Below are 115,343 nucleotides of genomic sequence, written 5' to 3' on the forward strand. Positions count from 1 at the left end.
CGCTGATCGGGCCTTTGGGGCCCGTGAACGTCCACTCGTCGCGGGAACTCCAGTAGCTGTACGACACGATGTCGTGCGACACGAGATCCTCGGGCCGCTCGGGCGTGCCGTGGCGCGCGAGATAGGCGGGGCTCGCGCACGCGACGATCTGCGTTGTCGCGAGCTTGCGTTCGATCAAGGTCGGATGCGGCGCGCCCGAGATCCGGATCGCCGCATCGAAGCCTTCTTCGACGAGATCGACGGTCCGGTCCGACAGCGAGACGTCGAGCGTGACTTTCGGGTGGGCGTCGAGAAACGCGCCCCAGAGCGTCGCGAGATGGAGGATGCCGAATGTGACGGGCGCGCTCACGCGCAGCATGCCGCTCGCTTCCGCGCTCTGCGAACTCAGCTGCGCTTCGGCCTGTTCGATCGCGGCGAGGATGTCCTTGCATTGCGGCAGGAAGTTCAGGCCGTCGTCGGTCAGCGAGAGCTTGCGTGTGGTCCGGTTGAGCAGCCGCACGCCGAGCCGTTGTTCGAGATCGTTGACGTGACGCGAGACCGCGGCTTTCGACGTGTGCAGCGTGTCGGCCGCGCCGACGAAACTGCCGGCATCGACGACGGCCGCGAACGCGAGCATTTCCCTGAATTTATCCATGCGATCGGTCGGAACGTGAAGGGGCGAGAGGGAACGAGCGGACATGACGTCCAGGACATCGGTCATTGTCTCGTTATTCGAGACAACATGTCATTTTAGGTGAGGTTTATCGCGGTCTGCAGACCCGATAGAGTGCAGTCTGATCCGATCGCGTCATTGCGTCCGCCGACGTATGTCGACGTATGCCGAAGCCCGCCGATGCCCGCTGATGTGCGGGACGGCAGCGCGATCCGAGCCACCCGACACGACAAGGCCACGCTGATGGACACCGCCCCTTTGCTTTTCCTCTCGCACGGTTCGCCGATGCTTGCTTTGATCGAGAGCCCCGCGCACCGCTTTCTCCAGCAGCTCGGCGCGTCGTTGCCGCGTCCGCGCGCGATCGTCGTCGTGTCCGCGCATTGGCAGTCGATCAGCGGTCCGAGCGTGAGCCTCGCGTCGGCGCCGCCGACGATTTACGACTTCGGCGGTTTTCCGCCGGCGCTCAGCGAGATCGTCTATCCGGCGCCCGGCGCGCCCGGACTCGCATCGGACGTCGCCGCGCAGATCGAGCAGGCGGGTTTCGCGGTGCGTCGTCACGAGACGCGCGGGCTCGATCACGGCGCCTGGGTGCCGCTCGCGATCATGTATCCGGATGCCGATATCCCCGTGTTCCAGGTCTCGCTGATTCATGGTGCGGGCCCGCGCGAGCATGAGCGGCTGGGTCGGGCGCTGGCGAGTCTGAGGACGCAGGGCGTCATGATCGTCGGGTCGGGATCGCTGACGCACAACCTCTACGAGTTTTTCGGGCAGCCGATCGAGTCGCCGGCGCCCGAGTGGGTCACGCAGTTCGCCGACTGGATGCACGAGCGGATCGCGCGCAATGACCGCGAGGCCGTACTCGCGTATCGTGAGCAGGCGCCGTTCGCCGCGCGCAACCATCCGACCGAGGAGCATTTGCTGCCCCTGTTCGTCGCGATGGGGGCGGCCGGAGACGGCAGTCGCGCGCAGCGCATCCATCAGAGCTACGAATACGGTGTGCTGGCAATGGACGCCTACGCGTTTTCGTAACGTGTTCTCATGACGCGGCCGGGTAGCGTGTCCGTGTATCGCGTTCACATACCGTTCGCGAATCCGCGCTTCACGGCGCCGCGCGCCCGAAATCAAGGCGCCGTCCGCATGTACGGGCGGCCCGACAGGAGACGACGATGCCGCATCCGTATGAGGAGGGTCTCGCGCGGCGCGAGGCCAACTACGTTCCGCTGACGCCGGTCGATTTCATCGCGCGGGCGGCCGAGGTCTATGGCGACCGTCTGGCCGTCGTTCATGGCGACGTGCGCCGCACGTGGCGCGAGACCTATGCGCGCACGCGGCGTCTCGCGAGCGCGCTCGGGCGTGCGGGCATCGGCCGCGGGGATACGGTGGCGGCGTTGTTGCCGAACATCCCCGAGATGATCGAGGCGCACTTCGGCGTGCCGATGCTCGGCGCCGTGCTGAACGCGATCAATACGCGGCTCGACGCGGCGACGGTGCTCTTCATGCTGCGTCACGGCGCGGCGAAGGTGCTCATCGTCGATACCGAGTACGCCGAGATCGCGCAGCGCGCGGCGCTGGCGTTTCCCGAACTCAAGATCGTGAGCGTGGCCGACATCGCGCCCGCGGATCCCGAACGCTTTGCGCGCGCGCTCGACTATGAAGCGTTCCTCGAACAGGGCGATCCCGAGTTCGCCTGGCAGCCGCCTGCCGACGAGTGGGATGCGATCGCGCTCAACTACACGTCGGGCACGACGGGCGATCCGAAGGGTGTCGTCTATCACCATCGCGGCGCGTATCTGAACGCGGTCAGCAACATCCTCGAGTGGGACCTGCCCAAGCATGCCGTCTACCTTTGGACGCTGCCGCTGTTTCATTGCAACGGCTGGTGTTTCCCCTGGACGATCGCCGCGCGCGCGGGCGTCAACGTCTGCTTGCGCAAGTTCGACGCGAAGCAGGTCTTCGAGCTGATCCGCACGGAGCGCGTGACGCACTATTGCGGCGCGCCGATCGTGCAGGGCGCGCTCGCCGATGCGCCCGCCGAGTATCGCGCGGGCATCGCGCATACGGTCTACACGATGGTCGCGGGCGCGCCGCCCGCGCCGGCCGTCATCGCGAAGATGAAGACGATCGGCATCGAGCTCACGCATGTCTACGGGCTTACGGAGGTCTATGGACCGGCATCGGTGTGCGCGGAGCAGGAGAGCTGGAAGACGCTGCCCGACGACGAGCAAGCGCGTCTCGCCGCGCGCCAGGGGGTGCGTTATCACTTGCAGGCGGGCATCAGCGTGCGCGATCCCGACACGATGGAGCCGGTGCCGAACGATGGCGAAACGCTCGGCGAGATCATGTTTCGCGGCAACATCTGCATGAAGGGGTATCTGAAGAACGTGCGCGCGACCGATGACGCGTTCCGCGGCGGCTGGTTCCATACGGGCGATCTCGGCGTCATGACGTCAGACGGCTATGTACGGATCACCGATCGCAGCAAGGACATCATTATTTCGGGCGGCGAGAACATATCGAGCATCGAGGTCGAGGATGCGCTGTATCGGCATCCGGCCGTCGCGATTGCAGCCGTCGTCGCGATGCCCGACGAGAAATGGGGCGAGGTGCCGTGCGCGTTCGTCGAACTGCGGGACGGGGCGAGCGCGACGGCGGAAGAGATCATCGAGCACTGCCGCCGCTTGCTTGCGCGCTACAAGGTGCCGCGCGTCGTGACCTTCGGCGAGATTCCGCGAACCGCGACGGGCAAGATCCAGAAATATGCGCTGCGCGCGCAGGTCGGATCGAAGCGTGCGATCGACATGGGCAGCGATCGGGGGCAGACGGGTCAATAGGAGCGGGGTGACGCGGAGGCGGGATCGCGCGCGCGGCGCGGCGGCGATGTCGAACCTGGGACGGGGCGGCGGCGGGGCGAATTCGACGGCTGTCCGAGGTCGGCGCCGTCATGTCGGCGCCGGGTGCGAACGCGGCCTGGACGGCGCCGCGTCGCGCGTCGCGCTCGAAGCCTTGCGAACCTCCCCCGAAGCTCGCAAGGCCGGATCGCGACCCCGGCCGACACTTTCTGCTTGCCGGCCCGACCCTGCGCGCGCTTCCCCAAGCGCACGCACAGTCTTACGGCCGGATGCTGCACCTGCCTACATCCCCCAAACATCGTTACATCGGACTTCACGACACCTTCAACAGCGGACTGCGCCTGCGTTTCTCTGAAACGAACTTCAACTGCACACCGCACTTGCTACTACGCACATTTCCAACGGACGAACGGGACTGCTTCCACTTCGAACCACGACTGCGTGCAACGGACTGCGACTACAGGTATCGACGTTTGACCCAAACAACGGGTGCTGCGTGCTGCGACAACGACGCTGCGATACGGCCACTTCGAACTGCGACTGCGTGCAACGGACTGCGACTACAGGTATCGACGTTTGACCCCAAACAACGGGTGCTGCGTGCTGCGACAACGATGCTGCGATACGGCCACTTCGAACTGCGACTGCGTGCAACGGACTGCGACTACAGGTATCGACGTTTGACCCCAAACAACGGGTACTGCGTGCTGCGACAACGATGCTGCGATACGGCTACTTCCAACTGCCACTTCCCACTGCGACTGCGTGCTGCCACTTCGACCACATACACCGGCGCGGGATGTCAAACATCGGATATCGCGCGCTGCGACGACGGTGTTGCGGTACTTGGATTTCCTCCCCAACCCCAAGACTTCGGTACGGCGACTGCATCCTTCGACAACGCGACTTCGACTGTGAAGACCTACAACGGACCGACGCCTGCTTTGACGGCCTTTGAGACGGCGTCCACACGAACCCCATGTGGACGCTTGCTGCTTGCTGCTCACCCTTTGAAACGGACCTTCAGATACGACACCACGGTACTGCGACAACAGACTGCTCCGGTACCACTACGACGCCCATCTCCAACGGACTCTTTGACGCTTGCATCCCCTGTCCATGCCCATGCGCAGGGATGCGGATCTCGACGGCATCGGCTCACGTCCTGTCGACAAGCAAGGTCTCAAGCACGCGGCCGATGCGTTCAGGCCGACACCGCCGCGTGCGTATCGAAGCGCGCGCCCGTGCGCAACACGCGGCGCAACGTATCGGCGAGTTCTTCGGCAACGAACTTGGCCACATAGGCGTCCGCGCCGACGCGCGACACATGCTGCTCGTTCGTCGTACCCGAGAGCGACGAGTGAATGACGACCGGGATCGAACGGAAGCGCGGATCGCCCTTGATATTGCGCGTCAGCGTGAAGCCGTCCATCTCGGGCATCTCAAGGTCGGTCAGCACGAGCGCGACGCGGTCGTGCGCTGTCTGGCCCTTGCTCTGCGCATCCTTCGCGATCGTTTCCAGACGCTCCCAGGCTTCCTTGCCCGTCTTTGTCATGAGCACCGGCGCGCCGAGCGCCTGGAGGCCTTGCTCGATCAGCGTGCGCGCGACGGCCGAGTCGTCGGCCGCGAGAATCACCGTGCCTTCGGGCAACTTCAAATTCGGTCCGATCGTCTCGGGGTTCACTTCGGCCGCATGCTGCGGCAGCACGTCACGCAGGATCTGCTCGACGTCGAGCACCTGAACGAGACGTCCGCCCGCATCGCCGTCGAGCCGCGCGATGCTCGTGATATCGCCGCCGACCGCGCTGGCTTCGGCCGACAACACCTGCTTCCAGTCGAGTCGCGCGATATCGTCGACTTCCTCGACCGCGAAGCCTTGCGTCGAACGCTGGAACTCGGTGACCATCAGGATCCTCGGGCCGTTGCGCGGCGTGCATCCGACACGTCCCGCGAGATCGATGACCGGGATCACCTGGCCACGGATATCCGCGACGCCGAGCACATTCGGGTCCGCGCCGACGACGGGGACCACATGCGGCATCTCGAGAATCTCGCGAACCTTGAACACGTTGATGCCGTACAGCTCACGCTGATCCGTGCCGGGCGCTTCGCCGAGCCTGAACAGCAACAACTCGAACTGGTTGTTGCGGATCAGGTTGGAGCGTTCGTCAATCTCTTGTTGCGAATTTCGCATGGCGATCAATAGGTTGTGGACTCAAAGAACCGCCGGCATGTGCCCGTGAGACCGCGTCGGGCGGCAATCCGGCGCCACTTGCCGCACGTTTGATCTGTTTATCGACCGGCCGCGCCGGTACTTGATGGTGAATTAGGGTATCCGAGCGGAATTTTTTATCGATTCGTGATGCAAATCATCCACTTGGGTACTTTTGACCATCCTTGTGGATGAAAAACGGTCTTCAGCAGCCGCTTAAGCCTTTAGGGGCGGGGGTTTTCGGGATGGCGGGGGCGCGCGGGCCGGGGGGCTTTCATTGCGTAAGGCGCGTGCGAGAAGGGGGCTAGAAGGGGGGCGAGAAGGGGGCTAGAAACGTGCGAGGCCACGTGCGTGGAGGACATGCGCCGCGCACATGACGGGCGGGATTCTGAACGCCGGATCGCGCGTCGGATCGGGTGTCGTTTCGCACGCGGCGGAGTCGTGGGGGCGCGCGAATATAATGCGCAAAGTGTGGCGGTCCGCACGGCCGCCCGTCTGGCTTCGCTACCTTGTCCGCGACCCGAATTCATGAAACCCGACCGCAACGATCCGCAGCTTTTTGTTTCGCGCGTCTTGGGCTCCGATCCGGTGCTTGACCGCTCAAAGCCGTTGCCCGCGCAGATCTATCATCTGCTGCGCCAGGCGATCGTCACGATGCAGCTCAATCCGATGGACGTGATCTTCGAACGCGTGCTCGCCGATACGCTCGGCATCTCGCGCACGCCGGTCCGCGAAGCGCTGCTGCAGCTCGCGCGCGAAGACCTCGTGCTGATCGCCGCGCAATCGGGGACCTATGTCGCGCCCGTGCGCCGCGAGCAATTCGTCGAAAGCGCGTTGATCCGGCGCGTGCTTGAAACGGCGAGCATCCGTCAGGCGGCGGACATCATCACCGATCGCGAAGTCGAACAGCTTCGCACGATTCACGACGCGCACAAGCGCGCGATCGCGCGCGGCGATGCCGTCGCCGCGATCGCCTACGACAATGCCTTTCATGAAACCGTCAGCCGCGCGGCGAAGTTGCCGAAGGTGCTTCAGCTTGTCGCACTCGCGCGTGCGCCGATCGATCGCGTCCGGCATATCACGGTGCGCGATCCCGACGTCGGGCAGGACACGCTGACTCAACACGAACGCGTGCTCGACGCGCTCGCGCGCCGCGATCCGGATGCGGCCGAGGCGGCCTTGCGCAGGCATCTCGATGAAGCGTTCGAACGCCAGCAAAAGGAGTTCGATGCACGCGTCGCGTTGTTCAGCGGCTCGGATACGACCGACCGTGGGCCGGCCGACCGCGGCCCGGCCGATCGTGGCACGACTGATCGCCCCGACTGATCACGGCGCGACCGATCGCAACCCGACTGATCGCGGCCCGACCGATCGCGGCCCGACCTAACCCCGTCCGAACATGTGCCGCCGATCGATCACGATCGGGTCCACCGCAGTCCCGCTAGACCCTGAGTCCGCGGCTGCGCAGCCGGTAAACGAGTTGCGGGCGCGTGATGCCGAGCAGGCGCGCCGCCGCCGATAGATTCCCCTGCGCGCGTTCGACGGCGCTCTTGAGCAGCGCCGTTTCGATATCGTCGAGCGAGGTCGGTTGCGCCTCGGTGCCGACCCCGAGCAGCAACTGATTGACCTTGCGCGTCACGCGTTCGACCTCGGACGCGTGTGCCGAACCCGCGCGCGCGGCGAGGTCGTGAGACGGCGCGAGCGTGCCGTCCGAGTCGAGTCCGAACAGCGACGCCTGGATTTTTTCACCGCTCGTGAACAGATGGCTCAGATCGATCGCGCCGCCATCGGACGCGAGGATCACGCCGCGCTCGACGATGTTCTCCATTTCGCGGATATTGCCGGGCCAGTCGTACGAGAGCAGCGCGTCGATCGCGCGGCCCGTGAAGCCCGTGATCGCGCGTCCGTGGCGCAGCCCGTATTTGCGCAGCAGATGATTGAGCAGCACGGGGATGTCCTCTTTGCGTTCGCGCAGCGAGGGCACCGTGATCGGAAAGACGTTGAGCCGGAAATACAGATCCTCGCGAAAGCGTCCGGCCTTGATCTCGTCGCGCAGATCGAGATTCGTCGCGGCGATCACGCGCACGTCGACGCGGCGCGTGCGGCTATCGCCGACGCGTTCGATCTCGCCTTCCTGCAGCGCGCGCAGCAGTTTGCCTTGCGCCGTCATGCTCAGGATGCCGACCTCGTCGAGAAACAACGTGCCGCCGTTCGCGCGTTCGAAACGGCCCTCGCGGCTTTTCGTCGCGTCCGTATAAGCGCCTTTTTCGACGCCGAACAATTCGGCCTCGATCAATTGTTCGGGGATCGCCGCGCAGTTGATCGCCACGAACGGTCCGTCGCTGACGGTGCTGATCCGATGCAGCGTGCGCGCGCAGACCTCCTTGCCGACACCGCTTTCGCCGAGGAACAGCACGGTCGCGCGCGTCGTGGCGACGCGCCGGATCATATGACAGACCGCATTGAAGCCCGGCGACGCGCCGACCATATTGGCGTCGCCGAAAGCCGTCGGCGTGTCGGCGGCGGCGCGCGCCCCGGTGTCGCCGTCGCGCTGCGGCGCCATGACCGACAAGCCTTGCGAAAACGACTGCGCCTGCATGAAGCGCAAGTCGTCGGCGGCCGCCTCGCCCCAGTCCTCGACGGGCATGCCGACGATCCTGCAATGCGCCTGGCCGAGCGCGCGGCATTCGACTTCGCGATAGAGGATCGGCCGCCCCATGAAAACGCTCGTATAGCCCGATGCATAGCCGATTTGCGTCCAGCAGACGGGCTCGGCGCCGATGCCGTAGATGCGGATGTGTTCCTCGTCTTCGGCGCATTGCTTCCAGAGGAATTCGCCGTAGTACTTGCCGCGCTCGACGTCGATTTCGAGCCGCACGGGTTCGACGGCCGTGATGCCTTCGAGCATATGGAGCTGCGGCCCGACCGAGAACATCTCCATGACGCTGTTGTCGGGCCGCACGCGCCGCGCGAGTTCGGCGTCGCGCGCGCCCGAGTTGTATCCCATGCGCGTGAGCAGTCCGCGCGCGGCTTCGAGCCCGAGACTTTCGATGAGTTCGCGGCGCATCGCGCCGATCGCGCCCGTATGCGTGAGCACCATGCGCTGATCGTCGAGCCAGATGCGGCCTTCCTCCGGCACGAAATGCAGCCGTGACATGAGGTCCGCGATATCGGGGTAGCGAATGCGATCGACGGACGCGCTCGTCGGTGCGGCAGTCGCATCGGGGGCGGGCGTGCGCGTTCGCGATTTCTCGGCGTGCATGGCGTGGGCTCCGGGGGCGTAGAGCCCGACCATAGGGCATTGCGATAGCGTCCGCAATCCTCGCCGACCATGCCTGTTCATTTGATGAAGTGCGCGACGGGTCGCGCGGTCTCGATTCGATCATTTGATCAAATGATCTTCGCCCGCGGCGCGTCGCGCGCACGTCGACACGCGAGCGGCGCACCGCGCGCGAACGCCGGCCCGGCGCGGCCGCACGACGTTGACGCGTCGCACAAGGGGCGCCGCGCATGGCCGCTTGGCATGGTGCCTGCATAGAGCGAGTCGCCCCACGAGGCGATCACGAACACAGACATCGCGCGACGTCGGCGCGATCAGGAGACAGACACCATGCCCCATGCTCATGGGCTCGACGCGCGCGCGGCCAGCGCCGCGGCTGAAGCACGCTTCGATCTCACCCGCCGCTACGTGCGGTTTCGCGAGCGCAATGCGCGCGGCTATGTCGAGTTCGATTTTTCGATCGGCGACCCCAGACTCAGCGTCGAGCTCGTCATGTCGGAAGCCGATTACGCGACGTTTTGCATAACGAATCGCGTGACGTTCCTCAGCGAAGACGAAGCTCACGCGATCGATTCGGATCATCAGAAATGGCGTTACGGACAGCCGGGTCTGTCCGAGTAGGTCGGGCTCGCCACGCCGATCCCTTGTTGAGGGCCTATCCAGAAAGGCCCATCCAGGAGACATCACGATGCAGATCGATATCAAGACCTCGAACGTCGAGCAGATTCGTCAGACGTTCTCGCACGTGGCGCGCCGGCTCGGCGCGGACAAGCCCGCGTCGCGCTATCAGGAGGCGACGCTCGAACTTCAGCCCGAGACGAATTTTCACTATCGGCCCCTATGGGAGCCGGACCGCGAACTGTACGACAAGCGCCGGACCGCGATCCGGATGAACGACTGGTACGCGTTCAAGGACCCGCGCCAGTACTACTACGGCGCCTATACGATCACGCGCGCGCGCCAGCAGGACGCGATGGAAAAGAGTCTCGACTTCGTCGGCAAGCGCGGCCTGCTGTCGAACCTCGACGATAACGCGCGGGTGCGGATCGCCTCGCTGATCGTGCCGCTGCGTCATGTCGAATGGGCCGCGAACACGAATAATTGTTACGTGACCGGTTACGGATGGGGCACGGCCATCACACAGGCGACGATGTTTCATTCGATGGATCGACTGGGTCTCGCGCAATACCAATCGCGTATCGGCTTGCTGCTCGACGGCAACACGGGCGCGTCGCTGACCGAAGGCAAACAGCGCTGGCTCGAAGACCCCACCTGGCAACCGTTGCGGCGCGCGGTCGAGAACCTCATGGTCGTGCGCGACTGGTTCGAAACCTTCGTCGCGCAGAACCTCGTGCTCGACGGGCTGCTTTATCCGCTTGTCTATACGCATATCGATGCCGCGCTCGCGAAGCAGTATGGCCCGGGCTTGAGCCTGCTCCACGAGTTTTCGGTGACGTGGTTCGACGAAACGAGCCGCTGGGTCGATGCGACGGTCAAGACGGCCGCCACGGAATCACCCGCGAATGCGGCCTGCATCGGCGGATGGATTCGCGACTGGCGCGCGCAGGTGCTCGCCGGACTCCAGCCGATCGCGGACGAGGCGCTCGGCGATCAGGCCGCGGCCGCGATCGCATCGGTCGTCGCGACCTTCGACGCGCGCCTTGCCAAGCTCGGCATCGCTTGGCCCGACGCGACCTCGGCCGACGCGTCGAGCGCTTCAAACACGGCACCCGCGGAGGCGAGCCATGGCTGATTCCGTTTTTATCGCGTTTCAGACGAACGACGATTCGCGGCCGATCATCGAAGCGATCGCCGAAGACAACCCGCACGCGGTCGTCAATGCATTTCCGGCCATGGTCAAGATCGATGCGGCCGGACGGCTCGTCATCAAACGCGCGTCGATCGAATCGCGGATCGGACGCGACTACGACCTGCGCGAGTTGCAGATCAATTTGATCTCGCTCGCGGGCAATATCGAAGAGACAGACGACGAATTCATTCTTGAGTGGAAAGCCTGAGCGCGCCCGAGGAGACAAGACAATGAGCACGACATCCGCATCGCCGAAGAAACTCAGCATCAAGGAAAACTACGCGATGCTCACGCGCGGCCTCGCGTGGGACACGACGTATCAGCCGATGGACGAAGTGTTTCCCTACGATCAGTTCGAAGGCATCAAGGTCCATGAATGGGACAAATGGGAGGACCCGTTCCGGCTCACGATGGACGCGTACTGGAAATACCAGGGCGAGAAGGAGCGCAAGCTCTACGCGATCATCGACGCGTTCCAGCAGAACAACGGACAGTTCAACGTGACGGACCCGCGGTATATCAACGCGCTCAAGCTGTTCCTGACCGGCGTGAGTCCGCTCGAATATGCGGCGCATCGCGGCTTCGCGCTCGCGGGCCGCAATTTCCGCGGCGCCGGGGCGCGTATCGCGTGCCAGATGCAGGCGATCGACGAATTGCGCCATGCGCAGACGCAGGTCCACACGATCAGTCACTACAACAAGTACTTCAACGGCTTCCATGACTTCAAGCATATGCACGACCGGGTCTGGTATCTGTCGGTGCCGAAGTCGTACTTCGAGGATGCGATGACCGCGGGCCCGTTCGAGTTCGTGACGGCGATCTCGTTCTCGTTCGAATACGTGCTGACGAATCTGCTGTTCATGCCGTTTATGTCGGGCGCTGCGTTCAACGGCGATATGGCGACCGTGACGTTCGGCTTCTCGGCGCAGTCCGACGAATCGCGCCATATGACGCTCGGGCTCGAAGTCGTCAAGTTCCTGCTCGAACAGGATCCGGGCAATGTGCCGATCATCCAGAAGTGGATCGACAAGTGGTTCTGGCGCGGATACAGATTGTTGACGCTCGTCGCGATGATGATGGACTACATGCTGCCCAAACGGATCATGTCGTGGGGCGAGGCCTGGGAGACCTATTTCGAGCAGAACGGCGGCGCGCTGTTCCACGATCTCGAGCGCTACGGCATCCGGATGCCCAAGCACTATGAAGTCGCCTCGAAGGAGAAGGACCGCATCTCGCATGAAGCGTGGGGCATCTTCTACAACTACACGCATGCGGCCGCGATGCACACGTGGATTCCGTCGGAAGACGAGATGAAGTGGCTCGGCGAAAAATATCCGGCCACGTTCGATCGTCTCTATCGGCCGCGCTTCGAGTACTGGCGCGAGCAGCAGAAGCAGGGCAAGCGCTTCTACAACAACTCGCTGCCGATGCTGTGCCAGATCTGCCAGATTCCGATGGCCTTCACCGAGCCCGACGATCCGACGAAGATCTGTTATCGCGAGAGCGACTATTTAGGCCACAAATTCCACTTCTGCTCGGACGGCTGCAAGGATGTATTCGACGGCGAGCCCGAAAAATACGTGCAGGCGTGGTTGCCTGTGCATCAGATCTATCAGGGCAACTGCTTCGAACCCGACGTCGATCCCACCGCGCCCGACTTCAATCCGATGCTCGAAGTGCTGCGCTACTACCACATACACGTCGGCGAGGACGGTCACGACTTCGAGGATTCGCCCGATCGCAAGAACTGGCTCAAATGGACGGGGCGGCCGAGTCACGGCGGCCAGGCGTCCGACGAAAGCCGCGCCGATCCGGCGTCCGTTCCGCACCCGGCCGAATCCGCCGCCGCTTGATCTCGACAAGGAGACAACCATGCCCGTTATCGCACTCAAAGAGGGTTACACAGGCGAGATGCGCGACCGTGAGGAGAACTTCCACGGTCAACGCCTGCTGTTTGTGGGTTGGGAAGATCACCTGATGTTCTGTTCGCCGCATTGCATTCCGGTCGATCCCGGCATGACGTTCGAAACGCTCGCGACGGCGGTCTTGCCCGGCATGTACGGCATGCATCCGGATTGGGCGCGCGTCGACGTGCACGCGATCGAGTGGTTCCACTCGGGCAAGCGCTTCGAGCCCGACTTCGATCGTTCGCTCGCGGACAACGGTCTCGGCCACAAATCCGTGATCCGGATCCGTACGCCGGGCCTCACGGGCATCCACGGTTCGTTCAGCTGAGGCGGCCATGCGAGACGTCGAACCCTTCGATCGCGTGCGGATCGCGCGTGCCTGCGGCCGTGCCGTGCGAGCCGCTTCGCGCGTACGGCCGGACGCCGTGCGGGACGCCGCGCCGCAATGGCGTCTCGCGAGTCATTCACGGTCATGCAGGAGACACAGATGAGCTACCAACTCACGATAGAACCGATCGGGCAGACGATCGATATCGCGCCCGACCAGACGATCCTCGATGCGTGCATGCGCGCGGGGGTCTGGCTGCCGCATGCGTGTTGTCACGGGCTGTGCGCGACATGCAAGGTCCAGGTCGTCGACGGCGAGATCGAACACGGCCATGCATCGCCGTTCGCGTTGATGGACTTCGAGCGCGACGAACGCAAGTGCCTCGCGTGCTGCGCGACCGCGCAGTCGGATATTACGATCGAGGCCGATATCGATGAAGACGAAGATGCGATGCACTATCCCGTGCTCGATTATGTCGGCCGCGTCGTCGCGATCGAGGATCTGACGCCGACGATCAAGGGCATCGCGATCGAACTCGACGGCGACGGGATCGCGTTTCAAGCGGGGCAATACGTGAACGTGACGATTCCCGGCGAGTCGACGCCGCGCGCGTTTTCGCTCGCGGGCGCGCCGGGCATGCGCAACCGGATCGAGCTCAATGTGCGCCGCGTGCCGGGCGGCAAGGGTACGGCGTATCTGCACGAGCAGCTCGCGCCCGGTGATGCCGTGCGTCTCGCGGGGCCTTACGGCCGCTTCTTCGTGCGCAAGTCGGACCCGAAGCCCGTGATTCTGATCGCGGGCGGATCGGGACTCTCGAGCCCGCGTTCGATGTTGTTCGATTTGCTCGAAGACGGCGATGCGCGGCCGATTACGCTCGTCTACGGCGCGCGCAATCGCGAGGAGCTCTACTACCACGAGGCTTTCCTCGCGCTCGAAGCGCGGCATCCGAACTTCCGCTATGTGCCCGCGTTATCGGACGAACCGGGCGATTCGACGTGGGACGGGTTTCGCGGCTTCGTGCACCAGGCCGCGAGCGCGCACTTCGGCAACGATTTTCGCGGTCACAAGGCCTATCTCTGCGGTCCGCCCGTCATGATCGAAGCGTCGATCCGCGCGCTCATGCAGGGACAGTTGTTCGAGCGGGACATCTATACCGAGAAATTCCTGAGCAACGCCGACGGCGCGCAGGCGCTCGCGAAGAGTCCGCTGTTCAAGTCTTTGTAGCGAGACCGTTGTAGGGCGGTCGTTGCCGCCCGGTTCATGCGGAGCCGGGCGGCTTTCTGTGTCGATGGCGGCCGGGGTTTGCGATCGCCTGCGCCTTCGGTCGCGCGAATGCCGTGTCGGATTTGCTCGTGCTTTCGCGCGCCCTAGGATCTAGAGACCCAGGATCATCTTCGAGATGATGTTCTTCTGGATCTCGTTCGATCCGCCGAAGATCGACAGCTTGCGGTTGTTGAAATAGCTGTTCGACACCGTGGCGGCCCCCGGCGTGTCGAGCATCGATTCCAGCGCCGCGTCGTGGCTGTCGGCATCGAATAGCGGCAGCGCGTACTGACCCATCGCGCGGCGCGTGAGCGCCGTGATTTCCTGCCGGATCTCGGTGCCGCGAATCTTGAGCATCGAGCTTTCGGCGCCGGGCGCGCCACCGCCCGCGACGGCCGCTAGCACGCGCAGATTCGTCGTCTTCATATTTTCGAGGTCGATCTCGACGCGCGCGAAGCGTGCGGCGAAGCCCGGGTCTTCGGCAAGCGGCTTGCCGTTGCGCGTCTGCTTGCGCGCGATCGCGCGCAAGCGTTCGAGCGCGGCGACCGAGAAGCCGACGCCGGCGATATTCGTGCGCTCGTACGTCAGCAGGTATTTCGCATAGGTCCAGCCGCGGTTCTCTTCGCCGACGAGATTGTCGACGGGCACGCGCACATCGGTGAAAAACACTTCGTTGACTTCGTGCGCGCCATCGAGCGTGATGATCGGCCGGACCTCGATGCCCGGCGTGTTCATGTCGATCAACAGAAAGCTGATGCCTTCCTGCGGACGCACGTCGGTCGCGGTCCGCACGAGACAGAAAATCATGTTCGCGTAGTGGCCGAGCGTCGTCCAGGTCTTCTGTCCGTTGACGAGATAGAAGTCGCCGTTCGCGTCGTGCTTGCGCACGGCGGATGTGCGGACCGATGCGAGGTCCGAACCCGATCCGGGTTCGGAATAGCCCTGACACCACCAGTCCGAGCCGTCGAGAATGCGCGGCAGCCAATGACGTTTCTGCGCTTCGTTGCCGTATTTGATGAGCACCGGGCCCAGCATGTTGACGCCGAACGGCACGATGCGCGGCGCGCCCGCGAGCGCGCATTCGTTCTCGAATATAAAGCGTTCGATGGCGTTCCAGCCCGGACCGCCGTACTCGCGCGGCCAGTGATTCGCGAGCCAGCCTTCGGCATTGAGGATCGCGTGCCACTCGACCATGTCGTCGCGGCTCAGATGTTCGCCGTCGTGGACCTTGTCCGAGAGTCGCGGCGGGAGCTTGCGCGCGAGGAAGTCGACGACGCGTTCGCGAAACGCTTGTTCGTCCGGCGTGAACTGGAGATCCATGGCTGAACGCTCGCTATCAATAGATTTCGAAGAGGCCCGCCGCGCCCATGCCGCCGGCGATGCACATCGTGACGACCGCGTATTTGATGCCGCGTCGCCGGCCTTCGAGCAGCACGTGGCCCGTGAGTCGCGCGCCCGTCATGCCGAACGGATGGCCGATCGCGATCGAACCGCCGTTGACGTTGAGCAGCTCGTGCGGAATCCCGAGCTGCTGCTGGCAATAGATCGCTTGCGACGCGAAGGCCTCGTTGAGCTCCCACAGGCCGATGTCGTCGACCTTGAGACCGTGGCGCGCGAGCAGCTTCGGCACCGCGAAGACGGGGCCGATACCCATTTCGTCGGGTTCGCATCCCGCGACGGCGAAGCCGCGGAATGCGCCGAGCGGCGTCAGGTTCGCGCGTTCGGCTTCCTTCGCTCCCATCATCACGCAGGCCGATGCGCCGTCGGACAACTGCGAGGCGTTGCCGGCCGTGATGAAATTTCCCGGGCCCTTGACGGGTTCGAGCTTGGCGAGCGCTTCATAGGTCGTCGAGGCGCGATTGCACGTGTCCATCGCCACCGTGACTTCGCGTTTCGTGATCTCGCCGGTCGTCTTGTCGGCGACGGCCATCGTTGTCGTGATCGGAATGATTTCGTCGGCGTAGCGGCCGGCGGCCTGCGCTTCGGCCGTGCGTCGCTGGCTTTCGAGCGAGAAGCGGTCCTGGGCTTCGCGGCTGATCTGGTAGCGCTTGGCGACGATGTCGGCCGTGTCGATCATCGCCATATAGAGATCGGGCTTGTGCTCGACGAGCCAGGGATCGAGATCGGCATCGCCGTCTTCGCGCGTGCGGATCGCCGAGATGCTTTCGACGCCGCCCGCGATGACGGCCGGCGCGCCGTCGACGACGATGCGGCCCGCGCCGATCGCGATCGCCTGCAGGCCCGAGGCGCAGAATCGATTGACCGTCGTCCCCGCGATCGAGAGCGGCAGCTCGGAGCGGATCACGGCCTGGCGCGCGATATTGCGGCCCGTCGTGCCTTCGGGATAGCCGCAACCGAGAATCGCGTCCTCGATGCGCGCGGGATCGATCTTCGCGCGTTCGACGGCGGCCTTGACCGCGAACGAGGCCAGCGTCGCGCCCGAGGTGATGTTGAGTTCGCCGCGATGCGATTTGGTCAGCGGCGTACGCGCGGTCGAGACGATAACGGCTTCACGCATGGTCGAATCCTTTATTTCGATTGGAATGATTGATTGAGGCTGGCGAAGGTCGCGTCGCGTTCGACGAGGTCGACGAGCAACGGCGACGGGCGCCAGAACAGCGGGTCGTCGGCCGCGAATTCGCGGATATCGGCGAGGACCTTGGCGAGTCCGACGGTGTCCGCGTAATGCATCGGGCCGCCGCGGTAGCGCGGGAAGCCGTAGCCGTACAGAAACGTGACGTCGATATCGAGCGGACGCAGCGCGATGCGTTCGTGAAGCACGTTCGCGCCTTCGTTGATCATCGCGGCGAGATAGCGGCGCACGATCTCGGCGTCCGTGAACGTGCGCGGCGCGATGCCCGCGCGCGCGCGTTCGGCATCGACGATCGTCTCGACTTCGGGGTCGGGCGTGCCCGTGCGTGCGCCGTCCGGATACAGATAGAAGCCGCGGCCCGTTTTCTGGCCGAACCAGCCGCGCTCGCAGAGGCGGTCGGCGATCTGGACATAGCGTGCGCGCGGGTCGCGCGTCGCGGCGCGGCGTTTGCGCGTGGCCCAGCCGATGTCGCCGCCCGCGAGGTCGGAGACTTGATAGGGGCCCATCGGATAGCCGAAGTCGCGCAGGGCCTTGTCGATCTGATAGGGCGATGCGCCGTCCGCCATCAGATGATCGGCGGCCGTCTTGTAGACGCCGAGGATGCGGTTGCCGATAAAGCCGTCGCAGACGCCCGCGCGTACCGCGGTCTTGCGCAAGGTTTTCGCGAGGGCAAATGCCGTGGCGACGACGTCCGCGCTCACCTGTGCGGGCACGACGACTTCGAGCAGCTTCATGACGTTCGCGGGCGAGAAGAAATGCAGCCCGATGACGTCGGCGGGACGCGACGTGCGCGCGGCGATTTCGTCGATATCGAGGTATGACGTGTTGGTCGCGAGCACCGCGCCCGGTTTGCAGACGCGATCGAGTTCCGCGAACACGCCGTGTTTGACAGCCATCTCTTCGAAGACGGCTTCGATGACGAGATCGACCGACGCGAGCGCCTCGTATTGCGTGCTGCCGTTCCAGCGCGCGAGCGTCGCGGCCTTGGCGTCGGGTGTCATGCGGCCGCGTGCGACGAGACTGTCGTAGACCTTCTCGATGTTCTGGCGGCCGCGTTCGAGCGAGGGGGTGTCGCGCTCGATCATCGTGACGGGCAGGCCCGCATCGAGTACCGCGATGGCGATGCCCGCGCCCATCGTGCCGCCGCCGACGACGCCGACGTGTGCGATCTTGCGCGGCTTCGCGGCGGCGAGCTCGGGTGTCTTCGAGACTTCGCGTTCGGCGAAGAAGGCGTGAATCAGGCCGGCGCGCTGAGGGCTGTCGATGCATTCGAGGAACAGCGCGCGTTCGGTCTTCATGCCCTGATCGAAGCCGTGATCGAGACCGGCTTCGACGGCGTCGATGATCTTCATCGGCGAGAACAGGCCGCGCGATTTCTTCGCGGTGTCGGCGCGCGCGGCCGCGAGGGCGGCCTTGACTGCGGCGACGTCGGCGAGTCCTTGCGCATCGCGTGAACGGCGCGGCGCGGCGTGCGAGGCGAGCAGCGCTTGTGCGTAGGCGAGACCTTCGGCGAGGGTGTCGCCGCTTTCGCCGAGGCGATCGACGAGGCCGAGCGCGAGCGCTTCGGCCGCGCCGACGTGGCGTCCCGTCAGCGCGATGTCGAGCGCGGGGACGACGCCGATCAAGCGGGGTGTGCGTTGCGTGCCGCCCGCGCCGGGCATGAGTCCGAGCTGGACTTCGGGCAGGCCGAGTTTGGCGCCGTCGACGGCGAGTCGGTAGTGCGCGGCGAGCGCGACTTCGAGGCCGCCGCCGAGCGCCGCGCCGTGAATCGCCGCGATGACGGGTTTGCGGCACGCTTCGATGCGATCGCAGACTTCGGGCAAGGCCGGCGGCGTGCGGGTTTTGCCGAACTCGCGGATATCGGCGCCGCCGATGAAGTGGCTGCCGGCGCCGACGATCAGCACCGCGTGCACGGCGGGATCTTGATCGGCGGCTTCGATCGCGGCGAGCAGGCCGCGCCGGACCTCGGCGCCGAGCGCGTTGACGGGGGGATGGTCGACGGTGATCAGCATCACCGCGCCGCGCAGTTCGCGCGTGACTTTGTCGGTCGTCTGTGCGACGTCCATGCCGTGTCTCCGTATGTTCTTGTGCCCGGACGAGCCGGTTCGATGGTCGATTCTGGCGGGCGCGACCCGGATTGACAATGCCATGACGGATGAACAGACTGTCAAATCATATTTGACAGTGGGCGCGGATAGGCGGACGGAACGCGTTGGCGTGCGTGGATCCGCGTGTGTATCGCGCGGCGATTTTCACGGATTTGGCACGGGGATCTTCGTGGGTTTAGCGCGGCGATCTCGATCGACTTAGTGCGGCGATTTTCATGGATTTGAATTCATTGACCTTGCTCGTCGAAATTCTCGACGCGAGCAATTTGAGCGAAGCGGCGCGCCGGCTCAAGATGAGCCGCGCGAACGTGAGCTATCACTTGAATCAGCTTGAGAAGTCGGTCGGCGTGCAGCTCGTGCGTCGAACGACGCGGCGTCTCGAACCGACGGAAATCGGTTTGCGGCTTTATCAGCATGGGCTCACGATTCGCAATGCCTTGCGCGATGCGCACGAATCGGTGACGACGCTCGGGCAGGAATTGCAGGGGCGTGTGCGGCTCAGCGTGCCGAGCGGATATGGGCAGCTCGTGATGGCGCCGTGGCTGATCGATTTCAAGCGTGCGCATCCGGGGATCGTGCTCGATGTGCTGTTCGAGAATCGTGTCGAGGATCTGGTGCGGGACGAGATCGATATCGCCGTGCGTGTGATGTCGGAAGCGCCGCCGAATCTTGTCGCGCGCGATATGGGACGCGTGCGCTATGTCGCATGCGCGTCGCCGGGGTTTATGGCGTCGCGCGAAGCGCCGACCGATCTCGATGCGTTGCGAGCCGAGCCTTTGATCACGTCGACGGTGATCGGACGGCAATTGAGGCTTGCGGGGTATCTCGACGGCGAACGGCACGAGGTGCTGCTGGAGCCGACGCTGATTTCCGAGAATTTTCTATTTCTGCGCGACGCGGTGCTCGGCGGACTCGGTATTGCGCTGATGCCGGACTACGTCGTGCAGGACGACATTGCGCAAGGGCGCGTCGTGACGATGCTCGATCGATGGCGGCTGAGCATCTATGGCACGCGGATGTATATGGTCTATATGCCGAATCGGCATCACACGCGCGCGGCGTCGACGTTTATCGACTTTATTCTCGAACGGGCGAGGGCGGCGGCGTGAGGGGGACGGGCGCGCCGTTTAGCGACGACGCCCGTTTGATGGCGCTTGCGAAGCGTGATCGTTGCGCCAGATGTCAGATCGAGGTGGTGCTGCTTAAGCCCTTTGCAGCGCAAACTCGCTGAGCGTCGCGCACAGCAATTCGACGGCTTCGGGCGTGACCGCGTTATAGAGCGACGCGCGCAGACCGCCGACCGAGCGATGTCCGTCGAGGCCGATGATGCCGTGCTCGGCGGCGGCTTCCGTAAAGGCGCGATCGAGTCGCGCATCGCCGAACGTGAAGGCGACGTTCATTTGCGAACGCCATGCACGCGCCGCATGGATCTTGACGACGTCCTGCATCTCGTCGAGTTGGCGATACAGGCGCGACGATTTCGTCTCGTTGACCTTTTGCATCGCCGCGAGTCCGCCGATGTCGTTGAGCAGCCAGCGCGTGATCAGCGTCAGCACGTAGATCGCGAAGACGGGAGGCGTGTTGTAGTTCGAGTGATGCTCGATCTGCGTGCGGAAATCGAGGATGCGCGGCAGATTGCCGGGAATGCGACCGAGCAATTCGCGATCGATGACCGAGACCGTGACGCCGGCCGGTCCGAGGTTCTTTTGCGCATGCGCGTAGATCATCGCAAAGCGCTCGGTCGCGAGCGGCCGCGACAGAAAATCCGACGACATATCCGCGATCAGCGGCACCGCGGGGTCCTGTGTGGGCAAACGGAACTGCAAGCCTTCGATGGTTTCGTTCGAGACGTAGTGCAGATAGGCCGCGCGACGATCGACGTCGAGATGTTCGAGCGTCGGCAGTTCGCGGAATCCGACGGACTGTCCGTCCCAGACGACCGTGCTCGGGCCGACGCGGCTCGCTTCGGCGGACGCACGCGAACTCCAGTAGCCCGAATTCACATACGCGGGCGGCGCGAAGGCCGGCGTGGCGAAATTCATCGGGATGGTAGCGAACAGCAAGCTGCTGCCGCCTTGCAGGAAGCTGACCGAATAGCGATCGGACAAACCCAGCAATGCGCGAATATTGCGCTCGGCTTCCTCGACGATCGAGACGAACCACTCGGACCGGTGGCTCATGCCGAGCACGGACACGCCGGTCTCGGGCACGGCGATGATCGCTTCGCGGGTTTGCGCCAGCACGGTGCTCGGCAAGGCGCCGGGACCGGCGGAGAAATTGAGGGCGTTGGAATGCATCATGATCGGTCGGCGCCTGTCAGGTCCGGACGCTTAATGGGGCGTTCGAACATTAACGAAGTGATGACAGCGTATCCGACCGATATCCGAGACAAGGCGCCGAGCTAAGGGGGAAATAGCCGCCAATTTTGCCGACTGTCTCGATATTCATGGGCGTGTTTTCAATATTTCAATTTGCTTTCGATCGGGTCGAATGCGCGATAGGCCCGTGTTTAAAGGGTTGCCGAGGATATCGTTCAAGTGTGGCCAAGCCCGAGGGATCCGCTCTTTGAAATGATCGTTTCGATTTGCTTTCAATCCCATATTGGATTTCGTCTTACGACGCATTACGTGTGCGGGGAAGTCTTCGAAAGCATTTTGTTAGCATAAAGCGGGAATGCGAAGATGAAATGCAAATGTAATTTTCAATTTATGTTTTTGTTGGATTGAGATGAATTCGCGCTAAGCGCATGACGCACATCAATCCTGGATCGCCCCCTGAAAATCCGGTCTGCGCTCCTTTCCCATCTGCTCGTGCCGGCAGGGACGGTTCGAAACCGACCTGGAACGGCGAGCGAACGCGCGGATCGGCTGAACGTCTTGTCGTGTTGTCATGACCAAATTCGTTACCTATCTTCGCGTGTCGACGCAACGTCAAGGGCAATCCGGCCTTGGTCTGGACGCTCAACGTGAAGCCATCCGGCAATACCTCAATGGCGGACTGCATGAGGTGGTTGGCACGTTCACGGAGGTGGAAACGGGAAAGGGCAGTACAACGAATCCTGTCACGACTGGCGGCGTAGCCAAGATTCCGCCGGTGCAGTCAGCCTCGTGACGTGCCCGTGCAATTCCGCATCCGATGCCCAATCTTCGGGATTTCGACGAATAGTACTCAATTTGCAATATATCCATCGGTCGCCGATTAACCGATAATTTCGCCCAAAAATCACGCGTCGACTCTTTGAGAGCACGCAGACCAAAGGGGCGCGTCATGAATCGGTTGGGAAAATTTGTGGCGCGTGGCGCTGCGATCGTCGTCTGTGCTGCATTGACCGCATGTGGCGGGTCGAACTCACCGAGCACGACGACCACAACGTCGACGGGCGGCACAACGCCTTCAGCGTCACCCACCACGCTGTCCGCGAGCGTTTCGTCGCTTGCCCTTGCGGTCTACTCTCCGGTCACGAATACTGCGCTGACCGGCAATCCCCGGACCATCACGTTTACGAACACAGGAAGTGCAGCGGTTGTCGATTTGGCATTTTCAATATCGCCCGCGCTGCCTACCGGTGCATCGACATCGACGACATGTGGCTCGACGCTCGCCGTCGCATCGAGCTGTACCGTGACCATCGCGCCGGGGAATACACCCAGCGCGGCGGTTGGCGACACGAGCGCCACGCCGATCGTATTGGCGGCATCCGGATCGAATGCGACTGCCGTGAACGTGGCGGTCAGCATCTTGGGCTACGGCAGTGTGTATGAGGCGGGCTATGTGTTTGCGATCGATGACACGACGGCAACGACGGGAAGCGTCGGCGGCACGGTGCTTCAGGAAGAGGACTCGCCTACGACCGTCCAGTGGGCGGAGACTTTCACGACCCTCGACGCGTCTAGCTTGACGGACGGGGCAGGCAACACATCGACCATCGTCCATGCGCTAGGGACGCTATCAGGCTATGCTGCGCCGCTTTGCACGCAGGTCACGGACGGCAACTATACGGATTGGTACCTGCCAGCCATCGACGAATTGGACGGCGGTACTCAAGCCGCTTTTACGATACTCGGACCGCTCGGCCTTCCAGTGGCTACGAATGGAATGCTCTATTGGTCGTCGACGGAAACCTCTGTGAATCCCGGAGGCGATGCCGAGGCTGTTCTAGTCGATGGTATTTCGACTGCAAACATCACTTCCTTGAGCTACATTAAATCGGTGTACGCGTCCGTCCGCTGCGTTCGTGCACTAACGCCTTGACCCCAGATAGCACACGCTCGAAATGCGCGGGCGGCCTTACCGATGTGTTGTCCGCGTCGAGCACAGGCCGCCTGATGTCCTCGTCTCGTGAACGCAATCAATTGCAACTACGTCAGTAACCCTTTGACGAACGCCGATGCTTGGGCTTAACACGCCCAGCGAGCGTCAGAACCCTGTAAGCACAGGCCCAGACGACAAGAAACAGAATCGGATGCCCCATCGAAGCAGGCGACGTGGTGGACGTGACATTCATTCTTGGGCTCCGGACTGGAAGTATCGTAGGCCGTTTTTGCCAACGGTTTGCCGACAATCCGCGTGAGAGCCCGGGAGATTCCTGGAAATAGAAAATCAATAAGTCATTGATTTCTCGCGACACTTGAGAGCGTCGGAGATTTTTGGAGATCCTGGGGGTTCTGCAGATCGGAATATACTTCCGCGTCGCGGAACCGTATGATCGGTTCCCACACGATTTCGCCCGCACGCCGCTCGGATTCGAGCGCGCGGCGTCGGATCGTTCAGCCGCCGGCCCGATTCTCCGAATCGCGGCGCACGTCATCACTCGCGTGGAGCCGTTTCATTTTGGACGCACCGGATCACGACGCCTTTCCCGAAGACTCCGCGCCGGAATCGACGCGCGTCGGCAACGCCAAGGAAGATCGACACTTCGTCACCGCACTCGCGCGCGGCCTCGAAGTGCTCGCCTGTTTTCGTTCAGGCGATAAATCGCTGAGCAATCAAGACATCGCGCAGCGCTGCAAATTGCCGAAGTCGACCGTCTCGCGTCTCACGATGACCTTGACGCGCCTCGGCTATCTGATCCATCTGAAAGACAGCGGTAAATATCGGCTCGGCACCGCCTCGCTCGCGATCGGCAGCGCGATGCTCGCGCGTCTCGACGTCCGCAAGCTCGCGCGCCCGATCATGCAGGAACTCGCCGATTTTTCGCATGCGACGGTTTCCCTCGGCACTCGCGATCGTTTGTCGATGATCTATGTCGAGAACCTTCACGGTTCAGTCGCGCTGACCCTCACGCTCGACGTCGGCTCGCGCATTCCCGTCGCGACGTCGGCGATCGGCCGCGCATGGCTCGCGGCCGTCCCCGAAGCGGATCGCCTCGCCTTCATGGAAGAGGTTCGCGAACTCGATCACGTCGCGTGGCCCGGCGTGCGGCGCGGCATCGAACAAGGCGTCGACGACTATCGGACGCTCGGCGTCGCGTGCTCGTTCGGCGACTGGCAAAAGGACGTCAACGGCATCGCGCGCGCATTCGAGCCCGGCGGCGGACTGCCGATCATGGCGATCAATGTCGGCGGCCCGTCGTTCAATCTGTCAAAGGAATTCCTGCTCGAAGAGGTACGGCCTCGACTCATCGAGGCCGTCACACGACTTGAAAGCACGCTGACGCACTAAGGGCACACTAAAGACGCCCTAAAGACGCCCTCAGAGACGTGACTCAGAGACGTGACTCAGAGACGTGCTCAGAGACGTGCTCAGAGACGCACTCGAGGACGCACTCGAAGACGTTCAGTGACGTCACGGAGCGCCGCATCAAAGCGCACGCGCCGCTGTCCAAGCCGTGCATGCGAAGTGACGCCGCGCGCGTCTCGGTATGAGCGCCGCGGACGCGGCGTCGCTCATGCCCCCTCAAAACCACGCGGCTTCCATCGCGAGCGTCGTGTCGTCGAGGCCGCGTAGACGCGCATGCTGAAGATGAATGCGCGGCAATTCCCATCGGAAGAACCACTGACACGCCTGGATCTTGCCGCGATAGAAATCGCGATCGGCTTCGCTTATCGCATGCGCCGCATTCTGCAGCGCACGTGCTGCGACGATCGCTTGACGCAGCCAGATCCACGCGACGACGGTATGACCGAATGCCTCAAGAAACGCATTGGCATTCGCGAGCGCGAGATCCGTGTCGCGCGCGAGCACAGGACGCAGATGCGCGACCGTATCGATGGTTTCGCTCGATGCGCGTTCGAGTGCATCGGCGCATGCCGACAACCCCTCGATCTCGCGCGCCTCGCGAATGGCGGATTCCATTTCCTTCGCGAATCGCGCAAGCGCGGCGCCGTCCTTCATCATGACTTTGCGTCCAAGCAGATCGAGCGCCTGAATGCCGTGCGTGCCTTCATGAATCAGATTGAGCCGGTTGTCGCGATAGAACTGCTCGACCGGATATTCGCGCGTATAGCCGTATCCGCCGTGAATCTGGATCGCCAGGCTATTCGCTTCGAGACACCATTGCGAGGGCCACGACTTGACGATCGGCGTCAGCAGATCGAGCAATAGCGCCGCATCCGCGCGCGCTTCGGCGCTATCGCCCGTGTTCTGTTCATCGACGAGACGCGCCGCATAGAGACACAGCGCATAACCGCCTTCGACATAAGCCTTCTGCGCAAGCAGCATGCGTCGCACGTCCGCATGTTCGATCAATCGAAGCTGAGGCGTCGACGGATTCTTGTCCGTCGGATGACGGCCTTGCGGCCGTTCGCGCGCGTAGTCGAGCGAGGCCAGATACCCGCGATAGCCGAGCATGACCGCGCCGAGCCCGACGCCGATCCGCGCCTCGTTCATCATATGGAACATATACGCGAGGCCATGATGCGGCTCGCCGACGAGCTCGCCGATGCACGCGTCATTTTCGCCGAACGACAACATTGTCGATGTCGTGCCGCGCCATCCCATCTTGTGAATAAGCCCCGCTAAAGCGACGTCGTTGCGCGCCCCGAGACTGCCGTCGTCGTTGACATGATGCTTGGGCACCGTAAAGAGCGAAATGCCCTTGACGCCCGCCGGTCCGCCCGGGATTTTGGCGAGCACGAGATGCACGATGTTGTCGCTCAGCTCGTGGTCACCGCCCGAAATGAAAATCTTGTTGCCGCGCAATGCATATGTGCCGTCGGCATTCGGTGTGGCGGTCGTCGTGATATCCGACAGACTCGATCCCGCTTGAGGCTCGGTCAACGCCATCGTGCCGAAGAATCGGCCGTCGAGCAGCGGCTGCAGATACTTGCGCTTTTGCGATTCGGTGCCGAAGCGCTCGATCACGTTCGCATTGGCCATTGTGAGCATCACGTACGACGACGTCGCGATGTTCGCGCTCTTGAACAACGACAAGCACGCATTCGCGACGACCGACGGCAATTGCATGCCGCCTCGCTCGAAATCCTTGCTTGCCGCAAGCAGGCCCGTCCCCGAATACGCATCGAGCGCGTGCTTGACCTCGGGAATGATCGTCACGCGCCGACCGTCGAATTGCGGCTCGTGTTCGTCGGACAGACGGTTGTGCGGCGCGAATTTCTCGGTCGCGACCGCATGCGCGGTGTCGAGCGCCGCCATAAAGGTCTCGCGTGTGTGCTCGGCATGACGCTCGCGTTGCGTCAGCGATTCGACGTCGAGCACTTCGAATAGCTGGAATTCGAGGTCGCGCGGATTGATGATCGGGGCGTCGGACGTTTGGGGCATAAAGGTGTCTCGTCGATGTCTCGTGTTGCTGTTGTCTGTGTTTCGTGTGCGATCGCCCGGCCGCTCGATATCGGGCACGCGACGCGTCGATCGATGGGACTGCTATGCAGAACAGGTGAGTCCCGATGCGCACGCAGCGACGGTGCCGATGCGGCGTGCGATGCGTTTTTTGCGGGCCATATCCGGACCGCGTGCTGCGCGCCACCCGCATTTGACACCAGCTTGGCCGGCTAACGCGATACTAGGGATAACCTTGGTCAAGCTTCATTTACAGCACGCTCGTTCGCATTTATGATGGACCGATACTTTGGAATGTCAATCTGCATCGCAGAACATTTCATCAAGGTCTTGAGTCATTCATCAGGCGTGACCGAACGCCAAGCGCGCCAAGAACGCGCGGCACGCCGACGTCATATCGAGGAGCAGGAGACGATGCAAGTCAAAGCCTTGTTTCAGCTTGAGGGCAAAGTCGCGTTGATTACGGGCGGCTCGCGCGGCCTGGGTTTGCAAATGGCCGAGGCGCTCGGCGAAATGGGATGCCGCATCGCGATCAGCGCGCGCAAGGCCGATGAGCTCGACGAAGCCAAGGCGCATTTGAAATCCAAAGGCATCGACGCGCTGACGGTCGTCAACGATCTTCAGAAAGCCGCAGGCGTTCCCGAACTCGTCGATCGCGTGCTCGATGCCTATGGGCAGATCGACGTTCTTGTGAATAACGCGGGCGCGACGTGGGGCGCACCCGCCGAAGCGTATCCCGACGAGGCATGGCACAAGGTCATGAACCTCAACATCACGGCGCCGTTCATGTTGTCACGCGAAGTCGGCAAGCGCAGCATGATCCCGCGCAAGACAGGCAAGATCATCAACGTCGCATCGGTCGCGGGCCTCAAGGGATCGCCGCCGGGCATGAATACGATCGCGTACAACACGTCCAAAGCGGCCGCGATCAATTTCACGCGTGCGCTCGCCGGCGAATGGGGCAAGTACAACATCAACGTCAACGCGATTTGCCCGGGATTTTTCCCGACGAAGATGGCGGCCGGCCTGCTCGACGTCATGGGCAAGCAGGTCATCGAGCGCACGCCGCTCGGCCGTCTCGGCGGCGATGAGGACCTGATGGGCACCGTCGTCTATTTCGCGAGCGAAGCGTCGCGCCACGTGACGGGGCAATACATCGCCGTCGACGGCGGCGCGAGCGCGATTTCCTGACGCCGGAGCGCAGCATGTCTGATTCCGCGGAGTTCACCGGCACGCGGCCCGTCGCGGCCGCGCATGCATTCGATATCGGCCGGCTCGAAGACTATATGCGCATGCATGTCGAGGGCTTTTCGGGCGCGCTCGAGGTCGCGCAATTCAAGGGCGGTCAATCGAACCCGACATTTCTGCTTAAAGCAGGCGGCGAGACGTATGTGATGCGCCGCAAGCCGCCGGGCGTATTGCTGCCGTCGGCGCATGCGGTCGATCGCGAATATCGCGTGATCCGCGCGCTCGCCGGCACCGACGTGCCCGTGCCGCATGCCTATGCGCTTTGCGAAGATGCCGACGTCATCGGCACGGCGTTCTACATCATGGAGTACGTCGACGGCCGCGTGCTCTGGGATCCCGCATTGCCCGACATGACGCGCAGCGAACGCGGCGCGATCTACGATGAATTGAATCGCGTGATGGCCGCGCTGCATAGCGTCGATCCGGCCGCGGTCGGCCTGGCCGACTATGGCAAACCCGGCAATTACGTCGAACGCCAGGTCGCGCGCTGGACCAAGCAATATCGCGCCGCGGAAACCGAACGCATCGAAGCGGCCGACAATCTGATCGAATGGCTGCCCAAGCATCTGCCGTCCGATGACGAGAGCCGCATCGTGCACGGCGATTACCGGCTCGACAACGTGATCCTCGATCGCACGGCCACGCGCATCGTCTCCGTGCTCGATTGGGAACTGTCGACGCTCGGCCATCCGCTCGTCGATTTCTCGTATCACTGCCTCGCATGGCGCATGGCCCCGGGCGAATCGCGCGGCATCGCGGGGCTCGATCTCGCGGCGCTTGGCATTCCCGACGAGGCGCACTACGTCAAGACCTACCTCGAACGCACGGGCCACACGTCCGCATTCGCGGTATCGGAGGTGGATTGGGGTTATTACCTGGTTTTCAACATGTTCCGCCTTGTGGGTATCCTCCAGGGCATCACCGCACGCGCACTTCAAGGCAATGCGTCCAGCGCATCGGCGCTCGAAGCCGGCAAACGCGCTGCGCCGCTCGCTCAACGCGCGTGGGCGCTCGCGTGCGAGGTCGACGCGATGCGGTAGCGCGGCGCCGCATGTAATGCGATGCAATGCGACACGTTTGCGGCGCGTCTTTCATTCCTCCCCCAACAAGGATTCGCTTCATGGATTTCGAGTACTCGGACAAAGTCAGGGGTTTGCAGAAGCGCGTCGGCGCGTTCATGGACGAATTTATTTTCCCGGCCGAAAAGCAATTCGAGGCCGAGATGGACGCCGCGCGCAAAGCAGGCAATCCATGGCAGCCCGCGCCCGTCATCGAGGCGCTCAAGGACAAGGCGCGCGCCGCGGGACTCTGGAATTTATTCCTGCCCGAATCGCAATACGGTGCCGGGCTCACGAACCTCGAATACGCGCCGCTGTGCGAATTGATGGGGCGTTCGCCGATCGGCGCGGAGCCGTTCAATTGCTCGGCGCCCGACACGGGAAATATGGAAACGCTGGTCCGCTACGGCACGCCCGCGCAGCATGAACAATGGCTCAAGCCCTTGCTCGACGGCACGATCCGTTCGGCGTTCGCGATGACCGAACCGGCCGTGGCCTCGTCGGATGCCACGAATATCCAGGCGCGCATCGAGCGCGACGGCGACCACTATGTGATCAACGGCCGCAAATGGTGGACATCGGGCGCGAACGATCCGCGCTGCAAGATCCTGATCTTCATGGGGAAGACCGATCCCGATCATCCGAATCGCCATCAGCAGCAATCGATGATTCTCGTGCCGATGGACACGCCGGGCGTCAAGGTGCTCCGGCATCTGCCCGTGTTCGGCTACGACGATGCGCCGCACGGTCACGCCGAGGTGCTGTTCGAAAACGTGCGCGTGCCCGCGAGCAATATGCTGCTCGGCGAAGGACGCGGCTTTGAAATCGCACAGGGCCGTCTCGGGCCGGGACGCATTCACCATTGCATGCGTTTGATCGGCGTGGCCGAGCGCGCGCTCGAAGCGATGTGCCGGCGCGCGTTGTCGCGCGTCGCATTCGGCCGCAAGGTCGCGGACCAGGGCGTCACGCGCGAGCGTATCGCCGAGGCGCGGATCATGATCGATCAAGCGCGTTTTCTCGTGCTCAACGCCGCGTACAAGATGGATACGGTCGGCAACAAGGACGCACGCCAGGAGATCGCGATGATCAAGGTCATCGCGCCGAACATGGCGTGTCAGGTCCTCGACTGGGCCATGCAGGCGCACGGCGGCGGCGCGGTCAGCGACGACTTCGGCCTGGCGCGCGCGTATGCGCATGCGCGCACGCTGCGCTTTGCCGACGGTCCGGACGAAGTCCACCGTAATGCGATCGCCAAGGTCGAACTCGGGCGTTACCTCGAACACGCTTAAGCGCATTGTCCGGAGCCGATATGTCAAATCTGCATTTCAAGCATTGGCCGCGCGGGCAGTCGCATCATATGACGCTGCCGCAAACGAGTCTGTCGTACAACGTCGAGGTCGCGGCGACGCGTTTTCCCGACAAGCCGTTCATCATCTTCTACGACACGCCGCTCACGTTCGCCCAATTCAAGGAACAAACCGAGCACATCGCGGGATGGCTCGAACATGAATGCGGCGTCAAGGCCGGCGATCGCGTGCTGCTGTATATGCAGAACAGCCCGCAGTGGGTGCTCGCGTACTACGGCATCCTGCGCGCGAACGCGGTCGTCGTGCCCGTCAATCCGATGAACCTGACCGACGAACTGCGTCACTACGTCGAGGACAGCCAGGCCAAGGTCGCGATCGTGCCGCAGGATCTGTACGCGAATCTCGCGCCGCTCGTCGGCGACGGACCCGGCCAGGGGATCGAGAAGGTGCTCGTCGCCACGTATAGCGACTACGTCAAGCAAGCGAGCTTCATCACGCCGCCGCCGTTCGTCTCGGCGCCGCGCGAACCGATCGACGACGCGGCCGTGACGCGCTGGCACGACATGCTCGATGCGCGTCATGCGCCGGGCCCGGTCACGGTCGGCCCCGACGATCTCTGCGTCATGCCGTACACATCGGGCACGACGGGCAAGCCCAAGGGATGCATGCACACGCATCGCAGCGTCATGGCGACGCTCGTCGGCGGCGTCAACTGGTTCTGCACATCGCCCGAAGGCGTCCATCTTTCGGTATTGCCGCTGTTCCACGTGACGGGCATGCAGGGCGGCATGAATTGTGCGATCTACGCGGGCGCGACGATCGTGATCCTGCCGCGCTGGGATCGCGATGTCGCGGCCGCCTGCATCTCGCACTACAAGATCACGGCCTGGCAGTGCATCTCGACGATGATGGTCGATTTCCTCTCGAATCCGCGTCTCGGCGAATACGACATCTCGACGCTCGCGGCGGTGCGCGGCGGCGGCGCGGCGATGCCCGATGCGATCGTCAAGAAGCTGTTCGATCTGACGGGCCTCGAATTCGTCGAAGGCTACGGCATGTCCGAGACGATCGCGGCGACCCATATCAATCCCGCGCATCGGCCCAAGCCGCAATGTCTCGGCATTCCGGTCTACGACCTCGATGCGCGGATCATCGATCCGGGCACGCTCGCCGAGTTGCCGCAGGGCGAAACGGGCGAGATCGTCGTCCACGGTCCGCAGATCATGCGCGGCTACTGGCGCAATCCCGATGCGACGCGCGATGCGTTCATCGAGATCGACGGCAAGGCTTTCCTGCGCACGGGCGATTTGGGGCGCGTCGACGAAGACGGCTATTTCTTCATGATCGACCGGCTCAAGCGCATGATCAACGCGTCGGGCTACAAGGTCTGGCCGGCCGAAGTCGAGGCGATGATGTACCGGCATCCGTCGATTCAGGAGGTCTGCGTGATCGGCTCGAACGATGCTCGCCGCGGCGAGACCGTCAAGGCGCTCGTCGTGCTGAATCCCGCGAAAGTGGGCAGCGTGACCGAGCAGGAGGTCATCGATTGGGCGCACGCGAACATGGCGGCCTATAAGGCGCCGCGCATCGTCGAATTCGTGTCCGCGCTGCCGAAGTCGGGCACGGGCAAGATTCTTTGGCGCCAGTTGCAGACACAGGAAAACGAACGTCAGTCGGCGACCGCCGCGGAGGGAACGCGATGAAGGCTTTGATGTGCCGGGCGTTCGGCCCGATCTCGGATCTCAAGCTCGAAGACGTCGCGGATCCGGCGCCGGGTGCGGGGCAAGTCGTCATCCGGGTCGAAGCCGCATCGATCAATTTTCCCGATGCGCTGATCGTTCAGGGCCTCTATCAATTCAAGCCGCCGCTGCCTTTTTCGCCGGGCGCGGAACTCGCGGGCACCGTGCATGCGGTCGGCGAGGGCGTGCGCCATCTGAAGGCCGGCGATCGCGTGATCGCGTCGACGGGACACGGCGGTTTCGCCGAACTCTGCGTCGCGGACGCGGCGCGTGTCGCGCCGTTGCCGGCCGGCATGGATTTCGAACTCGGCGCGGCCTTCGTGCTGACGTACGGCACGTCGCTGCACGCGCTCCAGCAGATCGCGAAATTGCAGGCGGGCGAGACCTTGCTCGTGCTCGGCGCGGCGGGCGGGGTCGGCCTCGCGGCAATCGAGATTGCCAAAGCGATGGGCGCGCGCGTGATCGCGGCGGCGTCGACGGCCGACAAGCTCGCGCTGTGCAAACAGCTCGGCGCCGACGAGGTCATCAACTACGAAGAAGAGGACTTGCGCAAGCGGGTCGACGCGCTGACCGACGGCAACGGTGCCGATGTCGTCTATGACCCTGTCGGCGGACGCTATTCGGAAGTCGCGTTGCGTGCGACCGCATGGCGCGGACGTTTTCTTGTCGTGGGTTTCGCGGCCGGCGAGATTCCGAAGCTGCCGCTCAATCTGGCCTTGCTCAAGGAGCGCGCGATCCTCGGCGTGTTCTGGGGCGATGCCGTGCGCCGCGATCCCGCGCAGCATCTCGCGAACATGAAGCAATTGGCGGCATGGTTCGCCGAAGGCAAGGTCAAGCCGTTCATCAGCGAACGCGTGTCGCTTGCCGATGCGGCGCATGGCATCGCGCGCATGGCGGCGCGTCAGGTGAAGGGCAAGGTCGTCGTTCTACCGGGTATCTGAGGGGGCGTCATGAGCGATATCGCCGAATGGCTCGCGCAGCCGTTTCTCTGCGTGACCGATTTGCTTCGCGTGCATACGGCCGAGCATGGCGAGCGTCGCGCGGTGATCTGCGAAGGCCGCGAGATCAGCTATGCGGAACTCGACGCCGAAGTCGATCGCTTCGCGGCATCGTTGCAGCGTGACGGTGTCGCGCCGTGCGATGCCGTCGCGATCGCGGCGCATGCGTCGATCGACTATGTCGTCGCTTTTCTCGGCGCGCTGCGCGCGGGCGCCGTCGTCGCGCCGCTCGCGCCGTCGTCGAGCCCCGCGAGTCTCGCGGGCATGATCGCGAATTCGGGCGCGCGGCTGCTGTTTCTCGACGAGGACGTCGAGCGCGTGCTCGAATCGGTTGCAACCGATGTGTACGCGCGGCGCGTGCATATCGGCCGGCCGGGCGCGCTCGACGCCTGGCTCGAACCCGTGGGTGCGAAGCCCGCCCATGTCGAGATCCAGCCGCAATGGGGCTTCAACATCATTTATTCGTCGGGCACGACGGGGACGCCGAAAGGCATCGTGCAAGCGCACGCGATGCGATGGGCGTATGCGGTGCGCAGCGTCGATCGCGGCTATGGCCCGCATGTCGTCACGATGATTTCGACGCCGCTTTATTCGAACACGACGCTCGTGAGTTTCTTTCCGACGCTCACGCTCGGCGGTACCGTCGTGCTGATGCCGAAGTTCGACGTCAAGGGATTTCTCGAACTCGCGCAGCGCTACCGCGCGACGCATGCGATGCTCGTGCCGGTTCAGTATCAGCGGATCATGGATTTCCCCGAATTCGACCGATATGACCTGTCGAGTTTCGAGGCGAAGTTTTCGACGAGCGCGCCGTTCGGCGCGCGGCTCAAGGCCGACATCGTCAAGCGCTGGCCCGGCGCGCTGACCGAGTACTACGGCATGACCGAGGGCGGCGGGTCGTGCGAGCTGGTCGCGACCGCGTATCCGGACAAGCTGCATACGGTCGGCAAACCGATCGCGGGACACGATATCCGTCTGATCGACGAAGCGGGACGCGAGGTCCCTCAAGGCGAGATCGGCGAGGTCGTCGGGCATTCGCCCGCGATGATGACGGGCTATCACAATCAGCCGGAGAAGACCGCCGAGGCCGAGTGGTACGACCCGAGCGGCAAGCGTTTCATTCGGACCGGCGATCTCGGCCGTTTCGACGAGGACGGTTTTCTGACGCTGCTCGATCGCAAGAAGGACATGATCATCTCGGGCGGCTTCAACGTCTATCCGAGCGATCTCGAAGCGGAAATCCGCACGCATGCCGACGTCTACGATGTGGCGGTGGTCGGTATCGAATCTCAGCAGTGGGGAGAAACGCCGGTCGCGTTCGTCGTGCCGCATGCGCAGGCGACCGTGTCCGAGGAAGGGCTCAAGACTTACGCGAACGGACGGCTTGGCAAGATGCAGCGCGTCGCCGATGTGGTTTTCGTCGACGCCATGCCGCGCAGTCCGATCGGCAAGGTGCTCAAGCGCGAATTGCGCGAACGCTATACGACGATCAAACAGGACGCGACATGCAAGATTTCCACGGCAAAGTAGCCGTCATCACGGGCGCCGGTTCAGGCTTCGGACGCGAATTCGCACGCATCGGCACGCGCCTCGGCATGCGGCTCGTGCTGGCCGACGTTCAACAGGATGCACTCGACGAGACCTACGCCGAGGTCAAGGCGGCGGGTGCCGATGCGATCGTCCAACGCGTCGACGTATCGAAGGTCGACGATATCGCGGCGCTCGCGCGTGCGACGGTGGCGGCGTATTGCGCGCCGCATCTCGTGTTCAACAATGCGGGCGTGGGCGGCAGCGGCGGTCTGGTCTGGGAAAATTCGGAGCGCGATTGGGCGTGGGTGCTCGGCGTCAATCTCTGGGGCGTCATTCATGGCGTGAAGGCATTTACGCCGCTGATGATCGAGGCCGCGAAACACGATCCCGGATTCCGCGGACATATCGTGAATACGGCATCGATGGCGGGCTTGCTCAACGCGCCGCTGATGGGCTCGTATAACGTCTCGAAGCATGCGGTCGTGTCGCTGACCGAGACGCTTTATCAGGATCTGTCGCTCGTGACCGACCAGATTCATTGTTCGGTGTTGTGCCCGTATTTCGTGCCGACGGGGATCGCGCATGCGGCGCGCAATCGCCCCGAGACGCTCAAGAACGAGGCGCCGAAGACGCGTTCGCAGCAGGTCGCGGCGGCGCTTAGCGAAAAGGCCGTCAAGTCGGGCAAGGTCAGCGCGGCCGAGGTCGCCGAATTTGTTTTCGATGCAATCCGCAACGAGGCGTTCTACATCTATTCGCATCCGAATTCGCTGACGCCCGTGCACGCACGCTTCGAAGACATCGTCGGCCGTCGCAATCCGACCGATCCGTATGCGGAGCGGCCGAATGTGCGCGAGGAATTGACGGCGGCGTTGAAGGGGTAGCGGAGCCTCAGAGGGCGGCACGCGTCGCTCGCGCTCCGGCGCAACGCGAAGTCGATCTCACGCTTGCGCGCGCGGCATCCGCCGTCGCGCGAGCGACTGAATCAGCGCATGGTCGTGGAAGTGGGCAAGCAGGCGCTGCTTTTGCCGATCGGTCAGCCATGCGGCCTCGATCATCGCGGGCCAGCGCGCAAACGCGGAGGCGACCGCGTCCCGGATCACGGCCGTCGCGGGTTTCTCCGGAATGCCGAGATCCGCGCAGAATCGACGCACGACGAATGGAGAGAGGCCCGGTTTGGCGGCCTTGCCCTCTAATGCATCCGCAACGGATAGACGCGGCTTGTCGATGCGTTCTTGCGGCAGGATATGCATTGCATGGCCCTGCCGGCGGTTGTACGCGGCGTATGCCACGATGTCGTACGCGGGGGGCATCTCGGGCGTGCGGCCATCGGGGTAGTAGACGCCGATGTTCTTCAAATGCATGTCGGGATTGCCGAGCAACTCGTTGACGACGAGCCGGCGCAGCAAGCCGTGCACGGCCGCTTCGCCGAGCGAGGGAAACGCGAGCATGACGCTGGCGATGTCGAAGTAACTCGCGCCCGTGTATTTCTGCTCGGGCATCACGCCGAGGACTTGCGCGAAGTCTTCGCAGTGCACGCGTCCGTTGGCGGTTCGATCGTAGCGGACGACGGCGAGGAAATGCGTCTGCTGGTCCGCGTCGCCGAGATCGTAGCCGTGCTCGACGGCGAGTTTTTCGAGCGGTTCGAGGTAGGCCTGCGTGACCGGCACGCCGGCCGCCCCCGCAAGGCGCAACGACAGTTCTTCGAGTTCCGGGAGTCGCGGCTGCCCGACGACAGGGAGCTTCGCGATGATATGCGTGTCGCGCATCTTCGTGCGTCCGACGTACCGGTCGCCGTCCCGAACGACACCGACCTTGGGTTGCACGCCCGACAGCGATACGCCGTCGTCGAGCGGCGCGGCGGTCACCGACATTTCGAGCGAGTCGGCATCCTGCGTCACGTAGTGCGTGAGTTCATCGCGCGTCAATTCGAGCGGTCGCGCTGATACGTTGCCCGGCAAGTCCCTTCCGCATGCGGCGAGCATTTCGAAGTGGTCCTTCGGATCGCATCCGCGCAGCGCCGCGACATGGTCGCGAAACACACCCTCGGGCAGCAGATTCTGGAAGAACGACGGAAGCAGCCATCCGTTTTGCGGGCTATAGCGGCCGTTGAACAGAGTCGAGCGAATGTCGGCCCACATGGCGCGCTGCGTGTCGGGGCGGTCCGAGACCATCGACAGCGATACCGTCGGCGCGTCGGCAAGCCGCGCGAACGCATCGTCCGCGACAAAACGATGCGTGACTTGCGCGCCTTCGAGGGCGTACTGGAACAGGACGCCGACGCGTTGTGCACCGATGAAGATGCCGAGCGCTTTGAGGTTCATGGATCGAGGGCCTGGTTCGTATCGATCGCCGAGCAAGGCTCACGACGCGTCGCGGTGGCTGCGCGTGTGCTCGAGCGCAGCTTGGACGCGCGACTTGACGGCCGGTTCCGTGGGTTCGAGATCGCGCTCGACGCCTGTCGCCGCAGGCTTGGGAACGATCGCGAGTTCGAGGCCCAGGCGATCGAGGATCGCGAGCAGCGTCGTGAGTTTGTAGTCGATCCGACCGCCGAGGACGTGTGTCAGCGTGCGGCGGGAGACGCCGGACGCCGCGCCGAGCTGCGCCTGCGTGAGGCGCGCGTCCGTCAGGCGAGACCGGAGGTACGCGGCAATGTCGGTCAGAGTGCGCATGGTATCAAAGTATGAATATCTTTATAAATCATACTTCAATGCGCATCATAGTCAATAAATAAGCGCACTGAAGTATGATTGTTGATAGTTATCATACGTTAGTGCGCTTATCCCGTTTGTCCACCGGGATGCCGGCCGCGGCGGCGGCCGGCACGTCCATCGTCGATTACTTCGATGCGAGCGCGTTCATCTCCGACGGCTTGAGCTTGCCGCCCTGAACGATCGCGACGAGCGGCGTCGCCGCGACGAGGCCGCCGTGATCGTCGAGCCCCGAGATATTGTTCGGGTTGCTGTCGTGCGGCAGTTGCTTGAGCGCCTTGTCGTACGCCGCGCGAATCGCCGCGCCGTCGGTCGAGGTGCCCGCGATCTTCATCGCGAGCGCGGCCGCATAGACGGCCGTGTAATTCAACGAGACTTCGCTGCTCGGATCGCGGTTGTCGTGCGTCTTGCGGAAGCGCGCGACGAACGCCTTCGTGCCCGGCGTCTCGTCGGCGGCCACCGGCAACACGCCGATCGCGCCTTCAAGCGGCGGATACCCGTTCGTGACCTTCGCGACCTCGTCGAGCTTGGCCTGGTCGATCACCGCGAACCCGCCCTTGAACCCGAGCTCGCGCGCCTGTTGCGCGACAAGACCCGTCGGCTCCGACGGACCGCCGATCAGGATCACGTCGGGCTTCTCGGCGAGCACGCGGCTCATGCCGCTATAGAAGTCGGTCGACTTGTTGTACGACATCGGATTCTCGACGACGATCTGTCCGCCCGCGGCTTCCCATGCGGGCTTGAACGCAGCGGTCCAGGCCTTGCCGTAATCCGAGTCGGTCGGCGCGATCGCGGCCTTCTTGCCGTAGGTCGACATTTCGAATTTGACGAACGCCGGGATGTACGACGTGAATTCCGGCGGAATGCGCACGGTCAGCTTGTTATTGCGCTGCGCGATCTGCGGCACGCTCGTGTACGCGAGCAGGAAGAGATTCTGCTGCTCGTTGCTCGTCTGCACGGCGAAGCATCCGCCCGCATGCGGCACGAGCACGACGGCGGCCTTGTCTTCCTCGATGAGCCGCTTGACGTTGATCGCCGTCTCGGCCGGGTTGTACTTGTCGTCGAGCGCGTCGATCTGGATCTTGACCTTCTTGCCGCCGATATCGACGCCGGCCTGATTGAGCTCGTCGGCGGCCATCTGCATGCCGTCGAGCACCTCCTTGCCGTACTTCGCTGCGCCGCCGCTCAGCGGACCCGAATAGCCGATATGGACCACCTCCTGCGCCATGACGCCCTGAGCCGCACTCATTGCGGCGAGCGCGCCCGCCACGGCCACTACGACACTCCATCGCTTCATCGTCATCACGGGGTCTCCTCCTTGTTTGATCCTGCCTGATCCGCACGCCGCGGTCCGCACCGCGGGCCTGGGTCCACCGGGTGAGCCTGCGGCTCGAAGACCGTCTCAGCCTCCGACGTACGCGCGTCGAACGGCTTCGTTGTTCATGAGGCTTTCGCGATTGCCTTCGAGCACGATGCGGCCGCTCTCGATCACATAGGCGCGATGCGCGATGCGCAGCGCCGCGAACGCATTCTGTTCGGCGAGCACGACCGTCGTGCCGGTCCGATTGATCTGCTGGATCACGTCGAAGACCTGCTTGACGACGAGCGGCGCGAGGCCCAGCGACGGCTCGTCGAGCAGCAGCACCTTGGGCCGCGCCATCAGCGCGCGCCCGAGCGCGACCATCTGTTGCTGACCGCCGCTCAGCGATCCGGCGGGCACGTCCTTCTTCTGATCGAGGATTGGAAACAGACCCATGACCTCGTCGAGCCTGCGTCGATTGCCGGCCTTGTCGGCTCGGTGCACGTATGCACCGAGCGTGAGGTTCTTGAGCACCGTCATGCCCGGGAACAGCTTGCGGCCCTCGGGGCACTGGATCACGCCCGAGCGCACGATCTGCGACGGCTTCATGCCGATGAGCTCGCGCTCGCCGAAGCGGATGCTGCCGCCCGCGGCCTTATGCAGGCCGCTGGTCGTCAGAAAGATCGAACTCTTGCCCGCGCCGTTCGCGCCGAGCAGCACGACGAGCTCGCCGTCGTCCGCATGCATCGAGATGCCGTCGAGCGCGCGAAAGCTGCCGTAGTCGAGCGCGACGTTGTCAAACTTCAGCATGTTCGCTCCCGAGATACGCATCGATGACGGCCGGATTTACACGGATCGCGGCGGGCGCGCCTTCCGCGATCTTCTTGCCGTAGTTGAGCACCATGATCTTGTCGGCGAGCTTCATGATCATGTTCATCTTGTGTTCGACGAGACAGACCGTGAGCCCGTGTTGAACGAATTTGCGGATCAGCTCCGACAGGCCTTCGGTTTCCTCGGGGTTCAGGCCTCCGGCCGGTTCGTCGAGCAAGACGAGCGAAGGCTCGGTCGAGAGCGCGAGCGCGAACGCGACGCGCTTGCGCTCCTCTTGCGAAATATCGCCGGCGAGGCGGTTCGCGATCGGCGACAGACCGACGAAGTCGAGCGCGTCGCGGGCCTTTTCGCGGCAGATGCGCTCGTCGTTGCGCAGCCGCGCGGTATGCGCGAGTACGTCCCAGAGCGTCGATTGCGTGCGCAGCCGGTGCCCGACGATCAGGTTGTCGAGCACGCTCGCATGATTGAACAGCGTGGTCGTCTGGAAGGTCCGCGCAATGCCGAGCCGCGCGATCTCGTCGACGCGCAGTCCGCCGATCTCCTGTCCGCGAAAGCGGATGCGGCCCGAGGTCGGCGCGAACGTGCCGTTGATCAGATTGAAGAACGTCGTCTTGCCCGCGCCGTTCGGTCCGATGATCGCGTTGATCCGGCCTTGCTCGATGACGGTGCTCACATCGTCGACGGCGACGAGGCCGCCGAAGCGGCGCGTCAGATGTTCGATTTCAAGCATGACCTTTCTCCGTGCCCGGATGCGTAGGGTCCGTCGATTGCAGCGACGATGCACCCGAGAGGCCCGACGTCGTGGATGCGCTCGCGCCGGCCTTGCTCGATGCGTTCGTCGCGTGAGCGGTGCGGCGCGCCTTGCGTGCGTAATAGAGTCCGACGAGTCCGTTGGGCAGGAAGATCACGAGCAGGATCAGCAGCGGCCCGAAGACGACGAACCGGTATTCCTGCAGGAACTGGAGGTATTGCGTGAGCCACGGCACGACGAGCGCGCCGAGCAGCGGGCCGAACAGCGTGCCCATGCCGCCGACGAGCATATACATCGTCATGTCGAACGTGTGATCGACGCCCGCGAGATCGGGCGCGAGAAAGCGCAGCGCGCCCGCATAGAGGCCGCCCGCATAACCCGCAAAGACCACCGACAGCATGAAGGCGAGGACCTTGTTGCGCATCAGATTGATGCCGATCGATTCGGCGAGCGTGTCGCTGTTGCGGATCGCCATGAAGGTCCGGCCGAGCAGCGAGTGCACGACGCGGTGCATGACCGCGATGCCGAGCACGAGGAACGCGAAGGTCAGGTAGTAGAGCGGGATCGAGCGATCGAACGACAGACCGAAGATCGTCGGCGCGGGAATACCGATGATGTCGCTGACGCCGTGCGTGAGGCCGTCCCACTTCTCGATGCCCAGATACAGGATGTAGCCGACGCAGAGCGTGAAGATCGAGAAGTAATGCCCCTTGAGCCGCAACGACAGGATGCCGACGAAGAACCCGAACACGAGGCATACGAGCCCCGAGCACAGGAACGCGATCCAGAACGGCACCTGATGATCGACGGTCAGGATGCCGACCGTATAGGCGCCGATCGCCATGAAGCCGCTGTGCGCGAGATTGTATTGCCCCGTGTAGCCCGTGATCAGATTCAGGCCTATCGTCGCGAGCGCGAAGATATACGCGGTCGACATGACCGTCAGCAGATAGTCGCGATGCGCGACGAGCGGGAACACGAGGCCGAGCACGAACAAGACGGCCCAGCCCAGCTTGCCTTCGAGTCGATTCATGATACGCGTGCTTCCCGATTGAAAATGCCTTGCGGGCGGATCGACAGAATCAGCACGAGCAATGCGAACGCAATGATGTCCTTGTAGTCGGGCGACAGATAGAACGCGCCGAAGCTTTCGGCGAGTCCGATGATCACGCCGCCGAGGATCGCGCCGGGCACGCTGCCCATGCCGCCGAGGATCGTGATGACGAACGCCTTGAGGATCACGAGCTGACCCATCGACGGAAACACGAGATTGATCGGCGCGAACAACGTCGCCGCGACCGCCGCGAGCACGCCCGAGATGCCGAACGTCAGCAACGCGACGCGCGTCGCGTCGATGCCCATGAGCGAGGCGCCATCGCGGTTTTGCGCCATCGCGATGATCGTCGCGCCCGTGACCGTGCGCTTGAGGAACAGATGCAGCGCGAGCATGAGGCCGAACGCGGCGCCGATGATCAGCAGGCGTTGGATCGGCGCGGTCACGCCCGCGAATTCGATGATCCCCGCATACGGCGTCGCCATCCGATGAAAGTCCGCGCCCCAGAGCGCTTGCGCGCCCGCCTCGAGAAACAGCAGCAAACCGATCGCCGCGATCATCGGATGCAATTCCGACGCGTTGCGCAGCGGGTGAAACACGAGACGCTCGGCGAGCATCGCGAGCACCGCGACGACGATCGCGGCGCCGAGCATCGCGATCCAGTAGTTGAGTCCGAGCGAGGTCATCAGATAGAGCGACGCGAACGCGCCGACCATATAGAACGCCCCGTGCGCGAAATTCGGAATCGCGAGAATGCCGTACACCAGCGTGAGGCCCAACGCGACGAGGCTGTAGATGCCGCCGAGCGTCAGTCCATTGAGTACCTGCTGCAGAAACATATCCACTCTGTGCTCCCTCGCTCCGGATCGACGTACAGGTGACGCGCCGAGCGCGTGCGGACGTCGTGCATGAAGCTCGCGTATTGCAGCGCGCCGGCATCGACGGCTCACGGCCGGCTCGAAATTCGAACGCTCGTGCGTTGTTCTGGCCGAGGCAATTTGGCATGGCGACCGCGGGTCGTCAATGGGCGGAAGTCAAAATGTTCTGCATCGCAGACCATTTCAGGGAAAGCACCTATCGGCAATATCCGCGCGCGGACTCGGTGTGTACGCACGCATCGAAAGTCAAAATATCGTGTGAGTACAAGGCATTCGAGACGATCGATGTCGAGTCGGGGTTGACCCTGATGCGCTCGGAAGCATGCTTATGGAAATGGCCGAATTACGGCTATGAAACTGCATATCAGATCTCAATTCTGCATAGTGGATTTGATGATGCGTTTGAGAATACGGCATCGCTTCGAGCGAGCCCGAGCATCAGGCGTCGCGCGAAGGCGAAAAGGGACGGCTGACCGGGACGGTAAAAAGGGAGGACGGACAGGAAAGGCGGGCAAGCGAAAGCGGGAAGGCGCCGATGACACAGCGCGAATGACGAGATGCTAATGACAAGACGTCAACGACGAGGCGCGGACAGCACTGCGAAGGCATGAGGAGGAGGATGGCGAGCGGCGCATGCCGTGTGCATGCGCCGTCGAGCGAACCGGCCTGAGAACCGGTCCGCGTCAGGCGGTCAAACGATCCGCATCAGACGATCCGGCGATCAAGCCGTCTTGAGCGTTTCCATATCGATGACGAAGCGATATTTGACGTCGCTCTTGAGCATGCGTGCGTATGCCGTTTCGATGTCTTGCATCGCGATCATTTCAATGTCGGAGACGATGTCGTGCTCGGCGCAGAAGTCGAGCATTTCCTGCGTCTCCTGAATGCCGCCGATGATCGAGCCCGCGATGCTGCGGCGCTTGAACAGCAGATTGCCGATCGAAGGCGACGGGTGCGGATGTTCGGGCACGCCGACGAGCGTCATCGCGCCGTCGAGCTTGAGCAGCGCGGTAAACGCGTCGAGGTCGTGCGAGGCCGCCACCGTGTTCAGGATGAAATCGAACGAGGCCGCATGCGCGCGCATGGCCTGCGGATCCTTCGAAATGACGACTTCGTCGGCGCCGAGCGCGCGAGCGGCTTCGCGCTTCGATTCGGACGTCGTGAATGCGACGACGTGCGCGCCGAGCGCATGCGCGAGCTTGATGCCCATGTGCCCAAGACCGCCGATGCCGACCACGCCGACTTTCTTGCCGGGCCCTGCTTGCCAGTGGCGCAGCGGCGACCACGTCGTGATGCCTGCGCAGAGCAGCGGGGCGGCCGCCGCGAGCTGGTCTTCGCGATGCTTGATCGACAGCACGAAATGTTCTTCGACGACGATCGCGGTCGAATAGCCGCCGTACGTGTTGGCGTCGCCGCCCATCGCATTGCCGTTGTAGGTGCCGGTAAAGCCGTTTTCGCAATACTGTTCGAGATTTACCGCGCATGCGGGGCACGTGCGGCAACTGTCGACCATGCAGCCGACGCCGACGAGCGCGCCGACTTTGTGCTTGGTCACATCGGCGCCGACCGCGCGCACGCGGCCGACGATTTCGTGGCCCGGCACCGACGGAAAATGCACGCCGGGCCATTCGGCGCGCGCGGTATGAAGATCGGAGTGGCAGACGCCGCAGTACAGGATGTCGATTTCGACATCGTTCGGTCCGACCGCGCGACGCTCGATGGTAAAGGGTGCGAGCGGGGTCTTGGCCGTTTGGGCCGCATAAGCTTGGGTTTGCATGTCGGGGGTACCGAAGAGGGGTTGCTCGGCATGATTCGGGCAGGAGCCCTGGACCGATCGGCGCACTGTACTTTTTTGACGCACGCCGTATCAAGCCAATCGCAAGCAAAAGACCATGAAGGCGCGTGCATCAATAGGCACGTGCATTGCCGAGTGTAAGGAGATCCGCGCCGGCGCGCAGTGGGGCGGGGGTGCAGGCGGCGCGCGGCGCGGCTACTATGGAATGCGCCGCGTACCGCTAACGGGACTAGACGATGAATTACCGCGTGACTTACGAACATAGCCTCTCGAGTGCGCCCGACGAATTCATCGTCCAAGTGCCGGTTCAGGTCGTCAGCGACGTGCCCGAGGGCGTGCCGCGCGAACAGCTCGCCGAAGTCATCACGCGGCTGATTCTCGAGCGTTCGCCGCGCATGGGCAAGATCCGCCATCTGCGCGTGCTCGGCTGACACGCGGTCTTTCGCAGGATTGGGCAATCGATTGGGCAATCGGCGCGCGGCGCGCGACCCTGCCGTATCCGGATCAACGATAGTTGAATAATTCAACTGTCGATCTATACTCCGAACGATCGAAAGACCGTGAAGAGGAAACGTCCGTGCCCGAATCCGTGATGCCCGTGTCATTGCCGATCGCCGAAACGATCGCGCCCGCCATCGATGCGCTGCTGCCCGAACTCGAATCGATCTACAAGGATCTGCATGCGCATCCCGAACTGTCGATGCACGAATTCCGGACCGCGCGGATCGCGGCCGAGTATGTCGAACGACTCGGCTATGAGGTCACGCGCGAGATCGGCGTGACGGGCGTCGTCGCCGTGCTGCGCAACGGCGAGGGTCCGACGGTCATGCTGCGCGCCGACATGGACGCGCTGCCCGTGACCGAGGCCACGGGCCTGCCGTACGCGAGCACCCTCACGACGCAGGACGAAGACGGCTCGCAGATCGGCGTTTCCCATGCGTGCGGCCACGATCTGCACGTGACCTGGCTGCTCGGCGTCGCGCGCCTGATGGCCGAGCGCCGCGACGCGTGGCGCGGCACGCTGATGGCTGTTTTCCAGCCTGGAGAAGAGGTCGGGCGCGGCGCGCAGAGCATGCTCGACGACGGCATGATCGAGCGCTTTCCGAAGCCCGATGTGATTCTCGCGCAGCATGTGATGGTGGCCGCGGCGGGCACGGTCGGGTACCGCAGCGGCACGATTCTGTCTGCCGGCGACAGTCTGAAGGTCCGCTTGTTCGGGCGCGGCTCGCACGGTTCGCAACCGCAGACCGCGATCGATCCCGTGATCATGGCGGCGCTCACGACGCTGCGGCTCCAGACGATCGTCTCGCGCGAGATCTCGCCGCGCGACAGCGCGGTGCTCACGATCGGTTCGCTGCGCGCGGGTACGAAGGAAAACATCATTCCCGACGAAGCCACGCTCAAGCTCAACGTGCGCACGTATGACGAGGACGTCAGGACGCATATGCTCGGCGCGATCCGCCGGATCTGCTGCGCCGAGTGCGTCGCGTCCGATGCGCCGCGCGAACCCGAGTTCACGACGCTGTCGAGCTATCCGATGACGATCAACGACGCGGCGACGGTCGAACGCTTACGCGTCGCGTTCGAGGCGCGCTTCGGCGAACGCGCGTATGAAACCGAGCCCGCGGCCGCGAGCGAGGATTTCAGCCTGTTCGGGCGCGCATGGGACGTGCCCTATGCGTTCTGGTTCGTCGGCGGGACCGACCCGCAGACCTATGCGCAAGCCAAGGCCGCGAAAAAGCTCAACGCGCTGCCGAGCAATCATTCGCCGAAATTCGCGCCCGTGCTCGACCCGACGATGCGAACCGGCCTGGAAGCGATGCTCTGTGCGGCGCTCGCCTGGCTGGGCATCGAACACGAAGACGCAAGCGAAGGCGCCTGAGACGGCCGTCGCGCGACGTTCAGGGGTGCGCGGCGTCGGGGAGGCCCTTGCCCGATGCCGGCGACCGGAACGTGTCGACGAGCTTGTCGATCAGCGTATTGAGCATCGCATGTTCATCGGGGCTCAGCATCGATAGCATGTCCGCTTCCATTTTCTTGCCGAGCTCGTCGGCCGTCGCGCGCAGGCGCTGGCCGGCCGGCGTCGACCATAGCTGGAAGTGGCGCGCGTCGTCGGGATGGATCGTGCGCCGGACGATCTTGCGATCGATGAGGTCGGACAGCAGCTTCGAGAGCAAGGTTTTCTCGATCAGCGTCTGGTCCTTGAGCGACGTCGCGGTCACGCCGGGCTGGTCGCAGATGATGCGCAGCACGCGCAGCGACCGTACGTCGAGCCCGCAGGCGGGTTTGTAGATCGCATTCGCGCGACGAATCATCTCGGTCTTGATGAGGTCGAGCTTGAACGTCAGGAAATACGTCAGCGGCGCATCGTCGGCGTCCTTGCTGACTGTTTGTTTTGGATTAGGCATACGTGGTCGGTATGTCGGTGGTGCGACAAGGGAATGCGGCGGGTACGGCGGGCACAGCGGATACGACGGGTACGGCACTCAGGATTGCCGAGATGATAATCGACCGGTCAGGTTCTTTCCCGTCTCGCTTCGGCGAACTCGTCTCAACAATCGCTAGTTGCATGATGCAACGATTGAATCCATGTTTCGAACGCGAGCCGCGGCGTCGGTTTCGGGGTTTCGAAGCGGGTCGTCTTCAAACGAGAGTCAGGAGAACACGATGTCCACGATCCACACGGTTTCGCGCGCGATGCTCAGGCGCGTCGTTATCGCGTCCGTCCTCGGTAATGCGTTCGAATGGTTCGATTTCGCGATCTACGGCTTGTTCGCCGTCACGATCGCGCACCTCTATTTTCCGGGCGGCGACGCGGTCGCATCGCTGATGCTGACGCTTGCGACGTTCGGCGTCGGTTTCTTCGTGCGTCCGCTCGGCGGTGTTCTGCTCGGCATCTACGGCGATCGCGTGGGGCGCAAGAAAGCGTTGTCGCTGACGATCGCGCTGATGGCGCTCGGCACCGGCATGATCGGCGTGTTGCCGACCTATGCGGCGATCGGCATGGCGGCCCCGATCCTGGTCGTGATCGCGCGCCTGATTCAGGGCGTGTCGGCGGGCGGCGAATTCAGCGGCGCGACGACGATGCTCATCGAATTCGCGCCGCGCGACCGGCGCGGATTTTTCGGCAGTTTCCAGATGTGCTCGCAGGCGCTCGCGTTTTCGCTCGGTTCGGCCGTGGCGTTTCTGCTCACGCGCCATCTCGATGCTGTGCAACTGCAAAGCTGGGGCTGGCGTTTGCCGTTTCTTGCGGGCATTCTCGTGGGCCCGGTCGGCTGGATCATCCGCTCGAAGATCGACGAGTCGCCCGAGTTTCTCGCGTGCATGGCCGACGCGGCGCGCGCGGATGCGCACGCGGCCAAGGCGCCTTTACGCGATGTGCTGCGGCAATATCCGCGCGAACTCGTCGCGAGCACGGCGATTTGCGTCGTCGGCACGGTGTCCGCGTATGTGTTCGTGTTTTTCCTGCCGATTTTCGCCAAGCAGACCCTGGGCATCGCGGCGGCCGATGCGAACTTCGCGTCGTTCGTCGGCACCGCCGTGATTCTCGTCATGTGTCCGTTCGCGGGCTATCTGTCCGACCGCGTCGGCCGCAAGGCCGTGCTCGTGTTCGGCATGCTCGGTTACGGCGCGGCAGCCTGGTATTGCTTTGGCCGGCTCGTCGCGACGCCGTCGGCCCACACGCTGCTCATGCTCGAACTCGGCGTCTCGGTGTTCATGAGTTTCATCTGGGGGCCGATGCCGATCATCCTGACCGAAGTGTTGCCCGTCAGCGTGCGGTCGACGGGGGCGGCGCTGACCTATAACGTGGCCGTCATGATGTTCGGCGGGCTCGCCCCGTTCATCAACACGTGGCTCGTCAAAGCCACGGGCAGTCCGCTTGCGCCGTTGTACTACGTGATGTTCAGCATCTTTGTCGGGTGCGTGGGCGCGGCCTTGCTGCCGGGCGTGCGCGAACCGCGCCTGGCCGTGTCTTCGAGTCGCGGTTAGGACGACCACGGCGTCATATCTTCGCGCGCGCATTCGCGTGCGCCGCTTCCGCCGCTTCAGCGATCGGGTCGACACGACGATCCGATCGATCCCGATGGCCGCCATGGACGCTTTGAGTACTTGTGCTCTGTGGCGCGCTGGTGTCCTGCCCTAGACTCGATCCGCGTATATACGCTTCCCATCCCATCTATATGAATCGGGGCCGCGCATGACGGATCAGACGGGGCGGGCCGATCGCCAGCCCGATGCCTGCGTGGCGACGTTCGAAGTTCTGCTCGTGACGACGGGCCTCGCGGCCATTCCATGGACGCTGTTCCGATTCGGCAAAACATGGGCGGCCGTGTACGCGCTGATGTTCGCGTTGTCCCTCGTGTCGGTCGGCATCGCGACGCTGCGCGCGCCGTCGGCCGCGCGCGGTCTCTGCATCGTATTGATCGTGATCGGCGTGGCGGTCAACACGAAGCCCGTTTTCGCGGGACCGCTGGGCGCGATCGAAGGCACGGCCGTCGGCTTCGGCATCGTCATCGGTATCGAGCTCTGCGCGCGCGCGTTTTACCCGAGCGCGGAACGCGCTCACACGCATACGCTGTCGCTGAGCGCGATTGGTGCGTGGCTCGGCGTCGCGGCAGTCTGGCAAGCGGCCTTGCTCGCGGTGTTGCTGAATCTTTGCTGGCGCGTGCCGATGCGCAACAAACCCGCGAGCACGATGCCGATCGCAAGCCTTGCGATCGTGCTTGCGGGCCTGGTGTCACTGAACGATCCGTTGATGCCTACCGGCCAGTGGTTGCAGACGGTTCACGGTGTCTCGCTCGCGGCGCACTCGCTGCGCTGAGTGTTTGTACTCTTGTTTTGGCAGGGGGCGTTGCATAGGCTTGAATCCGCTAGCGCGGTATTCATGCGCGCGAGCGTTAATGCACTTGAATCCGCGGCGATACGATCGCACTGCCGGAAACACAGGCGTCCCTAACGCGATCGATCCTCGTGGAGCGACGGGGACCTGTCATGTTAAGCGCCATCGAAACACCGAATGTGCCCGCCGAGCTGGATCGGTTCTGTCAGTCGTTGTTCGACACGTGGTGCGAGCGACGATACATCTTGCCGCTGGCTTATCTGATGCAGGCCTGGCCGATCATGGTCCCCTGCCACGATGCCTATAGCCGGCTCCACTTGAGTCTGCATGCCTTGCTCGATTCGTACTGCGCCGAACTTCCGCCCGAAGATCAAGTGCTGATACGCAAGGCGATGACGTACGCGCAGCTCTGCTTTTCGTATCGATTGGTCACGGCGGACGTGATCCACTAAGCCGCACATTGCACTAAGCCGCGCATTGCGCTTTGCGCATTCGCGCGGGGCGTCGCGCCCTGCGATGTCGCCGTCGCGTCGTGCCGTCTCTTCGCGTTTTACGCGCCTGTCATATTCGATCGGCATGATCCGGATCAGACCGTGCGCCTGCACGTGGCAATCGGTCTGCGCACGATCTCCCGATGTTCGATCACGACGCACCCGACACTTTTATGACACTGCGTGCAACGACGCTCGCATGCGAGGCGGTCGGCTTGAATGCCGCCGCTTGGCCATGCAGATGATTCGCCACCGTGCACGCACGGTCAACCGGCTTGCCGCATGGCTGTCGTCGCGCGCCGCGCGACACGGAGCGGTTTCGATGCCCGCGCGCGCGCCGTTTCCCAGCTATGGGTCAAGCGCGCCGCGACACGTCGCGCTCGTGCGTCACGCCTTCCGGTCCGCGAGCGCGAGACCGTCGCGAATCGCATAGGCCGTCACTTCCGCGACATTGCGCAGCGAGAGTTTCGACATCAAGTTCTGCCGATGCTTGCGGACCGTCAGTACGCTCAGGCTTAATTTGTCGGCAATCTGCTGACTCGTATAGCCGTTCGCGACGAGCGCGAGAATTTCCTTTTCGCGTGTCGTGACCGACGCGACGCCCGCGCGATCCTCACTCTCGGGCAACTGCGAGAGCGCCTTGCTCACGTAGCGCGCGCCGGACAGCACGAGCGAAATCGCATCGAGCAATTCGCCGCCGTCTTCATGCTTGAGCATATAGCCGTCCGCACCCGCGGACATGGCCGTGCGGACCGTCGCGAGTTGCGCGTTGCCCGTGAGGATCAGAATCTTGACGTCGGGACGTTCGGCTTTGATCTGCTCGGCGAGCTGGATGCCGTGGCAACCGGGCAGGTCGAGATCGAGCAGCAGCAAGTCGGCTTCGGTTTGGCGCACGATCTCCGCGACCGCGCGGCCGTCCCCGGTTTCGCCGACGATGGTCCAGTCGGCACGGGTCGTCAGCAGCAGGCGGAGGCCGTCGCGAATCATCGCGTGGTCTTCCGCGAGGACGATGCGTTTCATAGGGCGTTCAGGTTGTCGTGAATCGCCCGGGGACGCGTCCGACCTTGCGGGCAATAGGGCGCGAATCGCGGCGCTTCAAATCTCGTTCAGAATACGGCGCAGATCATTCCACGAAAACCCGCGCTTTCGCAAGGTCGCTCCGTCTCGTCAAGATGGTAAAAAATACCGCCAACCATTTCCGCGCCCATGTCCGTCTTGAACTGATCAACGCGCTGTATCGCCAGTCTCCGCCGATTTTGATGGGCAATATCGCGGTCGTCAGCGTGACCGTGCTCGTGCTCTGGCCCGAAGTCGCGCGGCGCACGCTGCTCGGATGGGCCGTCCTGATCTATTTGCTGACGCTGGTTCGTATCGCGGTCGTCTGGCGCGATCGGCGCGCGGGCGAGCATCCCGTCGAGACCGCGACGGACCGCGCGCGGCTTTACATCGTGCTTTCGGGCCTGTCCGGGTGTCTGTGGGGCGCGATGGGGGTGCTGTTCTTTTCGCCGGACAATACGGTCGTCACGGTGCTGCTCTGCATCGTGCTCGCGGGCATGACCGGCGGCTCGGTGGCGTCGTTGTCCACATATTGGCCGACCTATATCGCGTATGCGTTACCGACGGTGTTGCCTTTTGCGATCCGTTCGTTCGTCTATGGCAGCACCTTGTTTTCCTCGCTCGGTTTTTTGTCCTTGTTCCTTTTAGGGGTGAATCTGGCCTTTAGCCGAAATCTGCAGCGAACCGTTAGCACGTCGGTTTCACTTCGCTTTCAGAATATCGAGCTGATCCAGCAATTGACCGAGGAAAAAGAGCGCGCGGAGCTCGCGAACCGGAGCAAATCGCAGTTTCTCGCGGCCGCGAGCCACGATTTGCGTCAGCCGACGCATGCGCTCGGGCTCTATATCGCGACCTTGCGCGCGATCGCGCAAGCGCCGTCGATCGAGCGGGCCGCCGTCAACGGCATCGCCGAGCGCTTGCAGACCGCGCTCAAGGGCATGTCGCAATTGCTCAACGTCCTGCTCGATATTTCGCGGCTCGACGCGGGCGTGATCGACGTCGCGCCGGCGCGTTTTGCGCTCCAGCATGAATTCGACGCGCTCGACAATCAGTTCATCGAGGCGGCCTCGTCGAAAGGGTTGAGCCTCGAGTTCCAGGCCACGCCCGTGTGGCTCGAGACGGATGCCGTGCTGCTGCATAACATTCTGTCGAATCTGGTCTCGAACGCGATTCGCTATACGATGCGCGGCCGCGTGCGGATCGCGTGCCGGCGCCGGGGCGCCGACGTCGATATTCAAGTGTTCGATACGGGTGTGGGGATCGCCGCCGATCAGCGCGCGAATATCTTTCGCGAGTTCTACCAGGTCGACAATGCGGCGCGCGATCGCGAGCAAGGGCTGGGTCTGGGCCTTGCGATCGTCCAACGCACGGCCGATTTGATCGGCGCGCGCGTGCGCGTGCGTTCGCGTCCCGGGCGAGGCTCGCTGTTCTCGGTGCGTTTGCCGGCCTTGCCCGATGTACCCGTCGATCTGAGTTTGCTCGATGTCGCGGCCGCGACGCAGGCGATGAGGCGCGACAGCAAGACGATTCTCGTCGTCGACGACGATCGCGATGTATTGAGCAGCATGCAGACCTTGCTTGAGACCTGGGGCCATACGGTCTTCGCGGCGTCGACGATCGAGCGCGCGATTGTCATCGCCACGTCATACAAGCATGCGATCGACATGGTGCTGACGGACTTCAGGCTCGCCGAACACGTGACGGGCCTCGACGTGATCCGAGCGCTGCACGAGACGCTCGGCCGCGATATCCCTGCCGTCATCATCACGGGCGATACATCGGCCGACGGGATTCACGCGACCTCGTCGAGCGGTTTCCGCGTCATGCACAAGCCGCTCGACCCCGATGAAATGCGTGCTGTGATCGACGCGCAAACCGTCTGAATCGCGGGGCCTGACGACGCGATGCACCGATGCACTGATGTGTCGTTCGCACGATATCGCGCTAGGCATTGAATCAAATTCGGCCGGACGCGCGCCGTGGCGCGGCGCGTCGGCACGCGCGATATCTCAAGATTTCAAATGGCTTGCCGTTAGTGAGTAAGGAAGTGATTTGTTCTGGGCCTGCGATCCCCACGTCGCGGCCCGCGTGACGTCGATCAACCTTATTCCGGATCATGCTAAAGAATCTAACGATTCGCAGTCGCCTCGCGCTCGTCATGGGCTTTCTGAGTGTGTTGCTGATGTGCGGCGGTGCGATGGGCATCGGCGGCGTATCGATCGGCAACAACGACCTCAAGCAACTCTATTCGGATCAATTGGCCTCATCGGTGTCGCTGGGCCAGGCGAGCGTCGCGCTCGCGCGCGCACGCCTTTGGCTGTTCCGCATCGCCGTGGACCCTTCGGCGCCCGATGTCCCGCAGTACGCGCAAAATGCGCGCAAACAACTCGATCTGTCGAAGACGGCATGGAGCACGTATCGGAGCCTGCCGGCGGCGGATGCGGATGAGGCGAGCCGTGCGGATACGCTCGACAGGCAGCTCGGCGATCTCGTCACGGGCAGTTTCGATCCGATTTTCAAGGCCGTGGCGGCCGGCGACCCGGCCACGATCAAAGCCGCGGTGCTCGGCGCGTCGTCCACGCAATACGGCGAGGTGACCGCCGGCATCGATGCGCTCGGACAAAAGCAGGCCAGCATCGCACAGGCGCGCTATGCCGCCGCGCAGACGCGGTTCAGCTGGTTCGTCGGCATCGCGATCGCGGGCGTCGCGTTCGCGGTGATCGCCGCGGCGCTCGCCTGGCGCGCGCTGCAGCGCGCGATCGGCCGGCCGCTCGACGACGTCCTGCGTCATTTCCATGCGATCGCGAACGGCGATCTGACCGCATCGGTCGAGGTGCATTCGCGCGACGAGATGGGGCAATTGATGGCGGGCTTGCAGACCATGCAGCGCAAGCTGACCGATACGCTCGGGATCGTGCGCGAAAGCGCGAGCGCGATCGATACCGCCGCGCATGAGATCGCGGCCGGCAATATGGATCTGTCGTCGCGCACGGAAGAACAGGCCGCATCGCTCGAACAGACGGCCGCGAGCATGGAAGAGCTGACCGCGACGGTCAAGCACAACACCGACAACGCGCGTCAAGGCAACACGCTCGCGGTCAACGCGTCGGCGATCGCCGAGCGCGGCGGCGGCATGGTTCGCCAGGTCATCGAGACGATGCACAAGATTTCGGCCTCGTCGGAACGCGTCGAGCAGATCATCGGCGTCATCGACGGCATCGCGTTCCAGACGAATATCCTCGCGTTGAACGCCGCGGTCGAAGCCGCGCGCGCGGGTGAACAGGGCCGCGGATTCGCCGTCGTCGCATCGGAAGTGCGTAGCCTCGCGCAGCGCAGCGCGAGCGCCGCCAAGGAAATCAAGGAGCTTATCGGCGAATCCGTCGCGCAGGTCGCCGATGGCTCGAAGCTCGTCGACGACACAGGCAACACGATCGACGAGGTCGTCCATGCCGCAAAGCGCGTGGCCGATCTGATGAGCGAGATCGCGGCGGCGTCCGAAGAGCAGCATACGGGCATCGAGCAGGTCAACAAGGCGGTCGCGCAAATGGACGAGGTGACGCAGCAAAACGCCGCGCTCGTCGAGCAGGCCTCGGCGGCCGCGCAGTCGATGGCGACGCAGTCGAATGAGATGCGCGAGGCCGTCGCCGTGTTCAAGTTCGAACCTGCCGGCGTGGGGGCGCGGCGCTGACGCTGCGCACGCCCGCGCGTCCCGATGCCGGCGTATGAGTATGAATGCTCTGTGAGGGGCGAGCGCGAATCGCTAAATTGGTGCATTGCGCCGGCGGCCATCGCGGGGGCATTCACTCATTGCGCGAAGGAGGGGCCATTTGCGTCGGAACGACCGAGAAGCGTTCGATAGTGCCCGCTCGAAGCACGAACGCATTGAGCGCGAGATGTTCCAGCATCTGCTCGACAACGCGACGATTCCGCTTGTCGGCAGCGGCATCGGCAGCGTTCTGGTGGCCGGTGCGATGTTCCTGCATACGCGAAGCCCGGTCGCGCTCGTCTGGCTGCTCTGCGTCTATCTGACCATCGGCGTACGGATCGCGCTGATCCGGCGATGCCGCCGCCGTGTGGCGGCGTTCGGCTATCTGCGTTCGTACGCGTTTCGATTCGCGTTGACGGTCGGCTTGTCCGGTTGCGCGTGGGGTGCGTGCGCGTATTTGCTCGCGCATGCGAGCGACGGGCCGACGGCTGTGCTCATCGTGACGGCGATCCAGGGGATGGTCATGGGCGCGGCGTTGACGCTCGGCGCGTATATGCCCGCGTTTTTCGCGTTTTCCGTGCCCGCCATGGTCCCGATGATCGGCGTGCTCGCGTTCAGCGGTCAGAGCGCGCAGATCGTGATCGCGATCTATAGCGCGGCGTTTCTCGTGTTGTTGAGCTTGATTGCCGCGCGGTTCAATCGGTCCTTGCGTCAGACATGGCAGTTGCGCTTCGAGAACGAGGACCTCGTGCGGTCGCTGACCGAAGCGTCCGACAAGCTCGCCTTGCTCGCGCATACCGACGGTCTGACGGGACTCGCGAATCGCACACGCTTCGACGATGTGCTCGACACGCAATGCCGCGCGCATGCGACGTCCGATGCGCCGATATCGCTGATCCTGCTCGACGTCGACCATTTCAAGCAGTTCAACGATACGCACGGTCACCTTGCCGGCGATGCGTGCCTCAAGCAAGTCGCGCGCATTTTCAAGGCCGCATGCCGCGACGGCGGTCTGGCGGCGCGCTACGGCGGCGAGGAGTTCGCGATTCTGTTGCCCGAAACGGATCTCGCGGCGGCCTGCGCGATTGCCGAAGCGATTCGCGAACGCGTCGCGGCGTGGCCGATCGCGCACGATATGTCGACGATATCGGGTGTCGTGACGGTGAGCCTCGGTGTCGCGACGCTCGATCGAAGCGCGTTCGCGACGCCCGCGGACCTTGTCGCGCTGGCCGATGCGCAGCTTTATCTGGCCAAGGCACAAGGGCGCAATCGCGTCTCGCATCATGTCGGCGACGTGCGCTCGATACGGGCGCGTTAGCGCGTGCTTCTTAGCGTATGTGTTTAGTGCGTGTTTCAGCGTGCACTTTTCATAGCGTGCGGCATGCCGCGCGTGCGTCTTAAGAGACGGCGATTGGCACACGCCGCACCGAGCGCACTCATTTCTTATTCGATTTTTTCCAGTCCGACCCACGGAGACGCATAGGCGGCTGCGCGCAGGCAGTCGAGCGCGAGTGCGACACCGTGGCGGCTCACGCTGTCCGGCCTCCAATACATCGCGACCGCGCCCGCGCTGCCGAGCGGCATCGGCATCGCGAGCACGCGCAATACATTGAGCTGCTCGAACCGCACGGCCGCGCGATGCGATGCGACGCCGATTAAATTCGCTTGATTGAGCAGCGTCACGTTCAGCATCGATGAATTCGATTCGACGCAATGGCGCGGCATGACGTGGCCGACTGCCGCAAGGGCCGATTCGAGCGCGCCGCGGATCGGCGTGCCAGGCGGCCAGACGATCCATGCGTAGTCGAACAGATCGTTCCAATCGACGGCGGTTTTCCCGGCGAGCGGATGCTGCAGTCCGACGACGAAATTGACGGGGTCGCGATAAAGCGTCTCGGTCTGCAAGGCCGGATCGGGCAGTGCGTTCGCGGCGCGGCCAACGACGATGTCGATCTCGCCGTTCACGAGCTGCGGCATCATCGCGTTCATCGTGCTTTCGACGAGCCGCACCTGCGCGCGCGGCATACGCTCGATGAGTTTGGCGACCGCCAGCGGCACCGTGTCCGCCGCGGACACCCCCGATGTGCCGATCGACACGAGTCCGCTGCCGCCGTCCCGCATCGCGAGCATGTCGTCGCGCGCGCTGTCGAGATGCCCCTCGATACGCCGCGCGTGTTCGATCAAGGCTTCGCCGAACGGCGTCGGCCGCAAACCGCGCGCATGACGCTCGAACAACGGCAGGCCGATGTCTTCCTCGAGATCCTTGAGCCACTTCGACAGCGCGGGCTGCGTCGTGTTGAGCGCGTCGGCCGACTGGCTCAGATTCCCCGTCTGCGCCACCGAAAGCAGCATCTGCAGATGCCGGAGCCTCAAGCGGTGTGTCCAGTCCATGGCGATCGCGCCTCGTTGAGGTATATCCAAAACAATATGGATGAGATGAATTTGTGATTTTACGCGGTATGTCTCTCGGATCTATAAATGCACCTATCAGAGCACTCACCGAATCCGCCTGCATCAGGCGCCGATCGGCGCCCGCCGGGTCATAACAGGAGACATCGATGTCCGCTAACGCTCGAAGCGAATCGCGCGAAGCCTATTACGCGCAGATCGCCGATGAAAACATGGCCCCGCTCTGGGAGTCGCTGCATAGCCTCGTGCCCAAGAGCCCGCAACCGCAGGCGGTGCCCGCGCTCTGGAAATACGCGAAGCTGCGCGCGCTCATCATGGAATCGGGCCGTGTGATCAGCGCCGAGGAAGCGGTTCGGCGCGTGCTCGTGCTCGAAAATCCGGGGCTGCCGGGCAAGTCGAGCCTGACACCGAATCTGTACGGCGGCCTTCAATTGATTTTGCCCGGTGAAATCGCGCCGAGCCATCGCCATACACAATCGGCGCTGCGTTTCGTCGTCGAAGGCAAGGGCGCGTGGACCGCTGTCGACGGCGAACGCACGACGATGCATCCGGGCGATTTCATCATTACGCCGTCATGGACCTGGCATGACCACGGCAACCCCGCGGTCGAGGACGGCGGCGAACCCGTCGTCTGGCTCGACGGCCTCGACATTCCGCTGTTGCGCCAGCTCGACGCGGGTTTTGCGGAAAACTATCCCGAGGCCACGCAGCCCGTGACGCGCGTCGAGGGCGACAGCTTTGCGCGCTTCGGCCACAACATGGTGCCCGTGCGTCATACGAGTACGAATCCGACGTCGCCGATTTTCAGTTACCCGTACGACCGCAGCCGGGAAGCGCTCGACATCCTGCATCGCAATGGCGAGCTCGACGAATGGGATGGCGTGAAGCTTCGCTACGTGAATCCGGCCACGGGTGGCTGGCCGATGCCGACGATGGCGACCTTCATGCAGTTTCTGCCCAAGGGATTCAAGGGGCGCGCGTATCGCAGCACGGACTCGACGGTCTATAGCGTCGTCGAAGGCAGCGGCACCGTGCGCATCGGCGATCGCGCATTCGAGTTCGATCCGCGCGACGTCTTCGTCGTGCCGTCGTGGCAAGCCGTGCAACTCGAGGCCGATAGCGATGCCGTGTTGTTCAGCTATTCGGACCGTCCGGTGCTCGCCGCGCTGAATTTGCTCCGCGAAGCGCGCCACTAAGTGCGCCACTCAGCGCGTCATTGCATGCATCGCCAAGTCCGTCGCTAAGCGCAGCACTCGGCGTGCGGTCCTCGGCACCGCGCCGTAACGCGTCCGGCGCGGCGGCAAGACACGCCGATCCGGCACGCATGCGTCGTACACGCTCCATTTAACCCGATCACACAGAGTCCCCATCATGGCATTCGTATTTCCGCCTGAAGCTCCCGTCGCGATTCCGGTCGCGGGTTCCGACGATCAATTCGCCGTACGCCGCGTCTATTGCGTGGGTCGCAACTATGCGGCGCATGCGCGCGAAATGGGCTTCGATCCCGATCGCGAGCCGCCGTTCTTCTTCTGCAAGCCCGACAACGCCATCGTGCCCGTTGCCTACGGCGAGACGTTCGCGCTGCCGTATCCGGCCGAAACGCAGAACTATCACTACGAAGCCGAACTCGTCGCGGTCATCGGCAAGGCGGGCTCGGACATCGCGCTCGAAGACGCGCTCGATCACGTCTGGGGCTATGCGGTCGGCCTCGACATGACGCGTCGCGATCTGCAGATGAAGATGCGCGAAATGGGACGTCCGTGGGAAATCGGCAAGGCGTTCGATCTGTCGGGTCCGATCGGTCCGATCCACCCGGTCAGCGCGGTCGGGCACTTCGAGAAGGCCGGTCTCTGGCTGACGGTCAACGGCCAAACGAAGCAGCAAAGCGATGTCTCGCACTTGATCTGGTCCGTTGCCGAAACGGTCGCGTATCTGTCGAAGTTCTTCCGTCTCGAACCGGGCGACGTGATCTATACGGGCACGCCCGAAGGCGTGGGCGCGGTCAAGGCGGGCGACACGATTCAAGTCGGCGTCGAACGTCTCGGCGAGCTGACCGTCAAGGTCGTTTGAAGCGACTCGCCTCGATCAACACGGACTCACAAGGATTCGATCGTGCAGCTTTACAGTTTCTTCAACAGTTCGACGTCGTATCGCGTGCGTATCGCACTGCGTCTCAAGGGCATCGAGCATGACTATCTCGGCGTCAATATCCGCACGGGCGAGCATCGCGATGTCGAGTATGTCGACCATGTCAATCCGTCGGCCTCGGTGCCGGCGCTCGTCGATGGCGATTTCCAGCTCGGTCAGTCGCTCGCGATCATCGATTGGCTCGACGCACGCTATCCCGAGCCTCGTTTGATTCCGGCGCAGCCCGAGTTGCGCGCGCGCGTGCTCGAACTGTCCTACCTGATCGGATGCGACGTGCATCCCGTCAACAATCTGCGCGTGCTCAAGTATCTGCAGGACGTGCTCGAAGTCACGCCCGAACAAAAGGACGCGTGGTACCGCCACTGGGTCGCGCAAGGCATGGCGAGCGTCGAACGTTTGCTTGAGCGCGCGGCCGTGGCCTATCCGGGTCCGTGGTGCTTCGGCGCGCAACCGACGCTCGCCGATTGCTGCCTCGTGTCACAGATCTCGAACGCACTGCGTATGGGCTGCGATCTGAGCGCGTATCCGCGCAGTCTCGCGGTTTATCGCCATGCGAGCGCGCAGCCCGCTTTCGTCGCGGCCGAACCCAAACACCAACCGGACTTCATTGCATGACCGTGACGCGGCGCCCGCGTCGTGCGCGCCGCGTCACCGATCCGACACGCTGTACAGGAGACAAACCATGAACATCTCGACCCCTTCGCGCCGCGTCATCGTGGTGGGCGGCGGTATCGGCGGCCTCGCGGCGGCGCTTGCGCTCGCGCGCCAGAATATCCAGGTGCTGCTGCTCGAACAGGCCGCGCAGATCGGCGAAATCGGCGCGGGCATCCAGCTCGGCGCGAATGCGTTCAACGCGCTCGACGCACTGGGCGTAGGCGATGCGGCGCGCAGCCGTTCCGTGTTCACCGAGTCGCTGACGCTGATGGATGCGACCAATGCGAAGGAGGTCGTGCGCATCGAAACCGGCGCGCGATATCGCGAGCGTTTCGGCAATCAATACGGCGTGATTCATCGCGCCGATGTGCATCTGTCGATCCTCGAAGGCGTGCAGGACAATCCGCTGATCCAGTTCCGCACGAGCACGACGGTTCAGCACATCGAGCAGGACGAGACGGGCGTCACGGTCATCGACCAGCACGGCGAGCGTTTCCTCGCGGATGCGCTGATCGGATGCGACGGCGTCAAATCGGTCGTGCGCAAGGCGCTGATCGGCGACGAGCCGACCGTGACGGGCCATGTCGTCTATCGTGCCGTGGTCGACGTCGAGGACATGCCCGAGGATCTGCAGATCAATGCGCCGGTCGTCTGGGCCGGGCCGCATTGTCATCTCGTGCACTACCCGTTGCGCGGCGGCCGCCAGTACAACCTCGTCGTCACGTTCCATAGTCGTGAACAAGAGGTCTGGGGCGTGCGCGACGGCAGCAAGGAGGAAGTGCTCTCGTACTTCGAGGGCATCCATCCGCTGCCGCGTCAGATGCTCGATCGCCCGACGTCGTGGCGCCGCTGGGCGACGGCCGATCGCAATCCGGTCGAGCAATGGAGCTTCGGCCGCGCCACGATTCTCGGCGATGCTGCGCATCCGATGACGCAATACATCGCGCAGGGCGCGTGTCAGGCGCTCGAAGACGCCGTCACGCTCGGTGCGGCCGTGGCCGAAACGGACGGCGATTTCGTCGAGGCGTTCAAGCGCTACGAAAGCGCGCGGATTCCGCGCACCGCGCGCGTGCTGTATGCGGCGCGCGACATGGGCCGCGTCTATCACGCGAAGGGCGTCGATCGGCTCGTACGCAATTCGCTCTGGGTCGGCCGCTCGCAGGAGCAGTTCTACGACGCGCTTCAGTGGCTGCATGGCTGGAAAGCGCAGGACTGCCTCAAAGGCATTCCGGTCTGACGCCGTCGGCCCGTCTTTCTTCTCAATCACGCATAAAAAATCGGCAAGCGCGCGCGGACTTCGTCTCGCGCGGCTCAGAACCGGTATGCCCATCAGGAGACATGCATGACCCAGCCTGCTTACGTCGACGTGACCGCGTTTATCGATCGGCATCGCGTATCGCGTTTTCAATTGCGCATCGTCGCGCTCTGTTTTCTGATCGTCGCGCTCGACGGCTTCGATACGGCGGCGATCGGCTTTATCGCGCCCGCGATACACGTTTATTGGGCACTCTCGCCGGCGCAGCTTGCGCCGATTTTCGGTGCGGGACTCGCCGGGCTCATGGCGGGTGCGCTCGTGTTCGGCCCGTTCGGCGACCGGATCGGACGCAAGCGTCTGCTCATGCTCTGCGTGGTGGGCTTTGGCGTGGCGAGCCTGGTTTCGGCCGCGGCCCCGTCGCCGGGATGGCTGGTCGCGCTGCGCTTTATGACGGGGCTCGGACTCGGCGGCGCGATGCCGAATGCGATTACGTTGACCTCCGAATACTGTCCGTCCGCGCGCCGCTCGTTTCTCGTGACGACGATGTTCTGCGGCTTTACGCTCGGCTCGGCGCTCGGCGGTTTCGTCGCCGCTGCGTTGATTCAGGATTTCGGATGGCGCTCGGTGTTGATCGCGGGCGGATGCGCGCCGCTCGTTCTTGCGCTCGCACTCGCCGCGTGGTTGCCGGAATCCGTGCGCTATATGGTCAATGCGCGACGGTCGTCGGATGTCATCGCGCGCACGCTTGCGCGCATCGCACGGGATCCGCGGCTCGACGGCGCGAGTTTTTCGATTGCGGAAGCCGCGTCCGATGCGGTCGCGTCGGACGCGAGACCGCGCGTGCTTCATTTGCTGAATCCCGCGTTGCTGCGCGGCACGCTGCTGTTGTGGGCCGCGTTCTTCATGAGCTTGCTCGTGATCTATCTGCTGTCGAGCTGGTTGCCGACCTTGCTTCACGCAAGCGGTGCGACGATGCGCACGGCCGCGCTCGTGACGGCGATGTTTCAGGTCGGCGGAACGATCGGCGCGATCGTGCTCGGCTGGCTCATGGACCGTCTGAATCCGAAGTTCGTGCTCGCCGTCAGCTATGCGGCGGCCGGCGTTTTCATCGCGGCGCTCGGCTATCTGACGGCGACGCCGTGGCTTGCCGCACTGATGGTCTGCGGCGCGGGGTTTTGCGTATCGGGATCGCAGGTCGGCGCGAACGCGTTGTCGGCTGCCTTCTATCCGACCGAGTGCCGCGCAACGGGCGTCAGCGTCGCGAACGGCGTCGGACGGATCGGCTCCGTCGTCGGCGCGGTATCGGGCGGTGCGATGCTCGCTTCGGGCTTCACCATGCCCGCGCTGTTCGTGACGATCGCCGTGCCGGCCGTCATCGCGGGCGTGGCGATGGCCGTGTTCGGAATGACCGTGCGGCCGAGCGCGCAGCTCGCTTGAGGTCGGAACATGTGCCGCGGGATCGGCGCGCCGCCGACCCCGCGGCGCGCCGCGACGGCCCTTACCGCAGATCGAACCGGTCGAGATTCATGACCTTGACCCAGGCCGCGACGAAGTCGTGCACGAATTTTTCCGCGGCATCGTCCTGTGCATAGACTTCGGCCAAGGCGCGAAGCACCGAGTGCGAGCCGAACACGAGATCGACGCGCGTGCCCGTCCAGCGAATCGCGCCCGTCTTGCGGTCCGCGCCCTCGAAGGTCTCGCGCGCGGGCGACGTCGGCGTCCATTCGATGCCCATATCGAGCAGATTGCGGAAAAAGTCGTTCGTCAGCGTGCCCGGCCGCGTCGTGAACAGGCCATGCATGTCGCCGCCCGCGCGCACGTCGAGCACGCGCAGGCCGCCGATCAGCACGGTCATCTCGGGCGCGGTGAGCGTCAGCAATTGCGCCTTGTCGATGAGCAGGACTTCGGCGGGAACGGGAAACCGGTGCTTGAGGTAATTGCGGAAACCGTCGGCGCGCGGTTCGAGCGCGTTGACGGACTCGACGTCGGTCTGCGCTTGCGAGGCATCGGCGCGGCCCGGTGAAAACGGCACGTCGATGCGATGGCCGGCTTTTTCGGCGGCGTCCTCGATGCCCGTATTGCCCGCAAGCACGATGAGGTCGGCTAGCGAGATCTGCTTGCCGCCCGACGCATTGAAATCGGCCTGGATCCGTTCGAGGATGCCGAGTACGTGCGCGAGTTCCGCGGGTTGGTTGACCGGCCAGTCCTTTTGCGGCGCGAGGCGAATCCGCGCGCCGTTCGCGCCGCCGCGCTTGTCGGAGCCCCGGAACGTCGATGCCGATGCCCATGCGGTCGATACGCGCTGCGTCACGCCGAGCCCCGATGCACGAATCGTCTTCTTGAGCGCTGCGACATCCTGCGCATCGACGAGCGGATGCGTGACGGCGGGAATCGGGTCTTGCCAGATCAGGTCTTCGTGCGGCACTTCAGGCCCGAGGTAACGCGCTTTCGGCCCCATGTCGCGATGCGTGAGCTTGAACCATGCGCGCGCGAACGCATCGGCGAACGATGCGGGATCCGCGAGGAAGCGTCGCGAAATCTTCTCGTAGACCGGATCGACACGCAGCGACAGATCCGTCGTCAGCATCGTCGGCAACTGCTTTTTCGTGGCGTCGTGCGCGAGCGGGATCTTTGCGTCGGCGTGTTTCGCGACCCATTGATGCGCGCCGGCGGGGCTTTTCGTCAGTTCCCATTCATAGCCGAACAGATTTTCGAAGAACTCGTTGCCCCATCGCGTCGGCGTGCTGGTCCACGTGACTTCGAGGCCGCTCGTGATCGCGTCGCCCGCGATGCCCGTGCCATAGGTGCTTTTCCAGCCGAGGCCCTGGAGTTCGAGTGCCGCGGCCTCGGGTTCCGCGCCGACATGGCTCGCGGGACCCGCGCCGTGCGTCTTGCCGAACGTATGGCCGCCCGCGATGAGCGCGACAGTTTCTTCGTCGTTCATCGCCATGCGCGCGAACGTCTCGCGGATATCGATCGCCGCCGCGAGCGGATCGGGATTGCCGTCCGGACCCTCGGGATTCACGTAGATCAAGCCCATCTGCACCGCGCCCAACGGGTTTTCGAGGTTGCGTCCCGTGTCGGTACGGCTGTGTTCGGCGCCATGCAGATCCTGGTCGGCGACCACGACGCCCTCGTCAGCGGGATGACCCGCCGCGCCCTTGCCGTAGCGGACATCGCCGCCGAGCCACGTCTTTTCGTCGCCCCAATAGACGTCCTGGTCGGGTTCCCAACTGTCTTCGCGTCCGCCCGCGAAGCCGAAGGTCTTGAAGCCCATCGTTTCGAGCGCGACATTGCCGGTCAGGATCAGCAAGTCCGCCCACGAAATGGCGCGGCCGTATTTCTGCTTGATCGGCCAAAGCAAACGCCGCGCCTTGTCGAGGCTCACGTTGTCGGGCCAGCTATTGAGCGGCGCGAAACGCTGTTGACCGCGGCCCGCGCCGCCGCGGCCGTCGCCGATCCGATACGTGCCCGCGCTATGCCAGGCCATCCGGATAAACAGCGGCCCGTAGTGCCCGAAATCGGCCGGCCACCACGGTTGGGAGTCGGTCATGAGCGCCGCGAGGTCGCGCTTGACGGCGGCGAGGTCGAGCGTCTTGAAGGCTTCGGCGTAATGGAAATCCTTGTCCATCGGATCGGACCGGTCCGAATGCTGGCTTAGCAAATCCACTCGCAATTGCTTGGGCCACCAGTCGCGATTGGTCGTGCCGCCGCCTGCCGAATGATGGAACGGACATTGTTGCTCGCTTGACATGCTGTTCTCCTAAAAGGGGACCTGTCTCCGATCGGTTGCCGTGCGCACGCGCCACGGGCCGGGTCGACGTACGTTGGACCATCGATCGCCGCATTTGACGCCGGGGCCGTATCCAGGCCCATCCCGGTCCATGCCGGCGCGTGACTCGGGCACTCGGCCGTTTTTTTGTGAACCGACAGTATTTATAGCCGACACGACACGACTGTGTCGCACCGGCCACGCGGGCGCCGTATACGAGGCGCCCTGCGTGCCGCGCACGCTGCGTGTCTGGCGCGTCCGGCGTGCGCGTGAACATGTTTCATGCGCTAGGGATCGTGGACCGTTCGCGCCGGCGATGCGACGATCACGCGATCCGCAACGAAGCGCAGGAGTGCATGCCGGCATGAATCGCTTGATCGACGCGTCGCTTGCCACGCTCAGGACGATTGCCCGCGCCGGCAAGGGACGTCCGATGGCGCTCGTCGTGTTGTTCGGCTTGAGCCTGCTCAATATCGCGAGCGAAATGCCGCGCAAGGACGGGCATTCGGAAACGGTACGCGTGTTTGAAAGCCTCGTGCTCGATACCTTCGCGGTGCCGCGCGAACTGCTGTTCGATCACTATCAGCGGCGCTATCCGCGTATTCCCGCTTCGCAGCCCGTGACGATCGTCGAGATCGACGACCGTACGCTGGCCGAGGTCGGGCAATGGCCGTGGCCGCGCAATCGGCTTGCGGCGTTGATCGATGCGATCGCCGCCCAACGGCCCGTCGCGATCGGGCTCGATATCTATATGCCCGAGCCCGACGAAACGTCGCCCGACAAAGTCGCCGACAATTTGTCGGATCCGGCCTCCGATCTCGCGGTTCAATTGCGCGCGTTGCCGAATCACGAGGCCATTCTTGCGAAATCGCTGCATGCGGCGCCGTCGATCCTCGGCGCGGCGGCATTCGATCATGCCTCGTTCTCGACGAGCACCGATATGTTGAGCGCGCCCGTGCGCGTGCACGGGCCGGACCCGATCGACAAGGTCCGTCGTTTCGACCATGTGCTTGCGAGTCTGCCGGTGCTTCAGGGCGCCGCGCACGGGCAGGCCATGCTCAACGTCGCGCTCGAACAGGGCACGGTGCGGCGCGTTCCGCTGATCATGGGACTCGGCGAGCGGCTCGTGCCGGGATTGCCGATCGAAATGCTGCGCGTCGCGACGGCGTCGTCGGCGATCGACGTGTTCTCGGATCGATTCGGCGTACGCGGCGTGGGCGTGGCCGATGTGCGCGTGCCGACGCAATCGGACGGCGCATTCCGGCTGCATTACGCGTCGATCCAGTCGACGCAGGATCGCTATGTGTCGGCGCGCGACATCATCGACGGCAAGACCGACGCGGACCGGCTGCACAACAAGCTCGTGCTCGTCGGGCTGACGGGCGCGGGCCTGACCGACATGCGCACGACCGTGCTCGGCGAACTCGTACCCGGCATCGAAATCCAGGCTCAGGTCATCGAGAGTATTTTCGAAGGCCGGTTTCTGCGTCGGCCGACATGGCTTAAACCGGTCGAGTCCGCCTTCATCATGGCGTTCGGCTTGCTGATCATCTGGTATTTGCCGCGCACGGATTCGCGGTTAGCGAAAATCGTGCGCGCGGTGCCGAAAGCCTCGGCGATTCTCGGCGTCATGCTGAATTTGCTGACGCTTTATAGCTGCTTGTTGTTGTTCAAATACTTCGGGTGGCTCGTCGATGCCGCGTCGATTTTCATTATTTTGTCCGCGGTCATGGGCTGCTTTTTCTCGACGGCCTTGCTCGGGAACGAAGGCCCGAGCAAGACCATCCCCGTCGATTCACAAGCGCGCGACGAGACGGAGAGCCGCGCGGGCCATGCTTAGTTGAAGCCCGTCACCGCGTGCGGCACGTACTTCGCTTCGAGCTTGGCGATCTCGTCGGCCGTGAGCTTGACGGACAGTGCGGCGACGGCGTCGTCGAGATGTTCGTGCTTGGTCGCGCCGATGATCGGGGCCGTGATCACGGATTTCTGCAGCACCCACGCGAGCGCGACCTGCGCGCGCGGAATACCGCGCGCCTTCGCGATTTCGGCGACGGCTTCGACGACCTGGCGGTCTGCATGTTCGGTGTTCGCATAGAGCGTCTTGCCGAACGCATCCGTGTCGGAGCGTGCGCTTTGCGTGTCCCAATCGCGCGTAAGGCGGCCGCGCGCGAGCGGGCTCCACGGAATCACGCCGATGCCTTCGGCCGCGCACAGCGGCAACATCTCGCGCTCTTCCTCGCGATAAAGCAGATTCACGTAGTTCTGCATGGTGACGAAGCGCGTCCAGTTATGGCGTTCGGCCACATGCAGCGCTTTGGCGAATTGCCACGCATACATCGACGATGCACCGATATAACGCGCCTTGCCGGCCTTGACGACGTCGTGCAGCGCTTCCATCGTTTCCTCGATCGGCGTCTCATAGTCCCAGCGGTGGATCTGATAGAGATCGACGTAGTCGGTGCCGAGGCGGCGCAGGCTCGCATCGATTTCCGACAGGATCGCCTTGCGCGAGAGGCCCGCGCCGTTCGGTCCTTGGTGCATACGGCCGTTGACCTTGGTTGCGAGCACGATTTCGTCGCGCTTCGCGTATTCCTTGAGCGCGCGGCCGACGATTTCTTCGCTCGTGCCGGCTGAATAGACGTTCGCGGTGTCGAAGAAATTGATGCCGAGATCGAGCGCTTTCTTGATGAACGGGCGGGCCTGGCCTTCGTCAAGCGTCCACGGATGCGTGCCGCGATCGGGCGCGCCGTAACTCATGCAACCGAGGCACAGACGTGACACATCGACGCCCGTGCGTCCCAGCTTCGTAAATTCCATCAGGCCACTCCTGTTGTTTGAGCGCAAAAAGGAAACGGCGCGAGCGCCGGAGCAAAAAATTATCGGCACGCGGTCCGGCGCTGGCAATCGTGCGACGCGAAACAGTGTATGAAGTCATGCGCACAAATGCAGCGCGCATCGGGCGCGCGCCGATGTTTTCGCCGGGGGTCATCGCGCGGGCCCGCTAACGATGGCGACGCGCTTGACGGTCTGCTTGCCTAACCCTCGACGACCAATTTGACCCGATCGCCCTGCAGCCAACCCGCTTCGACCTCGCTCATGACAAAGTCGATGAAGCGCCGCACACGAACAGGCAATTGCTTGCGCTGCGCGTAGTAGATATAGAGGCCCGAATGATGGGTCGCGAGTTCGTCGAGCAGCGTGACGATCGTTCCGGCGGCGAGATCTTCGGCAATCATATAGTCGGGCATCTGGCCGATGCCGATGCCGTCGCGGATTGCCCGAAGCTCCGATTCGACCTGGTTCAGCGTAATGACCGCGGGCACGTCCTGGTGAACGAGTTCGCCGTCGATCTGCAACGACCACGGCATGATCCGGCCGGTACCGGGATGACGGTATCCGGTGCAGCGATGCCGAAGCAATTCGTCGACATTGCGCGGCGTGCCGTGTTCGCGCAGATAATCGGGCGAGGCGCAAATCTCCATGCGGATCGGCGCGAGCAGCCGCGCGATGAGGCTTTCGGCGGGTTCGTTGCCCGAACGGAAGCCGACATCGATCTTGGCCGTGATCATGTCGGTCAATTGGTCTTCGAGCAGCACATCGAAGACGACGTCAGGGTAATGCGCCTGAAAGCGTTTGATCAGCGGAATCAGTTGGCGGCTGCCGAACGAGTTCGACGCGGCGAGGCGGATCACGCCCGCGACTTCGTGCTTGCTGTAGCGCGTCTGATCCATCGCTTCGTCGAGCAGGCGCAGGCCCGCGTCGGCGAGTTCGAACAAGCGCGCGCCTTCGTCGGTCAGGCTGACCTTGCGCGTGCTGCGGTTCACGAGCCGCACGCCGAGATGCGCTTCGAGTTGCGCGATCGCGCGGCTGACCGCGGGCGGCGTCAAGCCGACGGCTTGTGCGGCGTGCGTGAAGCTGCGCGTGCGCGCAACGCTCAGAAATATCGAAAGTACGCGTGTCTGGTCCATAGCGGCTCGAATGGTACCGCCGAATCGCGCGCCGCGGTGCCGGCCGGGCCGCGCGGGGCATGGGGGCGCGCACTCGCGTCGCGCGGACTTGTCGAAATCGGCGCGCGCCGTTCGTCGCCCGAGACGTACGGAGATCGATGCGCAAGCGAGGCCGTCCGGCGCGGATACGGCGCAACGGTCTCCATTTTCATAATGAAAGGTAAGGGCCGACCTGGATTAGACTTACGTGTTTTCCCGAGTCCTTGGGCTCGGCATCGAGACGCGTCGCGCCTGCACGCGCCGGTTTTCGCACTTGACTGACATGACACGCCGATTTCTTCGAATTGCGATCGTATTGGGCCTGATCACCGCGGTCGGCCCGTTTGCGATCGATATGTACCTGCCTGCGTTGCCGTCGATCGGCGGCTCGCTCAACGCCTCGGCCTCGTCCGTGCAAATGAGCCTGACGGCGTTCTTCGTCACGCTCGGCATCTGCCAGCTCGTCTATGGGCCGCTTGCCGATATGGTCGGCCGCAAGCGTCCGATCTATGCGGGACTGGCGATCTTTACGATCGGCAGCATCGGCTGCGCGTTCGCGCCGACGATCGAATCGCTGATCGTGTTTCGCGTGATCCAGGCCGTGGGCGCGTGCGCGGGCATGGTCATTCCGCGCGCGATCGTGCGCGACATGCATACGGGGCACGAAGCGACCCAGTTGATTTCGATGCTGATGCTCGTCGTCAGCGTCTCGCCGATTCTCGCGCCGCTGACCGGCAGCCTCATCATCGGGGTCTTCGGCTGGCGCGGCGTGTTCTGGGCGCTTACGATCGCGGCCGCGATCGCGTCGGTGCTCGCGGTCTGGCAACTCCACGAGACGCGCGAAGCGCACCATCGCGCGAGCAGCACGTGGGGCGGCGCATTCGCGGCCTACGGCAAGCTGCTGCGCGATCCGTATTTCGTCGGGCTCACGTTGACAGGCGCGTTCGGCATTTCGGCGTTCTTTGTCTATCTGTCGAATGCGTCGTTCGTGATCGTCAATCACTACGGGCTGACGCCGACGATGTTCAGCCTGTGCTTCGCGCTCAATGCGGCGGCGTTCTTCGGCGTCACGCAACTGACCGCGCATATGTCGCGCCGCTATGGTCTGCCGCGCGTGATCCGCGTGGCGGTCACGGGCTTCGCGGCCGCGATGGTCGTGCTCGCGCTGTTGTTCGTCGGCGGGGTCGACAATCTCGTCGTCATGGTCGTGTTTCTGTTTATCGGCTACGGCTTTCTCGGACTCGTGCTGCCGACCGCGGCGGTGCTTTCGCTCGATCATCACGGCGCGATCGCGGGAACGGCGTCTGCATTGATGGGCGCGATGCAATTCGTCGTCGGCGCGATCGTGATGGCCCTGTCGGGACTCGTCGCGGACGGCACCGCGAAGCCGATGGTCGTCTGCATCGCCGCCACGGCCCTGACGACCTTCGTGATCGCGCAATTCACCTTGCGCCGCGAAGCGGCCGGCGCGGCCGTGGCCGAGAGCAAATAGGGCACGTCTGCTATCCTTGCCCGATCGCGATTCCGCGCGGCGCGCGGAATCTCCCCATTCTCTGCATGGATTGGAGCTTTCGATGTCTGGTGGATTTCCGCTTGTTCGTCCCCGTCGCCTTAGAAAATCGCCGACGTTGCGCACGCTGTTTCAAGAAACGGAGTTGAGCGTCGACGATCTGGTCCTGCCGATCTTCGTGGAAGAGGGCGTACAGGATTTCGCCGACATCACGAGCATGCCCGGTGTGCGCCGGATCCCCGAATCGAAGCTCGCCGGCGAAGTCGAACGGTATGCGCGCGCGGGCATTCGCGCGATCATGACGTTCGGCATTTCGCATCACAAGGACGACGTCGGCAGCGACACGTGGCGAGAAGACGGCCTCGTGGCGCGGATGTCGCGTATCGCGAAGCAGGCCGTGCCCGAGATGGTCGTCATGTCGGACACGTGTTTCTGCGAATACACCGATCATGGTCATTGCGGCGTGCTGCACGGCGGCACGGTGCATAACGATCAAACGCTCGAGAATATCGGCAAGCAGGCGGTCGTCGCCGCGCAAGCCGGGGCCGACATGATCGCGCCGTCGGCCGCGATGGACGGCCAGGTTCTCGCGATTCGCCGCGCGCTCGACGCGGCGGGTTTCGAGGACACGGGCATCATGGCCTACTCGACGAAGTTCGCGTCGTCGCTCTATGGCCCGTTCCGCGAGGCAGGCGGCACGACGCTGCAAGGCGATCGGAAGACGTATCAGATGAACCCGATGAACCGTCGCGAAGCCGTGCGCGAGTCATTGCTCGACGAAGAAGAAGGCGCCGATGCGCTGATGGTCAAGCCCGCGGGCGCGTATCTCGACGTGATCCGCGATATTCGCGACGCGTCGCGCCTGCCGCTCGCGGCCTATCAGGTCAGCGGCGAGTACGCGATGATCAAGTTCGGGGCCGCGGCAGGCGCGGTCGACGAGCACAAGGTCGTGCGCGAAACGCTCGGCGCGATCAAGCGCGCCGGCGCCGATCTGATCCTGACGTACTTCGCGATGGATATCGCGACACAAGGTCTTTGATCGACACGGGGTGCTACCAGAGCACCCCATTTTCGGGCTGCACGGGTTCGAGCCCGTGCGTTTCGCCGAGTCCGTCGCGCAGATCGATTTCGATCGAGCGCGTCAGTGCGCTCATCGGCACATCGTTCGGCGTATTCGCGAACGGATGCTCCATATCTTTGCCGATCTGCAGTAGCGCCAGAAACATAAAGCCGACGCCCGTCGAGCCGATCGGGGTGTAGTACTGCAGGGCCTCGACGAGGCCGAGCGGCAACAGGATGCAGAACACCTGCGTGAACAGCACGGGGAACGTCGCGTACTGGACCGGAAACGGCGTATTGCGGATCCGCTCCATGCCGCCTTGCGCATTCGTCAATTCACGCAACGTCGTTTCGAATATCGCGAGCCGTACACCGTCGAGTCCGCCCTGCGTGCCGATCAGATCGGCCGTCTTGAGCAGGATCGCGTTCGGTACGTTGGCGACCCGACGAAGCCGCTCGATTTCTTCGGCGTCGAGCAGCGCGGCGAGCGTGTCCCAAGGCGGCTGCTTGCGCAAATGTAATCGAAGCGCATGCACATAGGCGATCTGCCGGATCGTCAGCGTCTGTTGCAACGATGCGCGCGTGCTCGCGAACAGCAGATCGGCCTCGCGCGCGAAGCTTCTCGAATGATTGACGGTCGCGCCCCACAGCGTGCGGGCTTCCCACCAGCGCGCATAGGCCGTCGCGTTGCGAAATCCGAGGTAGATGATGAGCGCCGAACCGAACAGCGAGAGCGGCAGCGCCGGAAACGTGAAGGTGCCGGGCGCGTTCAGATAAAACGCGGTGACCGCGACATCCCAGACGAACAGCCATGCGAGGGGCTTGCCCACGTAGAGCACGATCTGCGTGATGCGCGGGCGCCCCGGGACGATCATGAGCGCGCGCGCTGCTCGAGGCGTTCGCGGGCGCGTTCAAGCGTGTCGAAGCGCACGCCTTCGTCGTCGAGCACGCTGATGCGGCCGTGGCCGATGTCGTAGACCCAGCCCTGGATGGCGACACGGCGCTCGGCGAGCCGCGCGGCGACGGCCGGATGCGTGCGCAGATGCACGAGCTGGAGCCGCACGTTTTCTTCGACCATGGCCTGCACGAGGCCGTCTTCCTCGGTGTGACGCGCGAGCACGACGCCGCGCGCGGCTTCGGCATTGCGCAGCCAGGTCTGCACGGTCGGCATGCCGGCCGTGGCGGCCGAGCCCGACGCGAGCCCTTTCATCGCGCCGCAGTCCGTATGGCCGCAGATCACGATCTGCTTGACGTTGAGCGCAAGCACCGCGAATTCGACGACCGCCGACACGCCGCCGAGCATTTCGCCATACGCGGGCACGATATTGCCGATGTTGCGGCAGACGAACAGCTCGCCGGGCTGCGTCTGCGTGATCATCTCGGGGGACACGCGCGAGTCGGCGCATGTGACGAACAGCGTGTGCGGCGATTGTCCGTGCGCGAGGCTTTCGAAGAGGGCTTTATTCCCGGGGAAGACATCGCGGCTGAACGTATCGACGCCGTCGAGCAGTTCGAGCAGACCATGTTGGCACGCGGGATCGTGACAGGGTTCACCGGGGGGATGGGCGTCGGACATGACAGGGTCTCGGGTCACGGGTGGAGGGCTCGCGCGTGCGCTCGATGCGGTGCGATGCACGTCGACGCGCGCGTGGCGATGCGTCGAGAGTGTACGCCGCCGATATGACATGTGCCGAACTGAATCGGACGTTCGGGCTCGTGGCGTGCCGCGTGCACGTGCTCGGATCGATGAACGTCGCGTCGTGCGGTTTCAGCGGTCCGACCCAGTGTCCGATGTCCGATCCTAGCGCCTCGTATAGGCGACACGCCAGATCGTGCCGCTGCCGTCGTCCGTGACGAGCAAGGCGCCGTCATGCGCGACGGCGACGCCGACCGGGCGTCCCCAGACGGCGTGTTCGTCGACCACGAAGCCCGTCAGGAAATCGTCGTATTCGCCCGTCGGCACGCCATGATCGAGCCGCACGCGCACGATCTTGTAGCCCGTGCGCGTGCTTCGATTCCATGAGCCGTGCAATGCCGCGAACACGTCGCCTCGGTATTCGAGCGGAAAGACCGCGGGCCCTTGCGTTGCCGTATAGAAGCCCATTTCGAGCGGCGCCGAGTGCGATTGAAGCAGTACGTCGGGCACGCGGACCTTGTCGGCGAGATCGGGGCGTTCGTTCGCGTGCCGCGGATCTTCGTGAGCGCCCATGTAGTACCAGGGCCAGCCGTAGAACGCGCTTTCGCGTACGCGCGTGATGTAGTCGGGGACGAGATTGTCGCCGAGGCCGTCGCGTTCGTTCGTCGATGCCCAGAGCTCGCCCGTCGACGGGTCGACCGCGATGCCGACGCCGTTGCGTATCCCTGTCGCGAAAGTGCGCAATGGCATGCGGCCCTCGGGATCGGTGACCATGACGGCAGCGCGATGCGTTTCGGTATCCCAGGCCGCGCCGAGCCCGTGCTCGGATTCCCAGCGCGCGACGGCGGCGGGGCTTTTGCGGCTCATCGACTCGGCGACGTTCGAGCCCGAGCCGATCGAGACGAACAGGCGTTTGCCGTCGAGCGAGAACGCGATGTCGCGAGTCGAATGTCCGCCGCGGCTTTCGGTCAATTCGGGCACGACGATCGCGGGTTCGCCGGATGCGTGAACGTCGCCTGAGCGATAGGGCAAGCGGACGACGGAATTGATGTTCGCGATGTAGATCCAGGCGGGGCGATCGCCGGGCGGATAGAACGCGATGCCGAAGGGGCGATCGAGGCCTTCCGCGTAGATCGCGTTGACCGACGGTGTCGTGGCGCCGTCGGCGGCGCGCAGGATGCGGATGCGGTTTGCGGCGGTTTCGGCGACGAAGATATCGCCGTTCGGCGCGACGCGTACGATGCGCGGGTTCGTGAGACCCGATGCGAAGACGGACACCGTGAAGCCGGGCGGTACCGACAATGAAGCCGAGTCGGGACGTCGCACGACCTGAGGTCCATTGCCCGCGGAGGTCGTGGCATACGGCGCGGGTAAATCGGCCGTCGTCAGATGGTGCGCGACGCCGGGCGCGGCGTTCTGCCAATCGCTGGCGTCGAAGACGGGCGTCGGCGTCTGCGCGCGTGCGGGTGCGGCGGGCGCGCGTTGAGCATGATCGGGTGTCAGCGTCGCGAGATAGGCAATGACGTCATGCCGGTCCGTGGCGTCGCCGATCGACGCGGACATCCTGGTGCCGGGCACGAGCGCATTGGGCGCGCTCAGGAAGCGGTCGAGCGTCGCGGCGTCCCATGTGAGGCCGGAATGATGCAGCGCATCGGTGTATGCGAAATTGGGCAAACTTGCCGCGCGTCGCCCGAGCACGCCGGCGAGGCCCGGACCTTCGTCGGCGACGGGGAGACCGTTGGCGCCGATCGTGTCGGTGTGGCAGGCCGCGCAGTACTCGGAGAAATAGATCTTGCCGCGCGCGGTGGGTGTCGTCGGAGGCGATGACGCGGCGGCTTGTGCGGTGGCAGGCGGGGCGGAGGATGTGGCCGATTGAGCGTGGGTTTGTGCAGCAGACTGTGCGGCGGATTGCGCGGACGACGCAGGCTGCGGCGCGACGTTTTGCGCACTGGCGCTACGGAGACCCACCATGCAGAGCGCGGCACACGCCACGATGGCGAACCGTTCAGCGAAAGTCGATGTGACGAAGTTCATCGCGCGATCGAACGAGGCATGAAGTCGAGGCGGCGCGCTATCGGAGCGCGGGCGTGTTCAGCGGCCGTGTGATTCTAGCGCGCGGGCGGGGTTCTCGCGCAGGGCGGCGCAAGGCCGAATCGCCGGGGCGATGATCGGCGCGACGCACGCTTGGCGCGCGCCGGCGACCGGATAAGTTCGACTAAAACATGGCTGACGCCGTGCGCGAGACTTAGAGCTTGAACACGCGCACCGCCGCATGGAGTTTCTTCGCTTGGTCTTCAAGCGACTGCGCCGCCGCCGCGGCCTGCTCAACGAGCGCGGCGTTCTGCTGTGTGACTTCGTCCATCTGCGTGACGGCTTGTCCGACCTGATGAATCCCCTTGCTTTGCTCATCGGAAGCCGACGCGATTTCCCCCATGATCTGCGTCACCTTCTGAATGCTCGCCACGACGTCGTCCATCGTGCTGCCTGCCTGGTCGACGAGTTTCGCGCCGGTTTCGATCTTGTTGACCGAGCTTTCGATCAGCGTCTTGATCTCCTTCGCCGCCGACGCCGATCGTTGCGCGAGCGTGCGCACTTCGGTGGCCACCACCGCGAAACCGCGACCGTGTTCGCCGGCGCGCGCCGCTTCGACCGCGGCATTCAGCGCCAGGATATTGGTCTGAAAAGCGATTCCGTCGATCACGCCGATGATGTCGGCGATGCGCTCGGAACTCGCGTTGATGTCGCCCATCGTCGCGACGACTTCGCCCACGACGCCGCCGCCCTTGACCGCCACCGTGGCCGACGATTGCGCGAGGTCGTTCGCCTGCCGCGCGTTCTCCGCGTTCTGCCGCACCGTGCCGGTCAGCTCATCCATGCTTGCGGCCGTTTGTTCGAGCGAGGCCGCTTGTTCTTCGGTACGGCTCGATAAATCGACATTGCCGGTCGCGATCTGTCTCGCGGCCGTGCTGACCGATTCCACCGAGTCGCGTACGGCGACCATGACTTCCGCGATCCGCGCGATCAGGTGATTGAAGGCGTCGGCGGTCTGGCTGATTTCGTCCTTGCCTTGAATCGATGCGCGTTGCGTGAGGTCGAGCGACTCGCTCGCGTGCTGCAACGTCCCGCGTATGCCGCTGAGCGCGCGCACGATCGAACGGGACAGCATGAACATGCCGCCGACCACGATCGCCATCGCGCACACCAACACGGCAATCACCATCCTGACGGCTTCCGTGCTCTCGTGTTCGGCATATTCGGCCGCTTGTTCGCCGCGCGTCCCGGCCTCGGTAATGATGGCCTCGATCGACGCGCTCAAGGGCTGAAAGTCGGAGTGATACAAGACGACGATCTGATCGTTGGCGCTCTTCGGATCATGAGCGGCCAAGTCCATCAGTTGGTGCGACTTCTGGTCGTAGGCCGTCCACTGCGCGCGCAACGTGCGCAGTCGTTCCTGTTGGTCGGCCGAATTGAACAGCGGCGCGATGACGCCGCCCCATTTCTCGATGTTGCGTTCCGCGTCGGAAAAGATTTTCTTCGTATCATCAGACGTAGGGTCGAGCTCGACTGTCGAGAGCGCGCTGGCCTTGATTTCCGTCAGGCCGCGCACTTGCGTTTCTCGACGATGCGATGACGCTTGCGCAGCGTTGACGGCGCTGAATCCGAACGCCGTCACGATGATGCCGCCGCCGATGGCGATCAGCGTCACGAGCATCAAGACTTGGAGTTTTAATTTGATTGTCATAGTGGGCCTTGGCACAACGTTGAGGCATGCCGCTCAAGACATCTTCCCGATGCATGATCGAGATAACGGCATGGGCGATCGGCGCCTTGAGCTTGATTTGCTGTTCTCTCGGGACTTCGCACGTCACGGTGTCGGTCGTATGAACGAATCCATTAAAATGCCGGACATCATCGGCCTCATGACGAGGCAATCCGGAGAATTCGATGTTCACGTGTAGAAATCAGTCGTGCGGCGCAAAGTGGGATGTGTCCGAAGTCGATATTCACAACGAAGGGCAGGGCCTGCTGTTCCGATGCCCGATGTGCGGCGCGCGCAACTATGTCGAAGCCGTCACGCAAAAGGATGGCGCGCTCGTCTACAAGCAAGCTCGCGACTGAATCCCATGACCGCATTCGATACCTTGCCGCTGACGCCGGCCACGCTGGGGACCCTCGCGCAACTCGGCTACACGAGCATGACGCCGATCCAGGCCGCGACATTGCCGCTTGCGCTTGCGGGTCACGATCTGATCGCGCAGGCCCGCACGGGCAGTGGCAAAACGGCCGCGTTCGCGCTCGCGCTGCTCGCGCGTCTCGACACGAAGCGCTTCGCGGTCCAGTCGCTCGTGCTGTGCCCGACGCGAGAACTCGCCGACCAGGTCACGCAGGAAATCCGCCGGCTCGCGCGCGCCGAAGACAACGTCAAGGTGCTGTCCTTATGCGGCGGTACGCCGATGCGGCCGCAGATCAATAGTCTCGAACACGGCGCGCATATCGCCGTCGGCACGCCGGGGCGCATCCTCGATCACCTCGAACGCGGCACGCTCGATCTCGGCGCGCTCAATACGCTCGTGCTCGACGAAGCGGACCGCATGCTCGACATGGGCTTCTTCGACGATATCTCGACGGTTGTTCGCCAGTGTCCGAGCGATCGCTTGACGCTGCTGTTTTCGGCGACCTATCCCGACGGGATCGGCAAACTGAGCCGTCAGTTCATGCGCACGCCGCGTGAAATCATGCTGACCGAGGCGCATGCCGAGACGACGATTCGTCAGCGCTTCTACGAAGTCGCCGACACGGACCGTTTGCATACGGTCGGCTTACTGCTCAATCATTTCCGCCCCGTCAGCACGATTGCGTTCTGTAATACGAAGCAGCAGTGCCGCGATCTCGTCGATGTCCTGCGCGCGCAGGGATTCGAAGCGCTCGCGCTCCATGGCGATCTCGAACAGCGCGATCGCGATCAGGTGCTGATTCAGTTTGCGAACCGGAGTTGCTCGGTGCTCGTCGCGACCGATGTCGCGGCGCGCGGCCTCGATATCGCGCAACTCGAAGCGGTCATCAATGTCGACGTGACGCCGGACCCCGAAATTCACGTGCATCGCATCGGTCGCACGGGCCGCGCCGATCAGGAAGGCTCGGCATGGAGTCTCGCGAGCATGAATGAAATGGGGCGCGTCGCGTTGATCGAACAGGCGCAGGGACGCGACGTCGTCTGGTACCCGGTATCGGAACTCGTGCCGGCAAGCCGCGAGCCGCTACGGCCGCCGATGGTCACGCTGCAGTTGCTCGGCGGACGCAAGGACAAGATCCGTCCCGGCGACGTGCTCGGCGCGATGACCGGCGAAGCGGGCATCGAGGGCGCGAAGATCGGCAAGATCAACGTGACCGATATGGCGACCTATATCGCCGTCGAACGCGATATCGCGCGTGAAGCGGTCGATCGTCTGTCGGCGGGCAAGGTCAAGGGCAAGCGCGTCAAGGTCCGCCTGCTCGCGGACGTGCCGCGTCGCGAAGAGGGATCGTGAGCGAGTCCGTTGCGCAATGAAGGCGAGCCCGCGTATAGCGGGCTCGATGGCGGCGAGAGAGGGCGTCAGGCGACCTTTTTTTCTTTGCTTCGCGTGGCCTTGGGTTCCGCCGGGGCGGGGCCGCTTTTCTTGCGCGCGGCTTTGTCGGCGTCACGCTGTCGCTGATTCTTGATGTGCTCGCTCGCCGTGGCTTGCAGCAACATCTTTTTCTCGCCGTCGGCGAAGCGCTGTAGTGCCTGTCGCATCAGCGGCTGATACCCAAGTCCGTGGATCGATGCGATGTTCTTGAAGTCTTCGATCAGGCTTTTCGACAGCCGAATCGAGATCATCTGGAGTTCCAGGCCCTTATCCAAGTCGGCCAGATCGGCGCCGTCATCCACCCCTACGAATGCTTCCTCGCGACCCAGCAGACCCTGGTCCCACGCTGCGTCGCTTGCCGGGATTTTGCGGGTTTTGCTCATGTCGATACTCCTCGGTTAAATGGCTTGCATGCCGTATTTGTTGTAGATGCGGACCTCTTCGTCGTTGGGATCGTAGGCCGTTCGAATCGTCACGACCCGCCCCCTCGCGATGAAGGCGACCTTCAACTTTCGGCCGAAATTCGTTTCCGCGATGAACCATCGCGTGCAAGGATCCGATTGGTGATCCTCACGAGTATCAAACAGGAACCTGCCCACCCTGTTTGCGAAACATTCCAGGATCTCGTCCTGCTTCACCGGTGGCGTCTTCCCCGCGAGCCTCCGCTGGACGCTCGGGGAGAACTGCAGATTCGACTGGGTCGGTTGCGGCACGGTGCCCCCGCATCACATGTAGATGCGTGATTGTATATACGGGGCTTGTGTGGAATTTTCCGAATTCGACTCGGAGGAACGCGGCGCTGCATCGAACTATAGGGGAACGTGTGGAGATTTTCCACCATGACGCCCGTATTTTCGACGCTTCTGATGCATTTTTGTATATACGAGACGGCGGCCGAATTTGTCACAACGGGTCGGATCCCGTGAGGAGTTCGGGGTAAGCGCGCCGGGCGCGCGGCCCGTTCGCGAGCCCAGCCCGATTGTCGCGTCAGGCCGTCGTGATCGGCGAACGCTTTGCGTCGCCGGCTTGCGCTTCGTATTCGACGTTCACGGGCGTCTCGCGCAGCTTGTCGCGCGGCTCCGTCGCATCGATCGCGGGCCAGATCCGGTTGCGCCCGTACGCTTTCGCGCGATACAGCGCTTCGTCGGCGCGCCGCACGAGCGTGTCCTTGCTGTCGTAGTACGGCGAGATCGACGCGACGCCGATACTGACCGTCACGTGCTGTTCAGGCGAACCCGGCTCGTTGAGCCGTAACGCCCCGACCTGCACGCGAATGCGCTCGGCAAGCACGGCCGCGCCTTCGAATGACGTGTTCGGCAGAATCACGGCGAATTCCTCGCCGCCGTATCGCGCGGGCGTATCGGGCGGACGCTTGCATGCGCGCCCGATCGTCGCGGCCACGATCTTCAGGCATTCGTCACCCGCCTGATGCCCGTGAATATCGTTGTACTGCTTGAAGAAATCGACGTCGACCATCAGCAACGAAATCTCCGTCGCATTGTCGCGGCGCGCGCGGCGATATTCTCGATCGAGCGCCTCGTCGAAGAAGCGCCGGTTATAGAGTTCGGTCAGTCCGTCGCGATGCGCGAGATCGCTCAGGCGTGCGTTGGTTTCCTCAAGCGCCTGCTCGACTTTCTTGCGTTCGGTGATATCGCGCGTCGCGCCGATGAATTCGATCAGGTCTTCGCCGCTGTCGTTCACCTCGACTTGCACGGCCCGCAGAATCGTCTCGACCCAGACGATCTCGCCGTCGAGACGCTGGACCCGGTAATTGAACGTCTCGCGTCCGAGCGACTCGCGCACACGCTCGAATGCGCCGCGCACGAGCGACACGTCCTCGGGCACGACGAGCGACCACTTCGACATTCTGAGCAGCGCCTCCGGCTCATAACCGAAGATCTCGCGGACCGACGGCGACACGTAGGTCAGCCGCATCGACGCATTCATCCGCATGATGACGTCCGACGCATGTTCGGCAAGCGTGCGGAAACGCTGTTCGCTCGCGCGCAGTTTCTCGGCGAGACGATGGCGCTGCAATTGCAGCGATGAAAGCGGGTAGGTGAACGCGAGGGCCGCGCCGAAGAACATCTGCAATTGCTGGATGCGTTCGCCCATCGAATTCGTATGCAGCAGCATGAACGGCCCCGACCCGCGTACGGTGAACGCGATCGCGATGAGCATGCTTGCGCCGAGCCCGATGACCGCGCCCGAAAATCCCGACGTGAAGATCGCGACGCCGAGCGCCACATAGATCAGATAGAGCAGGGGCGCATGCGATTGCGCGAAGACGGCGGTTGTCGTCGCAAGCACGAATGCAAGCGAGAGCGCGATCCGAATCAGTCTTCTGACGTTCTTGATCCGGATGTCGTTCGCACCGCACAGGACCATCGTGACGGGCGCGCACATCGCCATGCCGAGCGCATCGGAAGGAAACCAGCGAATGAAGGTCGCGACGGGCGACGCATCCACGGCGAAATACAGCACCGTGCTCGCGATGAAGGCGGAAATCCCAGGCGCCACCACAATAGCCGCGACCGCGAACCGGGCGACCCATAGCGGTTCGCCGAAATGACGTCGCCCGACATTCGAAGAGCGGCACGCGAAGGCGGCGATGGCGATCTCGACTGTGTTCGACAACGCGAGCAAGCAGCCCGTCACGGCCGAATCGCTGACCAGCAGATTGGCCACGAGATTGCCGAGCCATGCCCACGCGATCGTCCGGACCCATGAGCGGTTCTGACTCGACAGCAGCAAGCCCAACACCACACCGTTCGCGGGCCACACCACGGCGACGCGCGCGTTGGCTTCCGTCATGCGGATGCCGATGTAGCAGAGCAGCCCGATGCCGAACGCGGTCAGCAGCGCGCGTGCGATCGATTCCCCGTGCTTGAGCAGGTCAGCGGTCGGGCTGTCGGTACGCATCGCTTTCATCTAGGTCTCTACTGTTCGCTTACCGCATTCTTGAACCCGCGCGCCGTCGCTCGACGATCGTGGGTCGGGGTCGTCGCGGTTCATGGGCTCCCTCATATGAAGACTTGGAGCCAGCATGACGGCATCATGAAGGGTCGCATGCCATCTCAAAACGTGGAATAGATGCCGAGACCGCGTTCTAATTCGTATTTTTTGCTGATTTGCGCATTCAAACGTATTGATCAGACAAGAACATGCGCTTAGAACGGGAATTGCTCTTAGGAATGCAGGACGCTTGTTAGGAGCGCGTCATCAACGTGCGAGATCGACATTGTCGTCTTGAGCTTGGCGCGACACACGCATCGCCTATCGCCGATAGCGCGTCTTAGGCGTTCGCTGAAGACTAGAATCAAGCTTCGAACACGGGGTCGCTGGATGGTTAAGGAATTCGTACGCAAGCAGATTGAAGGTCAGGTTCTGGGCATTTCGATGCCCGCGCGCGCGCCGCTCAAACTCGATTTTCTGAATCCGCCCGGCGATCGCGGACTCTTCGGCCCGGGGGCGGCTTGCTGGGACGTGCACGGCGATTTCAGCTCGATGCTGATCGGCGGCATGAGCGCCTTGCTGCTGCAGATGCTCGATCCGCTCGCGCTCGCGGGCGTGCTCGATCATTCGAATTTCCGCTCGGACATGCTGGGCCGTCTGCGGCGCACGGCGCAATTCATCGCGGGGACGACGTTCGGAAGCACGCATGACGCCGAACGCCTGATCGAACGCGTCAAAGCCATTCATCTCGACGTCAACGGCGTGACGGCCGAGGGACGCGCGTATTCGGCGACCGATCCCGAGTTGCTGACGTGGGTCCATGTCGCGGAGGTCCACAGCTTCCTGCAGTCGCATCTGCGTTACAAGAATCCGCATCTGTCGCTCGCGCGTCAGGACCAATACTTCGATGAATATGCATTGATCGCCGAGCGGCTCGGCGCGCGGGATGTGCCGCGTTCGCGCGCGGCCGTCGAGCGCTATCTCGACGCACGCCGCGCGGCGCTGCACTGCGATGCGCGCACGCGCGACGTGTTCGACATCGTCATGCGGGCGCCGTCGCCGGGCCGGTCGTCGCGCGCATTCACGTGGCTCGTCAAGCGCGCCGCTGTCGATCTCCTGCCGCCCTGGGCCCTCGAAATGTTCGGTCGTCAGCCGTGGCCCGCGCCCGCGCGCGTGGTGCTGCATGCGAGCGTGCGCGTGTCGGTCAAGCCGCTGCGCTGGGCCGTGCGCAACAGTGCGTCGGCGCTTGCGCATCGACGCGTCGCGGCGGGTTCGCTCAGATCACCATCTCCGTCGCATTGAGGATCGGCGGCACCGCGATGCGCGTACGCACGCTGCCCGCCGGCGCGGTGGTCGGCAGGCAATGCAGCGCCGATTCGTCTTGTCCCTGGAGCAGCGGGCAGCGCTCGAATTGCTCGGCGACCCATTCGACGAAGACGCGGACTTTCGACGACAAATGCCGGTTATGCGGATAGACCGCGGAAATCGGCATCGGCTGCGGCTTCCATTGCGGCAGGATTTCCTTGAGCTGGCCCGAGCGCAGATACGGCAGCGCCATGAAGCGCGCGGGCTGGATGATCCCGTAGCCGTCGAGCCCGCATGCGATATAGGCCTCGGCGTCGTTGACCGCGATCGTGCTCGACACCTTGATCTCGGTCGGCTGGTCATTGACCATGAAATCCATGTCGATCACGCGACCCGTGCGGCTCGAAAAATAATTGACCGCCATATGGTTCTGCAGATCTTCGAGCGTGCTCGGTTCGCCATGGCGTTCGAGATAGGCGGGACTCGCGCACGTGACGCCTTGAAACACGCCGATGCGACGTGCAACGAGGCTCGAATCCTGAAGTGTACCGACGCGTAGTACACAATCGACGCCTTCCTGGATGAGGTCGACCGGCTTGTCGCCCATGCCGATCACGAGATCGATGTCGGGATAGCGCGCGCGGAAATCATGCAGCGTCGGCAGCAGCATGAGCTTGCCGATGCTCGGCGGCATATCGATGCGCAACCGTCCGCGCGGCGTCTTGCTGCCCTCGTGGAATGCCGATTCGGTCTCTTCGATATCGGCGAGGATGCGCACGCATCGCTCGTAATACGCCGCGCCGTCGGGTGTGAGGTTCAAGCGGCGTGTCGTGCGCTGAAGGAGTCGCACGCCGAGAAACCCTTCGAGATTCTGGATGATCGTCGAAACCGACGCGCGCGGCATGTCGAGCGTATCGGCCGCGCGCGAAAAGCTGTTGCTCTCGACGACGCGCGTGAAAACCTGCATTGCTTGCAGACGGTCCATGTCTTGTGCCCCTAGAAACCGGAAACGAGCGGCGGATAGGCCGCCTCGCCACACACCCTTCAAACCTCGCGATTGTTCAGGGCGAGTGAATTGTGTTGCCGGATTATAGGCATTTATTAATGTTTCGGCCGACGGCAGAATTCGACGCATTGCAACATCGAACTCGTGTCAACACGGGTTTTCCATCGGAATTCGCCGCCATGGCCGCTCAGCTCAAGGTCGAAGAGGTTCGCATCGCCGGTTACGCACAGCCGATCACGCTGCGCATTTACCGGCCCGTACCGCATGCAAAAGCCCTTCCGGTGGTGTTGTATTTCCACGGAGGAGGCTTCGTGCGCGGCGCGCTCGCGGATGCCGAACTCACGGCGTCGGAGCTCGCGCTCAGAACGCCGGCGGTATTGATCTCGGTCGGTTATTCGCTCGCGCCCGAATTTCCGTTTCCGGCCGCGCCCGAGGATGCCTATCGCGCGGCGCGCTGGGCCTTCGTCAATGCGCGCAAATGGGGCGGCACGCCTCAACGCATCGGTGTCGCGGGGCACGACGCGGGCGCGAATATCGCGGCAAGCCTGGCGCTGATCGTGCGCGATCGCGGCGACGTGCCGATTCACGCGCAGGCGTTGCTCGCGCCGTTGCTCGATCCGAGCATGACGCGGATCGCCGACGAGCGAAAGCTGCGTCAGGCCGATACGGACGTCTCCGAGTGCGCGCGCTGCTATCGCGCGTATTTGCCCGATCCCGCGCACCGTTTGCATCCGTATGCGGCGCCGCTTGAATCGACGCGTCTCGCGGGGCTGCCGGCCGCGTTCATCGCGAGCGCCGAGCACGATTTGCTGCATGTCGAAGCCGAGCGTTACGCGAGTCATCTGATCGCGGCCGGCGTGCCGACGCAGGTCCGCAGGCACAAGAGCGCGCAGCACGACGCGTTGCCGACGCTGCCTGAAGTGCTCGACGAACTTAGCGGTTTTTTCCGGCAACGCCTTGGGGGCGCGACCGTGTCGGCGCCCTTGGCCGAGGCCAGTCTCTGAATACCAACAATCCAATACAACACTCGCTCCGGAGCTTCGTGATGAAACCCAAAGCCAAGCACTTCGTGATTACCGCGGTCGCGACGCTCGCCGTCGCCGTCGCGGGCACGATCACGGCATTCCACGTCGACCGCGCGTCGACGGCGCATGCGGCGCAGATGCCGCCTGCCGCCGAAGTCGATGTCGCGCCGGTCGTGGCCAAGACGATCACCGACTGGCAGAGCTATTCGGGCCGGCTCGAGGCGATCGGCAAGGTCGAGATCCGGCCGCTCGTATCGGGCACGATCGTCGCGGTCTATTTCAAGGACGGTTCGCTCGTGAAGAAGGGCGATCCGCTGTTCACGATCGATCCGCGGCCGTATCAGGCGGAAGTCGATCGCGCCGCGGCGCAGCTCGCGGCCGCGCAGGCTCAGCAGAACTACGCGTCGACGGATTTCGCGCGTGCGCAGCGCCTGATCGGCGACAACGCGATCGCGAAGCGCGACTTCGATCAGAAGGACAACGCGTCGCGCGAGGCCGAAGCAAACCTCAAGGCCGCGAAGGCGGCGCTCGAACAGGCCCAGTTGAACCTCGGCTATACGAAGGTCGTCGCGCCCGTCGCGGGACGCGTTTCGCGCGCCGAACTCACGGTCGGCAACATCGTCAGCGCGGGCGCGAGTTCGGCGGTCATGACGACGCTCGTGTCCGTCTCGCCGATCTACGCATCGTTCAATGTCGACGAGCAGACGTATCTCCAGTATCTGAGCCACGACGCGAAGGATGGCGCGGTGCCCGTGCATCTGGGCCTCGCGAACGAGGACGGTTATTCGCGCACGGGCGTCGTCGATTCGGTCGACAACCAGCTCGATACGACTTCGGGAACGATTCGCGTGCGCGCGCGTTTCGACAACAAGGACGGCGCGCTCGTGCCGGGTTTGTTCGCCCGCATCCAGGTCGGCGGCGGCGCGCCGCATCCGGCGGTGTTGATCGACGATCGCGCGATCGGCACCGATCAGGACAAGAAGTTCGTCATGGTCGTCGACGAGCAAGACAAGGCGCAATACCGCGAGGTGCAGCTCGGACCGCTACACGACGGGTTGCGCGTGGTCGCGTCGGGGCTCAAGCCCGGCGACCGGATCGTCGTCAACGGTCTGCAACGCGTGCGCCCGGGCGATGCGGTGCGGCCGAATATGGTCCAGATGGCGTCGGGGCCGCAAAACGTCGCGTCGGGTTCCTAAGACCCGGCGTACCCCGATCGCCCTCGGGCGATGCGATTTCCATGCATGACTTTTCATGCGCCGTCGAACGGCGCAGGGGGACGTTTTGCCTGCGGATTCGCGAGCGAAGGCCATCCGGCTTCGCAAGCGTCTTCAAGCAGGGTCCGCCGAATCGCATGCATGACGATCGCATCGCACGGATCAAGAAAACGCAGGACAAGCTCATACAGGCGGGAATGTCGTGAACATATCCAAATTCTTTATCGACCGGCCGATCTTTGCCGGCGTGCTGTCGGTGCTGCTCGTGCTGGCCGGCGTGATCGCGCTGTTCCAGTTGCCGATCTCGGAGTATCCGGAAGTCGTGCCGCCGTCGGTGCTCGTGCACGCGCAGTATCCGGGCGCGAATCCGAAGGTCATCGCCGAAACCGTCGCGTCGCCGCTCGAAGAGCAGATCAACGGCGTCGAAAACATGCTCTACATGCAGTCGCAAGCGAATAGCGACGGCAATATGACGACGACCGTGACGTTCAAGCTCGGCACGAATCCGGACCTTGCGCAGCAGCTCGTGCAAAACCGCGTGTCTCAAGCGTTGCCGCGTTTGCCCGATGACGTCCAGCGTCTTGGCGTCACGACGATCAAGGCGTCGCCGACGCTCACGATGGTCGTGCACTTGATCTCGCCGAACAATCGCTACGACATGACGTACCTGCGCAATTACGCGCTGATCAACGTCAAGGACCGGCTCGAACGCATTCAAGGCGTCGGTCAGGTTCAGCTTTGGGGTTCGGGCGACTATTCGATGCGCGTCTGGCTCGATCCGCAGAAAGTCGCGGAGCGCGGTCTCACGGCGACCGACGTCGTCAATGCGATCCGCGAGCAGAACGTGCAGGTCGCGGCCGGCGTGATCGGCGAATCGCCGATGCCGTCGAACGTGCCGCTGCAACTGTCGGTCAATACGCAGGGCCGCCTGCAAACGACCGAGGAGTTCGGCGACATCGTGCTCAAGGCCGATTCGAACGGCTCGGTCACGCATCTGCGCGATGTCGCGCGTGTCGAGCTCGCCGCGTCGGAATACGGTCTGCGCTCGCTGCTCAATAATCAGCCGGCCGTCGCGATGGCGATCAACCAGTCGCCGGGCGCGAATTCGCTGGCGATCTCGGACGCCGTGCGCAAGACGATGGCCGAACTGCAGCAGGACATGCCGCCGGGCGTCGAATACCGGATCGTGTACGACCCGACGCAGTTCGTGCGTTCGAGCATCCATGCGGTCATCCATACGCTGCTCGAAGCGATCGCGCTCGTCGTTATCGTCGTGATCGTGTTCCTGCAGACATGGCGCGCCTCGATCATTCCGCTGCTCGCGGTGCCGGTGTCGATCGTCGGTACATTTTCGCTGTTGCTCGCATTCGGCTTCTCGATCAACGCATTGTCATTGTTCGGCATGGTGCTCGCGATCGGGATCGTGGTCGACGATGCGATCGTGGTCGTGGAGAACGTAGAGCGCAACATCGCGTCAGGACTCAGCGCGCGCGAGGCGACATACCAGGCGATGCGCGAAGTCAGCGGACCGATCATCGCGATCGCGCTGACGCTCGTCGCGGTGTTCGTCCCGCTTGCGTTCATGTCGGGTCTTACGGGCCAGTTCTACAAGCAGTTCGCGATGACGATCGCGATCTCGACGGTCATCTCCGCGTTCAACTCGTTGACGCTGTCGCCCGCCTTGTCCGCGTTGCTGCTCAAGGGCCATCACGACAAGAAGGACTGGCTTACGCGCGCCATGGACGCCGTGTTCGGCAAGTTCTTCCACGCGTTCAATCACGTGTTCCATCGTGGTTCGGAGAAGTACGGCCACGGCGTGGCCGGCGTCATCAATCGCAAGGCGCTTGCGATGGGGCTTTACGTCGTGCTGCTGGGCGCGGCGGCGCTCATGAGCCAGGTCGTGCCGGGCGGTTTCGTGCCCGCGCAGGACAAGGAATATCTCGTGAGCTTCGCGCAGTTGCCGAACGGGGCGTCGCTCGATCGTACCGAAGACGTGATCCGGCAAATGAGCGATATCGCGCTCAAGCAGCCCGGCGTCGAAAATGCCGTCGAATTCCCGGGTCTCTCGGTCAACGGCTTCACGAATTCGTCGAGCGCGGGGATCGTCTTCGTCGCGCTCAAGCCGTTCGACGAACGCAAGGGCAAGAAGGACGAATCGGCGAACGCGATCGCGGCCGCATTGAATCAGAAATACGGCGCGACGATGAAAAATGCGTTTATCGCCGTGTTTCCGCCGCCGCCGGTGCTCGGCCTCGGTACGCTCGGCGGCTTCAAGATGCAGCTCGAGGATCGCGGCGCGCTCGGTTATCGCGCGCTCGATGCGGCGACGCAGGCCTTCGTCAAGAAAGCCGCGCAAACGCCCGAGCTGAGCCCGACGTTCTCGAGCTATCAGATCAACGTGCCGCAGCTCAACGTCGATCTCGATCGCGTGAAGGCCAAGCAGCTCGGCGTGCCCGTCACGGACGTGTTCGACACGATGCAGATCTATCTGGGGTCGCTCTACGTGAACGACTTCAACGAGTTCGGCCGCGTCTATCAGGTCCGCGTGCAGGCCGACGCGCCTTATCGCGCGCATGCCGAAGACATCGGCCTGCTCAAGACGCGCAATAGCGCGGGCGAAATGGTGCCGCTGTCGTCGCTCGTGAAAGTCTCGCCGACGTTCGGACCCGAGATGGTCGTGCGCTACAACGGCTATACGGCGGCCGACATCAACGGCGGACCGGCCCCGGGCTTCTCGTCGGGTCAGGCGCAGGAAGCCGCCGAGAAGATCGCGGCCGAAGTGCTGCCGCGCGGCATCAAGTTCGAGTGGACGGATCTGACGTATCAGCAAGTGCTCGCGGGCAACTCGGGTCTCTGGGTGTTTCCGATCAGCGTGCTGCTCGTGTTCCTCGTGCTCGCCGCGCTCTACGAGAGTCTGACGCTGCCGCTCGCCGTGATCCTGATCGTGCCGATGAGCCTGCTTTGCGCGTTGACGGGCGTCTGGCTCACGGGCGGCGACAACAACATCTTTACGCAGATCGGCTTGATGGTGCTGGTTGGCTTGTCCGCGAAGAACGCGATCCTGATCGTCGAGTTCGCGCGCGAACTCGAAATGCAGGGCAGAACGATCGTCGAGGCCGCGGTCGAGGCAAGTCGTCTGCGTCTGCGTCCGATCCTCATGACGTCGATCGCTTTCATCATGGGCGTCGTGCCGCTCGTCGTGTCGTCGGGCGCGGGTTCCGAGATGCGTCATGCGATGGGCGTCGCGGTGTTCTTCGGCATGATCGGCGTCACGCTGTTCGGTCTCGGACTCACGCCGGTGTTCTACGTCGTGCTGCGCAAGCTCGCGGGCGGTGAGCAACTCGTCGACAAGCATGGACACAACCCGCATATGCGCGGCGTCGATGCGTCGCTCGACGGTGCGGCTTGATCTACGCAAGGAAATGAACATGCGCTACTTACAATTGAAACGATGGATCGGCGCACCGGCGCTGCTGGCCGCATTGCTTGCCGTCGCGGGTTGCTCGCTGACGCCCGTCTATCAGACACCCGATCTCGGTTTGCCGACGGCTTATAAGGAAGCGCCGCTCGCACCGCAAGATGCGGGCACGTGGAAGACGGCGACGCCGTCGGAAGCGTTGTCGCGCGGCGAATGGTGGACGGTGTTCGGCGATCCGGCGCTCGACGATCTCGAGAATCAGGCCGTCGCGGCGAATCAGAACGTCAAGGCCGCGGCGGCCCGGCTCAAGGAATCGCGCGGGCTTCAGGAGGCCGCGCGCGCGGGTTTCTTCCCGAAGCTCGACGCGGGTTTCGGACCGACGCGCGAACAAGTCTCGCCGGCTTCGCTGCTCGAACCGGACGGAACGAATGTGCCGCAGCAGACGCTCTGGCGCGCGCAGGCCACGGTCTCGTATGAAGTCGATCTGTTCGGCCGCGTATCGGCCACGGCCGCCGCATCGAAGGACGAGGCCGACCAAAGCGCCGCCCTGTATCGCTCGGTGCTGCTCGCGGTGCAGGCCGACGTCGCCGAGAACTACTACAAGCTGCGCGAGCTCGATTCGGAAGCCGCGATTTACACGCAGACCGTCGCATTGCGCGACCAGGCCTTGCAACTCGTGCAGCGACGCTTCGACGACGGGGACATCAGCGAACTCGACCTCGCGCAGGCGAAGTCGGAACTCGCGAGCGCGAAGGCCGATCAGGTGGGTGTCGCGCGCTTGCGCGCGGCGTCCGAACACAGTCTGGCCGTCTTGCTCGGCAAGACGCCCGCCGAATTCACGATGGCGCCGTCGCCGCTCAAGACCGTCGACGTGACAGTGCCGGCCGGTCTGCCGTCGTCGTTGCTCGAACGGCGTCCCGATATCGCGGCGGCCGAGCGTGCGATGGCCGCGGCCAATGAACGCATCGGCATTGCGCGCGCGGCATATTTTCCGTCGTTGAATCTGACGGGGGCGGGCGGTTTCGAATCGGCGACGCTCGCGGATCTGTTCAAGTGGTCGAGCCGCGTGTTCCTCTTGGGCCCGTTCGCGGGGACCGCGCTGACCGTGCCGATCTTCGACGGCGGCGCGCGCAGCGGCAATCTCGCGAACGCGCGCGCGAAATACGACGAACAGGTCGCGAATTATCGGCAGCAGGTGCTCGTCGCGTTCGAGGAGGTCGAAGACAATCTGTCGAATTTGCGCTTGCTCGACGATCAGATCAAGCAGCAGGATCTTGCGGTCGTCGCGTCCGAGCGAGCCGAACATCTGTCGCAGACGCAGTACACGGAAGGATCGGTCGCGTATCTCGACGTCATCGATTCGCAGCGCACGGTGCTCGATGCGCAGCGCGCGTCGGCGCAGTTGGCGGGCGCGCAGATGGTGTCGCGGGTCGACCTGATTCGCGCGCTCGGCGGCGGCTGGGATGGGTCGCCCGCGCCCAAGCAGGATCCGGCCGCGGCGGTGCCGCCTGTCGCTTCACGCTGAGCGATCGATGTCGAGCGGCATCGCGCGTCGATGAAAAAGCCTGCTGCCGCTCGCGGACAGCAGGCTTACCGTGAGGTCCGGTCGCGCGTCGAAGCCGCGTTTCGAGGCGCGATCCGGCGCGACCCGGTCCGAGACTCAGGCCCAGTGCCCGTCGACCCAGACCCAATGATCGTGATGGTCGTCCCAGTGACCCGGCACCCAGTGCATGCCGACGCGCTCGCGTTGCCAGTGTCCCTGAGCCCATACATAGCGGCCGTGCTCCCAACGCCAATGTCCCTTGTCCCAGACATAGCCCGCGCGCGGTCCCGGCACGACTTCGACGCGTTCGACGGGCGGCGGCGCCGTCGGATTGACGATGACGACTTCGGCGGCCGATGCGTTCGCGACGCATGCGAATCCGGCGGCGACAAACGCGCCGCATGCAAGCAGATGGCGCAGAGTGGGCTTCATGGTGATGTTCTCCGTCTCGATTTGAACCACGCACTGAATGTGCGCTTGCTGGTTCAAACGCGGCGCATGGGCGCGCGGCGGACAGCGCGGACGTAACAGTCCGCTAGACAACCATTACCATTGATTGGTTTGCGTGCGGGCGCGGGGCGCGTGCCGACGATATCGTGCCTAATTCCTTGGCACGTTGAGCAATTTGCTCGCGGCGATCGGAATGCGCGTGTCCTCCCACTCGGCGAGCCATTTGAGCTCCTTTTCGGTGAAATAGCCGCCGCGGTTGCGCAGTGCGTACTGAAGGACATCGGTCACGTGATTCCGGATGATTTCCGGAGCCTGCTGATCGTGAATGATCGAATGCAGGGCTTCGAGCGTCGACATGGTGGATTCGATCGAGGGTCCTTGGATGCCGGAGACCTTATCTCGACTCGCACGCGCCGAACAAGTGGACAAAATTGAGTGTGAACGCCATGCGACGCAAGGGCCTGTCAGGTCGATTTCAAGTCGATGAACAGGCCCTTGCCGTCGTATGGCGGCGGCAAGGACGCAGGCCGCGGCGGGATTAAACCGGCGACGGATTGCGCTCGCCGAAGCCGGCTTGGTGCCAGTACGGGTAGGCCTTCGTGACGGCACTGGCCGCATCGAGCTTGGCGACCTGTTCGGGGGTCAGGTTCCAGCCGACCGCGCCGAGGTTCTGACGCAATTGCGCTTCGTCGCGCGCGCCGATGATCACGCTCGACACGGTCGGGCGTTGCAGCAGCCAGTTAAGCGCGATTTGCGGAATCGTCTTGCCGGTTTCCGCGGCGATTTCATCGAGTGCATCGACGACGCGGTACAGAAGTTCGTCAGGCACCGGCGGGCCCATATCGGCGGTCTTGTGCAGACGGCTCGTCGCCGGCAGCGGTTGGCCGCGGCGGATTTTCCCCGTCAGGCGGCCCCAGCCGAGCGGGCTCCAGACCACGGCGCCGACGCCTTGATCGAGGCCAAGCGGCATGAGTTCCCATTCATAGTCGCGTCCGATCAGCGAGTAGTACGCTTGATGCGCGACGTAACGCGAATAGCCATAACGTTCCGCGACGTCGAGCGACTTCATCAGATGCCAGCCCGAGAAATTCGACACGCCGATATAGCGGATCTTGCCCGCGCGCACGAGGTCATCGAGCGTCGAGAGGACTTCGGTGATCGGCGTCTTGGCGTCGAAGCCGTGCAATTGGAACAGGTCGATATAGTCGGTGCCGAGCCGCTTGAGCTGATCGTCGACGGTCTTGATCAAATGAAACCGCGACGAGCCCACATCGTTGGGACCGTCGCCGAGACGAAACGTCGCCTTGGTCGAGATCAGCACCTTGTCGCGGCGGCCCTTGATCGCCTCGCCGAGCACGGCTTCGGATGTCGTGGCGGAATAAATGTCCGCGCTGTCGAACATCGTGACGCCCGCTTCGAGGCAGATATCGATCAGACGGCGCGCTTCGGCGACGTCGGTCGCGCCCCACGCATTGAAGAATTCGCCTTTGCCACCGAACGTGCCGGTGCCAAAGCTCAACACGGGTACCTTGAATCCGGATGCACCCAGGTATCGATATTCCATGAAAGCTCCTTGAAAGTTCGGGTCGCTCGATCGGCTTGATCTCGGACCCGTGATGCGCGCGATGCCCCGACGGGTTGCGGTACGCATGACCCGGCCTGTCGAGCACGGCTTAGGGGATGAATTGCATTGGTATATCAGCTTGCAGGCGCCGACGATTGTAACGATTGCCGGGCGTTTTTGCTGGCGTCGGTTCGGCGAAGGCATGGAGAACGCGCGGCCGATCTTCTTAGCGCGCGTACTGGCTGCGGATATTTCAAAGCATTAAATATGTAACCGTGTCAATACCGAGTCGGCCCGGATGGCTGCATTTTTTGTTTTGCTGTGTGTAATAGTGTGTTGCGTGCTCAGAGGAAGTCGCGCGTCATTTATACAGAGATAATTCGGTTACCAGAGGCGGTTAAATTGACCGTTCGCCACCGCGATACAAGGGGGCATCGAATTGATCAAAAGACGAAAAGGCCGCGATCCGTGGTCCCATATGCTCACGCGTCTTTGTCTGATTACGTCGGCTGCGGCAAGCGGCTCGGCGATCGGCGCGGACGTCGGCAACGCGAGCCTGCTCATGCAGGACGATCACCGCGGCCGTGAAGTCAGTGAGCGGGGCGTCACGGCGTCGCAGGCGCGCGCGGCGTTGAGCGCGTCGACGGATCGCACCGTGCGCGCCGCGATGCTCCGGGTAGAATCCGCACTTCCGCCCGCGACGCGTTTTGTTAAAGTGCTCGACAGACCGAGCGACCGCACGGTGACGATTTCGTGGCGCGAATCGACGCTCTGTCATTACAACGATCAGATCTGGCGCGCCGGCATCGCCAAGCATTCGGGCACGTGCGCATTGACGGGCATGCATATCGAGCGCGGCGACCATGTCTATCGGCCGATTCCGACGCGGCCCACGCCGATCAACGCGAATGCGATGATCCTGTCCGCCGCGATCGCGGATCAGGGGCTCGACGAAGAAGGCGCCGATGCCTCGCAGGCCAGTCCGCGCAAACGCGGCACGGCGCGTGCGGTGCACGACAACAAAGGCGAAGCGCGTATTCCGTCTGTCAAACAGGCGCTCCTCGTATAAGCCGCTTGAGGCCGCGGCATCGCGAGCGTGCCGCATGACCTCGAAGAGGCTTGGGGGAGGATGAAGGTACCGTTCCATTTCGCGTGGCGGCTTGCCACGTCACGTCATGCCGCGCGACGGCGTTGGATGTCGGGCTTGACCGATGTTCGACGTCGGAGCGCCGCCGCAATGGCGTGCGCATGGGTCGCGTTTGCGGCGGTCTGCCTGTGCCCGCGCCATGCCGAGGCGATCACGCTCGATGATGCGCTGGCCTGTAACGATCAGGCGCACGCGTATATCCAGTCGCTTCAGGATCGGCGTTTGATCGCCGATCATCCGATGCATATCGAAGACGACGGCCTCAATGTGTTTTGGCCTGCTCACGACGCCAAGCTCATGGCGTTCGAGATGCATGTGTTCGTCGTGCTCGGCTATCAACAGGGCGATCCGATGTTCGAGCCGGGCAAGGGGCCGCCGATGGATGGCGGCCTGTACGGCGTCGTCGTCACGGCGGAGCCCGAAACGGTGGCCAAGGCGATCGCCGCCGCCGGCAGCCCGGCCGAATACCGGCGCGCGGGTCCTTTCCTCACGGCGCTCTATTGCCGCATTCATTAGCGTATTCGTGAGTCGGGCGGCTGTGGCGTGTCGGCACGCTCAATCAACACCGGGACATCAAGACCCCTTGGCGCTTTGAGGTCCTCAAACCTCCGGCCGACGCAACGTCGTGTCGTGTGCGAGATGCGCGTGCTCGCTTAGCGCGCCTTCGCGGCGCAGCGCTCATGATGTCTGGCGGCAAAGCGCCTTATCCCCGGCCCCTTAGCCCTTAGCCCTTAGCCCTTAGCCCTTAGCCCTTAGCCCTTAGCCCTTAGCCCTTAGCCCTTAGCCCTTAGCCCTTAGCCCTTAGCGACGAATTGTTGCGCGGTGTTACCACGCCAAAAGGATATCGAGTTGTCGATTAGCAACACGCGTTGTTTGTTTGCGACGCAATAACCTTCGTTCTTGATCAAGTAATAAAGATGCGCGTTTACCCTCAAGCAATGCCGATCGCTTAATTCTTAAGCGAAATCGGTCATTTTTCCCTTTCATTGTCATGATGCTGTCAAGTTAGTCGGGCACAGACGACCGATTCGGGTATTCCCGAATTTGTCCATTGCAAATACTGAAATTCGTTCTTTCAGTGTGCGTAGTCCGTATAACAATGGGGCGCCTACTACACTCCGGTCCAGGATAAACGGGCTGCATGGCCAAGGCAGAGGCCGGCATGCGGCGAGTGTCCAAGAGAGACACACCGTTGATCCGTACCCCGTAATGACTGGAGTCATAAAGCATGAAAAAAACACTGCTGGTTGCGGCCCTGTCGGGCGCCTTCGCCGTCACGGCCCATGCACAAAGCAGCGTCACGTTGTACGGCTTGCTCGATGCCGGCATCGTGTACTCGAATAACGCAGGCGGCCATAACCAATGGCAACAAGGCAGCAACGCACTCTCGCAAAGCGTGTTCGGCCTGCAAGGCTCGGAAGACCTCGGCGCCGGTAACCGCGCGATCTTCAAGCTCGAAAGCGGCATCAACGTCAACAGCGGCAGCACGCACTACGGCAACACCCTGTTCGGCCGTCAATCGTATGTCGGTCTCTCGAACGATCAATACGGTACGCTGACGCTGGGTCGTCAGTTCGACTCGATGGTCGACTTCGTGTCGCCGCTGTCGTTCACGGGCGCCGGCGATCGCAACGCGCTCGCGGCTCACCCGTTCGACAACGACAACCTCGGCGCATCGTTCTCGACGAACAACTCGGTCAAGTACACGAGCGCGAATCTGGCGGGCCTGCAGTTCGGCGGTCAGTACAGCTTCAGCAACGCAACGGGCGACTTCGCGGAAAACCGCGCATACAGCCTGGGCGCGTCGTACAAGAACGGTCCTCTGAGCGTCGGCGCGGGCTATATGCAGCTCAACGGCGCGGGCAGCAACACGTCGGGCGCGGTGCTCGCATCGGACAACGACAATGCGTTCTCGGCACAGCGTCAACGTGTCTGGGGCGCGGGCGCGAACTACACGTTCGGCCCGGCAACGGTCGGTTTCGTCTGGACGCACACGCAACTCGACAACATCGGCAGCCTGAACGTCGACGGCAATTCGTATAGCGTCGGCGGTGCGAACCTGCACCTCGACAACTACGAACTGAACGGCCGCTATGCACTGACGCCGGCATTGAGCCTGCAAGGCGCGTACACGTTCACGGACGGCAAGTACGAAGGCTCGCTGGGCAACCAAAGCCCGAAGTGGCAACAAGTGTCGCTTGAGTCGGACTACGCGCTGAGCAAGCGTACGGACGTCTACGTCGAAGGCGTGTACCAACACGCGGCCGACGGCGGCGGCACGCCGTTCGGCGATGCGGCGATCAACACGCTGTCGCCGTCGTCGACCGACAACCAAGTCGCGGCAACGGTCGGTCTGCGTCACCGCTTCTAAGCCATCGCGCTTGACCCGCCGGACAGCGCCTGGTGCGCGCGCCGTCCGGCTGGCGCAATACGCGAAGGGCGAAGTCGAGCCTCTTGCAGCCTCAAAAGGGCGGCAAGAGGCTTTTTTCATGCTGTTTTCGTTTAGGCGACGCTCGCGATAAATCGATACCCGTGGCCGACGACCGTCTCGACCGGCAGCGTCACGCCCGCCGCGCTCGACTTCGCGCGTAGCCGCGAGATCAGCGTGTTGACTGTCGATGCGTCGGCGTGCTCGTCGGGCGTCCACGCGTAATCGAGCAAGGTGTCGCGGCTGATCGTGATGTCGATGTCGCGCATCAGGCATTCGAGCACGAGGAATTCGCGTCGCGAGAGCGGTACGGCAGCGTGCTCGGCGATCAGACTGCGGCTCGCCGCGTCGAGTCGAAACGATGCGCGGCCCGGCGTCGCCGCGCGCGGCGACGGCGCGGCGCCCGCCACCGGATCGATCGATGCCGCACCGGACGACGCGTTCGTCCGCGGCGTCGCGTTGCCGATCCGCGCGCGACGCTCGAACGTCTGCAGTCGCGCCTGCAATTCGATAAACGACCATGGCCGGCTCATGCAGGCGTCGGCGCCCGCGCGCAGCAGGCCAGCGCGCGCCGTGCTCGAATCGTCGCGCGTGATGACGATCAGCGCCGCGTCGGCGCACCCCGCGTCGAGCGCGACGACATCGGCCTGCGCGACATCGTCGAGCATCGCGATCAGCGCGTCGTACGGGGCCTCGGCGCAATGGAACAGCGCGTCGCCGACGTCGTGCGCGATGTCGACACGATACGCAAGCTCCGTCAGGCCCTTGCGCAAATACTCGGCCTCATGTCCGGCCGGCACGATACAAAGAATCCGCATATCTTGTGATGGCAAATCGGCGCCGCCCGCGTCTCCGTGTCAAAGGGCGTGCCGCGGCAGTCCGCGCAGTCTACGCGTAATGGCGCGGCGCGGTCCGGTTCGAGCCGACCCGGCGCGTCGGGCATACTCGATTGTCGCGTTCCGACGGGTATCGTAGGATACGTCGGGCTTTCGAAAGCCCCTAACCCCTGATCGCAAGGAATGCACGATGCTCAGAATGTTGCGCGGACTTCTCCCGGTCCTCGTCGCGGGATCCATGACACTGGCTTCGGCCGCCGCGCATGCGGATACCGTCAACGTCATGTATGCGGGATCGCTGGTCCACATGATGGAGAAAAGCGTCGGACCCGCGTTTGAAAAAGCGACGGGTTCGACATTCCAGGGCTATGCGGGCGGCTCGAACATGCTCGCGAACCAGATCCGCGGCAAGCTGCGCCGGGCGGACGTCTTCATCAGCGCGAGTCCGAACGTCAACAAAAGCCTGATGGGCGACGCGAACGGCAACTGGGTCAGCTGGTATGCGGGCTTCGCCGAATCGCCGCTGCTTATCGGCTATAACGCGCAAAGCCGCTTCGCGCAGTCGCTGCTGACGCAACGCTGGGACAAGGCCCTGACGCAGCCGGGCATCCGGCTCGGCCGCACGGATCCGAAGCTCGATCCGAAGGGCGCGTTCACGATCCAATTGCTCGAACAGGCACAGACGCAATACAACGATCCGACGCTGTCGCAACGCATGCTCGGCGACCCCGAGAACCCCGAGCAGGTCATGCCTGAAGAGACGCTCGTCGGCCGGCTGCAGGCCGGTCAACTCGATGCGGGATTCTTCTATTCGACCGAGACGACCGATCTGCGGATGCCGGCCGTGCGCTTGCCCGCTGAATTCAATATCAAGGCCAGCTATACGATCACGGTGCTCAACCAGGCGCCGAACGAGGCGGGCGCCCGCAAGTTCGTCGCGTTCCTGCTCAGCGACGCAGGCCGCAAGATCATGCAGGACGCGGGGATCACCGTCACGACGCCGGTCATCAGCGGCGACGCCGCGGCCGTGCCCGCCGATCTGCAACCGGTGCTGACACGCACGGCGAGCGGCGAATGAACCTGCCGCGACCGCTCGCATGGCTCGGCGCGCTGCTCGCGATCTATCTGATCGCGCCGCTTGCGACGGTCGTGCCGCAGCTTGCGGTCGCGGACTGGACGGCCTTGCGCGAGCCCGCGCTCTGGCACGCCGCGCGCGTCTCGTTCGCGAGCGCCACGCTCGCGACGCTACTGATCGGTTTGGGCGGCGTGCCGCTCGGTTACGCGCTTGCGCGGCACACGGGCCGCGTCTCGCGCGTGCTCGGCGTGCTCGTGCAACTCCCGCTCGTGCTGCCCCCGCTCGTCGCGGGCGTGCTGTTGCTGTTCCTGCTCGGGCCCTATAGCCGCATCGGCGGCTGGGCCGTGTCGCTGGGTCTGCCGTTGACGGACTCGTTCGCGGGCGTCACGTGCGCCGAAGTCTTTGTCGCGGCGCCGTTTCTGATCGTGGCCGCGCGCTCGGCTTTCGCATCGATCGACCGCGATCTCGAACACGTGGCCGCGACGCTCGGCCATCGCGCATGGGCGCGTTTTTTCAAGGTCTCGCTGCCGCTCGCGTGGCCGACGATCGCCGCGGGACTGCTGCTCGCGTGGCTGCGCGCGATGGGCGAGTTCGGCGCGACCGTCATGGTCGCCTACCATCCGTATTCGCTTCCGGTCTTCACGTTCGTGAGTTTCGGCAGCCAGGGCCTCGCGCAGATGCTGCCGATCCTCGTGCCGACGGTGCTGTCGGTCGTCGCGGTCGTCTCGGCCATCGGCGTCGTGCGGCTTCAGCGCGTGCGCTTTTCGCGCGAGGGGCGTGCCGCGCGCGCGATCGAGCGCGCCACCGAGCATGCCGCCGGACAGGCGGACCAGGACGCGCATGCGATGTCCGATGCGCGTGCGCGAATCGACACGACGCCGTCGCTCGATCTCGAACTCCGTCATCGTTATCGCACGTTCGAACTCGATCTGACGCTGCATACGCGCGCGCGACGCATTGCGGTGCTCGGTCCGTCGGGCTCGGGCAAATCGCTGAGCCTGCGCCTGCTCGCGGGACTCGAAGGACGCGCGGGCGAATCGATCGTGCGGATCGACGGCGCGCGCATCGATCCGGTGGATCCCGAAGCGCGGCGGATCGGCTACGTGCCGCAGCACTATGCCTTGTTTCCGCATCTGCGCGTCGCGGAGCAGTTGCTGTTCGCGGCCGATGCGTCGCCCGAACGCGCGGCGTTCTGGGCGAGACGCTTCGAGCTCACGCCCTTGCTCGACCGATTGCCGTCGCAGCTCTCGCTCGGGCAGCAGCAGCGCGTCGCGCTCGCGCGCGCGCTGTCGCGATCGAGTCGGCTCCTGCTGCTCGACGAGCCGTTCGCGGCGCTCGATACGCCGCTACGTACGCGTATGCGTCGTGCGCTGCGCGCGCTCCAGCGCGACTACGACGGCACGATGCTCATCGTCACGCACGATCCGCAGGACGCGGCCGAGCTGTCCGATGAAATCGTCGTGATGTCGGCCGGGCGCGTGCTTCAGCACGGGGCCGCCGCCGAGCTTTTCCGCCGGCCGGGTTCGCTCGATGTCGCGCGGCTGCTGGGCGTCGAGAATGTGTTCGAAGCGCGCGTACAGACGCGCGGACAGATCGTCGTCCCCGTCGAGGGCGCCGCGGACATCGCATTCGAATCGTCTGCGTGCGAGCTTGCCGACGGCGCGCCGTGTCTCGTGCGCATTCCCGCGCGCGCGCTCGTGCGGGATGCGCGCGGCCTGTTCGAGGCTGTCGTCGACGATCGCGTCGAGATGCCGAATCGCGTCTGCGTGATGCTGCGCATGGGCGATCTCGTGTTCGACTGGATCGAGGACGGTCATCACGACACGTCGTCGCGTGCGACGCCGCCGCCGAACGCGGATCCGTCCGATATCGTCGTCGATATCGGTACGCGCCGGCCCGTACCGGCGGTTCCGGTCTGCGCGCCCGGGACGCGTCACCGATTCTCGATCGACGCGGCGCAGATCGACGTCTGGCCGAAATCGCCGGGCGTCTTGACGCGCGCGGCGAGCGTCGCGCCTATTGCGCGAGCGGCTGCGGCCAGCAATCCACGCTGATCCGTGTGCCCGTCGTCGCGTGCGGGGTCGCGTCGTCGATGTGCAGCGCGAAGTTATGGAGCCGTATAACGGCCGCCACGACGCTCAGACCGAGTCCCGATCCCGGCAATTGCGCCGTTTGCTCGCTGCGATAGAAGCGCTGCGTCACGGCTTTGCGCTCGTCGGGCGAGATGCCGGGCCCGCTGTCGAAGACATCGATCGACGCGCCTTGCGCCTGCTTGCGCAGATCGATGCGCACGGCGCCGCCCGGCGGCGTGAACTTGATCGCGTTGTCGAGCATATTGCCGAGCGCCTCGAACAGCAGCGCGCGATCCGCGTGGATCGAACCGGCGTCGACGAGACGCGATTCGAACGCGATGTCCTTGTCCTCCGCGAGCGGTGCGTAGAGGTCCGCAACTTCGCTGACGAGGCCGCGCAGGTCGAAGGTGCTGAAACCGCTGCGCCGATGCATCGTTTCGAGTTCCGAGATGCGCAGCAGCGCGCGGAAGCGCGCGAGCGCGACGTCGATCTCGCCGAGCGCGCGCTCGAGCGGTTCGCCCGCCGCGCCCGGGTTCATCAGCGTCGCGCGCGCGAGCAGCGTGCGCGCGCGGCTCAGCGGTGAACGCAGATCGTGCGCGATGCTGTCGCAGGTCGATTTGATCTCGCCCATCAGGCGTTCGATTTCGTCGAGCATGTGATTGACGATATGCGCGAGCATGTCGAGCTCGTCGCTGCCCGACGGCGGCAGGCGACGCTGCAGGTCGCCGCGCGCGATATGTTCGGCCACTTCGCGCAGCGCGCGAATCCGCGTATTGCGGCGCAGGGTCACGAGCATGATGCCGGCGAACGCGATCACGAGCGCGCAGCCGCTGCCGAGCACGAGCGCGCGCAGGATCGACGCGCGCAGTTCGCGAACTTCGTCGAGATCGCGCGCGAGCAGCAGGATGTCGCCCGAACGCAGACGGAACGCGCTGGCGCGCGCGAGCGCGACGTGACTGCCGACGACCGTGCTCCGCAGATCGGTGATGGTGTGCTTGCCGCGGTCGATCGGCAGCCCCGCAGGCAGCTCGGGAAGATCGCCCGCGAGCCACGTGCCGTCGCGGGAGAACAGGCCGACGAAGGTCACGTGCACGTGCGCGTTGGAGATCCGCTGCGCGATTTCCTCGATGATCGCCTCGGCGCCCAGCGACTCGAAGTAGTGCCCCTGCCATTCGATCTGGGTATCGGCCTGCTGCGTCATGTAGCTCGCCGACTGCCAGTAGATGAACGTGACGAGCGCGGAGCCGCAGAGCGCGAAGATGGCCGTGTACAGCGCGATCAGCCGGAATGTCGAGGTGCGCCAGCGCCCCACGTCAGTGACCTAGGATGTAGCCCGAACCCCGTACCGTATGCAATTGCGGTTCGGTGCCGGGTGGGTCGATCTTGCGGCGCAGGCGTCCGATATGGACGTCGATCAGATTGGTGCCCGGATCGAAGTGATAGCCCCAGACGGCTTCGAAGATCATCGTGCGCGTGAGCGTCTGCCCGGGATTCTTCATCATGAATTCGAGCACCTTGAACTCGGTCGGCAGCAATTGCAGCGACTGACCGTCGCGCGTGGCCGTGCGGCTCACGAGATCGAGTTCGAGCGGGCCGACGCGCAGCGTCGTCGCACGCGGCTCGGCCGCGCGCGCGCCGCGGCGCAGCAGCACCTCGAGCCGCGCGACCATTTCGTCGGGCGAGAAAGGCTTGGTCAGATAGTCGTCGCCGCCCGCGCGCAAGCCGCGTACGCGCTCGTCGACGTCGGACAGCGCGCTGAGCATGAGCACCGGCGTGTCGACGCCGACGCTGCGCATCGTCGTCACGATCGTCAGGCCGTCGAGGCCCGGCAGCATGCGGTCGAGCGTGATCGCGTCGTATTCGCCGCTGACCGCGCGGACCATGCCGTCGCGTCCGTTGTCGACCCAGTCGACGACGAAGTTATGGTGTTTGAGTGTCGCGACGATTTCCTGTGCGGTGACTTCGTCGTCTTCGATCGTGAGAATTTTGCCCATGACCGGCGTGGCGTCCCGTCGTATCGGCGGCGTGGCCGCGGTGTATCGATTTTAACCGGCATGCGCGCGAGGCCCAAGCGCGCGCGTGCCGGTCACTGGAATCGGCCGATTCAGGCAGGCTCGGCGAGAAACGGCGCGCCGCGCGCGGCCTGTTCGTGGCGTTCGCGGAAATAGGCGACCGCGAACTCGATGAAGCTGCGGACCTTCGCCGACAGATGGCGCCGTCCCGAATAGAGAATCGACATCTGCTGCTCGGGCGACTGGACCGTGCATCCGGGCAGCACGCGTTCGAGCCGGCCTTGAGCGAGATCGTCGCGCACGAGGTCTTCGGGCACGGCGGCGATGCCCATGTCGGCGAGCGCCGCTTCACGTACGAGCATGCTGTTCGGCGCGGCGAGCGCGGGCTCGAAGTCGATGCGCTCGGTGCCGCTCGCGGTGGCGACCGTCAGCGTCTGGCGGCCGGTCTCGGCGATCGCGAGCAGTTCGTGATGCGCGAGCGCCGCCACGTGATCGGGCACGCCTGCGCGCGCGAGATAGCCGGGCGACGCGACAAGGATCGGCGTGATCGGCAACAGCGCGCGGCTCACGAGCGTAGCCGACGCGACGCGCGGGTCAGCGACGAAGCACGCATCGAAGCGCCCCTCGACCATGTCGATATGCGAATCGGCGAGCGCGACTTCGAGGCGGACCTCGGGGTAGCGGCGCCGGTAATCGGCCAGCATCGGCGCGAGATCGGCAAGCGGGAACGACGTCGGCGCGGCGAGCCGCAGCGTGCCTTTGGGCTCGCGGACGGTGCGATTGACCTCGGCTTCGACTTCGTCGAGTTTTTCGAGCACGTCGCGCACGCCCTCGACGTAGGCTTCGCCCGCCTCGGTGACCGATACGTTGTGGGTGCTTCGGTGGAGCAGCCGCACGTTGAAATGTTCTTCGAGCATGGCAATGCTGCGCGTCACGGCCGGGCGCGAGATGCCGAGTTGCTCGCCTGCAAGACTGAAGCTCTTGAGCTCGACGACCTTCAGGAAGACGCGCATCGCCTGAAGTTGATTCATCAGATGTATCGTCCTTTTAATTCGAGATTGGCATTTTGGACAAGTCCACCTGACGACAGATTCACTTGAGCATGAAGAATTTGTTAAACACAGTGTGCTTTTTTGCGGGGGAAGGCCCGCACAGGCCCGTGGGACGGGGGTTTCGGGCGTAATCGATCGTGACGCGGCGGCGCGTCGAACGGCGCCGGAAAGGCGAAAAACGCGGCGAAAACACGACGCACCGAGCCGCACGATCTGTCCCTTATGCGACGATCGGCGTCGAAAATCAGTCAAATTGACATCTCGGCCGGCGTCGCCGTCGGTCATTTCGACGTGATTCCGGCGTGTTTAGCGCGGGTCGCTCGGGCATGACGTGCATGGAACACACGGTATTTTTTCGATCCTCAAGCTAAACAGGCTTCCTGCCGATAACCCGAATACCGCCTTGATTGGAAAGACCTGATGACCGCCCGCACCACCTCCAGCCAGACGAAAGCGAAGCGTGCCGCGCTCGTTCCGCCGGTTCGCAGCAAGGCCATGTTGTTGCCGTTGCCGCAGGGGTTGTTCGACCATCTGTCGATTGAGCAGCACATCAAACTCGAGGCGCTGCGTCGCGGCGCGGGCGAGGCGCGGTACATGGGCACGATGGCCGAAATCCTCTATGTCTGCTGCTATATCGCCGAAGACGGCTACGGGGCAGGCAACGACGCGACGATTCTGAGCGCTCAGGAACACCTGTTCCGCACGCACGCGCACGGTTCGGCAACCGGCGTCTGGGCGTTCGACGGACCCGCGTACGACGCGTTTTGCAAACTGTTGACGCTGCACGACGGCCAATTGCGCCAGGCGCCGTCCTATATTGTGTTCAAGGCCAACGAACGCATGCTCCAGTCGATCCGCAGCGAAAACCAGGCGCTCAAGCGCGCCCAGGCCCGCATGCTCGAAGAGGAAATGGCCTGAGCGGGCGGCCCGCCTCCCAGCACCTCCGGACCCCGCATCGCGCTGCCCCTTCTGCCGACGTCGCGCGCGCATTATGCTGATGCCTCCAGCCAGAAACGGGGGGCTTCATGATCGATCCGTATGCCGCGCCGGCACAGAGCCGGTTCGAGCGGCCGTCGCGCACGTTGCGCACGTCACCTGCATTGCACCCGTCGAGCCGGCGCTCTGAACGGCTCGCATCGACTGTCGCGAGGGCCGCGTCATGAATCTGCGCGGCGCCCGCCGGGCCGACTTCGCCCATCTGCACGCGATCGCGACGCGCTGGATGGACAACGATGTCTACGGTCACGTCAACAACGTCCACTACTACAGCTACTTCGACACAGCGGTCAACGCGTTCCTCGTCGAGCGCGGCGTCCTTGATTTCCATCAGGGCGATATCGTCGGCTACGTCGTCGAGACGGGCTGCTCGTATTTCCGCTCGATCGCGTTTCCCGACGTCGTGCACGTCGGCATCCGCGTCGCGCGGCTCGGCGGCTCGAGCGTCCGGTACGAAGTGGGCATCTTTCGCAACGACGAGGATGACGTCGCGGCCGGTGGTTTCTTCGTGCACGTCTACGTCGATCGCCGTACGGGCAAATCGACGCCGATTCCCGATCCGGTGCGCGACGTGCTGTCGTCGATCCGGATGACATCCGATCCGTCGGATGGGCAGGGCGCATAACGCGGATGACGCGACGCGGTAATCGGTATCTGATGCGGATACCGATTCCACGCAAGACCCTGAGCTCGAATTCGGCGAAGGGGCGACGCATGCGTTGAAGCGGTAGTCGGTGCGACGACGTTGCATGCCGATCGACGGCGCGCGATTTTGAATGCGTGCCGAGGCACGCATGCGTCGGCGAGCCGTGCAACGCGATGGCAGGGCATCCATATTGCATGCGCACATCGCTGTGCGTCCCTGGCTTTTTTCGACTAGGTCTCGTCCGATCGCCGGCGCGCTTTGGCGATATAACGCCAAGCACAGTCAGGGTTTCGAACGGTGAGTGCCCATGCGGATATCGGACATCGCGAGTGGGTTGATCTCGATGTGTGTCGTTTTCGGTGTGGCCGGATGCGGCGGGTCGTCTTCGGATCAAGGTGCGACGACGGTCGTCGCGGCGAGCGGCGTGGGCGCGACAGGCAGCGGCAGCACGAGCGGATCCGCCGGCACGGGCGGCACCGCGGTCACCGTCGCCTCCGCCCATGCGGCAAGCGCGCAAGAGACGGTTGCGCACGCCGCGGCGCCCATCGACGCCGTCTCGTCGACGGGCGGTGCCGACACGGTCGTCGCGATCGTGAGTCCGAGCGGGACGATCGAGGCCGATCTGCATGCGACCGCGCACGTGAGCGTCACGTTCGCGACGAACGACGGCAGCACCGCGACCGAGTTGAACCTGATCACGAAAGCCGCGTCGTTGCCGGCCGGCTGGTCGTACGCGAGTTCGACCATGCCGTGCGCACGCGTCAATACGGGCACCACGTGTTCGCTGATGCTCGACTATGCGCCGACGGTCGCCGCGCCGGCCGGGCAATTCACGCTGGCGTACAGCTATACGAACGACGCCGCGCAGGTCGAGCTCGGCTACGCGACGATCGCGTACCTGCCGATCTCGCACAATGCCTATGTCATCAACAATCAGCACTCGACGATGAGCCGGTGCGCAGTCGCGAGTTCGGGCGACATCACGTCGTGTTCGTCCGTCGCCGCGCCGCTGTTGTCGCAGGCCGAGCAGATCACGCTGCACGGCTCGAACGTCTATATCGCCGATACGAGCGTCGTCTGGATCTGCGGCCTCGCGCCGACGGGACTCACGAATTGCGCGTCGTTCTCGGGAGGACTGACGGGGCCGGAAGGTATCGCGTTCAGCGGCTCGAATGCCTATGTCGTCAACAGCACCGGCTCGATCAGCAAGTGCGCGGTCGGCACGAGCGGTACGCTGTCCGCGTGCTCGACGACGACGCTCGCGGGCACCGACAATCCACACGCGATCGCGGTGTATGGTTCGACCTTGCTCGTCGCGAACGTCGGCAACAATGCGATCACCGAATGCACGCTCGATGCGTCGGGCAATCCGACGAACTGCACGACGGCCGATACATCGGGCCTGACCAACGAACCGGTGGGACTCACGGTCCTCGGATCGACGCTCTATGTGACGAACTCGCAGGTCGTCACCGCGGTGCTGCAATGCACGTTCGGCAGCAACGGGCTGCTTTCCGGTTGCGCCGATTCGGGCGCGCGCGGTTTCACCAGCGGCTTCGGCGTGACGTTCATCGGCAACGATGCCTATGTGCCGACGCCGTATGACAACGCCATCTATCGCTGCAGCGTGGCATCGAACGGCACGCTCTCGCATTGCGCGAACGCGAGTTCGGCCATCTCGACGTTTGCCTATCCCATCGGCATTCTGCTTTTCTGACGGAGTCAGTCGGGCGACCAGCGTTCGATGACGTGGACGAAGCGCCTGAGCCACGCATTGGTTCGCTCGCCGTCGAGCGCGCGGTGGTCGATCGTCAGCGACACGTAGGCGCATGGCAGGATCTGCAGCGCATCGTGTCCGTTGACCTCGCGCACGACGACGCGCTTCTCGATTGCGCCGACACCGAGAATCGCGCATTGCGGCTGATGGAGGATGATCGGCGTCGCGAACAGCGCGCCCGAGATGCCGTGATTCGAAATCGTAAATGTCCCGCCGCGCACGTCGGCCGGTTCGAGCGTGCCCGAACGCGCGGCTTCGGTCAGGCGATCGAGTTGCGCGGCGATACCGAATAGCGAGAGCGCGTGTGCGCCGCGGATGACCGGCACGATGAGTCCCGCGTCGCCGAGCGACGTGCCGACGCCGATATGGATGTCGCGGAAGATCTCGACGGCATCGTCATGCCAGCGGCTGTTGATCTCGGGCACCGCACGCATCGCTTCGACGCTCGCCGCGATCAGATAGGCCGTGTACGTCAAGGGAACGCCCTGGGCCGCGAACGCGTCGCGGTGCGCGTAACGATGCGCGGCGACCGCGCTGAAGTCCGCCTCGAAAACGGCCGTGACATGCGGCGCCGCGCGCACGGACTGCTGCATATGCTCGGCAATGCGGCGGCGCATCGGCGTATGCGGCACGCGCGTCGACGCTTCGCGCGCATCGGCTGACGCGTCGTGCGCGATATCGTGAGAGACATCGAGCGCCGTATCATCTTCGCCTTGTCTCGACGCGCGTCGATCGAGCGCGTGGATCACATCGGCGCGCGTGACCCGTCCGCCGCGACCCGAGCCCGCAATCGCATGCGGATCGATCGCATGTTCGGCAACGAGCTTGCGGACCGACGGCGACAAGCGATCGGACGCATCGATCGGCGCAGTGTGTGCGGCGGCAGGCTCGATCGCCGTGATCAGGACATGATCCAGTACGCTGCCCGGCGTGACCTCCGCGTGTTCGGCGACGACGATGTCGAGCGTCCCGTCGCACGGTGCGCAGACTTCGACGAGCACCTTGTCGGTTTCGAGTTCGACGATCGGCTCGTTCTTGGCGACGATCGCTCCGCTCGGTTTGAGCCACGCGCGCACCACGGCTTGCGTGCCGTCCTGATCGACGGGCGCGAGAATCGGTTCGCGCGGCCCTGCCTCATGCGTGTCCATGATCAGAATCCGATCAGATCGTCGATCTTCGCGCGGATCCGCTCGACCGAGGGCAATGCGGCGTCGAGCAAGCGCGGATGATGCGGGCTCGGGATATCGGGCATCGTGAGGCGGCTGACCGGCGCGTCGAGTTCCATGAAGGCGGCGTCGGCGACGACGGCGGCGATTTCCGCGCCGAATCCCGCCGTGCCGAGATCTTCGTGGACGATCAGGCAGCGATGCGTGCGTGTGACCGATGCAAGCACCGCGTCCCGATCCCAGGGCATCAGCGTGCGCAAATCGATGAGTTCGACGTCGCGGTCTTGCGCGGCCGCTTCGCATCGCGAGACCATCGCGCCCCATGTGACGATCGTGAGATCGCGGCCTTCGCGCACGGTGCGCGCCTTGCCGAACGGCAGCACGTAAGCGTCGCCCGGATACGGGCGACGCGCCCAGGCCGCATCGAGCATCGCGCGATGCTCGAAGAAGATGACGGGATCGTTGCCGCGCAGCGCCGTGCGCAGCAAGCCGACCGCATCCTCGGCATTCGACGGCACGGCGACGCGCCACCCGGGTGCGTGGACGAATTGCACTTCATTGGTCTGGCTATGCCATGGGTCGCCGCATTTGAAAAAGCCGCCTGGAATCCGCACGACCATCGGTGCGGCGAAGCGATTATTCGTGCGCCAGCGTATCGTGCCGCAATCGTTGATCTGCTCGGTCGCGGGGTCCGCATACTTGCGAAACTGGATTTCGGGAACGGGCATCAGACCCGCGAGCGCCATGCCGACCGCGCGGCCGATGATGCCTTCTTCCGACAGGCTTGTGTCGAACACGCGTTCTGCGCCGTATTTGTCCTGCAGTCCGAGCGTGACGCCGTGCACGCCGCCTTTGGGGCCCACGTCTTCACCGAATACGAGCACGCGGTCATTGATCGCGAGTTCATGGTCGAGCGTGCGGCGGATCGCCGTGGCCATATTGATGCGCGGACCTTCGGCGTGCGCGTCGGATACGGCCGCCGGCGCGCGATAACCTTCGGCCCATTGTCCGCCGCGTTGTTGCAGCGGACCGTCGTGAAAGACGTGCGTGGCGACGCGCGCGGGGTCGCTTGTCGGGCGCGCCTCGGCTTCGCGCAAGCCGATCTCGACGGCCTCATGCGCACGCGCCGCAATCGCGTTCCATTGCGCTTCGCCGAACTGTATCGGAACTCGATACGCATGCAATTTCGGCAGCGGATCGCGCCGTCGCTCGGCCTCGATGACGGAGGCGGGTTTGTATCCCTGCGTGTCCTGGAAGCTATGGCCTTCGAGGCGCGGCACCGTCAATCGAAGCAGCGCGGGCCGGCGTTGCGTGCGCACGAAGCGCACCGCGTCGTCGATGAGCGTGGCGGCTTCGGCGGGGTCGGTGCCGTCGCCCGAGAGGATATGCAGATCCGCGAAGCTCGCGAGATTGCTGGCGATATTCGCGCCCGGCGTTTGAAACGCGCCTGGCACCGAGATGCCGTATCCGTTGTCCTCGATATAGAAAAGCAGGGGAAGGCGCTGCGTCGTCGCGATTGTGAGCGCCGACCAGAAGCCGTTTGTCGCGACCGACGCGTCGCCGCCGAGCACGACGCTGATCGCATTGCGGCAACGCGTGTCGCCGAGTTCATGCGCGCGATAGACGAGCGCCTGCGCCCATCCGGCCGCGGGCGTGTATTGCGTGCCGACGCCGCCGCACATCGGCAATGCGGTGGCCCCGGCGGAATTCGGATAGTTGAACACGACGCCGATATCGCGGCCGTCGGAATAGCCGCCCGCGCGACCCATCGACGATCCGAGCGCATCGGCCGGATCGAGGCCCAGCGCAAGCAGCAGCGGTCGCGAACGGTAGTAACCGCAGACGGCGTCGCGCGGATCGTCGAGCCGCAAGCCCAGCAGGATCTGCGCAAGATCGTGGCCGCGCGCCGAGAATTGGTAAAGGACCTTTTTGTCGGGGACGAGCGTCGTTTCTTCGATTTCGTCGAGCGCGCGCGACACATGCATGAGGTAGACGACGCGCGCCCAATCGACATCGGCGCGCAGGGCATCGGGAGGAGGGGGCGTTTCGCGTACAGGCGCTTCAAACATGATGGCCTCGGTGTCTCGCATCGTTGTTGTGCGGCCCCGCGTGCGCGGACGCCGATAGGATCGATGCTAGGCGCGTGCCCTAAAAAAAGGCTTTTCAAAGGAATCGGTTTTCGCTACTAATAAAAAAGATCCTTCTCAATGGACGTGTTTATGTTCGATCCCGACTCGCTGGACGCGCATTCCGTCAAGATTCTCGGCCATCTCCAGAGCGACGGGCGGCTGACCGTGCAGGAACTCGCGGAGCGCATCGGCCTCTCCGCGACGCCGACCTGGAAGCGCGTCAAGGAACTCGAAAAGCAAGGGATCATCAAGCGCTATGCGGCGCTGCTCGACCGCGCGCGCGTGGGGCTCGGCAATTGCGTGCTCGCCGAAGTCAATCTCGCGCGTCACGTCGAGAACGTCGTCGAGGAGTTCGAGCGCGCGGTCGCCGCGTGTCCCGCGATCGTCGAGTGCTGGAGCACGACCGGGCAGGCCGACTATCTGTTGCGCGTCGTGACGCCCGATATCGAGCGCTACGATGCGTTTCTGCACAACGTGATCTTCAAGCTGCCCGGCGTCAGCGGGATCCGTTCGAGCGTCGTGATTCGCGAGATCAAGGGCTTGGCGCCGCTGCCGCTCGATCATTTGTGATGCGTCGGCCCCGCATCCCGACCATGCGGGCGCGGGTTTCGGACGCATCCTTCCAACGTCGACTCGACATCTACTCTCCGCTCACGGTCCACGCGGGTTTGCGCTTGTCGACGAACGCGCTGAATCCTTCCTTGGCTTCGGTGCCGGCGCGGACATTCGCGATCGTGCGCGCCGTGCGTTCACGCACGTCCTCGCTAATCGGTCCCACGCCGAACGTGCCGAAGAGCTTCTTGATTTCGGCTTGTGCCTGAGGCCCGCAGCGCAATAAATCGCCGAGCGTCTTTTCGATGGCCGCATCGAGTTGCGGCTCGGGCACGACTTCGTGGACGAGGCCGATCGCGAGCGCCTCAGCGGCCGTGATCGATGCCGCGCTCAGCGCGAGCCGGCGTGCTTGCCGCAGCCCGACCGCGTCGGTCAGATAGGGGCCGATGACCGCGGGCAGGATGCCGAGCTTGGCCTCGCTGACCGAAAACGTCGCGTGATCGGCCGCAATCACGATATCCGCTGCGCAGACAAGACCCACGCCGCCGCCGTACGCGCCGCCCTGCACGCGCGCGACCACGGGTTTCGTGCTCGAGTGAATCGCGTGCATCATGCCCGCGAAGCGCCGCGCGTCGACGAGATTGTCTTCGCGGCTGTTCGCCGCGGCGCGCCGCATCCACGCGATATCCGCGCCCGCGCAGAACACGCGCCCGCGCGCGCCGAGCACGATCGCGCGGACCTCCGCGCGTGCTTCGAGAATCAGAAACGCGCGCGAAATCTCCGCGATCAGCGCTTCGTCGAAGGCATTGAGCACATCGGGACGATCGAGCGTGACGAACGCGACGCCGCGCGCGTCGACCTGCACATCGAGGGCTGTGTCGCTCACGAAGTTTTCCTTGTCGCAACGAGGGGGAGGACGCCGGGCGCGCGCAGCGCGGGGCGGTCGGGTTCGACTTCGGTCAGCGGCTGCGTCTCGACATGCGTCGCGAGACAGCGGCGCGCGAGATCATGATAGGCCTCGGTGCCTTCTTTTTTCCAGGCGAGCTCGTCGTCGGTCACGGTCCGCAGCAGCTTGGCCGGGGTCCCCGCGACAAGCGTGCGGGGCGCGACGCGCATGCCCGCACGCACGAAACTCATGGCCGCGACGATCGCCTCGGCGCCGATTTCGGCGTCGTCCATGACCACGGCGTTCATGCCGACGAGCGCGTCGCGCCGGACCACGCAGCTATGCAGAATCGCGCCGTGGCCGATATGCCCGTTCTCCTCGACGACCGTCGGACGCCCCGGAAACCCATGCATGACGCAGTTGTCCTGCACGTTCGCACCGCGTTCGAGAACGATCGTCCCGAAGTCGCCGCGCAGGCTCGCGTGCGGTCCGACATAACACGCGGGGCCGATCCGGACATCGCCGATCAGGACGGCGCTCGGGTGGACGAACGCGGTCGGATCGACGACCGGGATCACGCCATCGATGGCATAACAGGGCATGCGGCGCTCCTCGATTCGGGCCGGCGACCGGTCCCGAAAAAAATGCTTTGACTTATGTCGCCTGTCCGCTAACATAAATTAACCCGACCGGTCGGTCAATGAATTAATCCGATCCGCATCCCATCCGGGAACGCCATGGAGGAGACACCGATGTCTGATGCCGAGATCGCAAGCGCCTCGATCCGCGTCGCGCAGCAAGGCGCGGTCCGCACGATCACGCTGAATCGTCCGGCTGCGCTGAACAGCCTGACGCGCGAGATGCTTGCGGCGTGGCTCGATGCGCTCGAACAGGCCGCCGCCGACCCGGCGGTCCGCGCGCTCGTGATCACGGGCGCGGGCCGCGCGTTCTGCGCGGGTCAGGATCTCGCCGATCCGGCCGTCGCGCCGGCCGACGGCGCGAACGTGGCGCACGCCGATCTCGGGCGTGTCATCGAAGACAGCTATCGGCCGCTCGTGCTGCGCCTGCGCAGCATGCCCGTGCCCGTCGTCGCGGCCGTCAACGGCGTCGCCGCCGGGGCCGGCGCGAACCTCGCGCTGGCCGCCGATATCGTGCTCGCCGCCGAGTCCGCGAGCTTTATCCAGGCGTTCTCGAAGATCGGCCTGGTGCCCGACTCGGGCGGCACGTGGCTCCTTCCGCGGCTCGTCGGCCGGGCCCGCGCGTTCGGGCTCGCGATGCTGGCCGAGAAGCTTGGCGCGCGCGAAGCCGAATCGATCGGCCTGATCTGGAAATGCGTGCCCGACGCGGCGCTCGCGCGCGAGGCCGAAACGCTCGCGCAGCGCCTCGCGGCGATGCCGGTTCGCGCGCTCGTCGCGATGCGCGGCGCGATCGATGACGCCGCGCATCTCACGCTCGACGCGGCGCTCATGCGCGAGGCGGCGCTGCAGCGCGCGCTCGGTCATGCGCACGACTATCTCGAAGGCGTCGATGCGTTCAGACGCAAGCGTGCGCCCATCTTCACCGACCGCTAGACGAGGAGAGGTTCATGCCCGTACGTGTCCCCGCTGCCGCGGATCTCGAACCGATCGAGCGCGCGAGCCGCGACGCCCTGCAGTCGCTCCAGCTCGAACGCCTCAGAGCCACGTTGACGCGCGCCTATGACAACGTCGCGCACTATCGCGCGACGTTCGATGCGCACGGCGTGCATCCGTCGGACCTCAAGACGCTCGGCGATCTCGCGAAATTTCCGTTCACGTCGAAGCGCGATCTGCGCGAACACTACCCGTTCGGGCTGTTCGCCGTGCCGCGCGAACAACTCGCGCGTGTGCATGCATCGTCGGGTACGACGGGCAAGCCGACCGTCGTCGGCTATACGAAGCACGACATCGAGGTCTGGGCGAATCTCGTCGCGCGGTCGATTCGCGCCGCGGGCGGACGGCCCGGCGACATGGTGCATGTCGCGTACGGCTATGGGCTCTTTACGGGCGGACTCGGTGCGCATTACGGCGCGGAGCGCGCGGGGTGCACGGTCGTGCCGATGTCCGGCGGCCAGACCGAGAAGCAGGTCCAGATGATCGTCGATCTGCGGCCCGACATCATCATGATCACGCCGTCGTATATGCAGGTCGTCATCGAAGCGTTCTACAAGCTCGGGCTCGATCCGTCGCAGACGTCGCTGAAGGTCGGCATTTTCGGCGCCGAGCCGTGGACCGAGGCGATGCGGCGCGATATCGAGGTCAAGGCCGGCATCGACGCGGTCGATATCTATGGCCTGTCCGAACTCATGGGGCCCGGTGTCGCGAGCGAGTGCATCGAATCGAAAGACGGTCCGACGATCTGGGAAGACCATTTCTATCCGGAGATCATCGACCCTGTCACGGGCGAGGTCCTGCCCGACGGCGCGGACGGCGAACTCGTCTTCACGTCGCTGACGAAGGAAGCCATGCCGATCGTGCGCTATCGGACGCGCGACCTCACGCGGCTGCTCGCGCCGACCTCGCGCGCGTTTCGCCGGATCGGCAAGATCGTCGGCCGTTCCGACGACATGCTGATCATTCGCGGCGTCAATGTCTTTCCGACGCAGATCGAGGAAATCGTCATGCAGCACGCGCGTCTGTGCGGGCAATACCAGCTCGTCGTCACACGCGACGGATTGCTCGATCAGATCGAAGTGCGCTGCGAACTGCATCACACGTCCGATCCCGTGCCCGAAGCGGAAACGCGCGAGATCGCCGACTGGCTGCGCAGCCGGATCAAGACGCTCGTCGGCATCACGACGCGCGTCTGCGTACTGCCGCCCGATTCGATCGAGCGCACGGCGACCGGCAAGGCGCGCCGCGTGATCGATCAACGCAATCTGCAACCGAGTTAATTGCATATCACCAGGTCAATCCGATCATGTACACGCAAGCGATGGACACGATGGGCAAGGACGCGGCAGGCAAGGCGCCCGTCATCAGCGCGGAAGACGCCGAACGCATGGCGCGCTTCGACGCGCGTATCGACGCGGGCGAATATATCGAGCCCAAGGACTGGATGCCCGCGCATTACCGCAAGACGCTCGTGCGTCAGATCAGCCAGCACGCGCATTCGGAGATCGTCGGCATGCTGCCCGAAGGCAACTGGATCACGCGCGCGCCGACGCTCAAGCGCAAGGCGATCCTGCTCGCGAAGGTGCAGGACGAAGCGGGGCACGGCCTCTATCTGTACTCGGCCGCCGAGACGCTCGGCGTCTCGCGCGACGCGATGCTCGACGCCTTGCATACGGGCGCCGCGAAATACAGCTCGATCTTCAATTACCCGACGCTGAGCTGGGCCGATGTCGGCGTGATCGGCTGGCTTGTCGACGGCGCGGCGATCATGAATCAAGTGCCCATTTGCCGGTGCTCGTATGCGCCGTATGCGCGCGCGATGATCCGCGTCTGCCGCGAGGAATCATTCCATCAGCGCCAGGGCTTCGAGTCGCTGCTGACGATGATGACCGACGGTACGCCCGCGCAACGCGCGATGGTGCAGGACGCGGTCGATCGCTGGTGGTGGCCCTCGCTGATGATGTTCGGGCCGCCCGACGATCAGTCGCCGAACTCGGCGCAGTCGATGCGCTGGGGCATCAAGCGCAACTCGAATGACGAGCTTCGCCAGAAGTTCGTCGACGCGGCGGTCGAGCAGGCGAACGTGCTTGGCGTCGCGTTGCCCGACCCGGCGTTGCGCTGGAACGCGGCGCGCGGACATCACGATTTCGGCGCGATCGACTGGAGCGAGTTCTGGCGTGTCGTAGGCGGCGACGGTCCATGCAACCGCGAGCGCCTTCGCGCGCGCGTTCAAGCGTGGGAGGACGGCGCCTGGGTCCGCGACGCCGCGCTCGCGTACGCACGCCGGCAGGATGCGGCGCATGAAGCCGCGCAGGCGGCCTGAACGCGCAGCGCCCCCCCGATCTCTTCGCTCGATGCAGGAACGCAAGCTCATGGAAACGCACGCCACGCCAC

At 64.0% G+C, this 115,343-nt stretch carries 98 protein-coding genes and 1 pseudogene (2 of these 99 running past the window's edge); 57 read left to right on the top strand and 42 right to left on the bottom strand.

Going from position 1 to position 115,343, the window contains the following annotated elements:
* Positions 1–634 carry the 5' portion of a LysR family transcriptional regulator gene (locus D7S86_RS11235; RefSeq protein WP_121086425.1) on the bottom strand. 269 nt of this gene lie to the left of the window's left edge, so the window shows 634 of its 903 coding nt (coding positions 1–634); the start codon lies at positions 632–634; its stop codon lies off the left edge, out of view.
* A gap of 261 nt (positions 635–895) precedes the next feature.
* Here D7S86_RS11235 and D7S86_RS11240 point away from each other — a divergent pair, with 261 nt between their 5' ends.
* Together D7S86_RS11240 and D7S86_RS11245 are read left to right on the top strand one after the other, a co-directional pair.
* Entirely contained in the window at positions 896–1,681 is a 786-nt protein-coding gene (locus D7S86_RS11240) for a dioxygenase family protein (RefSeq protein ID WP_121086427.1), read from the top strand.
* Between the two features lie 137 nt (positions 1,682–1,818).
* Positions 1,819–3,483, top strand: coding sequence for an acyl-CoA synthetase (locus D7S86_RS11245; protein WP_121086429.1), 1,665 nt, complete (start codon positions 1,819–1,821; stop codon positions 3,481–3,483).
* A 1,222-nt stretch (positions 3,484–4,705) separates the two neighbouring features.
* On the opposite strand, the gene D7S86_RS11250 is transcribed toward D7S86_RS11245, so the two are convergent.
* Entirely contained in the window at positions 4,706–5,695 is a 990-nt protein-coding gene (locus tag D7S86_RS11250; protein ID WP_121086431.1) for a chemotaxis protein, read from the bottom strand.
* A gap of 546 nt (positions 5,696–6,241) precedes the next feature.
* Here D7S86_RS11250 and D7S86_RS11255 point away from each other — a divergent pair.
* Positions 6,242–7,039: a GntR family transcriptional regulator gene (locus tag D7S86_RS11255; RefSeq protein WP_205962790.1), complete on the top strand. Its 798-nt coding sequence runs from the start codon at positions 6,242–6,244 to the stop codon at positions 7,037–7,039.
* Positions 7,040–7,154: 115 nt separating this feature from the next.
* Here the strand turns inward: D7S86_RS11255 and D7S86_RS11260 are convergent, their stop codons facing one another.
* The gene (locus D7S86_RS11260; protein ID WP_121086433.1) at positions 7,155–8,975 is read right to left on the bottom strand and encodes a sigma-54-dependent Fis family transcriptional regulator; all 1,821 of its coding nucleotides are present in this window, start codon (positions 8,973–8,975) and stop codon (positions 7,155–7,157) included.
* 348 nt (positions 8,976–9,323) lie between these two features.
* Here D7S86_RS11260 and D7S86_RS11270 point away from each other — a divergent pair, with 348 nt between their 5' ends.
* The 6 genes from D7S86_RS11270 (at position 9,324) to D7S86_RS11295 (ending at position 14,262) form a co-directional block, all read left to right on the top strand.
* Entirely contained in the window at positions 9,324–9,614 is a 291-nt protein-coding gene (locus D7S86_RS11270) for a phenol hydroxylase subunit (RefSeq protein ID WP_121086437.1), read from the top strand.
* Between the two features lie 67 nt (positions 9,615–9,681).
* Positions 9,682–10,746 carry an aromatic/alkene monooxygenase hydroxylase subunit beta gene (locus D7S86_RS11275; protein WP_121086439.1) on the top strand — a complete coding sequence of 355 codons (1,065 nt, stop codon included), beginning with the start codon at positions 9,682–9,684 and terminating at the stop codon, positions 10,744–10,746.
* Complete coding sequence (locus D7S86_RS11280) at positions 10,739–11,011, top strand: MmoB/DmpM family protein (protein WP_121086441.1); 273 nt, start codon at positions 10,739–10,741, stop codon at positions 11,009–11,011. Before D7S86_RS11275 ends, D7S86_RS11280 begins: the two co-directional genes overlap by 8 nt.
* A gap of 22 nt (positions 11,012–11,033) precedes the next feature.
* Positions 11,034–12,656, top strand: coding sequence for an aromatic/alkene/methane monooxygenase hydroxylase/oxygenase subunit alpha (locus D7S86_RS11285; protein ID WP_121086443.1), 1,623 nt, complete (start codon positions 11,034–11,036; stop codon positions 12,654–12,656).
* A gap of 19 nt (positions 12,657–12,675) precedes the next feature.
* On the top strand, positions 12,676–13,038 hold the full coding sequence (locus D7S86_RS11290; RefSeq protein WP_121086445.1) for a phenol hydroxylase subunit P4: 363 nt from the start codon (positions 12,676–12,678) through the stop codon (positions 13,036–13,038).
* Between the two features lie 159 nt (positions 13,039–13,197).
* Positions 13,198–14,262, top strand: a complete 1,065-nt coding sequence (locus D7S86_RS11295) for an NADH:ubiquinone reductase (Na(+)-transporting) subunit F (RefSeq protein ID WP_121086905.1) — start codon at positions 13,198–13,200, stop codon at positions 14,260–14,262.
* A 222-nt stretch (positions 14,263–14,484) separates the two neighbouring features.
* Here the strand turns inward: D7S86_RS11295 and D7S86_RS11300 are convergent.
* From D7S86_RS11300 to D7S86_RS11310, 3 genes and pseudogenes are all read right to left on the bottom strand, one after another.
* Positions 14,485–15,621: pseudogene (locus D7S86_RS11300) on the bottom strand (acyl-CoA dehydrogenase family protein); the annotation flags it as partial.
* A 16-nt stretch (positions 15,622–15,637) separates the two neighbouring features.
* Complete coding sequence (locus tag D7S86_RS11305; protein WP_121086449.1) at positions 15,638–16,819, bottom strand: acetyl-CoA C-acyltransferase; 1,182 nt, start codon at positions 16,817–16,819, stop codon at positions 15,638–15,640.
* Between the two features lie 11 nt (positions 16,820–16,830).
* Positions 16,831–18,960: a 3-hydroxyacyl-CoA dehydrogenase NAD-binding domain-containing protein gene (locus tag D7S86_RS11310; protein WP_121086451.1), complete on the bottom strand. Its 2,130-nt coding sequence runs from the start codon at positions 18,958–18,960 to the stop codon at positions 16,831–16,833.
* Between the two features lie 257 nt (positions 18,961–19,217).
* On the opposite strand from D7S86_RS11310, the gene D7S86_RS11315 reads away from it, so the two are divergent.
* Positions 19,218–20,111 carry a LysR family transcriptional regulator gene (locus tag D7S86_RS11315; protein WP_121086453.1) on the top strand — a complete coding sequence of 298 codons (894 nt, stop codon included), beginning with the start codon at positions 19,218–19,220 and terminating at the stop codon, positions 20,109–20,111.
* Between the two features lie 93 nt (positions 20,112–20,204).
* Here D7S86_RS11315 and serC read toward each other — a convergent pair whose 3' ends face one another.
* A complete protein-coding gene (gene serC, locus D7S86_RS11320; protein WP_121086907.1) occupies positions 20,205–21,299 on the bottom strand; it encodes a 3-phosphoserine/phosphohydroxythreonine transaminase in 1,095 nt (364 codons plus the stop codon).
* A gap of 592 nt (positions 21,300–21,891) precedes the next feature.
* On the opposite strand from serC, the gene D7S86_RS11325 reads away from it, so the two are divergent.
* A complete protein-coding gene (locus D7S86_RS11325; protein WP_121086455.1) occupies positions 21,892–22,113 on the top strand; it encodes a recombinase family protein in 222 nt (73 codons plus the stop codon).
* 335 nt (positions 22,114–22,448) lie between these two features.
* Here D7S86_RS11325 and D7S86_RS11330 read toward each other — a convergent pair whose 3' ends face one another.
* Entirely contained in the window at positions 22,449–22,739 is a 291-nt protein-coding gene (locus D7S86_RS11330) for a hypothetical protein (protein WP_121086457.1), read from the bottom strand.
* Between D7S86_RS11330 and D7S86_RS11335 the strand changes: the two genes are divergently transcribed.
* Both D7S86_RS11335 and D7S86_RS11340 read left to right on the top strand, forming a co-directional pair.
* Positions 22,720–23,253 carry a DUF1566 domain-containing protein gene (locus D7S86_RS11335; protein ID WP_147432296.1) on the top strand — a complete coding sequence of 178 codons (534 nt, stop codon included), beginning with the start codon at positions 22,720–22,722 and terminating at the stop codon, positions 23,251–23,253. The two genes, D7S86_RS11330 and D7S86_RS11335, sit on opposite strands and share 20 nt — an antisense overlap.
* A 579-nt stretch (positions 23,254–23,832) precedes the next feature.
* Complete coding sequence (locus tag D7S86_RS11340; RefSeq protein WP_240648094.1) at positions 23,833–24,663, top strand: IclR family transcriptional regulator; 831 nt, start codon at positions 23,833–23,835, stop codon at positions 24,661–24,663.
* Between the two features lie 234 nt (positions 24,664–24,897).
* Here D7S86_RS11340 and D7S86_RS11345 read toward each other — a convergent pair whose 3' ends face one another.
* Positions 24,898–26,721 carry an acyl-CoA dehydrogenase gene (locus D7S86_RS11345; RefSeq protein ID WP_121086463.1) on the bottom strand — a complete coding sequence of 608 codons (1,824 nt, stop codon included), beginning with the start codon at positions 26,719–26,721 and terminating at the stop codon, positions 24,898–24,900.
* A gap of 432 nt (positions 26,722–27,153) precedes the next feature.
* On the opposite strand from D7S86_RS11345, the gene D7S86_RS11350 reads away from it, so the two are divergent.
* From D7S86_RS11350 to D7S86_RS11380, 7 genes are all read left to right on the top strand, one after another.
* Positions 27,154–27,930, top strand: coding sequence for an SDR family oxidoreductase (locus D7S86_RS11350; protein WP_121086909.1), 777 nt, complete (start codon positions 27,154–27,156; stop codon positions 27,928–27,930).
* Between the two features lie 14 nt (positions 27,931–27,944).
* Entirely contained in the window at positions 27,945–29,027 is a 1,083-nt protein-coding gene (locus D7S86_RS11355; protein WP_121086465.1) for a phosphotransferase, read from the top strand.
* 80 nt (positions 29,028–29,107) lie between these two features.
* Positions 29,108–30,334, top strand: coding sequence for an acyl-CoA dehydrogenase family protein (locus D7S86_RS11360; RefSeq protein ID WP_121086467.1), 1,227 nt, complete (start codon positions 29,108–29,110; stop codon positions 30,332–30,334).
* Between the two features lie 20 nt (positions 30,335–30,354).
* Positions 30,355–32,055 carry a long-chain fatty acid--CoA ligase gene (locus D7S86_RS11365; protein ID WP_121086469.1) on the top strand — a complete coding sequence of 567 codons (1,701 nt, stop codon included), beginning with the start codon at positions 30,355–30,357 and terminating at the stop codon, positions 32,053–32,055.
* Positions 32,052–33,032 (top strand): NADPH:quinone oxidoreductase family protein, encoded by a 981-nt coding sequence (locus D7S86_RS11370; RefSeq protein ID WP_121086471.1) that lies wholly within the window; start codon positions 32,052–32,054, stop codon positions 33,030–33,032. The genes D7S86_RS11365 and D7S86_RS11370 overlap by 4 nt, the downstream gene beginning before the upstream one ends.
* A gap of 9 nt (positions 33,033–33,041) precedes the next feature.
* A complete protein-coding gene (locus D7S86_RS11375) occupies positions 33,042–34,619 on the top strand; it encodes a class I adenylate-forming enzyme family protein (protein WP_121086473.1) in 1,578 nt (525 codons plus the stop codon).
* The gene (locus tag D7S86_RS11380) at positions 34,595–35,500 is read left to right on the top strand and encodes an SDR family oxidoreductase (RefSeq protein WP_121086475.1); all 906 of its coding nucleotides are present in this window, start codon (positions 34,595–34,597) and stop codon (positions 35,498–35,500) included. Before D7S86_RS11375 ends, D7S86_RS11380 begins: the two co-directional genes overlap by 25 nt.
* 57 nt (positions 35,501–35,557) lie before the next feature.
* On the opposite strand, the gene D7S86_RS11385 is transcribed toward D7S86_RS11380, so the two are convergent.
* The 8 genes from D7S86_RS11385 to D7S86_RS11425 form a co-directional block, all read right to left on the bottom strand.
* A complete protein-coding gene (locus D7S86_RS11385) occupies positions 35,558–36,940 on the bottom strand; it encodes a type II toxin-antitoxin system HipA family toxin (RefSeq protein WP_121086477.1) in 1,383 nt (460 codons plus the stop codon).
* A gap of 39 nt (positions 36,941–36,979) precedes the next feature.
* Positions 36,980–37,288 carry a helix-turn-helix domain-containing protein gene (locus tag D7S86_RS11390; RefSeq protein WP_121086479.1) on the bottom strand — a complete coding sequence of 103 codons (309 nt, stop codon included), beginning with the start codon at positions 37,286–37,288 and terminating at the stop codon, positions 36,980–36,982.
* Positions 37,289–37,454: 166 nt separating this feature from the next.
* Entirely contained in the window at positions 37,455–38,630 is a 1,176-nt protein-coding gene (locus tag D7S86_RS11395; protein ID WP_121086481.1) for an ABC transporter substrate-binding protein, read from the bottom strand.
* A 99-nt stretch (positions 38,631–38,729) separates the two neighbouring features.
* Positions 38,730–39,437: an ABC transporter ATP-binding protein gene (locus tag D7S86_RS11400; RefSeq protein ID WP_121086483.1), complete on the bottom strand. Its 708-nt coding sequence runs from the start codon at positions 39,435–39,437 to the stop codon at positions 38,730–38,732.
* On the bottom strand, positions 39,424–40,188 hold the full coding sequence (locus D7S86_RS11405; RefSeq protein WP_121086485.1) for an ABC transporter ATP-binding protein: 765 nt from the start codon (positions 40,186–40,188) through the stop codon (positions 39,424–39,426). Before D7S86_RS11405 ends, D7S86_RS11400 begins: the two co-directional genes overlap by 14 nt.
* Positions 40,181–41,242 carry a branched-chain amino acid ABC transporter permease gene (locus tag D7S86_RS11410; RefSeq protein ID WP_121086487.1) on the bottom strand — a complete coding sequence of 354 codons (1,062 nt, stop codon included), beginning with the start codon at positions 41,240–41,242 and terminating at the stop codon, positions 40,181–40,183. The genes D7S86_RS11405 and D7S86_RS11410 overlap by 8 nt, the downstream gene beginning before the upstream one ends.
* Positions 41,239–42,108: a branched-chain amino acid ABC transporter permease gene (locus tag D7S86_RS11415; RefSeq protein ID WP_121086489.1), complete on the bottom strand. Its 870-nt coding sequence runs from the start codon at positions 42,106–42,108 to the stop codon at positions 41,239–41,241. Before D7S86_RS11415 ends, D7S86_RS11410 begins: the two co-directional genes overlap by 4 nt.
* Before the next feature lie 754 nt (positions 42,109–42,862).
* A complete protein-coding gene (locus tag D7S86_RS11425; protein ID WP_121086493.1) occupies positions 42,863–43,918 on the bottom strand; it encodes an NAD(P)-dependent alcohol dehydrogenase in 1,056 nt (351 codons plus the stop codon).
* Positions 43,919–44,172: 254 nt separating this feature from the next.
* On the opposite strand from D7S86_RS11425, the gene D7S86_RS11430 reads away from it, so the two are divergent.
* Together D7S86_RS11430 and D7S86_RS11435 are read left to right on the top strand one after the other, a co-directional pair.
* Positions 44,173–44,367, top strand: coding sequence for a hypothetical protein (locus D7S86_RS11430; RefSeq protein ID WP_121086495.1), 195 nt, complete (start codon positions 44,173–44,175; stop codon positions 44,365–44,367).
* Positions 44,368–44,528: 161 nt separating this feature from the next.
* Positions 44,529–45,818 carry a M20 family metallopeptidase gene (locus D7S86_RS11435; RefSeq protein WP_121086911.1) on the top strand — a complete coding sequence of 430 codons (1,290 nt, stop codon included), beginning with the start codon at positions 44,529–44,531 and terminating at the stop codon, positions 45,816–45,818.
* A gap of 19 nt (positions 45,819–45,837) precedes the next feature.
* Here D7S86_RS11435 and D7S86_RS11440 read toward each other — a convergent pair whose 3' ends face one another.
* Positions 45,838–46,344 (bottom strand): MarR family winged helix-turn-helix transcriptional regulator, encoded by a 507-nt coding sequence (locus D7S86_RS11440; protein ID WP_166444118.1) that lies wholly within the window; start codon positions 46,342–46,344, stop codon positions 45,838–45,840.
* Positions 46,345–46,603: 259 nt separating this feature from the next.
* Between D7S86_RS11440 and D7S86_RS11445 the strand changes: the two genes are divergently transcribed.
* From D7S86_RS11445 to D7S86_RS11455, 3 genes are all read left to right on the top strand, one after another.
* On the top strand, positions 46,604–47,926 hold the full coding sequence (locus D7S86_RS11445) for an MFS transporter (protein ID WP_205962791.1): 1,323 nt from the start codon (positions 46,604–46,606) through the stop codon (positions 47,924–47,926).
* Between the two features lie 208 nt (positions 47,927–48,134).
* Entirely contained in the window at positions 48,135–48,758 is a 624-nt protein-coding gene (locus D7S86_RS11450; RefSeq protein ID WP_121086497.1) for a hypothetical protein, read from the top strand.
* Positions 48,759–48,928: 170 nt separating this feature from the next.
* Positions 48,929–49,228, top strand: a complete 300-nt coding sequence (locus D7S86_RS11455; RefSeq protein WP_121086499.1) for a hypothetical protein — start codon at positions 48,929–48,931, stop codon at positions 49,226–49,228.
* 426 nt (positions 49,229–49,654) lie between these two features.
* On the opposite strand, the gene D7S86_RS11460 is transcribed toward D7S86_RS11455, so the two are convergent.
* On the bottom strand, positions 49,655–50,287 hold the full coding sequence (locus D7S86_RS11460) for a response regulator (RefSeq protein WP_121086501.1): 633 nt from the start codon (positions 50,285–50,287) through the stop codon (positions 49,655–49,657).
* A gap of 152 nt (positions 50,288–50,439) precedes the next feature.
* Here D7S86_RS11460 and D7S86_RS11465 point away from each other — a divergent pair, with 152 nt between their 5' ends.
* The 3 genes from D7S86_RS11465 (at position 50,440) to D7S86_RS11475 (ending at position 55,347) form a co-directional block, all read left to right on the top strand.
* Positions 50,440–52,206, top strand: coding sequence for an ATP-binding protein (locus D7S86_RS11465; RefSeq protein ID WP_121086503.1), 1,767 nt, complete (start codon positions 50,440–50,442; stop codon positions 52,204–52,206).
* Positions 52,207–52,439: 233 nt separating this feature from the next.
* Complete coding sequence (locus tag D7S86_RS11470) at positions 52,440–54,011, top strand: methyl-accepting chemotaxis protein (protein WP_121086505.1); 1,572 nt, start codon at positions 52,440–52,442, stop codon at positions 54,009–54,011.
* Between the two features lie 205 nt (positions 54,012–54,216).
* Entirely contained in the window at positions 54,217–55,347 is a 1,131-nt protein-coding gene (locus tag D7S86_RS11475; RefSeq protein ID WP_147432297.1) for a GGDEF domain-containing protein, read from the top strand.
* Between the two features lie 125 nt (positions 55,348–55,472).
* Here the strand turns inward: D7S86_RS11475 and D7S86_RS11480 are convergent, their stop codons facing one another.
* The gene (locus D7S86_RS11480; protein ID WP_121086509.1) at positions 55,473–56,420 is read right to left on the bottom strand and encodes a LysR substrate-binding domain-containing protein; all 948 of its coding nucleotides are present in this window, start codon (positions 56,418–56,420) and stop codon (positions 55,473–55,475) included.
* Between the two features lie 167 nt (positions 56,421–56,587).
* On the opposite strand from D7S86_RS11480, the gene gtdA reads away from it, so the two are divergent.
* From gtdA to D7S86_RS11505, 5 genes are all read left to right on the top strand, one after another.
* Positions 56,588–57,634 carry a gentisate 1,2-dioxygenase gene (gtdA, locus tag D7S86_RS11485; RefSeq protein ID WP_121086511.1) on the top strand — a complete coding sequence of 349 codons (1,047 nt, stop codon included), beginning with the start codon at positions 56,588–56,590 and terminating at the stop codon, positions 57,632–57,634.
* A 175-nt stretch (positions 57,635–57,809) separates the two neighbouring features.
* Complete coding sequence (locus tag D7S86_RS11490) at positions 57,810–58,508, top strand: fumarylacetoacetate hydrolase family protein (protein ID WP_121086513.1); 699 nt, start codon at positions 57,810–57,812, stop codon at positions 58,506–58,508.
* A gap of 42 nt (positions 58,509–58,550) precedes the next feature.
* Complete coding sequence (maiA, locus tag D7S86_RS11495; RefSeq protein ID WP_121086515.1) at positions 58,551–59,201, top strand: maleylacetoacetate isomerase; 651 nt, start codon at positions 58,551–58,553, stop codon at positions 59,199–59,201.
* A gap of 67 nt (positions 59,202–59,268) precedes the next feature.
* Positions 59,269–60,477 (top strand): 3-hydroxybenzoate 6-monooxygenase, encoded by a 1,209-nt coding sequence (locus D7S86_RS11500; RefSeq protein WP_121086517.1) that lies wholly within the window; start codon positions 59,269–59,271, stop codon positions 60,475–60,477.
* A gap of 105 nt (positions 60,478–60,582) precedes the next feature.
* Positions 60,583–61,932, top strand: coding sequence for an MFS transporter (locus tag D7S86_RS11505; RefSeq protein WP_121086519.1), 1,350 nt, complete (start codon positions 60,583–60,585; stop codon positions 61,930–61,932).
* A 61-nt stretch (positions 61,933–61,993) separates the two neighbouring features.
* On the opposite strand, the gene katG is transcribed toward D7S86_RS11505, so the two are convergent.
* A complete protein-coding gene (katG, locus tag D7S86_RS11510) occupies positions 61,994–64,249 on the bottom strand; it encodes a catalase/peroxidase HPI (RefSeq protein ID WP_121086521.1) in 2,256 nt (751 codons plus the stop codon).
* A gap of 382 nt (positions 64,250–64,631) precedes the next feature.
* Here katG and D7S86_RS11515 point away from each other — a divergent pair, with 382 nt between their 5' ends.
* Positions 64,632–66,107, top strand: coding sequence for a CHASE2 domain-containing protein (locus D7S86_RS11515; protein WP_121086523.1), 1,476 nt, complete (start codon positions 64,632–64,634; stop codon positions 66,105–66,107).
* Here the strand turns inward: D7S86_RS11515 and D7S86_RS11520 are convergent.
* Positions 66,104–67,084 carry an aldo/keto reductase gene (locus D7S86_RS11520; protein WP_121086525.1) on the bottom strand — a complete coding sequence of 327 codons (981 nt, stop codon included), beginning with the start codon at positions 67,082–67,084 and terminating at the stop codon, positions 66,104–66,106. The genes D7S86_RS11515 and D7S86_RS11520 overlap by 4 nt on opposite strands.
* A 218-nt stretch (positions 67,085–67,302) precedes the next feature.
* Positions 67,303–68,235 (bottom strand): LysR family transcriptional regulator, encoded by a 933-nt coding sequence (locus tag D7S86_RS11525; protein WP_121086527.1) that lies wholly within the window; start codon positions 68,233–68,235, stop codon positions 67,303–67,305.
* Positions 68,236–68,536: 301 nt separating this feature from the next.
* Here D7S86_RS11525 and D7S86_RS11530 point away from each other — a divergent pair, with 301 nt between their 5' ends.
* Both D7S86_RS11530 and hemB read left to right on the top strand, forming a co-directional pair.
* A complete protein-coding gene (locus D7S86_RS11530) occupies positions 68,537–69,745 on the top strand; it encodes a multidrug effflux MFS transporter (RefSeq protein ID WP_121086529.1) in 1,209 nt (402 codons plus the stop codon).
* Between the two features lie 82 nt (positions 69,746–69,827).
* On the top strand, positions 69,828–70,802 hold the full coding sequence (gene hemB, locus D7S86_RS11535; RefSeq protein WP_121086531.1) for a porphobilinogen synthase: 975 nt from the start codon (positions 69,828–69,830) through the stop codon (positions 70,800–70,802).
* A gap of 13 nt (positions 70,803–70,815) precedes the next feature.
* Here hemB and D7S86_RS11540 read toward each other — a convergent pair whose 3' ends face one another.
* The 4 genes from D7S86_RS11540 to D7S86_RS30420 all read right to left on the bottom strand — a co-directional run bounded on the left by D7S86_RS11540 (position 70,816) and on the right by D7S86_RS30420 (position 76,200).
* Positions 70,816–71,697, bottom strand: a complete 882-nt coding sequence (locus D7S86_RS11540; protein WP_121086533.1) for a bestrophin family protein — start codon at positions 71,695–71,697, stop codon at positions 70,816–70,818.
* The gene (locus tag D7S86_RS11545) at positions 71,694–72,398 is read right to left on the bottom strand and encodes a carbonic anhydrase (RefSeq protein WP_121086535.1); all 705 of its coding nucleotides are present in this window, start codon (positions 72,396–72,398) and stop codon (positions 71,694–71,696) included. Before D7S86_RS11545 ends, D7S86_RS11540 begins: the two co-directional genes overlap by 4 nt.
* A 225-nt stretch (positions 72,399–72,623) precedes the next feature.
* The gene (locus D7S86_RS11550; protein WP_205962792.1) at positions 72,624–74,492 is read right to left on the bottom strand and encodes a PQQ-dependent sugar dehydrogenase; all 1,869 of its coding nucleotides are present in this window, start codon (positions 74,490–74,492) and stop codon (positions 72,624–72,626) included.
* Between the two features lie 211 nt (positions 74,493–74,703).
* The gene (locus tag D7S86_RS30420; protein ID WP_121086537.1) at positions 74,704–76,200 is read right to left on the bottom strand and encodes a methyl-accepting chemotaxis protein; all 1,497 of its coding nucleotides are present in this window, start codon (positions 76,198–76,200) and stop codon (positions 74,704–74,706) included.
* A gap of 203 nt (positions 76,201–76,403) precedes the next feature.
* Here D7S86_RS30420 and D7S86_RS29800 point away from each other — a divergent pair, with 203 nt between their 5' ends.
* Both D7S86_RS29800 and dbpA read left to right on the top strand, forming a co-directional pair.
* Positions 76,404–76,577: a hypothetical protein gene (locus D7S86_RS29800; protein ID WP_166444119.1), complete on the top strand. Its 174-nt coding sequence runs from the start codon at positions 76,404–76,406 to the stop codon at positions 76,575–76,577.
* A 5-nt stretch (positions 76,578–76,582) separates the two neighbouring features.
* Complete coding sequence (gene dbpA / locus D7S86_RS11565) at positions 76,583–77,986, top strand: ATP-dependent RNA helicase DbpA (RefSeq protein WP_121086541.1); 1,404 nt, start codon at positions 76,583–76,585, stop codon at positions 77,984–77,986.
* Positions 77,987–78,051: 65 nt separating this feature from the next.
* Here dbpA and D7S86_RS11570 read toward each other — a convergent pair whose 3' ends face one another.
* The 3 genes from D7S86_RS11570 to D7S86_RS11580 form a co-directional block, all read right to left on the bottom strand.
* Positions 78,052–78,447 carry a hypothetical protein gene (locus D7S86_RS11570; RefSeq protein ID WP_205962793.1) on the bottom strand — a complete coding sequence of 132 codons (396 nt, stop codon included), beginning with the start codon at positions 78,445–78,447 and terminating at the stop codon, positions 78,052–78,054.
* A 15-nt stretch (positions 78,448–78,462) separates the two neighbouring features.
* Positions 78,463–78,702: an ADP-ribosyl-(dinitrogen reductase) hydrolase gene (locus D7S86_RS11575; protein WP_121086918.1), complete on the bottom strand. Its 240-nt coding sequence runs from the start codon at positions 78,700–78,702 to the stop codon at positions 78,463–78,465.
* 349 nt (positions 78,703–79,051) lie between these two features.
* Positions 79,052–80,995: a sensor domain-containing diguanylate cyclase gene (locus tag D7S86_RS11580; protein WP_121086543.1), complete on the bottom strand. Its 1,944-nt coding sequence runs from the start codon at positions 80,993–80,995 to the stop codon at positions 79,052–79,054.
* 414 nt (positions 80,996–81,409) lie between these two features.
* On the opposite strand from D7S86_RS11580, the gene D7S86_RS11585 reads away from it, so the two are divergent.
* Positions 81,410–82,321, top strand: a complete 912-nt coding sequence (locus D7S86_RS11585; RefSeq protein WP_121086545.1) for an oxygenase MpaB family protein — start codon at positions 81,410–81,412, stop codon at positions 82,319–82,321.
* On the opposite strand, the gene D7S86_RS11590 is transcribed toward D7S86_RS11585, so the two are convergent.
* Positions 82,296–83,309 carry a LysR family transcriptional regulator gene (locus D7S86_RS11590; RefSeq protein WP_121086547.1) on the bottom strand — a complete coding sequence of 338 codons (1,014 nt, stop codon included), beginning with the start codon at positions 83,307–83,309 and terminating at the stop codon, positions 82,296–82,298. The genes D7S86_RS11585 and D7S86_RS11590 overlap by 26 nt on opposite strands.
* A 119-nt stretch (positions 83,310–83,428) precedes the next feature.
* On the opposite strand from D7S86_RS11590, the gene D7S86_RS11595 reads away from it, so the two are divergent.
* From D7S86_RS11595 to D7S86_RS11615, 4 genes are all read left to right on the top strand, one after another.
* Positions 83,429–84,334, top strand: coding sequence for an alpha/beta hydrolase (locus D7S86_RS11595; RefSeq protein WP_121086549.1), 906 nt, complete (start codon positions 83,429–83,431; stop codon positions 84,332–84,334).
* Between the two features lie 41 nt (positions 84,335–84,375).
* Positions 84,376–85,551 carry an efflux RND transporter periplasmic adaptor subunit gene (locus D7S86_RS11600; protein WP_121086550.1) on the top strand — a complete coding sequence of 392 codons (1,176 nt, stop codon included), beginning with the start codon at positions 84,376–84,378 and terminating at the stop codon, positions 85,549–85,551.
* 220 nt (positions 85,552–85,771) lie between these two features.
* Positions 85,772–88,978 (top strand): efflux RND transporter permease subunit, encoded by a 3,207-nt coding sequence (locus D7S86_RS11610; protein ID WP_121086553.1) that lies wholly within the window; start codon positions 85,772–85,774, stop codon positions 88,976–88,978.
* A 19-nt stretch (positions 88,979–88,997) separates the two neighbouring features.
* Positions 88,998–90,512 (top strand): efflux transporter outer membrane subunit, encoded by a 1,515-nt coding sequence (locus tag D7S86_RS11615; RefSeq protein ID WP_420813231.1) that lies wholly within the window; start codon positions 88,998–89,000, stop codon positions 90,510–90,512.
* A gap of 135 nt (positions 90,513–90,647) precedes the next feature.
* Here the strand turns inward: D7S86_RS11615 and D7S86_RS11620 are convergent, their stop codons facing one another.
* The 3 genes from D7S86_RS11620 to D7S86_RS11630 all read right to left on the bottom strand — a co-directional run bounded on the left by D7S86_RS11620 (position 90,648) and on the right by D7S86_RS11630 (position 92,544).
* Entirely contained in the window at positions 90,648–90,962 is a 315-nt protein-coding gene (locus tag D7S86_RS11620) for a YXWGXW repeat-containing protein (RefSeq protein ID WP_121086922.1), read from the bottom strand.
* Between the two features lie 168 nt (positions 90,963–91,130).
* Entirely contained in the window at positions 91,131–91,337 is a 207-nt protein-coding gene (locus D7S86_RS11625) for a hypothetical protein (RefSeq protein WP_121086554.1), read from the bottom strand.
* Between the two features lie 181 nt (positions 91,338–91,518).
* Complete coding sequence (locus D7S86_RS11630; RefSeq protein ID WP_121086557.1) at positions 91,519–92,544, bottom strand: aldo/keto reductase; 1,026 nt, start codon at positions 92,542–92,544, stop codon at positions 91,519–91,521.
* An 85-nt stretch (positions 92,545–92,629) separates the two neighbouring features.
* Between D7S86_RS11630 and D7S86_RS11635 the strand changes: the two genes are divergently transcribed.
* From D7S86_RS11635 to D7S86_RS11650, 4 genes are all read left to right on the top strand, one after another.
* Positions 92,630–92,809 (top strand): hypothetical protein, encoded by a 180-nt coding sequence (locus D7S86_RS11635; protein ID WP_147432298.1) that lies wholly within the window; start codon positions 92,630–92,632, stop codon positions 92,807–92,809.
* Positions 92,810–93,022: 213 nt separating this feature from the next.
* The gene (locus D7S86_RS11640) at positions 93,023–93,613 is read left to right on the top strand and encodes a DUF3331 domain-containing protein (protein WP_121086561.1); all 591 of its coding nucleotides are present in this window, start codon (positions 93,023–93,025) and stop codon (positions 93,611–93,613) included.
* A 168-nt stretch (positions 93,614–93,781) separates the two neighbouring features.
* Complete coding sequence (locus tag D7S86_RS11645; RefSeq protein ID WP_121086563.1) at positions 93,782–94,207, top strand: hypothetical protein; 426 nt, start codon at positions 93,782–93,784, stop codon at positions 94,205–94,207.
* 712 nt (positions 94,208–94,919) lie between these two features.
* Entirely contained in the window at positions 94,920–96,062 is a 1,143-nt protein-coding gene (locus D7S86_RS11650; RefSeq protein ID WP_121086565.1) for a porin, read from the top strand.
* Between the two features lie 131 nt (positions 96,063–96,193).
* Here D7S86_RS11650 and D7S86_RS11655 read toward each other — a convergent pair whose 3' ends face one another.
* A complete protein-coding gene (locus D7S86_RS11655) occupies positions 96,194–96,919 on the bottom strand; it encodes a response regulator transcription factor (RefSeq protein WP_158601926.1) in 726 nt (241 codons plus the stop codon).
* Between the two features lie 235 nt (positions 96,920–97,154).
* On the opposite strand from D7S86_RS11655, the gene D7S86_RS11660 reads away from it, so the two are divergent.
* A complete protein-coding gene (locus D7S86_RS11660; RefSeq protein ID WP_205962801.1) occupies positions 97,155–98,033 on the top strand; it encodes an extracellular solute-binding protein in 879 nt (292 codons plus the stop codon).
* Positions 98,030–100,084: an ATP-binding cassette domain-containing protein gene (locus tag D7S86_RS11665; RefSeq protein ID WP_121086571.1), complete on the top strand. Its 2,055-nt coding sequence runs from the start codon at positions 98,030–98,032 to the stop codon at positions 100,082–100,084. The genes D7S86_RS11660 and D7S86_RS11665 overlap by 4 nt, the downstream gene beginning before the upstream one ends.
* On the opposite strand, the gene D7S86_RS11670 is transcribed toward D7S86_RS11665, so the two are convergent.
* The 3 genes from D7S86_RS11670 to D7S86_RS11680 all read right to left on the bottom strand — a co-directional run bounded on the left by D7S86_RS11670 (position 100,047) and on the right by D7S86_RS11680 (position 103,145).
* On the bottom strand, positions 100,047–101,414 hold the full coding sequence (locus D7S86_RS11670; RefSeq protein ID WP_121086573.1) for a sensor histidine kinase: 1,368 nt from the start codon (positions 101,412–101,414) through the stop codon (positions 100,047–100,049). The two genes, D7S86_RS11665 and D7S86_RS11670, sit on opposite strands and share 38 nt — an antisense overlap.
* A gap of 1 nt (position 101,415) precedes the next feature.
* The gene (locus D7S86_RS11675) at positions 101,416–102,096 is read right to left on the bottom strand and encodes a response regulator transcription factor (protein WP_121086575.1); all 681 of its coding nucleotides are present in this window, start codon (positions 102,094–102,096) and stop codon (positions 101,416–101,418) included.
* A 110-nt stretch (positions 102,097–102,206) separates the two neighbouring features.
* On the bottom strand, positions 102,207–103,145 hold the full coding sequence (locus D7S86_RS11680) for a LysR family transcriptional regulator (protein WP_121086577.1): 939 nt from the start codon (positions 103,143–103,145) through the stop codon (positions 102,207–102,209).
* Between the two features lie 441 nt (positions 103,146–103,586).
* On the opposite strand from D7S86_RS11680, the gene D7S86_RS11685 reads away from it, so the two are divergent.
* From D7S86_RS11685 to D7S86_RS11695, 3 genes are all read left to right on the top strand, one after another.
* The gene (locus tag D7S86_RS11685; protein ID WP_121086580.1) at positions 103,587–104,084 is read left to right on the top strand and encodes a hypothetical protein; all 498 of its coding nucleotides are present in this window, start codon (positions 103,587–103,589) and stop codon (positions 104,082–104,084) included.
* 241 nt (positions 104,085–104,325) lie between these two features.
* The gene (locus D7S86_RS11690) at positions 104,326–104,787 is read left to right on the top strand and encodes an acyl-CoA thioesterase (RefSeq protein WP_121086582.1); all 462 of its coding nucleotides are present in this window, start codon (positions 104,326–104,328) and stop codon (positions 104,785–104,787) included.
* 328 nt (positions 104,788–105,115) lie between these two features.
* Positions 105,116–106,525 (top strand): NHL repeat-containing protein, encoded by a 1,410-nt coding sequence (locus tag D7S86_RS11695; RefSeq protein WP_121086584.1) that lies wholly within the window; start codon positions 105,116–105,118, stop codon positions 106,523–106,525.
* 5 nt (positions 106,526–106,530) lie between these two features.
* On the opposite strand, the gene D7S86_RS11700 is transcribed toward D7S86_RS11695, so the two are convergent.
* Both D7S86_RS11700 and D7S86_RS11705 read right to left on the bottom strand, forming a co-directional pair.
* On the bottom strand, positions 106,531–107,733 hold the full coding sequence (locus D7S86_RS11700; RefSeq protein ID WP_121086586.1) for a dihydrolipoamide acetyltransferase family protein: 1,203 nt from the start codon (positions 107,731–107,733) through the stop codon (positions 106,531–106,533).
* Between the two features lie 2 nt (positions 107,734–107,735).
* A complete protein-coding gene (locus tag D7S86_RS11705) occupies positions 107,736–109,820 on the bottom strand; it encodes an alpha-ketoacid dehydrogenase subunit alpha/beta (protein ID WP_121086587.1) in 2,085 nt (694 codons plus the stop codon).
* 150 nt (positions 109,821–109,970) lie between these two features.
* Between D7S86_RS11705 and D7S86_RS11710 the strand changes: the two genes are divergently transcribed.
* Positions 109,971–110,450: an Lrp/AsnC family transcriptional regulator gene (locus D7S86_RS11710; RefSeq protein ID WP_121086924.1), complete on the top strand. Its 480-nt coding sequence runs from the start codon at positions 109,971–109,973 to the stop codon at positions 110,448–110,450.
* Between the two features lie 70 nt (positions 110,451–110,520).
* Here D7S86_RS11710 and D7S86_RS11715 read toward each other — a convergent pair whose 3' ends face one another.
* Complete coding sequence (locus tag D7S86_RS11715) at positions 110,521–111,318, bottom strand: enoyl-CoA hydratase-related protein (RefSeq protein WP_121086588.1); 798 nt, start codon at positions 111,316–111,318, stop codon at positions 110,521–110,523.
* The gene (locus D7S86_RS11720; protein ID WP_121086589.1) at positions 111,315–111,920 is read right to left on the bottom strand and encodes a phenylacetic acid degradation protein PaaY; all 606 of its coding nucleotides are present in this window, start codon (positions 111,918–111,920) and stop codon (positions 111,315–111,317) included. The genes D7S86_RS11715 and D7S86_RS11720 overlap by 4 nt, the downstream gene beginning before the upstream one ends.
* A gap of 150 nt (positions 111,921–112,070) precedes the next feature.
* Between D7S86_RS11720 and D7S86_RS11725 the strand changes: the two genes are divergently transcribed.
* The 4 genes in view from D7S86_RS11725 to paaB are tightly spaced (at most 49 nt apart) and all read left to right on the top strand, a layout consistent with a single transcriptional unit that may run on beyond the window.
* The gene (locus D7S86_RS11725) at positions 112,071–112,889 is read left to right on the top strand and encodes an enoyl-CoA hydratase-related protein (RefSeq protein ID WP_240648096.1); all 819 of its coding nucleotides are present in this window, start codon (positions 112,071–112,073) and stop codon (positions 112,887–112,889) included.
* A 14-nt stretch (positions 112,890–112,903) separates the two neighbouring features.
* A complete protein-coding gene (gene paaK / locus D7S86_RS11730; protein ID WP_121086591.1) occupies positions 112,904–114,229 on the top strand; it encodes a phenylacetate--CoA ligase PaaK in 1,326 nt (441 codons plus the stop codon).
* A gap of 26 nt (positions 114,230–114,255) precedes the next feature.
* Positions 114,256–115,272, top strand: coding sequence for a 1,2-phenylacetyl-CoA epoxidase subunit PaaA (gene paaA / locus D7S86_RS11735; RefSeq protein ID WP_121086593.1), 1,017 nt, complete (start codon positions 114,256–114,258; stop codon positions 115,270–115,272).
* Between the two features lie 49 nt (positions 115,273–115,321).
* Positions 115,322–115,343, top strand: partial view of a 1,2-phenylacetyl-CoA epoxidase subunit PaaB gene (gene paaB, locus D7S86_RS11740; RefSeq protein ID WP_121086926.1) — the 5' end (the start) only. It continues 332 nt past the right edge of the window; the window shows 22 of its 354 coding nt (coding positions 1–22); the start codon lies at positions 115,322–115,324; the stop codon falls past the right edge of the window.

The sequence above is a fragment of the Pararobbsia silviterrae genome, assembly GCF_003628125.1.
Classification (GTDB): Bacteria; Pseudomonadota; Gammaproteobacteria; order Burkholderiales; family Burkholderiaceae; genus Pararobbsia; species Pararobbsia silviterrae.

Bases quoted from the DNA above. Each gene is read 5' to 3' on its own strand.
- D7S86_RS11240 (WP_121086427.1), top strand. From the start codon at position 896: ATGGACACCGCCCCTTTGCTTTTCCTCTCGCACGGTTCGCCGATGCTT.
- D7S86_RS11245 (WP_121086429.1), top strand. From the start codon at position 1,819: ATGCCGCATCCGTATGAGGAGGGTCTCGCGCGGCGCGAGGCCAACTAC.
- D7S86_RS11250 (WP_121086431.1), bottom strand. From the start codon at position 5,695: ATGCGAAATTCGCAACAAGAGATTGACGAACGCTCCAACCTGATCCGC.
- D7S86_RS11255 (WP_205962790.1), top strand. From the start codon at position 6,242: ATGAAACCCGACCGCAACGATCCGCAGCTTTTTGTTTCGCGCGTCTTG.
- D7S86_RS11260 (WP_121086433.1), bottom strand. From the start codon at position 8,975: ATGCACGCCGAGAAATCGCGAACGCGCACGCCCGCCCCCGATGCGACT.
- D7S86_RS11270 (WP_121086437.1), top strand. From the start codon at position 9,324: ATGCCCCATGCTCATGGGCTCGACGCGCGCGCGGCCAGCGCCGCGGCT.
- D7S86_RS11275 (WP_121086439.1), top strand. From the start codon at position 9,682: ATGCAGATCGATATCAAGACCTCGAACGTCGAGCAGATTCGTCAGACG.
- D7S86_RS11280 (WP_121086441.1), top strand. From the start codon at position 10,739: ATGGCTGATTCCGTTTTTATCGCGTTTCAGACGAACGACGATTCGCGG.
- D7S86_RS11285 (WP_121086443.1), top strand. From the start codon at position 11,034: ATGAGCACGACATCCGCATCGCCGAAGAAACTCAGCATCAAGGAAAAC.
- D7S86_RS11290 (WP_121086445.1), top strand. From the start codon at position 12,676: ATGCCCGTTATCGCACTCAAAGAGGGTTACACAGGCGAGATGCGCGAC.
- D7S86_RS11295 (WP_121086905.1), top strand. From the start codon at position 13,198: ATGAGCTACCAACTCACGATAGAACCGATCGGGCAGACGATCGATATC.
- D7S86_RS11305 (WP_121086449.1), bottom strand. From the start codon at position 16,819: ATGCGTGAAGCCGTTATCGTCTCGACCGCGCGTACGCCGCTGACCAAA.
- D7S86_RS11310 (WP_121086451.1), bottom strand. From the start codon at position 18,960: ATGGACGTCGCACAGACGACCGACAAAGTCACGCGCGAACTGCGCGGC.
- D7S86_RS11315 (WP_121086453.1), top strand. From the start codon at position 19,218: ATGGATTTGAATTCATTGACCTTGCTCGTCGAAATTCTCGACGCGAGC.
- serC (WP_121086907.1), bottom strand. From the start codon at position 21,299: ATGCATTCCAACGCCCTCAATTTCTCCGCCGGTCCCGGCGCCTTGCCG.
- D7S86_RS11325 (WP_121086455.1), top strand. From the start codon at position 21,892: ATGACCAAATTCGTTACCTATCTTCGCGTGTCGACGCAACGTCAAGGG.
- D7S86_RS11330 (WP_121086457.1), bottom strand. From the start codon at position 22,739: ATGCTGACCGCCACGTTCACGGCAGTCGCATTCGATCCGGATGCCGCC.
- D7S86_RS11345 (WP_121086463.1), bottom strand. From the start codon at position 26,721: ATGCCCCAAACGTCCGACGCCCCGATCATCAATCCGCGCGACCTCGAA.
- D7S86_RS11350 (WP_121086909.1), top strand. From the start codon at position 27,154: ATGCAAGTCAAAGCCTTGTTTCAGCTTGAGGGCAAAGTCGCGTTGATT.
- D7S86_RS11355 (WP_121086465.1), top strand. From the start codon at position 27,945: ATGTCTGATTCCGCGGAGTTCACCGGCACGCGGCCCGTCGCGGCCGCG.
- D7S86_RS11360 (WP_121086467.1), top strand. From the start codon at position 29,108: ATGGATTTCGAGTACTCGGACAAAGTCAGGGGTTTGCAGAAGCGCGTC.
- D7S86_RS11365 (WP_121086469.1), top strand. From the start codon at position 30,355: ATGTCAAATCTGCATTTCAAGCATTGGCCGCGCGGGCAGTCGCATCAT.
- D7S86_RS11370 (WP_121086471.1), top strand. From the start codon at position 32,052: ATGAAGGCTTTGATGTGCCGGGCGTTCGGCCCGATCTCGGATCTCAAG.
- D7S86_RS11375 (WP_121086473.1), top strand. From the start codon at position 33,042: ATGAGCGATATCGCCGAATGGCTCGCGCAGCCGTTTCTCTGCGTGACC.
- D7S86_RS11380 (WP_121086475.1), top strand. From the start codon at position 34,595: ATGCAAGATTTCCACGGCAAAGTAGCCGTCATCACGGGCGCCGGTTCA.
- D7S86_RS11385 (WP_121086477.1), bottom strand. From the start codon at position 36,940: ATGAACCTCAAAGCGCTCGGCATCTTCATCGGTGCACAACGCGTCGGC.
- D7S86_RS11390 (WP_121086479.1), bottom strand. From the start codon at position 37,288: ATGCGCACTCTGACCGACATTGCCGCGTACCTCCGGTCTCGCCTGACG.
- D7S86_RS11395 (WP_121086481.1), bottom strand. From the start codon at position 38,630: ATGACGATGAAGCGATGGAGTGTCGTAGTGGCCGTGGCGGGCGCGCTC.
- D7S86_RS11400 (WP_121086483.1), bottom strand. From the start codon at position 39,437: ATGCTGAAGTTTGACAACGTCGCGCTCGACTACGGCAGCTTTCGCGCG.
- D7S86_RS11405 (WP_121086485.1), bottom strand. From the start codon at position 40,188: ATGCTTGAAATCGAACATCTGACGCGCCGCTTCGGCGGCCTCGTCGCC.
- D7S86_RS11410 (WP_121086487.1), bottom strand. From the start codon at position 41,242: ATGAATCGACTCGAAGGCAAGCTGGGCTGGGCCGTCTTGTTCGTGCTC.
- D7S86_RS11425 (WP_121086493.1), bottom strand. From the start codon at position 43,918: ATGCAAACCCAAGCTTATGCGGCCCAAACGGCCAAGACCCCGCTCGCA.
- D7S86_RS11430 (WP_121086495.1), top strand. From the start codon at position 44,173: ATGAATTACCGCGTGACTTACGAACATAGCCTCTCGAGTGCGCCCGAC.
- D7S86_RS11435 (WP_121086911.1), top strand. From the start codon at position 44,529: ATGCCCGTGTCATTGCCGATCGCCGAAACGATCGCGCCCGCCATCGAT.
- D7S86_RS11440 (WP_166444118.1), bottom strand. From the start codon at position 46,344: ATGCCTAATCCAAAACAAACAGTCAGCAAGGACGCCGACGATGCGCCG.
- D7S86_RS11445 (WP_205962791.1), top strand. From the start codon at position 46,604: ATGTCCACGATCCACACGGTTTCGCGCGCGATGCTCAGGCGCGTCGTT.
- D7S86_RS11450 (WP_121086497.1), top strand. From the start codon at position 48,135: ATGACGGATCAGACGGGGCGGGCCGATCGCCAGCCCGATGCCTGCGTG.
- D7S86_RS11455 (WP_121086499.1), top strand. From the start codon at position 48,929: ATGTTAAGCGCCATCGAAACACCGAATGTGCCCGCCGAGCTGGATCGG.
- D7S86_RS11460 (WP_121086501.1), bottom strand. From the start codon at position 50,287: ATGAAACGCATCGTCCTCGCGGAAGACCACGCGATGATTCGCGACGGC.
- D7S86_RS11465 (WP_121086503.1), top strand. From the start codon at position 50,440: ATGGTAAAAAATACCGCCAACCATTTCCGCGCCCATGTCCGTCTTGAA.
- D7S86_RS11470 (WP_121086505.1), top strand. From the start codon at position 52,440: ATGCTAAAGAATCTAACGATTCGCAGTCGCCTCGCGCTCGTCATGGGC.
- D7S86_RS11475 (WP_147432297.1), top strand. From the start codon at position 54,217: ATGTTCCAGCATCTGCTCGACAACGCGACGATTCCGCTTGTCGGCAGC.
- D7S86_RS11480 (WP_121086509.1), bottom strand. From the start codon at position 56,420: ATGGACTGGACACACCGCTTGAGGCTCCGGCATCTGCAGATGCTGCTT.
- gtdA (WP_121086511.1), top strand. From the start codon at position 56,588: ATGTCCGCTAACGCTCGAAGCGAATCGCGCGAAGCCTATTACGCGCAG.
- D7S86_RS11490 (WP_121086513.1), top strand. From the start codon at position 57,810: ATGGCATTCGTATTTCCGCCTGAAGCTCCCGTCGCGATTCCGGTCGCG.
- D7S86_RS11500 (WP_121086517.1), top strand. From the start codon at position 59,269: ATGAACATCTCGACCCCTTCGCGCCGCGTCATCGTGGTGGGCGGCGGT.
- D7S86_RS11505 (WP_121086519.1), top strand. From the start codon at position 60,583: ATGACCCAGCCTGCTTACGTCGACGTGACCGCGTTTATCGATCGGCAT.
- katG (WP_121086521.1), bottom strand. From the start codon at position 64,249: ATGTCAAGCGAGCAACAATGTCCGTTCCATCATTCGGCAGGCGGCGGC.
- D7S86_RS11515 (WP_121086523.1), top strand. From the start codon at position 64,632: ATGAATCGCTTGATCGACGCGTCGCTTGCCACGCTCAGGACGATTGCC.
- D7S86_RS11520 (WP_121086525.1), bottom strand. From the start codon at position 67,084: ATGGAATTTACGAAGCTGGGACGCACGGGCGTCGATGTGTCACGTCTG.
- D7S86_RS11525 (WP_121086527.1), bottom strand. From the start codon at position 68,235: ATGGACCAGACACGCGTACTTTCGATATTTCTGAGCGTTGCGCGCACG.
- D7S86_RS11530 (WP_121086529.1), top strand. From the start codon at position 68,537: ATGACACGCCGATTTCTTCGAATTGCGATCGTATTGGGCCTGATCACC.
- hemB (WP_121086531.1), top strand. From the start codon at position 69,828: ATGTCTGGTGGATTTCCGCTTGTTCGTCCCCGTCGCCTTAGAAAATCG.
- D7S86_RS11540 (WP_121086533.1), bottom strand. From the start codon at position 71,697: ATGATCGTCCCGGGGCGCCCGCGCATCACGCAGATCGTGCTCTACGTG.
- D7S86_RS11545 (WP_121086535.1), bottom strand. From the start codon at position 72,398: ATGTCCGACGCCCATCCCCCCGGTGAACCCTGTCACGATCCCGCGTGC.
- D7S86_RS11550 (WP_205962792.1), bottom strand. From the start codon at position 74,492: ATGAACTTCGTCACATCGACTTTCGCTGAACGGTTCGCCATCGTGGCG.
- D7S86_RS30420 (WP_121086537.1), bottom strand. From the start codon at position 76,200: ATGACAATCAAATTAAAACTCCAAGTCTTGATGCTCGTGACGCTGATC.
- D7S86_RS29800 (WP_166444119.1), top strand. From the start codon at position 76,404: ATGTTCACGTGTAGAAATCAGTCGTGCGGCGCAAAGTGGGATGTGTCC.
- dbpA (WP_121086541.1), top strand. From the start codon at position 76,583: ATGACCGCATTCGATACCTTGCCGCTGACGCCGGCCACGCTGGGGACC.
- D7S86_RS11570 (WP_205962793.1), bottom strand. From the start codon at position 78,447: ATGAGCAAAACCCGCAAAATCCCGGCAAGCGACGCAGCGTGGGACCAG.
- D7S86_RS11580 (WP_121086543.1), bottom strand. From the start codon at position 80,995: ATGAAAGCGATGCGTACCGACAGCCCGACCGCTGACCTGCTCAAGCAC.
- D7S86_RS11585 (WP_121086545.1), top strand. From the start codon at position 81,410: ATGGTTAAGGAATTCGTACGCAAGCAGATTGAAGGTCAGGTTCTGGGC.
- D7S86_RS11590 (WP_121086547.1), bottom strand. From the start codon at position 83,309: ATGGACCGTCTGCAAGCAATGCAGGTTTTCACGCGCGTCGTCGAGAGC.
- D7S86_RS11595 (WP_121086549.1), top strand. From the start codon at position 83,429: ATGTTTCGGCCGACGGCAGAATTCGACGCATTGCAACATCGAACTCGT.
- D7S86_RS11600 (WP_121086550.1), top strand. From the start codon at position 84,376: ATGAAACCCAAAGCCAAGCACTTCGTGATTACCGCGGTCGCGACGCTC.
- D7S86_RS11615 (WP_420813231.1), top strand. From the start codon at position 88,998: ATGCGCTACTTACAATTGAAACGATGGATCGGCGCACCGGCGCTGCTG.
- D7S86_RS11620 (WP_121086922.1), bottom strand. From the start codon at position 90,962: ATGAAGCCCACTCTGCGCCATCTGCTTGCATGCGGCGCGTTTGTCGCC.
- D7S86_RS11625 (WP_121086554.1), bottom strand. From the start codon at position 91,337: ATGTCGACGCTCGAAGCCCTGCATTCGATCATTCACGATCAGCAGGCT.
- D7S86_RS11630 (WP_121086557.1), bottom strand. From the start codon at position 92,544: ATGGAATATCGATACCTGGGTGCATCCGGATTCAAGGTACCCGTGTTG.
- D7S86_RS11635 (WP_147432298.1), top strand. From the start codon at position 92,630: ATGACCCGGCCTGTCGAGCACGGCTTAGGGGATGAATTGCATTGGTAT.
- D7S86_RS11640 (WP_121086561.1), top strand. From the start codon at position 93,023: ATGCTCACGCGTCTTTGTCTGATTACGTCGGCTGCGGCAAGCGGCTCG.
- D7S86_RS11645 (WP_121086563.1), top strand. From the start codon at position 93,782: ATGGCGTGCGCATGGGTCGCGTTTGCGGCGGTCTGCCTGTGCCCGCGC.
- D7S86_RS11650 (WP_121086565.1), top strand. From the start codon at position 94,920: ATGAAAAAAACACTGCTGGTTGCGGCCCTGTCGGGCGCCTTCGCCGTC.
- D7S86_RS11660 (WP_205962801.1), top strand. From the start codon at position 97,155: ATGTTGCGCGGACTTCTCCCGGTCCTCGTCGCGGGATCCATGACACTG.
- D7S86_RS11665 (WP_121086571.1), top strand. From the start codon at position 98,030: ATGAACCTGCCGCGACCGCTCGCATGGCTCGGCGCGCTGCTCGCGATC.
- D7S86_RS11675 (WP_121086575.1), bottom strand. From the start codon at position 102,096: ATGGGCAAAATTCTCACGATCGAAGACGACGAAGTCACCGCACAGGAA.
- D7S86_RS11680 (WP_121086577.1), bottom strand. From the start codon at position 103,145: ATGAATCAACTTCAGGCGATGCGCGTCTTCCTGAAGGTCGTCGAGCTC.
- D7S86_RS11685 (WP_121086580.1), top strand. From the start codon at position 103,587: ATGACCGCCCGCACCACCTCCAGCCAGACGAAAGCGAAGCGTGCCGCG.
- D7S86_RS11690 (WP_121086582.1), top strand. From the start codon at position 104,326: ATGAATCTGCGCGGCGCCCGCCGGGCCGACTTCGCCCATCTGCACGCG.
- D7S86_RS11695 (WP_121086584.1), top strand. From the start codon at position 105,116: ATGCGGATATCGGACATCGCGAGTGGGTTGATCTCGATGTGTGTCGTT.
- D7S86_RS11700 (WP_121086586.1), bottom strand. From the start codon at position 107,733: ATGGACACGCATGAGGCAGGGCCGCGCGAACCGATTCTCGCGCCCGTC.
- D7S86_RS11705 (WP_121086587.1), bottom strand. From the start codon at position 109,820: ATGTTTGAAGCGCCTGTACGCGAAACGCCCCCTCCTCCCGATGCCCTG.
- D7S86_RS11710 (WP_121086924.1), top strand. From the start codon at position 109,971: ATGTTCGATCCCGACTCGCTGGACGCGCATTCCGTCAAGATTCTCGGC.
- D7S86_RS11720 (WP_121086589.1), bottom strand. From the start codon at position 111,920: ATGCCCTGTTATGCCATCGATGGCGTGATCCCGGTCGTCGATCCGACC.
- D7S86_RS11725 (WP_240648096.1), top strand. From the start codon at position 112,071: ATGTCTGATGCCGAGATCGCAAGCGCCTCGATCCGCGTCGCGCAGCAA.
- paaK (WP_121086591.1), top strand. From the start codon at position 112,904: ATGCCCGTACGTGTCCCCGCTGCCGCGGATCTCGAACCGATCGAGCGC.
- paaA (WP_121086593.1), top strand. From the start codon at position 114,256: ATGTACACGCAAGCGATGGACACGATGGGCAAGGACGCGGCAGGCAAG.